Annotated in this window: 108 protein-coding genes, 1 tRNA gene and 5 pseudogenes (2 of these 114 cut by a window edge); 56 read left to right on the top strand and 58 right to left on the bottom strand. The window is 43.9% G+C overall.

Features of this window, described 5'->3' with window-relative positions:
• The 3 genes in view from BUQ89_RS02015 to BUQ89_RS02005 are tightly spaced (each overlapping or abutting the next) and all read left to right on the top strand, a layout consistent with a single transcriptional unit that may run on beyond the window.
• Nucleotides 1–1157, top strand: the 3' portion of a protein-coding gene (locus BUQ89_RS02015; RefSeq protein ID WP_245812871.1) for an AAA family ATPase. Its footprint begins 187 nt before the window's first position; 1157 of the gene's 1344 nt are visible here — the last part of the coding sequence; its start codon lies beyond the left edge, outside the window; its stop codon occupies nt 1155–1157.
• Entirely contained in the window at nt 1154–1684 is a 531-nt protein-coding gene (locus tag BUQ89_RS02010; RefSeq protein ID WP_028462471.1) for a hypothetical protein, read from the top strand. The genes BUQ89_RS02015 and BUQ89_RS02010 overlap by 4 nt, the downstream gene beginning before the upstream one ends.
• Nucleotides 1681–2364 (top strand): RNA ligase family protein, encoded by a 684-nt coding sequence (locus BUQ89_RS02005; RefSeq protein ID WP_028462470.1) that lies wholly within the window; start codon nt 1681–1683, stop codon nt 2362–2364. Before BUQ89_RS02010 ends, BUQ89_RS02005 begins: the two co-directional genes overlap by 4 nt.
• A gap of 61 nt (nt 2365–2425) precedes the next feature.
• Here the strand turns inward: BUQ89_RS02005 and BUQ89_RS02000 are convergent, their stop codons facing one another.
• Nucleotides 2426–3658, bottom strand: coding sequence for an RNA-guided endonuclease InsQ/TnpB family protein (locus BUQ89_RS02000; RefSeq protein WP_074202471.1), 1233 nt, complete (start codon nt 3656–3658; stop codon nt 2426–2428).
• A gap of 31 nt (nt 3659–3689) precedes the next feature.
• On the opposite strand from BUQ89_RS02000, the gene tnpA (BUQ89_RS01995) reads away from it, so the two are divergent.
• The 3 genes and pseudogenes from tnpA (BUQ89_RS01995) (at nt 3690) to BUQ89_RS01990 (ending at nt 5251) form a co-directional block, all read left to right on the top strand.
• Complete coding sequence (gene tnpA / locus BUQ89_RS01995) at nt 3690–4106, top strand: IS200/IS605 family transposase (RefSeq protein ID WP_074202637.1); 417 nt, start codon at nt 3690–3692, stop codon at nt 4104–4106.
• 154 nt (nt 4107–4260) lie between these two features.
• Nucleotides 4261–4378: pseudogene (locus BUQ89_RS14435) on the top strand (IS5/IS1182 family transposase); the annotation flags it as partial.
• Between the two features lie 60 nt (nt 4379–4438).
• Complete coding sequence (locus BUQ89_RS01990; protein ID WP_028461979.1) at nt 4439–5251, top strand: NYN domain-containing protein; 813 nt, start codon at nt 4439–4441, stop codon at nt 5249–5251.
• Between the two features lie 54 nt (nt 5252–5305).
• Here BUQ89_RS01990 and BUQ89_RS14495 read toward each other — a convergent pair.
• Together BUQ89_RS14495 and BUQ89_RS01980 are read right to left on the bottom strand one after the other, a co-directional pair.
• A pseudogene (locus tag BUQ89_RS14495) lies at nt 5306–5491 on the bottom strand (integrase core domain-containing protein); the annotation flags it as partial.
• 167 nt (nt 5492–5658) lie between these two features.
• Nucleotides 5659–5940, bottom strand: coding sequence for a helix-turn-helix domain-containing protein (locus BUQ89_RS01980; RefSeq protein WP_028461980.1), 282 nt, complete (start codon nt 5938–5940; stop codon nt 5659–5661).
• Nucleotides 5941–6163: 223 nt separating this feature from the next.
• Between BUQ89_RS01980 and BUQ89_RS01975 the strand changes: the two genes are divergently transcribed.
• Nucleotides 6164–7258, top strand: a complete 1095-nt coding sequence (locus BUQ89_RS01975) for an endonuclease/exonuclease/phosphatase family protein (RefSeq protein WP_028461981.1) — start codon at nt 6164–6166, stop codon at nt 7256–7258.
• Nucleotides 7259–7356: 98 nt separating this feature from the next.
• Here the strand turns inward: BUQ89_RS01975 and BUQ89_RS13865 are convergent, their stop codons facing one another.
• The 4 genes from BUQ89_RS13865 to BUQ89_RS01960 form a co-directional block, all read right to left on the bottom strand.
• Entirely contained in the window at nt 7357–7623 is a 267-nt protein-coding gene (locus BUQ89_RS13865) for a zinc ribbon domain-containing protein (protein WP_218146757.1), read from the bottom strand.
• 423 nt (nt 7624–8046) lie between these two features.
• On the bottom strand, nt 8047–8259 hold the full coding sequence (locus BUQ89_RS13860; protein WP_218146758.1) for a helix-turn-helix domain-containing protein: 213 nt from the start codon (nt 8257–8259) through the stop codon (nt 8047–8049).
• Between the two features lie 189 nt (nt 8260–8448).
• Nucleotides 8449–9651 (bottom strand): hypothetical protein, encoded by a 1203-nt coding sequence (locus tag BUQ89_RS01965; protein WP_028461983.1) that lies wholly within the window; start codon nt 9649–9651, stop codon nt 8449–8451.
• 460 nt (nt 9652–10111) lie between these two features.
• On the bottom strand, nt 10112–10330 hold the full coding sequence (locus BUQ89_RS01960; protein WP_028461984.1) for a hypothetical protein: 219 nt from the start codon (nt 10328–10330) through the stop codon (nt 10112–10114).
• Nucleotides 10331–10982: 652 nt separating this feature from the next.
• Between BUQ89_RS01960 and BUQ89_RS01955 the strand changes: the two genes are divergently transcribed.
• The 3 genes from BUQ89_RS01955 to BUQ89_RS01945 all read left to right on the top strand — a co-directional run bounded on the left by BUQ89_RS01955 (nt 10983) and on the right by BUQ89_RS01945 (nt 16224).
• Nucleotides 10983–11303 carry a GreA/GreB family elongation factor gene (locus tag BUQ89_RS01955; RefSeq protein WP_028461985.1) on the top strand — a complete coding sequence of 107 codons (321 nt, stop codon included), beginning with the start codon at nt 10983–10985 and terminating at the stop codon, nt 11301–11303.
• 623 nt (nt 11304–11926) lie between these two features.
• Nucleotides 11927–14647, top strand: a complete 2721-nt coding sequence (gene acnA, locus BUQ89_RS01950; protein WP_028461986.1) for an aconitate hydratase AcnA — start codon at nt 11927–11929, stop codon at nt 14645–14647.
• Nucleotides 14648–15390: 743 nt separating this feature from the next.
• A complete protein-coding gene (locus BUQ89_RS01945) occupies nt 15391–16224 on the top strand; it encodes a hypothetical protein (protein WP_028461987.1) in 834 nt (277 codons plus the stop codon).
• A 164-nt stretch (nt 16225–16388) separates the two neighbouring features.
• On the opposite strand, the gene BUQ89_RS14490 is transcribed toward BUQ89_RS01945, so the two are convergent.
• The 4 genes from BUQ89_RS14490 to BUQ89_RS01935 all read right to left on the bottom strand — a co-directional run bounded on the left by BUQ89_RS14490 (nt 16389) and on the right by BUQ89_RS01935 (nt 17611).
• A complete protein-coding gene (locus BUQ89_RS14490) occupies nt 16389–16613 on the bottom strand; it encodes a DDE-type integrase/transposase/recombinase (RefSeq protein ID WP_425434848.1) in 225 nt (74 codons plus the stop codon).
• Nucleotides 16614–16648: 35 nt separating this feature from the next.
• Nucleotides 16649–16801: a hypothetical protein gene (locus BUQ89_RS14485; protein ID WP_425434875.1), complete on the bottom strand. Its 153-nt coding sequence runs from the start codon at nt 16799–16801 to the stop codon at nt 16649–16651.
• Between the two features lie 57 nt (nt 16802–16858).
• A complete protein-coding gene (locus BUQ89_RS13840; RefSeq protein WP_028461989.1) occupies nt 16859–17197 on the bottom strand; it encodes an IS6 family transposase in 339 nt (112 codons plus the stop codon).
• A gap of 201 nt (nt 17198–17398) precedes the next feature.
• On the bottom strand, nt 17399–17611 hold the full coding sequence (locus BUQ89_RS01935) for a hypothetical protein (RefSeq protein WP_051537645.1): 213 nt from the start codon (nt 17609–17611) through the stop codon (nt 17399–17401).
• Between the two features lie 331 nt (nt 17612–17942).
• On the opposite strand from BUQ89_RS01935, the gene BUQ89_RS13650 reads away from it, so the two are divergent.
• Together BUQ89_RS13650 and BUQ89_RS13835 are read left to right on the top strand one after the other, a co-directional pair.
• Complete coding sequence (locus BUQ89_RS13650; RefSeq protein ID WP_177183598.1) at nt 17943–18104, top strand: hypothetical protein; 162 nt, start codon at nt 17943–17945, stop codon at nt 18102–18104.
• 273 nt (nt 18105–18377) lie between these two features.
• The gene (locus BUQ89_RS13835; RefSeq protein ID WP_028461990.1) at nt 18378–18707 is read left to right on the top strand and encodes a transposase; all 330 of its coding nucleotides are present in this window, start codon (nt 18378–18380) and stop codon (nt 18705–18707) included.
• Nucleotides 18708–19089: 382 nt separating this feature from the next.
• Here the strand turns inward: BUQ89_RS13835 and BUQ89_RS01920 are convergent, their stop codons facing one another.
• The 3 genes from BUQ89_RS01920 to BUQ89_RS13825 all read right to left on the bottom strand — a co-directional run bounded on the left by BUQ89_RS01920 (nt 19090) and on the right by BUQ89_RS13825 (nt 21546).
• Nucleotides 19090–20436 carry a cytochrome P450 gene (locus BUQ89_RS01920; RefSeq protein ID WP_028461991.1) on the bottom strand — a complete coding sequence of 449 codons (1347 nt, stop codon included), beginning with the start codon at nt 20434–20436 and terminating at the stop codon, nt 19090–19092.
• Between the two features lie 504 nt (nt 20437–20940).
• The gene (locus BUQ89_RS13830; protein WP_218146760.1) at nt 20941–21279 is read right to left on the bottom strand and encodes a hypothetical protein; all 339 of its coding nucleotides are present in this window, start codon (nt 21277–21279) and stop codon (nt 20941–20943) included.
• 6 nt (nt 21280–21285) lie between these two features.
• A complete protein-coding gene (locus BUQ89_RS13825) occupies nt 21286–21546 on the bottom strand; it encodes a helix-turn-helix domain-containing protein (RefSeq protein ID WP_218146761.1) in 261 nt (86 codons plus the stop codon).
• Between the two features lie 287 nt (nt 21547–21833).
• On the opposite strand from BUQ89_RS13825, the gene BUQ89_RS01910 reads away from it, so the two are divergent.
• Nucleotides 21834–23558, top strand: coding sequence for a chloride channel protein (locus tag BUQ89_RS01910; RefSeq protein WP_051537647.1), 1725 nt, complete (start codon nt 21834–21836; stop codon nt 23556–23558).
• A gap of 180 nt (nt 23559–23738) precedes the next feature.
• Here the strand turns inward: BUQ89_RS01910 and BUQ89_RS01905 are convergent, their stop codons facing one another.
• The gene (locus tag BUQ89_RS01905) at nt 23739–24653 is read right to left on the bottom strand and encodes a LysR family transcriptional regulator (RefSeq protein WP_028461993.1); all 915 of its coding nucleotides are present in this window, start codon (nt 24651–24653) and stop codon (nt 23739–23741) included.
• Nucleotides 24654–24780: 127 nt separating this feature from the next.
• On the opposite strand from BUQ89_RS01905, the gene BUQ89_RS01900 reads away from it, so the two are divergent.
• Nucleotides 24781–25656, top strand: a complete 876-nt coding sequence (locus tag BUQ89_RS01900; RefSeq protein ID WP_143071266.1) for a pirin family protein — start codon at nt 24781–24783, stop codon at nt 25654–25656.
• Nucleotides 25657–25829: 173 nt separating this feature from the next.
• Nucleotides 25830–26819, top strand: coding sequence for a glutathione S-transferase family protein (locus BUQ89_RS01895; protein ID WP_028461995.1), 990 nt, complete (start codon nt 25830–25832; stop codon nt 26817–26819).
• Between the two features lie 174 nt (nt 26820–26993).
• On the opposite strand, the gene BUQ89_RS01890 is transcribed toward BUQ89_RS01895, so the two are convergent.
• Nucleotides 26994–27329 (bottom strand): P-II family nitrogen regulator, encoded by a 336-nt coding sequence (locus tag BUQ89_RS01890; protein ID WP_028461996.1) that lies wholly within the window; start codon nt 27327–27329, stop codon nt 26994–26996.
• A gap of 725 nt (nt 27330–28054) precedes the next feature.
• On the opposite strand from BUQ89_RS01890, the gene BUQ89_RS01880 reads away from it, so the two are divergent.
• The 4 genes from BUQ89_RS01880 to BUQ89_RS01865 all read left to right on the top strand — a co-directional run bounded on the left by BUQ89_RS01880 (nt 28055) and on the right by BUQ89_RS01865 (nt 33435).
• Nucleotides 28055–29326 carry an ATP-grasp domain-containing protein gene (locus tag BUQ89_RS01880; protein WP_036573477.1) on the top strand — a complete coding sequence of 424 codons (1272 nt, stop codon included), beginning with the start codon at nt 28055–28057 and terminating at the stop codon, nt 29324–29326.
• A 36-nt stretch (nt 29327–29362) separates the two neighbouring features.
• Complete coding sequence (locus BUQ89_RS01875; protein ID WP_036573481.1) at nt 29363–31384, top strand: CocE/NonD family hydrolase; 2022 nt, start codon at nt 29363–29365, stop codon at nt 31382–31384.
• A 378-nt stretch (nt 31385–31762) separates the two neighbouring features.
• Entirely contained in the window at nt 31763–32398 is a 636-nt protein-coding gene (locus BUQ89_RS01870; RefSeq protein ID WP_028461999.1) for a hypothetical protein, read from the top strand.
• A gap of 119 nt (nt 32399–32517) precedes the next feature.
• Nucleotides 32518–33435: a sulfotransferase domain-containing protein gene (locus BUQ89_RS01865; protein WP_028462000.1), complete on the top strand. Its 918-nt coding sequence runs from the start codon at nt 32518–32520 to the stop codon at nt 33433–33435.
• 384 nt (nt 33436–33819) lie between these two features.
• On the opposite strand, the gene BUQ89_RS01860 is transcribed toward BUQ89_RS01865, so the two are convergent.
• Nucleotides 33820–35052: an RNA-guided endonuclease InsQ/TnpB family protein gene (locus tag BUQ89_RS01860; RefSeq protein WP_074202470.1), complete on the bottom strand. Its 1233-nt coding sequence runs from the start codon at nt 35050–35052 to the stop codon at nt 33820–33822.
• A gap of 30 nt (nt 35053–35082) precedes the next feature.
• On the opposite strand from BUQ89_RS01860, the gene tnpA (BUQ89_RS01855) reads away from it, so the two are divergent.
• From tnpA (BUQ89_RS01855) to BUQ89_RS01850, 3 genes and pseudogenes are all read left to right on the top strand, one after another.
• A complete protein-coding gene (gene tnpA / locus BUQ89_RS01855) occupies nt 35083–35499 on the top strand; it encodes an IS200/IS605 family transposase (protein ID WP_074202469.1) in 417 nt (138 codons plus the stop codon).
• Between the two features lie 42 nt (nt 35500–35541).
• Nucleotides 35542–35721: pseudogene (locus BUQ89_RS13385) on the top strand (IS3 family transposase); the annotation flags it as partial.
• A gap of 188 nt (nt 35722–35909) precedes the next feature.
• Nucleotides 35910–36734 (top strand): SAM-dependent methyltransferase, encoded by an 825-nt coding sequence (locus tag BUQ89_RS01850; RefSeq protein ID WP_028461558.1) that lies wholly within the window; start codon nt 35910–35912, stop codon nt 36732–36734.
• Nucleotides 36735–37129: 395 nt separating this feature from the next.
• On the opposite strand, the gene BUQ89_RS01845 is transcribed toward BUQ89_RS01850, so the two are convergent.
• Nucleotides 37130–37205: transfer RNA gene (locus tag BUQ89_RS01845), tRNA-Arg, on the bottom strand.
• A 271-nt stretch (nt 37206–37476) separates the two neighbouring features.
• Here BUQ89_RS01845 and BUQ89_RS01840 point away from each other — a divergent pair.
• On the top strand, nt 37477–38019 hold the full coding sequence (locus BUQ89_RS01840; protein WP_028461559.1) for a peroxiredoxin: 543 nt from the start codon (nt 37477–37479) through the stop codon (nt 38017–38019).
• Between the two features lie 81 nt (nt 38020–38100).
• Nucleotides 38101–38469: a TraR/DksA family transcriptional regulator gene (locus BUQ89_RS01835; protein ID WP_028461560.1), complete on the top strand. Its 369-nt coding sequence runs from the start codon at nt 38101–38103 to the stop codon at nt 38467–38469.
• Nucleotides 38470–38539: 70 nt separating this feature from the next.
• Here the strand turns inward: BUQ89_RS01835 and BUQ89_RS01830 are convergent, their stop codons facing one another.
• Together BUQ89_RS01830 and trxB are read right to left on the bottom strand one after the other, a co-directional pair.
• Nucleotides 38540–39154 carry a Smr/MutS family protein gene (locus BUQ89_RS01830; RefSeq protein ID WP_051537596.1) on the bottom strand — a complete coding sequence of 205 codons (615 nt, stop codon included), beginning with the start codon at nt 39152–39154 and terminating at the stop codon, nt 38540–38542.
• Between the two features lie 35 nt (nt 39155–39189).
• Nucleotides 39190–40137: a thioredoxin-disulfide reductase gene (trxB, locus tag BUQ89_RS01825; protein WP_028461561.1), complete on the bottom strand. Its 948-nt coding sequence runs from the start codon at nt 40135–40137 to the stop codon at nt 39190–39192.
• 617 nt (nt 40138–40754) lie between these two features.
• Between trxB and gdhA the strand changes: the two genes are divergently transcribed.
• From gdhA to BUQ89_RS01810, 3 genes are all read left to right on the top strand, one after another.
• Nucleotides 40755–42098, top strand: coding sequence for an NADP-specific glutamate dehydrogenase (gdhA, locus tag BUQ89_RS01820; protein ID WP_028461562.1), 1344 nt, complete (start codon nt 40755–40757; stop codon nt 42096–42098).
• Nucleotides 42099–42274: 176 nt separating this feature from the next.
• Entirely contained in the window at nt 42275–44188 is a 1914-nt protein-coding gene (locus tag BUQ89_RS01815; protein WP_028461563.1) for a lytic transglycosylase domain-containing protein, read from the top strand.
• A gap of 23 nt (nt 44189–44211) precedes the next feature.
• Nucleotides 44212–45444 (top strand): multifunctional CCA addition/repair protein, encoded by a 1233-nt coding sequence (locus tag BUQ89_RS01810; protein WP_028461564.1) that lies wholly within the window; start codon nt 44212–44214, stop codon nt 45442–45444.
• A 28-nt stretch (nt 45445–45472) separates the two neighbouring features.
• On the opposite strand, the gene BUQ89_RS01805 is transcribed toward BUQ89_RS01810, so the two are convergent.
• The 17 genes from BUQ89_RS01805 to BUQ89_RS01725 all read right to left on the bottom strand — a co-directional run bounded on the left by BUQ89_RS01805 (nt 45473) and on the right by BUQ89_RS01725 (nt 67614).
• Entirely contained in the window at nt 45473–47173 is a 1701-nt protein-coding gene (locus BUQ89_RS01805) for an ABC transporter ATP-binding protein (RefSeq protein ID WP_036573085.1), read from the bottom strand.
• 138 nt (nt 47174–47311) lie between these two features.
• Nucleotides 47312–48004 carry a lipoprotein-releasing ABC transporter ATP-binding protein LolD gene (lolD, locus tag BUQ89_RS01800; protein WP_028461565.1) on the bottom strand — a complete coding sequence of 231 codons (693 nt, stop codon included), beginning with the start codon at nt 48002–48004 and terminating at the stop codon, nt 47312–47314.
• Nucleotides 47997–49244, bottom strand: a complete 1248-nt coding sequence (locus BUQ89_RS01795) for a lipoprotein-releasing ABC transporter permease subunit (protein WP_028461566.1) — start codon at nt 49242–49244, stop codon at nt 47997–47999. The genes lolD and BUQ89_RS01795 overlap by 8 nt, the downstream gene beginning before the upstream one ends.
• Nucleotides 49245–49390: 146 nt before the next feature.
• Entirely contained in the window at nt 49391–50113 is a 723-nt protein-coding gene (locus tag BUQ89_RS01790) for a Crp/Fnr family transcriptional regulator (RefSeq protein ID WP_028461567.1), read from the bottom strand.
• Between the two features lie 145 nt (nt 50114–50258).
• A complete protein-coding gene (locus BUQ89_RS01785) occupies nt 50259–50756 on the bottom strand; it encodes a hypothetical protein (protein ID WP_028461568.1) in 498 nt (165 codons plus the stop codon).
• A 14-nt stretch (nt 50757–50770) separates the two neighbouring features.
• Complete coding sequence (locus BUQ89_RS01780; protein WP_083399526.1) at nt 50771–54184, bottom strand: TonB-dependent receptor domain-containing protein; 3414 nt, start codon at nt 54182–54184, stop codon at nt 50771–50773.
• Nucleotides 54185–54533: 349 nt separating this feature from the next.
• Nucleotides 54534–56792, bottom strand: coding sequence for a CHASE2 domain-containing protein (locus tag BUQ89_RS01775; protein ID WP_028461570.1), 2259 nt, complete (start codon nt 56790–56792; stop codon nt 54534–54536).
• A gap of 243 nt (nt 56793–57035) precedes the next feature.
• Nucleotides 57036–57806: an ATP-grasp domain-containing protein gene (locus tag BUQ89_RS01770; protein WP_028461571.1), complete on the bottom strand. Its 771-nt coding sequence runs from the start codon at nt 57804–57806 to the stop codon at nt 57036–57038.
• Nucleotides 57807–57969: 163 nt separating this feature from the next.
• Nucleotides 57970–58737: a PEP-CTERM sorting domain-containing protein gene (locus BUQ89_RS01765; RefSeq protein ID WP_028461572.1), complete on the bottom strand. Its 768-nt coding sequence runs from the start codon at nt 58735–58737 to the stop codon at nt 57970–57972.
• A 270-nt stretch (nt 58738–59007) separates the two neighbouring features.
• Nucleotides 59008–61113 carry a M3 family metallopeptidase gene (locus BUQ89_RS01760; protein ID WP_028461573.1) on the bottom strand — a complete coding sequence of 702 codons (2106 nt, stop codon included), beginning with the start codon at nt 61111–61113 and terminating at the stop codon, nt 59008–59010.
• 197 nt (nt 61114–61310) lie between these two features.
• On the bottom strand, nt 61311–62585 hold the full coding sequence (locus BUQ89_RS01755; protein ID WP_028461574.1) for a dihydroorotase: 1275 nt from the start codon (nt 62583–62585) through the stop codon (nt 61311–61313).
• A gap of 228 nt (nt 62586–62813) precedes the next feature.
• On the bottom strand, nt 62814–63764 hold the full coding sequence (locus BUQ89_RS01750; RefSeq protein ID WP_028461575.1) for an aspartate carbamoyltransferase catalytic subunit: 951 nt from the start codon (nt 63762–63764) through the stop codon (nt 62814–62816).
• Nucleotides 63764–64270 carry a bifunctional pyr operon transcriptional regulator/uracil phosphoribosyltransferase PyrR gene (pyrR, locus tag BUQ89_RS01745; RefSeq protein WP_028461576.1) on the bottom strand — a complete coding sequence of 169 codons (507 nt, stop codon included), beginning with the start codon at nt 64268–64270 and terminating at the stop codon, nt 63764–63766. Before pyrR ends, BUQ89_RS01750 begins: the two co-directional genes overlap by 1 nt.
• On the bottom strand, nt 64257–64703 hold the full coding sequence (ruvX, locus tag BUQ89_RS01740; protein ID WP_028461577.1) for a Holliday junction resolvase RuvX: 447 nt from the start codon (nt 64701–64703) through the stop codon (nt 64257–64259). The genes pyrR and ruvX overlap by 14 nt, the downstream gene beginning before the upstream one ends.
• Before the next feature lie 63 nt (nt 64704–64766).
• On the bottom strand, nt 64767–65327 hold the full coding sequence (locus BUQ89_RS01735; RefSeq protein WP_028461578.1) for a YqgE/AlgH family protein: 561 nt from the start codon (nt 65325–65327) through the stop codon (nt 64767–64769).
• 107 nt (nt 65328–65434) lie between these two features.
• Nucleotides 65435–66061 carry a 2-polyprenyl-3-methyl-6-methoxy-1,4-benzoquinone monooxygenase gene (gene coq7 / locus BUQ89_RS01730; RefSeq protein ID WP_028461579.1) on the bottom strand — a complete coding sequence of 209 codons (627 nt, stop codon included), beginning with the start codon at nt 66059–66061 and terminating at the stop codon, nt 65435–65437.
• Between the two features lie 122 nt (nt 66062–66183).
• Nucleotides 66184–67614: a (Fe-S)-binding protein gene (locus BUQ89_RS01725; protein ID WP_036573088.1), complete on the bottom strand. Its 1431-nt coding sequence runs from the start codon at nt 67612–67614 to the stop codon at nt 66184–66186.
• Nucleotides 67615–67838: 224 nt separating this feature from the next.
• Between BUQ89_RS01725 and rpsP the strand changes: the two genes are divergently transcribed.
• From rpsP to rplS, 4 genes are read left to right on the top strand one after another with little or no spacing between them, the layout of a single operon-like run.
• Nucleotides 67839–68105 carry a 30S ribosomal protein S16 gene (rpsP, locus tag BUQ89_RS01720; RefSeq protein ID WP_028461581.1) on the top strand — a complete coding sequence of 89 codons (267 nt, stop codon included), beginning with the start codon at nt 67839–67841 and terminating at the stop codon, nt 68103–68105.
• 22 nt (nt 68106–68127) lie between these two features.
• Nucleotides 68128–68640: a ribosome maturation factor RimM gene (gene rimM / locus BUQ89_RS01715; RefSeq protein WP_028461582.1), complete on the top strand. Its 513-nt coding sequence runs from the start codon at nt 68128–68130 to the stop codon at nt 68638–68640.
• A gap of 11 nt (nt 68641–68651) precedes the next feature.
• Nucleotides 68652–69422 carry a tRNA (guanosine(37)-N1)-methyltransferase TrmD gene (gene trmD / locus BUQ89_RS01710; protein ID WP_028461583.1) on the top strand — a complete coding sequence of 257 codons (771 nt, stop codon included), beginning with the start codon at nt 68652–68654 and terminating at the stop codon, nt 69420–69422.
• Between the two features lie 27 nt (nt 69423–69449).
• Nucleotides 69450–69845: a 50S ribosomal protein L19 gene (rplS, locus tag BUQ89_RS01705; protein WP_028461584.1), complete on the top strand. Its 396-nt coding sequence runs from the start codon at nt 69450–69452 to the stop codon at nt 69843–69845.
• Nucleotides 69846–69928: 83 nt separating this feature from the next.
• Here rplS and BUQ89_RS01700 read toward each other — a convergent pair whose 3' ends face one another.
• The 9 genes from BUQ89_RS01700 to BUQ89_RS01660 form a co-directional block, all read right to left on the bottom strand.
• Complete coding sequence (locus BUQ89_RS01700; RefSeq protein WP_028461585.1) at nt 69929–70273, bottom strand: ArsC/Spx/MgsR family protein; 345 nt, start codon at nt 70271–70273, stop codon at nt 69929–69931.
• 113 nt (nt 70274–70386) lie between these two features.
• Nucleotides 70387–70902, bottom strand: a complete 516-nt coding sequence (locus BUQ89_RS01695; protein ID WP_028461586.1) for an invasion associated locus B family protein — start codon at nt 70900–70902, stop codon at nt 70387–70389.
• A 236-nt stretch (nt 70903–71138) separates the two neighbouring features.
• Nucleotides 71139–71393 carry a DUF2024 family protein gene (locus tag BUQ89_RS01690; protein WP_028461587.1) on the bottom strand — a complete coding sequence of 85 codons (255 nt, stop codon included), beginning with the start codon at nt 71391–71393 and terminating at the stop codon, nt 71139–71141.
• A 314-nt stretch (nt 71394–71707) separates the two neighbouring features.
• The gene (locus tag BUQ89_RS01685; RefSeq protein WP_028461588.1) at nt 71708–72397 is read right to left on the bottom strand and encodes an O-methyltransferase; all 690 of its coding nucleotides are present in this window, start codon (nt 72395–72397) and stop codon (nt 71708–71710) included.
• 151 nt (nt 72398–72548) lie between these two features.
• Nucleotides 72549–73769: an O-antigen ligase family protein gene (locus BUQ89_RS01680; RefSeq protein WP_245812869.1), complete on the bottom strand. Its 1221-nt coding sequence runs from the start codon at nt 73767–73769 to the stop codon at nt 72549–72551.
• 139 nt (nt 73770–73908) lie between these two features.
• Nucleotides 73909–74922, bottom strand: coding sequence for a glycosyltransferase family 2 protein (locus BUQ89_RS01675; protein WP_036573091.1), 1014 nt, complete (start codon nt 74920–74922; stop codon nt 73909–73911).
• Between the two features lie 56 nt (nt 74923–74978).
• On the bottom strand, nt 74979–76247 hold the full coding sequence (locus BUQ89_RS01670; protein ID WP_028461590.1) for a hypothetical protein: 1269 nt from the start codon (nt 76245–76247) through the stop codon (nt 74979–74981).
• 50 nt (nt 76248–76297) lie between these two features.
• Nucleotides 76298–77065 (bottom strand): FkbM family methyltransferase, encoded by a 768-nt coding sequence (locus BUQ89_RS01665; RefSeq protein ID WP_245812868.1) that lies wholly within the window; start codon nt 77063–77065, stop codon nt 76298–76300.
• Between the two features lie 67 nt (nt 77066–77132).
• Nucleotides 77133–78398, bottom strand: coding sequence for a hypothetical protein (locus BUQ89_RS01660; protein ID WP_028461592.1), 1266 nt, complete (start codon nt 78396–78398; stop codon nt 77133–77135).
• A gap of 300 nt (nt 78399–78698) precedes the next feature.
• On the opposite strand from BUQ89_RS01660, the gene BUQ89_RS01655 reads away from it, so the two are divergent.
• The 6 genes from BUQ89_RS01655 to pgl are packed head-to-tail and all read left to right on the top strand — an operon-like array spanning nt 78699 to nt 83427.
• Nucleotides 78699–79448 (top strand): 3-deoxy-manno-octulosonate cytidylyltransferase, encoded by a 750-nt coding sequence (locus BUQ89_RS01655; protein ID WP_028461593.1) that lies wholly within the window; start codon nt 78699–78701, stop codon nt 79446–79448.
• 21 nt (nt 79449–79469) lie between these two features.
• Nucleotides 79470–80231: an HpcH/HpaI aldolase family protein gene (locus BUQ89_RS01650; RefSeq protein WP_028461594.1), complete on the top strand. Its 762-nt coding sequence runs from the start codon at nt 79470–79472 to the stop codon at nt 80229–80231.
• A complete protein-coding gene (locus tag BUQ89_RS01645; RefSeq protein ID WP_028461595.1) occupies nt 80228–81166 on the top strand; it encodes a phosphoglycerate dehydrogenase in 939 nt (312 codons plus the stop codon). The genes BUQ89_RS01650 and BUQ89_RS01645 overlap by 4 nt, the downstream gene beginning before the upstream one ends.
• Nucleotides 81167–81170: 4 nt before the next feature.
• On the top strand, nt 81171–82100 hold the full coding sequence (locus tag BUQ89_RS01640) for an NAD-dependent epimerase/dehydratase family protein (protein ID WP_036573096.1): 930 nt from the start codon (nt 81171–81173) through the stop codon (nt 82098–82100).
• Nucleotides 82101–82105: 5 nt separating this feature from the next.
• Complete coding sequence (locus BUQ89_RS01635) at nt 82106–82747, top strand: HAD family hydrolase (protein ID WP_028461597.1); 642 nt, start codon at nt 82106–82108, stop codon at nt 82745–82747.
• Nucleotides 82747–83427, top strand: coding sequence for a 6-phosphogluconolactonase (gene pgl, locus BUQ89_RS01630; protein ID WP_051537597.1), 681 nt, complete (start codon nt 82747–82749; stop codon nt 83425–83427). Before BUQ89_RS01635 ends, pgl begins: the two co-directional genes overlap by 1 nt.
• Nucleotides 83428–83512: 85 nt before the next feature.
• On the opposite strand, the gene BUQ89_RS01625 is transcribed toward pgl, so the two are convergent.
• Both BUQ89_RS01625 and BUQ89_RS01615 read right to left on the bottom strand, forming a co-directional pair.
• Nucleotides 83513–84862, bottom strand: a complete 1350-nt coding sequence (locus tag BUQ89_RS01625; RefSeq protein WP_028461599.1) for a porin — start codon at nt 84860–84862, stop codon at nt 83513–83515.
• A gap of 618 nt (nt 84863–85480) precedes the next feature.
• Entirely contained in the window at nt 85481–86206 is a 726-nt protein-coding gene (locus tag BUQ89_RS01615; protein WP_051537598.1) for a hypothetical protein, read from the bottom strand.
• A gap of 413 nt (nt 86207–86619) precedes the next feature.
• On the opposite strand from BUQ89_RS01615, the gene BUQ89_RS01610 reads away from it, so the two are divergent.
• A complete protein-coding gene (locus BUQ89_RS01610) occupies nt 86620–87585 on the top strand; it encodes a transposase (RefSeq protein WP_074202467.1) in 966 nt (321 codons plus the stop codon).
• 524 nt (nt 87586–88109) lie between these two features.
• Here BUQ89_RS01610 and BUQ89_RS01605 read toward each other — a convergent pair.
• Nucleotides 88110–89342 carry an RNA-guided endonuclease InsQ/TnpB family protein gene (locus tag BUQ89_RS01605; protein WP_074202466.1) on the bottom strand — a complete coding sequence of 411 codons (1233 nt, stop codon included), beginning with the start codon at nt 89340–89342 and terminating at the stop codon, nt 88110–88112.
• 30 nt (nt 89343–89372) lie between these two features.
• On the opposite strand from BUQ89_RS01605, the pseudogene tnpA (BUQ89_RS01600) reads away from it, so the two are divergent.
• Nucleotides 89373–89789 (top strand): annotated as a pseudogene (tnpA, locus tag BUQ89_RS01600) (IS200/IS605 family transposase).
• 117 nt (nt 89790–89906) lie between these two features.
• Here the strand turns inward: tnpA (BUQ89_RS01600) and BUQ89_RS01595 are convergent.
• Nucleotides 89907–90659: a hypothetical protein gene (locus tag BUQ89_RS01595; protein ID WP_036574244.1), complete on the bottom strand. Its 753-nt coding sequence runs from the start codon at nt 90657–90659 to the stop codon at nt 89907–89909.
• A gap of 234 nt (nt 90660–90893) precedes the next feature.
• On the opposite strand from BUQ89_RS01595, the gene BUQ89_RS01585 reads away from it, so the two are divergent.
• The 5 genes from BUQ89_RS01585 to trxC all read left to right on the top strand — a co-directional run bounded on the left by BUQ89_RS01585 (nt 90894) and on the right by trxC (nt 95603).
• Nucleotides 90894–92065, top strand: a protein-coding gene (locus BUQ89_RS01585; RefSeq protein WP_143772736.1) for an IS3 family transposase whose coding sequence is annotated in 2 segments (ribosomal slippage) — nt 90894–91143 and nt 91143–92065 — 1173 coding nt in all. Because the reading frame shifts where the segments join, the coding sequence is not laid out codon by codon here.
• A 222-nt stretch (nt 92066–92287) separates the two neighbouring features.
• Nucleotides 92288–93460 (top strand): alkaline phosphatase PhoX, encoded by a 1173-nt coding sequence (locus BUQ89_RS01580; RefSeq protein WP_051537653.1) that lies wholly within the window; start codon nt 92288–92290, stop codon nt 93458–93460.
• Nucleotides 93461–93814: 354 nt separating this feature from the next.
• On the top strand, nt 93815–94756 hold the full coding sequence (locus BUQ89_RS01575) for a DnaJ C-terminal domain-containing protein (RefSeq protein ID WP_028462046.1): 942 nt from the start codon (nt 93815–93817) through the stop codon (nt 94754–94756).
• 3 nt (nt 94757–94759) lie between these two features.
• Complete coding sequence (locus BUQ89_RS01570; RefSeq protein WP_028462047.1) at nt 94760–95071, top strand: chaperone modulator CbpM; 312 nt, start codon at nt 94760–94762, stop codon at nt 95069–95071.
• A gap of 103 nt (nt 95072–95174) precedes the next feature.
• Nucleotides 95175–95603, top strand: coding sequence for a thioredoxin TrxC (gene trxC / locus BUQ89_RS01565; RefSeq protein WP_028462048.1), 429 nt, complete (start codon nt 95175–95177; stop codon nt 95601–95603).
• Nucleotides 95604–96202: 599 nt separating this feature from the next.
• On the opposite strand, the gene BUQ89_RS01560 is transcribed toward trxC, so the two are convergent.
• The 3 genes and pseudogenes from BUQ89_RS01560 to BUQ89_RS13820 all read right to left on the bottom strand — a co-directional run.
• Entirely contained in the window at nt 96203–97000 is a 798-nt protein-coding gene (locus BUQ89_RS01560) for a carbonic anhydrase (protein ID WP_028462049.1), read from the bottom strand.
• 38 nt (nt 97001–97038) lie between these two features.
• Nucleotides 97039–97287, bottom strand: a complete 249-nt coding sequence (locus BUQ89_RS01555) for a hypothetical protein (RefSeq protein ID WP_028462050.1) — start codon at nt 97285–97287, stop codon at nt 97039–97041.
• 706 nt (nt 97288–97993) lie between these two features.
• A pseudogene (locus BUQ89_RS13820) lies at nt 97994–98182 on the bottom strand (RNA-guided endonuclease InsQ/TnpB family protein); the annotation flags it as partial.
• A 73-nt stretch (nt 98183–98255) separates the two neighbouring features.
• Between BUQ89_RS13820 and BUQ89_RS13815 the strand changes: the two are divergent.
• From BUQ89_RS13815 to BUQ89_RS01530, 4 genes are all read left to right on the top strand, one after another.
• Nucleotides 98256–98426 (top strand): hypothetical protein, encoded by a 171-nt coding sequence (locus BUQ89_RS13815; RefSeq protein WP_218146766.1) that lies wholly within the window; start codon nt 98256–98258, stop codon nt 98424–98426.
• 39 nt (nt 98427–98465) lie between these two features.
• A complete protein-coding gene (locus tag BUQ89_RS01540; RefSeq protein WP_218146767.1) occupies nt 98466–98666 on the top strand; it encodes a transposase in 201 nt (66 codons plus the stop codon).
• 159 nt (nt 98667–98825) lie between these two features.
• Entirely contained in the window at nt 98826–99971 is a 1146-nt protein-coding gene (locus BUQ89_RS01535; protein ID WP_028462052.1) for a S1C family serine protease, read from the top strand.
• A 432-nt stretch (nt 99972–100403) separates the two neighbouring features.
• Entirely contained in the window at nt 100404–101693 is a 1290-nt protein-coding gene (locus BUQ89_RS01530; RefSeq protein WP_051537654.1) for a dicarboxylate/amino acid:cation symporter, read from the top strand.
• Between the two features lie 34 nt (nt 101694–101727).
• Here BUQ89_RS01530 and BUQ89_RS01525 read toward each other — a convergent pair whose 3' ends face one another.
• The 4 genes from BUQ89_RS01525 to BUQ89_RS01510 are packed head-to-tail and all read right to left on the bottom strand — an operon-like array spanning nt 101728 to nt 104191.
• A complete protein-coding gene (locus BUQ89_RS01525) occupies nt 101728–102264 on the bottom strand; it encodes a FecR domain-containing protein (RefSeq protein ID WP_028462053.1) in 537 nt (178 codons plus the stop codon).
• Nucleotides 102265–102277: 13 nt separating this feature from the next.
• Nucleotides 102278–102697 carry an ExbD/TolR family protein gene (locus BUQ89_RS01520; RefSeq protein WP_028462054.1) on the bottom strand — a complete coding sequence of 140 codons (420 nt, stop codon included), beginning with the start codon at nt 102695–102697 and terminating at the stop codon, nt 102278–102280.
• The gene (locus BUQ89_RS01515) at nt 102697–103455 is read right to left on the bottom strand and encodes a MotA/TolQ/ExbB proton channel family protein (RefSeq protein ID WP_028462055.1); all 759 of its coding nucleotides are present in this window, start codon (nt 103453–103455) and stop codon (nt 102697–102699) included. Before BUQ89_RS01515 ends, BUQ89_RS01520 begins: the two co-directional genes overlap by 1 nt.
• A 4-nt stretch (nt 103456–103459) precedes the next feature.
• Nucleotides 103460–104191: an energy transducer TonB gene (locus tag BUQ89_RS01510; RefSeq protein ID WP_051537655.1), complete on the bottom strand. Its 732-nt coding sequence runs from the start codon at nt 104189–104191 to the stop codon at nt 103460–103462.
• Nucleotides 104192–104651: 460 nt separating this feature from the next.
• Here BUQ89_RS01510 and BUQ89_RS01505 point away from each other — a divergent pair, with 460 nt between their 5' ends.
• The 6 genes from BUQ89_RS01505 (at nt 104652) to BUQ89_RS01480 (ending at nt 112700) form a co-directional block, all read left to right on the top strand.
• Nucleotides 104652–105062: an RDD family protein gene (locus BUQ89_RS01505; RefSeq protein WP_028462057.1), complete on the top strand. Its 411-nt coding sequence runs from the start codon at nt 104652–104654 to the stop codon at nt 105060–105062.
• Nucleotides 105063–105648: 586 nt separating this feature from the next.
• Nucleotides 105649–108195 carry a DNA translocase FtsK gene (locus BUQ89_RS14065; protein ID WP_028462058.1) on the top strand — a complete coding sequence of 849 codons (2547 nt, stop codon included), beginning with the start codon at nt 105649–105651 and terminating at the stop codon, nt 108193–108195.
• 51 nt (nt 108196–108246) lie between these two features.
• A complete protein-coding gene (gene lolA / locus BUQ89_RS01495) occupies nt 108247–108873 on the top strand; it encodes an outer membrane lipoprotein periplasmic chaperone LolA (RefSeq protein ID WP_028462059.1) in 627 nt (208 codons plus the stop codon).
• Nucleotides 108866–110179: a replication-associated recombination protein A gene (locus BUQ89_RS01490; RefSeq protein WP_028462060.1), complete on the top strand. Its 1314-nt coding sequence runs from the start codon at nt 108866–108868 to the stop codon at nt 110177–110179. The genes lolA and BUQ89_RS01490 overlap by 8 nt, the downstream gene beginning before the upstream one ends.
• A gap of 419 nt (nt 110180–110598) precedes the next feature.
• On the top strand, nt 110599–111957 hold the full coding sequence (gene serS, locus BUQ89_RS01485) for a serine--tRNA ligase (RefSeq protein ID WP_028462061.1): 1359 nt from the start codon (nt 110599–110601) through the stop codon (nt 111955–111957).
• A gap of 44 nt (nt 111958–112001) precedes the next feature.
• Nucleotides 112002–112700, top strand: a complete 699-nt coding sequence (locus BUQ89_RS01480) for a DUF6781 family protein (RefSeq protein ID WP_036573537.1) — start codon at nt 112002–112004, stop codon at nt 112698–112700.
• A gap of 14 nt (nt 112701–112714) precedes the next feature.
• On the opposite strand, the gene BUQ89_RS01475 is transcribed toward BUQ89_RS01480, so the two are convergent.
• Nucleotides 112715–113605: a recombination-associated protein RdgC gene (locus tag BUQ89_RS01475; RefSeq protein WP_028462063.1), complete on the bottom strand. Its 891-nt coding sequence runs from the start codon at nt 113603–113605 to the stop codon at nt 112715–112717.
• Nucleotides 113606–113919: 314 nt separating this feature from the next.
• Between BUQ89_RS01475 and BUQ89_RS01470 the strand changes: the two genes are divergently transcribed.
• The gene (locus BUQ89_RS01470; protein WP_028462064.1) at nt 113920–114258 is read left to right on the top strand and encodes a putative signal transducing protein; all 339 of its coding nucleotides are present in this window, start codon (nt 113920–113922) and stop codon (nt 114256–114258) included.
• An 84-nt stretch (nt 114259–114342) separates the two neighbouring features.
• Nucleotides 114343–115343 carry the start of a Tex family protein gene (locus BUQ89_RS01465; RefSeq protein ID WP_083399549.1) on the top strand. 1225 nt of this gene lie beyond the right edge of the window, so the window shows 1001 of its 2226 coding nt (coding positions 1–1001); its start codon is at nt 114343–114345; the stop codon falls past the right edge of the window.

Genomic DNA, 115343 nt, shown 5'->3' with positions numbered 1-115343 from the left:
ATGAAATCGCCTTTGAATATGAGTGGGAGACATTCCAAAGACTCAAATTCAGAGACACAGTTTCACAAACAAATTTCACCGCTGATTCTATTTCTTTTAATGCAAAAGTAAAAGGCGACAAGATCTCTGATGCTTTAAAAATTGAAGAATTACGCTACCACCTTAGAGAAGGTGAAGAATCCATACTAACTATTGGCATGAGTCCGTCTGCAAAGAAAGCGGGACAGTATGAAGTTAATTCTCAGCAGTATTCTTTGATCAGAAACCCAGGTAGAGTCTGGTATCCGAGTCCACCCGTTCGCTTTTATGGATTTCCTGATGAGGTGGTTAACTACTATAAAAATTCTGAATTTGTGCAGGATCTGAATCTTGCACAAGAAAAACTTTTTAAGTCCATATGCTATCTTGGTCCGTTGAGAATTAAAGCGGAAAGGCTCTACACCTGGGGCGGGATTACACCAGAGAGTGTTGGGTATTCAGGTGAACTTACCATCGCCGCCCTTCTTGCAAGCAAAAATAGAAAAATTAGCCTTGGGCCTAACAAGACAGCCAAACCTTTCGAGCAGATCATCGCCGCAAGCCTAAAATATATGGGGCTCATTGATAATTTCAGGGTTAAAAAAATTGCGGAAAATCGGCAGGAATATGAAGTCATTGTGCAAACAAAAGGATCAAAAAATGGGGTAGACCTTCCGGATGTTGGGTTTGGTATATCGCAGGTGATGCCAGTTCTTGTTCAGTGTTTTTATGCACCTTCTGATTCGATAATTATCATGGAACAGCCAGAAATTCACTTGCACCCGAGTGCACAATCTGCACTGGCCGATGTGATGATCGATGTGATCAATTCTAAGGAAAATGGAGCCGATAGGAATATTCAATTAATAATTGAAACCCACTCTGAACATTTCCTGCGGCGATTGCAGCGACGAATTGCCGAGGATGCAATACCCAAAGAGAAAGTATCAGCCTACTTCGCCAATATTGCCAGGACTTCCGCTACACTTGAACCACTGCAAATTGATATGCTCGGCAACATCCAGAATTGGCCGGAAAATTTTTTCGGAGACGAAATGGGCGACATTCTCGAACAAGCCAAGGCTGCCATGAAAAAGCGAATGCAAAAGCGCACAGAAAAATCGGAGTCATCCGAATGAATTTACCTAAAAAATGTCTTGTGGACACCAATGTTCCGAAGGTAGCCAACCTCGCTATGCAGCCAGATCCTCAGTCCGATGTCCCCGATGCGTGTGTACTGGCATGCATTGAGGCGGTTGAACACGTCATTAAAAAAGGAGGATTGGTCATCGATGCCGGTAACGAAATTTTTGATGAGTACCGGCAGCAACTTTCCATGAAGGGGCAGCCTGGCGTGGGCGACCAATTCATGAAATGGGTTCACGATCACCGCCATAGCCTACCCGATTCCGACCGGGTTAGCATTACGAAAAACGGCGAATCTTATAATCAGTTTCCCGTTCATGCGGGTCTGTTAAATTTCGACAAATCAGACCGCAAGTTTGTTGCCGTCGCAAACGCACACCCTGAAAAACCTCCGATTCTACAAGCAACAGATAGCAAATGGTGGGGATGGAGAGGGTCTTTGACAGAAGTGGATATTGCTGTTCATTTTATCTGTCCCGAATATGCCAAGTCCAAATGTGCGGAGAAGATAGGAACGTGAAAGACGATTTCTTCAAATTCCCTTCCACGCCACATCTGGCAACGATTGCTGGGGCTGACATCAGAGGCGATAAGGTTCTGTCGGAATCCGAACGTGATGAATTTTTGCAGCATCATCTTGTTATTGAAGAGAAAGTGGATGGAGCGAATTTAGGGATTTCATTTAATTCGGAGGGAAATATCCAAGCACAGAATAGGGGTGCGTATCTACATCTTCCAGGGACAGGCCAGTGGAAAAAGCTCGGAAATTGGCTTACCCCAAGGATTGATACGCTTTTCGAGCAGCTTTCCGATCGCTACATTCTTTTCGGGGAATGGTGTTACGCCCAACATTCGGTTTTTTATGATCGTTTGCCAGACTGGTTCCTTGGTTTCGACATCTACGACAAGCAATCCGGCCGATTTTTGTCTGAAAGGGGACGTAACACGCTTTTTGAGAAAATACGTATTGCCCAGGTGCCAGTAATCACACGTGGACGTTTTACATACCAAGAGATCAAGAAACTGCTGTCCCAATCAAAACTCACCAGTCAGTCTGCGGAAGGAATCTATCTGCGGATTGATCAGAATGACTGGCTGACACAACGGGCCAAGCTGGTGCACCCGATCTTTATCCAGTCGGTGGAGCAGCACTGGTCTCGATCAATTATCAAGCCAAACCGTTTACGCCTGGATGTCTAAATAGTGCAATCACAGATTGACATCCTCCCCTTCCTAAACGAAGGGGATTCCTAGCGACTTATTAAGCCGTTAAGAGTAGGTTTGTATTGCTACTGCCTACTGGTTCCTGCTTCTTAGACGAAACTAACGTTTCAACTCCACAGGCTAACAAGCGATGTTCTCGCTCAAGTACATTCAAGGCACCTACCAAGTCGGCATTGGCTTTAAATCCACATTCTGCACATTCAAAAGCACTTTGGCTTTTGCGATTGTCACGACTAACATGTTGACATCTAGGGCAGGTTTGAGAGGTGTATTGAGGGTTTACCTTCAATACATCCCCGCCTGAACAAGCCTGTTTATACTCCAAGAACGAAACGAACATTCCCCATCCTTGGTCAAGAATGGATTTGTTTAGACCCGATTTCGCTTTGACGTTTTTACCATGCTTTTCAACACTGCCCTTGGCACTCTTAGACATGTTTCCTATCTTTAAATTCTCAACTACGACCATTGCGTGATTTTTGCTGATTTCGGTTGAGGTTTTGTGTAAGAAGTCTAAACGAGCATTGGCAATACGCTCATGCAATCGGGTAATGATTTGTTTCTGCTTTTTCCAGTTAGCAGAGAAACGGACTTTTTTAGACAGCTTACGCTGTTCAAAAGCCAGTTTCTTTGATAACTTTCTGAAACTGTTTAAAGGTTCTACGTATGAGCCGTCTGACAAGGTTGCAAAGCGGGTAACGCCCATATCAACACCAATCATACTGGTTGAGCTATGACGCTTTAGCTCGGTCTCGTACTCAGTCTGAATCGACACGTACCAATAACCGCCTTTACGGGAAATCGTCATATTTTTAACGTCACCAATGACTTGGCGTGAATTACGATATTTCACCCAACCGATTTTAGGCAAGAACACTTTGCTAGACTCTTGCTCCAGCTTAAATCCTTGTGGATAACGAAAGCTGTCACTCAAACCTTTTTTCTTGAATTTTGGAATCCGTTTTAAAGGCTGTTTTTTATCAAAACCGTCTTTGAACGCTTTTTCTAAGTTTTTTAAGGCTTGTTGCAACGGTTGAGAATGAACGGTTTTTAGAAATCCATAATCTTCTGAGGATTTCCATAGCTTTAGCCAAAATGACAACTCGTTGTACCAAAGCAATGGCTGTTTCTGCTCTAATCTGAACAGATTCATTGCTAAGGCTTTATTCCAAACAAACCGATTAGCACCCGCAAACTCAGCCATCTTCTGTACTTGGTCAGAATTTGGATTGAGTCGAGATTTAAAGGCTTTGCGTATAATCTGCTTCATGGTATATAATTATACAAAAAGAAATTGGTCTATGCAAGTTAATAACGATATAAGAACAGGAAGACATTGCGTTTTTAATCTTCATGTTCATTTGGTATTTGTAACAAAATACCGTAGAGATGTTTTCTCCGGAAGGGTATTAATTGATTTGGAAGAAATATTTAAAAACGTGTGTTTGGATTTTGAAGCAGAATTGGTGGAATTTAACGGTGAGCATGATCATATTCACCTTTTAGTTAACTATCCACCAAAAATTGCTATTTCTAACTTGGTAAATAGTTTGAAAGGCGTTTCAAGCCGACTTATTCGCAAAAAGAATTATCCCGAAATTAAAAATAAGCTTTGGGGTAATATGCTTTGGAGTCCAAGCTATTTTGCGGGTAGTTGTGGTGGAGCACCACTCTCGATTATTAAGCAATATATTGAACAACAGCAAAGACCGCATTAAACAGGCTTCGCCTGTGCGCTTATATCTCCGCCCTGAAGGACGAAGTTTTACGCGCTATTTGATAAAAAATACGGGCTTCTATCTACAACGAAAGGATCACAACTGGCACATTCACATCGCAGAGGCGACATATCAGACAAAACAGGGGCATTGCCATCTGGTAGAAAACACCTTCTTTGCACCTCAAGCGTTAGCGCGGTATTGCAACACGATACGCCAAAAACACTACGCCCCTCATCGTCGCCGTGCAAATCAGGTATATTGCCCCATGAGCAAATATTTCGTGACTATACTATTGAATTTAATTATATTTTTCTATTATAGGAGCTATTTTGGTCTCTCCACGACTGGTTGTAAAAAATGAACACGAAGAATCAACTTTGCGATTGGCAGTGTTGATTGATGCCGACAATGCCCAGGCCGCCGTTATAGAAGCGCTGCTTGCTGAAATTGCGCGTTTCGGTGAGGCCACGGTAAAGCGTATTTATGGTGACTTTACGTCGCCCGCGAGCGTATCCTGGAAGCGGGTGCTGCAAAGATATGCAATTAAGCCGGTGCAACAGTTCGCCTATACCACCGGAAAGAATGCGACCGATAGCGCATTGATTATTGATGCAATGGATTTACTTTATACGCGCAAATTTGATGGATTTTGTCTGATTACCAGCGACAGTGATTTTACAGGCCTTGCGATGCGACTGCGTGAAGAGGGGCTTACAGTGCTTGGATTTGGTGAAAAGAAAACACCGGATGCCTTTCGCAATGCATGCCACAAATTTGTTTTTACCGAAATTCTGCGTTCAAGTCGAGTCACTGAATCGGACGAATCACCCCCAGAAGTTAAGGCCAAGAGAAAATCTACCAAAGCTAAGGCTGTCACTAAAACAGTAGAGCAAAAACCTCAATTTCCAGAAGAATTTGTTTTGACCGCACTGGAGCAATCCGTTGATGATACTGGTTGGGCCAACCTGAGTGTTTTTGGGAGCTATTTGACCAAGCTGCAGCCCGACTTTGATTCGAGATTATATGGTCACAAAAAACTCTCAGATCTGGTCAAAGATAAAGAAGCCTTGTTTGAAATCGAAGAACGAAAAACTCCGGGATCAGACAGAACGACTCTTTATCTGCGCGCTAAAACGCAATAAAATTGTCAATTGAAGTGACCCCATTAACTAGACAACCTGAAGATAAATTAAGCTCTAACATGGCTGGTTAATCAAACTCCGGCAGCTTGAGGAATTGCATACTTCTGATAGTAAACCCCATCTGGTTGGTATTAGAGCACCAAGACTTTGATGAAAACGTGCCTGGTTGTACCAGTTGAACCAAACATTTAAACTTTTTCTTATCTCCTTTAACCTGTTGAATTTCCGAGTATATCGATGTTCGTATTTGACTACACACCATAGTCATTCAACAAAAATATTGTCATAATAGCAGCCCTTGCCATCCATGCTGAGCTGTATACCATAGGTTTTTAGTATTGATGTAAATGTCTCATTGGCAAACTGCACACCCTGATCACTATTCGAGATTTTTGCAAAAGCCTCATTTAATGATCGAGCTTTCTGGCTAAAAAATCGCGTTCTACCGTCAATTGCCCAATCACGCGATGTAAGTCATCGGCACTATGACCACTCTTATTATTGGCGTCACCATTTTTACCAAACAAATCACTGGTTTTTTTAATCAAATGACGTTTCCAGCTATTAATCTGCGTGGGATGGATATGATAACGAGCGGCTAGTTGTGGTACCGTTTCTTCTCCACGTATCGCTGCCAAGGCTATTTTGGCCTTGAATTCTGTTGAACATTGCATGCGTTTCTTACTCATGATTATGTCTCTCTATTTATCTCATATCAGAGCTTAGCAACTTGTCCAGTTGCGGTATCACTTCCGTATTTGCGTCCGCCTACAATAGATCTAAAGTTGGTGCTACTCATTATAATCAGCTGCTAGAATATATCATTAGCAAATAACGGCGTGCTTTATAGCTAGATATGATTGTGAGCGTTTCTAATAAGTTGCGATTAACCGCTAACACAAGGAACCTAAGATGACACTGATATTATCCCTATTAACCCTAGTTATTGTATTGGCCACCTTGCTACCTCTTTGGCATCATCCGCACTGGACCATACGTGGCTTGGACTTTCCACGGCTGCAACTTGCTAGCCTTGCTGCTTTACTGTTATTGATGCAATGCTTTTTCCTCGATTTTAGTGTGATAGGCTCTTGGCTAATTTCGCTGCCAGTTCTATTATGCCTAGGCTGGCAACTTTGGTGGATTTTACCTTACACGCCATTGTGGCCAGTTGAAGTATTAACCACGCCAGATGTCAACTCGACCAGCACAGAACGTCAACTGACCATTATTACCGCCAATGTTCTGACATCAAACCGCAATGCAGGCAGCCTAATAAAACTGATACAGCAGCATCAGCCAGATGTGTTAGTGACACTCGAGTCTGATCAATGGTGGCAACAGCAATTAGATAGCTTAGAAGTGAGCATGCCCTTTAGCATAAAATGCCCGTTAGATAACCTTTACGGTATGCACGTCTATTCTCGCTTACCGTTGGATGAAACTGAAATTGCCTTTCTGGTAGAAGATAAGGTGCCTTCGATGCATGCTTTATTAACATTAAAAAGTGGCGATCAAGTACGTCTGCATTTTCTCCATCCTGCACCGCCTAGCCCGACTGAGAACGAAAAGTCTATTGAACGTGATGCTGAGTTAGTAATAGTCGCACGAAGCATTGCCGACAGTCATCAGCAAGCCACAATAGTCACCGGCGATCTAAACGATGTGGCCTGGTCTCGTACCACTCGTTTATTTCGTAAACTGAGTGGCTTGTTAGATCCACGAGTCGGCCGTGGCATGTATAACACGTTTCATGCCAGCTACCCATTTTTACGCTGGCCACTGGATCATTTGTTTCACAGCAAACATTTCACCTTGAATGCCATACAGCGTCTACCGCCAATCGGCTCCGATCACTTTGCACTACTGACAACATTAACTTACACGCCAGCAAAGGGCTCGAATCAAAATGGATTAACTGCTGAGCCCGCGGACAAAGATTTTGCGACACACATTATTCGTCAGAAAGGCGTGAGTAAAGCCTCAGTTCCTGAGCCAGGAAAATAATTTACAGCTTGTATTGTGATCTAATACAACTATAGTTGACATCATCCCCTCCGTAAACGAAGGGGATTTCCAATTCAACGAATCCAACCCGGACACACCTAGATGCAAACAGGACTTATAGATTCTCCAAGGACTGACACCGCCAGTCCAGCGGCCAAAACATTACGCGCTGCGTTGATGTCTCGGTCATGGATTGATCCGCATTCTGGACAAATCCATTCGCGCGCGTTCAAAGACGTTTTGTTTACGGTATCCCCACATCCCCAGCAGCGCTTGCTGCTTGGATACCATTGCTCAATACCCGCCGCAAGTTTTCTCCCGTAGAAAGAATAGCGAAGTGCGTTAATCCTAAGAGACTTTTGCAAAAGCCCTCGCTGGAAGTTTTAGCCTATTGATTATAAAGGATTAATTTTTCAACAATTGGGGTTTTGCAAAGGTCTCCCTAAGTCAATGCCGACTTTGCCGCTAACCTTTGGCTTTAACGCAACAGAGTCGTTGCAAAGCATGGGAATGTGGTATCGACTCACCGAGTCTTTAGGGACCGCTACAGTTGTTAATTTTGTTGCCTTAGGAAGGGGTGCGCGATCATCTGATATTCAGTGAATCTTTCATCTTTGCCAGCTTTAGAGACTCGCCGTCCCACTTGAAGGCGCTGGACGTGTATTCAGCCGATTGCTTGTCATGCTTGCGCTTGAATGACGAGTATTGGGTTCATTTGGCAAAGAAATTGTCGAATGTCGTTTGCAGGTGGCGGAGAGATTGCTGCGTAGGAACACTGGAAATTTTGTTCAATCATTCAAATTCAGACTCTTTTTTAACTCAGTCAACAAAGAGGAGGTAGCATGATACCCGATTCTTTTTTTCTCGGTATACCAAGCATCAGAGCAAACACACAACATGCGATTATAGACAAATCTAGCATACCCGAATGTTTGTGCCAGAATAGCTTCTTGCTCAAGAGCTGGGTAAAACCTGAATCTATATACGCGCTTAATCTCCATTCACACACTTTAACAGAAATAGGTGAAAAAACAGGCTTTAGCAGCAGTGAAGCTGACTCCCTATCCATCCCCGGCCTTACGACCAGGGTTTTCCGGGAGCTGGGATAAAAAGAAAAACCTGATAATTGCTTACCGGATTTCTGAGTTTAATTAACACCGTTACGCATACCAAGAAATTATTTCATGTTTTTAATACGGACTGATTGGTGCTTCCTCCCAGTTCTGATTGTTTACATTCTCATCAAGGTTTGGGTTGTATAAGCTGTTATCAGAAGGAATATATTCGCCCTGACCGTTCATCCAGTATTGATTTGAATAGCCTTCTACCTGGTAGCTTTGTCCGTTATTTGGATCAATAACATTTTGGGTTTCATTAATGCTGTTAATCCTTTGGTTTTGTATTCTATCTTGCGATGCCGAACGGCTGTTATATGCATCCATAGAAGATTTATTCCAGGCATCAACAGAGCTTTGGTGGGCACGTTGTTGCGCTTCAAAATTGGCTTGGTTATTTTTCATTTTTTGATCGTGGGTAGCCCAGCTTTGGTTTGATTTTGCCGCTTCACGCTGATTATAAGCAGCAATATGTTGCGGGTTGTACCGCGTATTGACTAATGCATTGAGGTAAGTAGATTTTACATTTTCGAAATCTGAAGCCTTGCTCCCGACTACCTGAATATAATACCCCCAATAGACAGACCCATAACCGGAATTCTCAGTGTAGTGCACCACTATCATGGCCTTATTGCCCTTCCCATCTTCCCACTCGCTTGCAGCGGCCTGATACGTAGTTTGAGATTGACCAACACTGTAAAGCTGGTCGCCATAATTTTTATCAGCTTGTGCTATTTGCGAAAGTGGGTATTGTTTTATAAACTTTGAACCAGATTGTTGGGCCATTTTTTTAACATCTTGATTTAGAACCCCCTCTACCCCAACAGGACGGCGCATTTGCTGCCCAGCTGCCTGATAGCTCTGCTGCATATACACATCATTGCTGTATACAAATGACTGGTAACCGTATGTGTAAACCTCTATTCCATTGGGCCCCGTGATAGCAGGTGAATTTTGTTGAACATGGGCGTTAATTTTCCAACTGGCTGGCAAGGGAATTTGCGCAAAGGGTTGGTTGGTTTTAGAATCCATAATGGTGTGCATAACAATCTTATCATTGCCTTGCGAATGAGATTGATTGCCCAAATCCCGGTTACTCACAAGAGTAACTCCTTTCTGATTTAGATTGGTAAAACCAGAATTTTGGTCAGCCATACTCGGATTTTGCACTGCAAATTGGTTACTTTGCTCATAATTCATATCAGTGCCACTCTCATTCTGACACGAAATTAAGGTCAAAATAAAAATTGAAAGCATTAATTGAGTAGCCGTTTTCATGTTTTATTTTTTCTTTATTTAACAGGTTATAGATCAGATTCAAAAGAGTGAACGGATTTTAAACACCTACTTATCCTCTTTGTATTCTCTTTGGTACCGCAAAGTATCTCATTATTGAAGATTATCCGCTTAGAGATGCCTTATATATGACTATGCAGGTGGTTTCCATCCTTGGATTCAATGAAGCGCAGTCTTTTTTCATTCTTTTGGTAAAGAATTTACATTCATTTTGATCGTAATGAGTTTTAAGTATAGGAGAAATAAACCATCTTTTCCATGAAGATTTTTTCGTATTTTGGTCCTTCAGGCGAAGGATGCCAGGGGTAAAGATCAACCCAGCGATGAAGAGGACTGAAAGAAGCGAGCGCGGGATCAGGATGGCTCTAAAACGAAAAGATCGTGGATTTGTGCAGGTGTTCTAGACGGCGCCCGGGTAGATAGAGCAAGACGATCAAGAATCTTAGTAATCGTGCTGGATTCCCAGCCTGGCAGCGGTCATTTTCATATCCCAATCGCAGTGCGGACACTGCTCGATGCCGATATCAAACACCCCCTTTAACAGACGCGCCCAACTGATATGCACAGAAACCGAGGGATATTGTGCAGCGTCATTCGCATCGGATGGACTACTTTTGCCTTTCTTTTTGCCTCGAATATTTCTTTGGGCGCAGCTTGGCATTGAGCGCGAGCACGCCATGAAAGCGGATAAGGCTCAGCTTTGACCGAGGAACCAATGCGGCTAGGCGTTGCGGCTAGGGGCTGACTTCCTGAAGAATGATAACTGAATCCTGTTATCTAATGGCCCAAGGAGAAACTCTCTCTACGAAATCAACAATCATCAGTAACCACGAAATCCCCTACTATATCGGGTAATATCGGGTATGTAATACCGCAAGAACTACAGCCGGAATCCTCAATTGGTAGCGCTTTCATAGAATCTAACCCTGCTAATATCCTACAAACCAGCGTAGTATCTTCGGCGATACACTGGCAAGCGCAGACGGCATCTGCTATATATGAGCGCGATGCTTAGGACGAGGGGTTGCCCGAAATTCCCTAGCCAGAGATGCCAACTCGTACTTTCTAAGCGACAATGTGCCTGTCATTTGCCTTTCCCCGTGATATGGGCTATGGTCTTGATATGCAATGAATCCAATGTTACTGAGGACGGTCATTTTTAGCATATGAATACACACCCTTACATTTACGAGTTAATCTTCGCCTTACTCGTTTAAGCCAAGCGCCTGCGGACGCTTGGCCTGATTTCTCTCACATTCATAATTTTCACGGATGTCGTTCGGGCCACTTCGGGTCCGGTATTGGGAGTGAATATGTACAGCTACTTTATGCCGCGAGAGCGGTCGCTACAAGCCAGAACGCTGGTCTACAACACACCATTTTTGTTAGTCAGCGCTCTGGAGCAATTTCAGCGTTTTGCTTACAAGCGCAATTTAGAAACCACAAAGATCGGATGGGCTGGCCCCGGCTGCGTCATCGGCCTGCTTGACATCAAAAACATGATTCAAACCAACACTGAACTGGTCATGCCAAATGAGGCCGCTCCAAAAGAAAAGCGGACTTCGGCGCTGTCGCCATTGGGTTCCAGCCTGTCTGGTTTGGAAAAAGGCGACATCAATCGCGTTAATCTTTGAGGGAGGCGCTACGAATTTAAGGTTTTGGAAATTTGCTACACCGATTCAGTCATTACAAGTATGGAGGAAACGTCATCATGAAGTCTTATGCTTGCCGCCCAATTCACTGGTCTTGAATTCTACCGTGCGCGACGAGACGTGGCGGCAGTCTTATCGCTGCTGGTAACACTGAAGGAGTTGAATTATGAGTAAAGAGAAAACCAAAAAGGAAGCTCAAAAAAGTCTAAAGGAAAAACGACAGGAGAAACGCGAAAAACGCGGTGCACAGGCTAAATAAGTCTGCTTTCGGGCACACAATTGTGTGCCCGAATTTTCGCTATTAGCTGTCGCTAGCTTCACAAAATTCTCGTTTCATCGTACTTGCCGCGTTATCGGAACTCGCGGAACAACAACCAGTCTCATTGATATATGTAGAGACTTTTGCAAAAGCCCTTGCCAGAAGCCTTTAACTATTGATTATAAAGGGTTAATTTTTCAACTATTGGAGTTTTGCAAAGGTCTCATGTAGTGAAGTGATGCGCGAATGCTGAGCAGCACTTTCGATTAGCCCGATCCAAGAATAATGCAGGTTCGCAGTCCGGTTAGACGAGTTGCCCAACGATCCCAGGCACAGGAGATAGAGAATGACGAATGACCCATTAGGTATTGCCGCGACTTTGACAACCGCCTCGGCAACTGCACAGTACGTAAGTCTCACCAAGCTGGCCGACAAGACCGGCGCAGAGATAGCCCGACTTCCTCACACCGTCAAGATCCTGCTGGAAAACATTGCCCGGCGGGCCGGTGGCAGGGATGTGTCGCAAGCTGACGTTGAAGCACTCGCGCATTGGCCGCATGGCGCGGATGCGTCTATCGCGTTTATGCCAGCTCGGGTCATGATGCAAGACTTCACCGGCGTTCCCGCCGTGGTTGACCTCGCAGCCATGAGAAGTGCGATCGCTCGAGCCGGTGGCGATCCAAAGACGGTCAATCCTTTCGTGCCGGTCGACTTGATCATTGACCACTCAGTTCAGGTCGATCGTTTCGGCAGCGCTGATGCCTACGACATCAATCTGGAATGGGAATACCGCCGTAATCGCGAACGTTACTCACTTCTCAACTGGGCTCAGCAGGCCTTTGACGGCTTCCGTGTAGTGCCTCCCGGAATGGGCATTTGTCATCAGGTCAATCTCGAACATCTGGGACGCGTCGTTTTCGAACGTGACGGTTGGGTATTTCCCGATACCTTGGTCGGCACCGATTCACACACACCCATGATTAATGGCCTCGGTGTATTGGGCTGGGGGGTAGGCGGCATCGAGGCGGAAGCGGCTATGCTTGGCCAACCGATGTTTCTGCCAAAACCTGTCGTGCTCGGGGTCAGGACGCGCGGCACACTACCGCCTGGAACGACGGCTACCGACTTGGTTCTGACGCTAGCTCAAATTCTCAGGGCGCACGGCGTGGTAGGCAAATTTGTCGAATTCTTTGGGCCAGGGTTGAGTTCCTTGAGCATCGCAGACCGTGCCACCCTGTCGAATATGTCGCCAGAATTCGGCGCGACGGCCACGCTTTTTCCTGTCGATTCGAACACGCTTGAGTATCTACGACTCACCGGACGTGACGACAGCGTCGATCTGGTCGAACGCTATACGCGTGAACAAGGCTTATTCCGGACCGACGATGCAGCCGAACCAAACTTCAGCGAAGTCCTCGACCTCGACTTGAGCAAAGTCGAACCCAGCGTCGCCGGGCCGAAGCGGCCACAGGATCGCGTCGCGCTGGCCGGTGTCAGGCAATCGTTCCGGTCCGTCATGGATGATGAAGCTACTGACGTGAGCCCGAATGAAATAGCCCGGCTCATCGCCGAAGGTTGCTCTGAGGCCGGTGAGTTTCTTAAAGCCTCGCCGGAACATTTGGGGCAACCAACCGCCGCCGCTTCGGTGACTGATGGATCGGTTGTCATCGCAGCCATCACAAGTTGCACCAATACCTCGAATCCGTCGGTTATGATCGCGGCCGGATTGCTGGCTCGCAAGGCTGTCGAAGCTGGCTTACAATGCCGTCCCTGGGTGAAAACCTCATTGGCGCCAGGCTCGCGCGTGGTCACACAATATCTGGATAAAGCGGGCCTTACCCCCTATCTAGAGAAATTGGGGTTCAATCTGGTAGGTTATGGCTGCACGACTTGCATTGGCAACTCCGGCCCATTGCCCGAAGAGATCGCCGAGGCGGTGACTACCAAGAAACTGGCCGTAGCAGCCGTGCTATCGGGCAACCGAAATTATGAGGGCCGCATACATAGTCAAGTAAAGGCCAGTTACCTGGCCTCGCCGCCGCTATGTGTCGCCTATGCACTGATCGGTACGGTTTTGTGCGACCTGAGTGTCGACCCGCTGGGGACAGACCAACAGGGAAATCCCGTCTATTTGAAGGACATCTGGCCGACCGCAGCAGAAATCGAAACGCTGGTAGCCGCAGCGGTGACCTCCGAGCAATTTGAACAAGAATACGGTCGTATTTTCGAAGGTGATGACAAATGGAAAAGCATGCCCGCACCTATCGGAACGTTGTTCGACTGGACCGATGACTCGACTTACGTTCGCGAACCCCCTTTCTTTATCGACTTTGCCGATACACCGGCATCACTGGCTGATATCCAGGGCGCGCGCGCATTGGCGATACTTGGAGATTCAATAACAACCGATCACATTTCACCGGCTGGTGCCATCGCCCTCGATTCCCCGGCGGGAAAGTATCTCATCGCACATAAAGTACCTGCGGATGAGTTCAACAGCTTCGGCTCTCGGCGTGGCAACCACGAAGTGATGATGCGCGGCACATTCGGCAATATTCGTTTGCACAACGCAATGGTTCCCGGTGTTGAGGGTCCCTGGACTATTCACACGCCCAGCGGCGACAAAATGACTATTTATGACGCCGCGATGCGATATTTACAGAAAGGCACACCGCTAGTGGTAATCGCAGGAAAGGAATACGGTTCGGGCAGTTCGCGCGATTGGGCGGCCAAAGGCGCTGCATTATTGGGTATTAAGGCGATTATTGCCCAGAGCTATGAACGCATCCATCGCAGTAACCTTGTCTGTATGGGTGTTCTGCCATTGCAATTCAAGGATGGCGAATCGGCGCAGTCACTGGGCTTAAGCGGCGACGAAACTTTTGCCATCACCGGGATCGGGAACGGTATTAAGCCGCGGCAAATTGCAAGCGTATCAGTCGTTCGGCAAGACGGTTCGCGAACAACATTCGATACGGTGGTGAGAATCGACGCCCCTGCGGAGGTCGAGTATTTTGTTAACGGCGGCATCCTGCAGATGGTTTTACGTCAATTACTCTCGACCTGATTCTCAATCGGATACGTATAAAAACACCGCGCATAGCGCTTTTACCAATCGCTTGCCGAACATGCACGATGTGCAGTTCGGCAAAGGCAGCGAACCTGGCATTTCAAATCGATAGATCAGGCTCAACGATTCCTGGAGGCTCATACATCTATCATCTATTCAACTTTGGCCGTCATATAGTGAGGCCTATGCAAAACCCCAATAGTTTAAAAATTAACTATTTATAATCAATAGTCAAAAATTTCTGGCGAGGGCTTTTGCAAAAATCTCATAGTGTCTGCCGGTGGCTATCGAGATTTGAGACAAAAGTACTTTTCCATCTTGGAATAAGGTTAGTTAGCATAAAGGCGATAGTTCCCGGGTTTGGTGCCCTACAAGAAATCAACTTGGCAACACCGGATTAATGCCCGCACTGACCGCTGCCTTTCGTTGTAAATCTGTTATTTAGCACACATTATTCCCGACTCCCATTAAATCCGGTGTCAAAGCATTTGGCGATCTCATTCCTCGGTAAGAATATAATGATTATCCTTAGTCTAAATTAGGCATTCCGTCTATATTATTTTCCCTCTGGAAGCTTACTATTGCCTTGCTCGGATATTTAATATATTTAAATTCTTATACATGCCTGCGTAATGTCCTTTGTTTTTCCAACAAAGCTCATAGAAAGTTTGATCGAGTCTAGGAAACGGGATTACGCAACAAAAATTGATTCTTAGAAGCTTCCATAAGGAGATATAAAAGTGATTAGTTATCGCCGATTCAAATCGCAAATAAGTATTACGCTTCTGGTCACGGCATTATCATGGTTGGTATGTAATTTGGCCGTCGCAGCTCCACCTACCAACGATACATTCACCAATTCAACCTCGGTCACTGTCGGGTTCAACGAAGTGCTCGACACAACAGAGGCAACCACAGATAGCGATGACGCCCAACTGAACATGTCATGCGGCGCCCCAGCAAGCGACGCCAGCGTTTGGTATTCATTTAATGCCACTTCTGACACGAACGTCGTGGTCGATGTTTCGCAATCCAACTACTCAGCTGGCGTCTTGGTAAGCGAGGGTAGCCAAGACAATTTACAGACCATCGCATGCGGGCCTGGGGCTGTGCCTTTTTTCGCAACAGCGGGTACGACCTACTATGTGCTGGCCATAGATGATCAGCTTGACGGGGGCGGCAATGGAGGGCTCTTGAGTATTTCGTTCAACGAAGTAGCACCAACCACACTGGACGACTTCACTGTAAACCCCGTCGGTATAGTTAATACCCGCACCGGTGTTGCGACGATTTCAGGAACGTACACTTGCAACAATGGTGACTTTCTTGGCTTGTTCGCAGATGCTAGCCAGGATGTCGGACGAATAGCCACCATTCGTGGAGATTTCTTTTTCTTCGACTCTGGCACATGCAATGGGACGTCGCACCCATGGTCTGGAAACGTTGTTCCGCAAAACGGCAAGTTTGCTGGTGGCAAAGCCATGACTATGACATTTGCGTTTACGTGCGGCCCATTCCAATGCGCTGATGGATACATAGAGCAGAAGATTCAACTGCGTGGCGGTAAGAAGTAAACATTAGCAGCTTGCACCGAAGGTGATGAGAAGCTCAACAAGACATCACCTTCATAAACTCTGCCGAAGGCGCAAGACTTTCTCTTGTCATTACGATTCCGTCGCATTAACCAAAACGCATATTTCAGATGAACTGGCATGCCATCCCTTTAAACTAGACGGATTCATTCTGCCAGCGTATAAAATTGTTCAGCAGAAGGCATCTTGTCAGCTCCCTCCATCATCATCATCTGGCCTTTGTGAATCATGTGTATTAGTTCGATGCCAGCCGGGATGTTTTTAGCTGATTGAAAAGACTTAAGTCCGAACATTGGCTTCGTTATTCGCTTCACTGCTCGATAATCTTGCTCTACCACATTATTGAGATATTTGACCTGACGAACCACCATGGGCATGTCCCTGTTGACGTTGATCTTATCAAGCGCTACTTTATTCGCACCACTTTTATCATCGTGACCTCTTTAGGAACGCCATTGGCTTGCATGGCTTTACCAAAGAAGCGTTTAGCAGCGGCTTTATCACGCTTGGCAGTTAATAGAAAGCGATTTCCACCATCATTGTCCACAGCGCTATACAGGCATTTCCAAATGCTTATAGCCTTGGAGACCTTTGTAAAACCCCAATAGTTGAAAAATTAATCCTTTACAATCAATAGTCGAAAACTTCTAGCGAGGGCTTTTGCAAAAGTCTCCCTTGATATGAGTCTCGCCCGTCCGCCAGCTTCCATCAACCGAGCACCTATGCTTTCTGAAAATCTTTTCCAGTAATGGTAAAAATCGAGCGCCCAACGGCTCACTGTAGAATGATTCACAGATACGCCACGCTCCTCCATCATTTCTTCCAGGTGCCGGCAACTTAACGGATACGCCGCGCACCAGCGGATATAGGCCAGAATCACCTCAACCGGAAATCGTATTTCTCTTTTACAACCAGTATGTAGCCTCACCATCTTTTCAATGTCAACAGCCCACACGGGAGGTATCCATGATCTCGCTTAGTGCGACAGAACCATTCAAAAAGATGTTAAATTTATAAACTCGCAAGATGATTAAATTTTTTCCAGCTAATTACTTAGCCGCAAGAAACCGAGATTACGCCAAACTGATTCATGTCCAACCTAACAGTATTTTATAACCGACTTGACTCTGGAAAAAGCTCCAGAGATTGCTCCTATTTAAGTTTTATAATAGGCACGTATGCTCTCCGCCCATGCTTGGTCAGCCATATTGGGCCAGCTGTCTTTATCAAAACCTGGTGCACTTTTGAATCTCTCTTTTTCTTCTTGAAGCACAAAACATTTGTTATCCGAATCAAGTGTTAATGCTTTCCACGGCGCTACAAAAAACTTTTCTCCTATTACTAAAATTACGTTACTGCTTCTTTTCACTACTATAATCCATAAGCATAGTAGCTATTTTTAAAGCTACCCCTATCATGCTTGAAATTACGCAGTTTAATTCGATTTTAATGAGAAGATTACATGAGGTCTGTGCGAAGACCCACATAGAGCTTCACCTCTGCTAATTCCCGCAGATAAGTGTGGTTCTGCACTTTACGAATATTTGCGACGAAACCCGAATTCAGGATTGCTAATCGTCATATAATTTAATTTTAAACTGGATGTCTGGGTGCTGTTCTTTGAAAAAACTGGGAAAATTTCAACACTGATTGACAGTGCTGAGCCTTCACATAAGCCAACCCGAATAAGAGAACGAGGTATGCGCCGTTTCAAATTGATAGATCAGGTTCAACGATTCCTGGAAGCTCATGCTGCTGTGAGCAATCTATTCAACCTTTGCCGTCATCTGATATCTGCCAGTCACTATCGAGATTTGAGACAAGGTACTTTTGCGTCTTGGAAAGAAATTACGTTAGCTTGAAAGCTAAATTTCTAGAACTGGTGCCCTATGAAAGTTCACTTGGCAATACCTAGAATTCGCATACAGCAAAAATATAGTTTACTTGTTTTTGCACATCATCAGTAAAAGTTGAAACACCACTGAAAAAGAGATCTGAAAGATTAATTGCACCAAACAGCCCAAACGTAGTGGTAATTGAAATAGCGGGCAGGAAGCTTACAAACAAAGGGTCAAGTCTTGCTGTGCCATATATAGCCAGCTATCCTATAATGCAATTAAATCGAAGATGCAAAAATGGCAAGGCCACCAAAAATAGAACCGCCTAGAGGTTTGCACCATGTAACGTCCCGAGGAAATTACCGAGATAGAATTTATCCTGATGATTTTGTTCGTGTTTTATGGCTGGAGCTGTTAGGGCGAGTTTGTGAGCGATTTAATTGGATTTGTCATGCCTATTGTCTGATAGATAATCAGCATCATATCGTGGTGGAAACAGTTAAAGGAAATTTGTCTAAGGGCATGCGGCAGCTGAACGGTCTCTATACGCAATATTTTAATCGCACCCACAATCCTGGCAGTGAGATTTTTGTCGATAAAATGCAGCCGCATATGAAATCAGACTAAAATATCAGTAAAATCCGGCGAGCACAGCGAAAACCCATGCCCAAGCCACTTCCGCATTATTCATCTATTAACAATAGAAATGAAGGGATTGTAGCGGCATATCAAACGGGTGATTACGCCATGAAACAGATTACAGGAGACTTTTGCAAAAGCCCTCGCCAGAAGTTTTCTACTATTGATTATAAATAGTTAATTTTTTAACTATTGGGGTTTTGCAAAGGTCTCTACAGGTGAATTTGGATTGCATTACGCGACCGTTAGTCGGGTTATCAAAAAAGCAGAAGGAAATCAGTGTGCCTCTACAAGACCTGACTCTTTCTCCAAAAACAATCTTTTCAACAGCTTTTATGGATAACAGAGCCGCCGAATTGAATGATTATTTTTATCGCCATTTCAACCAGACTGGAATTCCACCCTTGGGTCTCAGGGTAATCGCCATCTCAATCTCCACTTCGTCCTTGTCAAGCAGCTGCAAATCACAATGCTGAACGATCATGCTGAGCAAAAGCTGACTTTCCAATAATGCGAAATGACTACCGATGCAGATGCGCTCGCCTGTCCCGAACGGCATGAACGAAAACCTGCGATTTTCGTGTATTAAAAACCGCTCAGGGTCGAACTGCTCCGGTTGCGACCAAAATTCGGCATGATGATGAAGATTGAATATGCTGAATATCGCAAGTCTGCCAGCTTTCAAGAAGTAGCCATCGATCTCGGTATCCTTATTAACTCTACGCAGCATGATTCCAGCAGGTGGGCGAAAGCGCAGTGATTCATTGAGCACGGCTTTAGCATAAACAAGCTGCTGCAAATCTGTCGCATCCGGTATTTTTCCTTGCAGCAAGCTGTCAAGTTCCTGGCGCAGTTTCGCGAGTACATCCGGATGCCGGGCCAATAAGTATAAGGTCCAGCTCAACAAATTCGCGGTGGTTTCATGGCCTGCACCAAAAATGGTGATAACTTCATCCCGAAGCTGTCTGTCAGTCATCTGCTCGCCGGTGTTGTCATCGCTTGCTTTTAACAGCATATCCAGCAAGTCGTTATGCGTGGATGGCGTAGCGCGGCGTTCATTGATGATTCCATATATGAGCTCATCGATTATTCCCAATGCCTGCTTGAATTTTTGATTAGCCGGGGTGGGTACATACAACGGGAGCATCAAGGGATTAACGATGGTTTCAGCGGCATACCTGAGCAAGATATCCAGGGAGGGAGATATCTGTTCTATCTTATCGAGAACGCTGGTGCTGAACATGGTCTGGGTGATCCCCTCCAGCGTCAACTGCGTCATTTCCCTGGAAAGATTAATCTCCGCGCCCTCACCCAGCTTCCGCCACCTATCCAGCATATTGCTGCCTGCGGTGGCGATTTGCGGTAACAGTGTGGTTATATTGCTCCTCTGAAAAACCGGCTGCATCAACCGCCGTTGCCGTTGCCACAAATCACCTTGGCTTGTTACTAATCCCTTCCCCAGAACTAATTCCAGGCCAATTGGTTTTCCGTCACCGCGTATTTTTACAAAATCATCGCTTTGCTTGATCAGGGCTTGCTCAACCAGCTTCGGATGACTGAACAGATAAATATGGCGGCCAGCTAACCTGAAGCTGACCAGGTCACCGTAATCTCGCTGCCAGTCACAAAGCGCTTGAAATGGATTCGCGATCATCTTGCTTAAATTGCCAAGCAGGAAATCGCCCTTTACCTGAGGAACTGTTTTGTTATTCGGCATCGTCAATACAATCGGTAGTATCAGTCATGAGTTCATCAGCAGTCGATACAACGTATAGACCAGTCAGATGCAGCAAGTCGAACAAAAGCAACTCCGCCACCTGTTCTTACCCAGCTTTCGCTAATGGATCCTGACAAAACCGGGCGTTGCCGATCAAGCAACATGTGATTGATCTTCCTATCCGAATTCAGGATGAAAAGTTATTTTGAATATTATTGATCAAACGTTATGGCAAGCGGGGTACAGGAGAAATAAAGCACCTTTTCCACGGACATTGAATGTACTGAAATCCGGCTCGACTGTCAAACACGGTGATAATCGATCGAAAAATGACTGTATTCCGGTTTAGTTAGCATGAAAGTTCAGAAATTTTGTCGCGTTTTGGCACTTCGGGCGAAAAGCGCCCAGGGGGGGGGTAAAGGTCAGCTCAGTGACGAAGAGGATTGAAAGGAGCCAGCACGAGATCAGGTTGGCTCGAAAAGATCGTGGATTTGTGCAAATGCTCTAAATAGTGCAGTCACCAAACGAAAGAATAGCGAAGTGCGTTAATCCTAAGTCAATGCCGACTTTGCCGCTAACCCTTGGCTTTCGCGCAACAGCGTCGTCGCAAAGCATAGAAACGGGGTATCGACCCGCTGAGTCTTTAGAGACTGTTGCAATGGTTAGTTTTGTTGCCTTAGGAAGGGTGCGCGACCATCTAATATTCAGTGGATCTTTCATCTTCGCCAGCTTCAGAAACTTACCGTCCCACTTGAAGGCACTGGACGTGTATTCAGCCGATTGCTTCTCATGCTTGCTTTTGAATGACGGGTATTTGGCTCGTTTGGCAAAGAAATTACCCAATGCCGTTTACAGGTGGCGGAGAGATTGCTGCACAGGAACACTGGAAACTTTGTTCAGCCATTCAAATTCAGGCTCTTTTTTTAACTCAGTCAACAAAGAAGAGGTAGCATGATACCCGATTCTTTTTTTCTCGGTATACCAGGCATCAGAGCGAACGCGCAACATCCGATTATAGACAAATCTGGCGCACTCGAATGTTTGAGCCAGAATAGTTTCTTGCTCAAACGTTGGGTAAAACCTGAATTTGTATGCGCGCTTGATTTCCATTAACATACTTTAACAGAAATAGGTGAAAACACAGGCTTCAGTATCAGCGAAGCTGATTCCCTATCCATCCCCGGCCTTAAGACTGGGGTTTTCCGGAAGTTGAGATGATAACAACCTGTTATCAAGGCAGGGATGCATCGGCAAAATCGATTGCTGCAAATAGCTAATTTTTAGAGTGAAGTGAAAATTACATAATCCTTCGCTGGCCTGAAAAAATCAGCGAGGCTTTTTCAACACCCTGCCAAAGCAGACCTCAACCGAAACATCTACGGGAGTATAGCGCTGACATGTGGTTGCTCGATCTTCAACGTACACCGCGCCTGATCCTGATCTGCATCGTACTTGGTGTGATCGGGGCGCTGGGTGCGCAAGTGTTCCTGCTGCTGCTGCAGTTCTTCGACACCTATGTTCTCACCGCTATCGGTGGATTCCAGACAATCGACGTCGAGACGGCTCATGCGACGGCCAAAGCACCCCAGCCGTTCACGCACTGGTATTGGTGGATGCCGGTTTCGACCACACTGGGTGGGCTAGCGGCGGGCCTACTGATCTACGGATTGGCCCCCGAGACCGAAGGGCATGGCACCGATGCCACACTGATCGCCTTTCACCGCAACAACGGACGAATGCGAGCACGGGTGCCATTTGTCAAAACGCTGGCCAGCGCGATCACCATAGGTACTGGTGGCTCCGGCGGCCGCGAAGGGCCAACGGCACAGATCGCCTCGGGAGCTGGCGCGATCATCGCACAGCTGTTTAAACTACCCGATGATGAGCGCCGGATCGTAATCCTGATCGGTATGGCTGCCGGACTGTCGGCAATCTTCAAGAGTCCGCTGGGGACCGCAATCTTCGCGGTCGAAATTCTCTATTCGCGGATGACCTTCGAGGGCGCGGCTCTGATCTTCACTTTAATCTCGGCCTCGGTTGCCTATTCCATCACCGGAATGTTCTCTGGCTTTACGCCGCTGTTCCTATTGTCGGAAAGCAGTCGCGAATTGATTCCACTGGATCTGTTGTGGTTCAGCCTGCTCGGTGTGCTGGCAGGTGTAGTGGGTGCGATGATGCCATGGATTTACTACGGGGTCCGCGACTGGTTCGTGGCGTTGAAGGTACCACGCGTAATCAAACCGGCCATCGGCGGCTTGGCCGTCGGCCTGATCGGCATTGCACTTCCACCGATCACCGGCGGTGGCTATGACTATATGCAGTTTGTGCTTCAGGGCGGATCGGGGTTAACAATAGGGTTATTGCTGCTTTTCACCTTCGGTAAAATTCTCACGCTTTCGTTAACCGTGGGCTCGGGCGGATCCGGTGGCGTATTCGGGCCAACGCTCTATGTCGGAGTCATGCTCGGTGGTGCCTTTGCCAGCCTGCTGCACATGATGCACATCGAAATCGATGGCGGCTGGCTGGCAGTCGTCGGCATGGCCGCAATCTTTGCCGGGACTGCTCGTGTACCCATCGCCTCGATGGTGATGGTGATTGAAATGACGGGCGGCTTCACGCTGATTATGCCAACGATGCTGGCTGTCGCCATCGCCTTTTTAGTACAACTGCTGCTGTCCCGCCACGCCAAATACCCAACGATCTACGAATGCCAAACCAGCACCCCGGCAGACAGCCCGATCTACCACAAAGCCTACTACCAGGCGGCAGCTGAACTGCTTCGCCGCCAACAGGTCTATCTCGACCGCGACATCCTGGACAGTCAGTTACAGGCGGCACTGGACAGCGACGAAGGTATCGCAATGCGTATGCGGCAGGGGCGGCTTTACCGCCTTTCAATACCGCCAGGTTCACCAGTCGCTGGTAGCGAAGTGCGCAGCCTGGGCCTGGACAAAATGGGTACGCTCATCGTCGGCGTGTTCCGCGGAGAAAGCGATATCATCCCCAGCGGCAGTACGCGACTACAAGTCCATGACAGTCTGCTAGTGGCCACTACCGACGAGTCTATCCTAAAGTTCCGCGCCTTGATCGCACCGCCGCAAGCGGAAGAATCCCCTTCATAACATGAGACTTTTGCAAAAGCCTCTGAGGGTTTAAGTCAGAGGGATTTTGGTTCGTCGAAGACATCAAACAGCGAAAGGTACAGCTGACAAGGTGATTTAAGGTTCACAATGAGTCTATCAGTTCATAAATCGGAAATAAACATCAGTAATTGCAAAATATTATCCACTTTTTAAGAATGATTAAACATTAATATGTTGATCCCAATAAGGGTTGTCGCCAAACCGTTCAGCTAAAAAATCAATTAGCACGCGTGTTCTTTGTGACAAATAGCGCGTTTGTGGATAAACCGCATAGGCATTAAGTCGAGGCGGGTCGTAATCAGATAGTATTGGCACCAATTCGCCACTAGCAATTGCTTTCCAGGAAATAAAAGTGGGTGTCATAACAATGCCGTGCCCTGCAATAGCCATATCTTTTAGAAAATCGCCATTATTAGCAATCATATGAGCCGAAACATTAATGCTATGTTGCTCTCCTTGTTTATCTGTGAGCTTCCAGGTAGATGAGCTGGATAAGTTGTAATGCAGCAATCGATGACGCTTTAAATCACAAGGTGTTTTAGGCGTACCCTGTTCTTTTAGATAATCCGGACTGGCACAGAGCACGTGTTTAATCGGGGACAGCTTACGTGCGATCAAGTTTGAATCTTTTAACGCCGCGATGCGGAAAGCAAGATCCAGCCCCTCTTCGACCAAATCTACCTGACGGTCAGAAAAATTAATATTGATGGTCAGTTTAGGGTGTTGTTTGATAAAGGCATTAATCGCTGACGATAGGTGGCACAGTCCAAACGATAACGGTGCCGCCAGATTTATCCTCCCTTCAAGAGCAATATTGGCATCTTCCGTTAAGGCATTTAACTCAGCAACATCGTTAACAATCTTTATTGCGCGTTCATAATAACTCCACCCGGCTTCGGTTAAGCTCGATGTACGTGTGGTTCGGTTTAATAAACGTACGCCCAGACGTGTTTCCAGCTCAACCAATCGACGGCTGACAGCAGATTTAGCCAGATTCATCTGATCGGCAGCGCGACTGATCCCACCAGCATCTACCACGTGGATAAACACATTCATGTCTTCTAGTTGGCCCATTATGATAGTTCTCAAAAAGTGAATAATATTTTGCCATTATTGATGTTTATTCCTGATTTATGAACAGATAGACTCATTGAACCTTAAATCAATTTATTTTCTTTTAGAAAACAAAACTGAGGAAATCATGATGCAAACATCAATCAAAATGAAACTCGCTGCAAGAGAATTAAAAATATTAACCTCCGGCCAGCCGGTTTCCGACGGTGATGGCGTAAAGATGATACGTGTGATTGGCACACCCGAACTAAATATGCTGGACCCGTTTTTATTATTTGATGTATTTGAAACGGACCAGGCACAGGATTACATCGGTGGTTTTCCTGATCATCCACACCGTGGTTTTGAAACGGTCACCTATTTATTAGCAGGACGGATGCGCCATAAAGACAGTGCGGGTCATGAAGGCGTGATTGAAGCCGGCGGTGTGCAATGGATGACGGCCGGAAAAGGGATTATCCATTCAGAAATGCCTGAGCAGAAAGATGGCTTGTTGCAGGGCTTTCAACTGTGGGTCAATCTGCCGGCCAGTGAAAAAATGTGTGCACCTGTTTATCAGGAATTTCCAGCACATAAAATTACCGTCGAACATTTGGATAATGGTGCTGAAGTACGTGTGATCGCCGGGTCGACTAATAACGGCACAACCGGCCCCGTGATTAATCAGTATGTGAATCCGATTTATATGGACGTTTTATTACCTAAAGGTCAGACATTTGAGCAGGCTGTAGGTGCTGATGACAATGTTTTTATTTTTGTTATTAGCGGTGAGCTATCTGTCGGTGATTCAATGCGCAAGATTAATCGCCATCAAATGGGCGTCTTACATAATGGCGATCAAGTCGTTGTTACTGCCAATCAAGAAACGCGATTTTTATTAGTGGCAGCGCACCCCTTAAATGAACCGGTTGCGCGTGGCGGTCCGTTTGTCATGAATACCAAGGCAGAAGTATTACAAGCATTTGAAGATTTCAGGCAAAATAAATTAATATTTACTAATTAGGGGAGCAGAAAACCAAAATCGAAGAGCAACTCAATCCAACGCATATAATACAAGTAGTAATTATTTTTTTGAGCTTCCAAGGCATTACTCACAGAAGTCGAAGCAGGGTTTTTTGCCCTATTGGGTAACAAGTCGATGACAGCACAGCAATTGCGCATAAATAAGGAATTAAAATGGGTATATTAATTGACGGGCAGTGGCAAGACATTTGGTATCCAACCGAAGAAACTCAAGGACGGTTTGTTCGTTCAGCGGCCCAGTTTCGTAACTGGATTACCGCGGATGGTTCTGCTGGACCAACTGGGCGTGCAGGGTTTAAGGCGGAAGCAGGACGTTACCATTTATACGTATCTTATGCCTGCCCATGGGCGAATCGCACGCTGATCTTTCGTAAAATTAAAGGGCTGGAAAAAATGATTTCCTTGTCCAACGTGCACTGGCATATGGCTGAAGAAGGCTGGACCTTTGACGATGGAGAAGGTGTCATTGCCGATCCGCTCTTTAATGCAGCCTATTTACGCGAAATTTATTTACATGCAAACAATAACTATTCAGGCCGTGTTACGGTTCCCGTCCTTTGGGATAAAAAAACCAACACGATTGTTTCCAATGAGTCTTCTGAAATCATTCGCATGTTTAATAGTGCCTTTGATACATTAGGTGCTATTGAAGGTGATTATTATCCTGAAAACTTGCGTGAAGATATTAATGCACTCAATGCACGCATCTATGACACAGTAAACAATGGCGTTTATAAAGCTGGCTTTGCTACGACACAGGAAGCCTATGAAGAAGCGCTTATTCCTTTATTCGAAACCCTGGATTGGTTAGAGCAAAGGCTGGCAACGCAACGCTATTTAACCGGCAATCAAATCACCGAGGCAGACTGGCGTTTATTTACCACACTCATTCGTTTTGATCCCGTATATGTCGGACACTTCAAATGTAATCTGAAACGTCTGGTTGATTACCCAAATCTTTGGGCCTATACGCGTGATCTTTATCAACAGCCGGGTGTTGCCGAAACGATTAATATGGTTCATATTAAAAATCACTACTATAGTAGCCATGCCAGCATCAATCCAAGCGGTGTGGTGCCTCTAGGGCCAGTGATCGACTTTAACTCCCCTCACTCTCGCAACAAACAACAGACTCAACCTTAGTCCAAACAAAAATAGAAGGAAATCCACTATAAGCTTGCCCGCAGACAAAATGGATAATCCACATCACAAGCCCTCTAAAAATCTACCGCAAAGCGATAATACGCCGATCTTTGTAAAATTATATTTATAAAGCCCGATTAAAAGCAGCCTTCAATTTAACCTGGCAATGCCATCTTAGATGCATTTCTCTCCTTTTTGTTTGGTTGTGATATCAATAACATCATCAATTGTAGAGATGAAGATTTTGCCATCACCCAAATTACCTGTATGAGATGCTTCTATAATTGCTGATACTATTTCGTCTACTTTGGAATCTTCAACAACGATGTAAAATATTACAACATCATTGTATTTTTCAATGTATCGACCTGGCCCTGGCTGAACGTTCCTAGGTCCTTGTCCACGACCCTTTCCAGGAATTACGGTCAATCCACCAATTTCTAATTTTCGCAAAGCATCTAAAATGTTTTTTTCTCTGGATGCAAGAACAATCGCCTCTATCTTTTTCATATATTTCCTTGTAAACATGTAGTTTAAAAATTTATTTCTAAAATACTCAGCGTTGATATGCTTTAAATATTAAGCAGGAGATATAGGAAAAATAAGCTACCTTTTCCATGAATTTTGAATGTACTGAAAGCGGGCTCGATTGTCAAACATGATGATAATCGATCGAAAAATGGCGCTATGTCGCTTCAGTTAACACGAAAAATTAAAGATTTTTCCGCATTTTGGCGCTTCAGGCAAAAGATGCCCAAGGGTGGGTTTTAACATCAGCGCAGCTGACTCCCTATCCATCCCCGACCTTAAGACCGGGGTTCTCCGGGGGTCAGATAAAAAAATGAATTCCGTCGATCCAAAATCTTGTTGGGCGGAAAAAAAGTTTGAGTTGACTGAAGGGTCCTTAGTGAAGCATTGATGATTCTCGCTAATAGGTTTGCCATTTACCGGTTCAAAGTTTCATCGTTTATTTATTTTAATCAAGCACCAACGTGGCTCACTTAAAATATTAATCCAAATCAAAATGTTACCTGAAATAGCTTATAATTTCAGTAATACTAAGAGCAATGATTTGATTAAATTCTTGACAACTGAACACCTGATGCAGTCTACTATTAAGCTCCGGCAGTTCCTCAACCTGCCTGATGCCTGAGTTTGTTTAACTGGCTGTAATACTTAATTGACTCAGGTTATCCAGTGAAGAGGAATCGCTATATCGTCTAATTGAGAATCGTATGCCAAAAAACATTTTTGTCATTGGCTTTGATAACTTTAATTATGCCCTGCTAGAACCTATTGGGAAGAAAAAAAACTATCGCTTTCATTCTCTCCTGGCGACGAATGAAGTTAAGCGGCAGAAACATTACTTTCCCGAAAATCTGTTATCCAAAGCTGAGGAACGGCTCAAGCAATTTTCCGGGTCAATCGACGCGATTGTTGGCTACTGGGATTTTCCTACTACATGTCTCGTCCCTTTCTTGAATAAGAAAATGGGTCTTCCGGGCCCTTCTCTTCAAAGTGTCTTAAAATGCGAACATAAATATTGGAGTCGTGTTGAGCAAAGCCAGGTGACGCAAGATATTCCAAAGTTTTGTGTATTTAACCCGCATGATAAAGATGTGCGGTCCAAGATCAATCTGGCTTATCCATTCTGGATTAAACCGGTAAAGTCATTTGCATCTCATTTAGGATTTCGCATTCATAATGATAAAGAATTTAAAGAAAGCATTGCGATAATTCGCGAAGGAATTGGGCGATTTTCCACACCATTTAATTACTTTCTTAATCAGATTACGCGTCCACAATCCGTCGCTGATATCAATGGGGAATTCTGCATCGCTGAATCAATTATTTCGGGGCGGCAGTGTACACTTGAGGGCTATGTGTATCATGGTCAGGTGGAAATCTATGGTGTCATCGATTCCATTAGAGAACCTAATCGATCAACATTCTCCAGGTATCAATACCCATCCCACCTGCCTCAACGAATTCAGCAGCGGATGATCAGCGAAGCGCAGAAAGTCATGAACCATCTACAGTATGATAATGCGCCCTTTAATATTGAATTTTTCTATGAGGAACGCCACGATCATATCTGGTTGCTGGAAATCAACCCCCGAATTTCACAATCTCATTGCGATATCTTTAGAAAGGTGGACGGCGCTTCCCATCATGAAGTCATGATTGATCTTGCACTTGGAGATCAGCCGGATTTTCCCAAAAGAAAGGGAAATTTTCATTGTGCCGCTAAATTTTTCTTCCGCACACATCATAATGGCGTTTTAAAACAAGTCCCAGGTCAAGAACAGATTCAACGCGTAAAAAAACGTTTTCCTGATGCATTAATTAACATTCATGTAAAAGAAGGCATGCGGCCTTCAGATTTGCAGAGTCAAGAAAGCTACAGCTATGAATTAGGGTATGTTTGTATGGGCGCTGACAATGAGCATGCACTGCTGGACAATCACCGGCAATGTCTTGAAATTTTAAAATTCGAATTTCAGTAACCATCAATTTATTGACCGATAAATAAGGGAGCATCTTTGAAGATAGCGACCACTTTTCCTCATCAAATTCGTGAAATAGAACATCTATGGATCACTATGTCTGACGGTGTCCGGTTGTCGGCAAAAATTTGGTTACCAGACACCGCAGAGGCAATACCAGTCCCCGGAATTTTAGAATATATTCCCTATCGTAAACGTGATAGCGCCGCTTACCGTGACTCGACCATTCATCCCTATTTTGCGGGATATGGCTATGCCTGTGTGCGGGTTGATCTGCGCGGCAGTGGTGATTCTGAGGGCGTGCTGAAAGATGAATATTTAGCTCAGGAATTACAGGATGGGATCGAGGTGTTGCAATGGATCGCGGCACAGCCTTGGTGCAATGGATCAATCGGCATGATGGGGATTTCCTGGGGAGGCTTTAATGCGTTACAAATAGCCGCGCTTCGTCCTCCACAATTGAAGGCTATCATCACTATCTGCTCGACCGATGATCGTTATGCCGATGACATTCATCATATGGGTGGATGTCTGCTGAGTGATAATCTTTCCTGGGCATCAACCATGTTTGCCTATAACTCCTGTCCGCCAGATCCTTTAATCGTCGGAGAAAAATGGAAGGCACTTTGGTTAGAACGGTTAAAGGGCAGTGGTTTATGGCTGGACACTTGGTTGCGCCACCAACGACGCGATGCATACTGGAAACATGGCTCCATTTGTGAAGATTTCTCTGCAATTACTTGCCCCGTTTTTGCCATCAGTGGGTGGGCTGATGGATATTCCAATGCGGTGCTTCGGCTGCTGGCTAATCTAAAAACACCCCGAAAAGGTCTCATTGGTCCTTGGAGCCATCGATATCCACACTTAGGTATTCCTGGACCCGCCATTGGTTTTCTTCAGGAAGCGTTGCGTTGGTGGGATAAATGGCTAAAAGGCATTGATACAGGCATTATGGATGAGCCCATGTTGCGCGTCTGGATGCAGGACAGTGTCCCGCCGACCACTTATTATGCAGAGCGGCCTGGCCGCTGGGTCTGTGAAGCTTCATGGCCTTCATCCACCATTGACTATCATGCTTACACATTAGCCAAAGGGGAACTGGATGATTCCGGTGCAAAAATTCCTGTAACTGCTTTGACGATTCAATCACCTCTCAGCGTAGGGTTGTTTGCCGGAAAATGGTGTTCCTATGCAGCTGGTCCTGACTTAGCGCATGATCAACGAGAGGAGGATGGTGGCGCGCTGGTATTTGATAGTGCACCGCTCAATAAATCGATGGAGATTCTTGGCTCACCAGTCATCGAGCTTGACCTGCATGCGAACAAGCCTATCGCTATGGTGGCGGTTCGTTTATCCGATGTAGCCCAGGATGACAAAGCAACCCGAATTACGTATGGTTTATTAAATCTCACGCATCGGAATAGCAGTGAAAATCCTGAACCTGTGCAACCGGGGGAGCGGTTCCGAGTGCAGGTGCAATTAAACGATATTGCCCAGGTCTTTCCGCAAGGGCATCGGCTCCGTCTTTCTATTTCAACGTCGTATTGGCCACTGGCCTGGCCGCCACCTGAACCAGTCCGTCTTTCAATTTATTCTGGGACGAGTATTTTTAAAATACCGGCGCGCCACCCGCGTGAATCCGATTATCAGTGTCATGAATTCGGCGAAGCGGAAGGTTCTAAACCCCTTAAAAAATCACTCATAGAACCCGAACATCATAACTGGCACGTTATTCGGGATCTAGCCAAGGATGAATCCACCTTGAAAGTGGTCAACGATAGAGGCATATACCGGCTCGAAACGATAAATCTCGAAGTCCAAAGCAAAACGATAGAAAGATATACCTATCGTGCCGATGATTTTTTGTCGGTGAAAGGGGAAACACACTGTACTCGCGGATTCAAGCGTAACGATTGGTTCGTAAAAACGATCACACGCACCACGCTGACTTCTAATGCCACCCATTTTCATTTACTCGCTGATCTGGATGCCTATGAAGGTCAAAAGCGAGTCTATTGTGTCAGCTGGGATCGAAAAATTCCACGTGATTATGTTTAACTTGGTTATCCCACTTATAAAATAACTGTTTGTACCATTAATCGAAGTCCTGTAGCGAAGAGCGACGCAGAAAGCAGAAAGCAGAAAGCAGAAAGCAGAAAGCAGAAAGCAGAAAGCAGAAAGCAGAAAGCAGAAAGCAATTTGGAATCAAGCAGGTTCAAGAAGTTGCGTGTCTTTACAGGTAATCACGGCGGTACTCGAGTGAGTACGCCAAGATGATCAAGCATTTTGGCGGTCACACTGGATCATTATTATTTCTTTATACAATTAATTCCATCATTGCCTATACACACTATCATATTGATATTTCAGTCTTACTTAGCAGTATAAATTAGTTCTTCTGCTTACCTTACCACATACTTAAGGGGCTAAATACAAATGCAAGCTTTCAAAACATTATCGACAACCAATAGCAATTCTCCTGCGGCGTTTATCCACTTATTTCTCTTGATACCCCTATTCGCACTGGCTTTACTTATAATTATCCAATTATCATCGCCACCAGTCCAAGCATCCGTTATTGAGGCGGAAAAAAAGTTTGATTATCAAGGCTTCCTTGTTACAGAAGTTGAAGGAATTTCGCTCAGGACACCACCCGAAATGATCCCCGTTATTCTTGAAAAAAATAGTTACAGCCAGGCAAGACAAGCAACTTATACCAAACAAACCCAGGAACCCGGTCAACGCAAATCGGTCTACCGAATTGAAATAGAAGATACGGCTACGCACCGCCAGATTACCTATTTCCGCGGCAAGACAGGTGGACGCATCAAAAGCTCGGCGCAAGCGGAGCCCATTCCTGCCGATGAATTTACTATTGCGCGCGCAGTATATAAGCTGGTTTGTGGTGAGGTCTCCTCTCAAACACAAGCCGCTCGGTCATGCTTACCCGTGACTGAATCAAACATCCGCTTTGGCGATGGTAACTTACTTGAAATTAGTGATAACGTCGTTGTTCAGCTTAGCGCATCAGCGACTTCTACAACGATTACTTTGAGATATACTAAAGACTAGATCATTAGTCTCACTTCTATTTCAGTAGCGGCGTTAAATTTAATCACCCTGCCAGGTCCTGCAGTCAATTTTTCCGGGATTGCCGAATTATTCTTTATATTTAAGGAAGACCAGTAACGATGAATAAGGATACAAGCTCTATCAAGTGGCCACTAAAAAAACGTGAGGTTTACCACAGTCATTTCGATTCAACAATCTGGAACGATTTTCCATTTCGTGATGATGACATCTTCATTGCTACCTATGCCAAATCAGGTACAACCTGGATTCAACAAATCGTTTCCCAACTGCTCTTTAACGGTGAAATAAATCGTAATGTAGCAAACATGTCTCCCTGGATTGACTTTCGACTACCACCGAAGGAAATCAAATTAGCCACAATCGCGGAACAACAGCACCGCCGTTTTCTTAAGACGCATCTGCCTCTGGATGCACTGGTTTATTCTCCCAAAGCAAAATATCTTTATATTGCACGAGATGGGCGTGACGTACTATGGAGCTATTACCATCACCACTCCAGCCATACCGAAGCTGTTTACGAAATGCTTAATGAAGCCTGCGGACCCGATGTTGAGCCCTTTAAACCCCCGCAAGACGACATCATTGAATATTACCGCAAATGGTTAGAGCAGGATGGTTACCCAATCTGGTCCTTTTGGGAGAACATCGCCACTTGGTGGGAATATCGTCACCTGCCAAACTTACTGATGCTTCATTTCAACACATTAAAGAAGGACATGCCCGGAGAAATTCGCAGAATAGCTCAGTTTCTTGAAATACCCATTGATGAAAACAAATGGGACCTGATTCTTAAACATTGTAGTTTTGATTATATGAAAGAACATGCGGAACAAAGCTCACCCTTGGGTGGCGCCTTATGGAAAGGTGGTGCCAAAACTTTCATCAATAAGGGAACCAATAATCGTTGGCGTGATGTATTAAGCGAAGCTGATAGCACCAGATACGAAAAATTAGCACTCGAAAAATTGGGGCCGGAATGTGCCCATTGGCTTGCTACCGGAAAAATGCCAACCTAGCGTAGCGAGACGAAGCAGGTCAAGGTAAACGTATTTACAGCAATCGGTTCTCGCCGAGATTAGTAACCATAGGATAGAAGATTATAGCCGTTAAAGTGAAATACACGTTAAGTCGCGCATGCAGCCAAACTCGCTGCTGAATGAACAAAAAAATCTTCGAAAAAATCGAGCCAATTTGATACAAAGCATTACGGTCGTGTTGATCAGCAGAATTACCCACTGTATTGCATGATTAATGATACTCATCATTCCGGAACAAAAACCATGTCGTCGCAGACAAGTAGTATCTGTAAACGATTCCACAAAATGATTCTAAGTGAATGTTATCAAATCATATTCTTGACATCCTCCCCTTCCTAAACGAAGGGGATTCCTAGCGACTTATTAAGCCGTTAAGAGTAGGTTTGTATTGCTACTGCCTACTGGTTCCTGCTTCTTAGACGAAACTAACGTTTCAACTCCACAGGCTAACAAGCGATGTCCTCGCTCAAGTACATTCAAGGCACCTACCAAGTCGGCATTGGCTTTAAATCCACATTCTGTACATTCAAAAGCACTTTGGCTTTTGCGATTGTCACGACTAACATGTTGACATCTAGGGCAGGTTTGAGAGGTGTATTGAGGGTTTACCTTCAATACATCCCCGCCTGAACAAGCCTGTTTATACTCCAAAAACGAAACGAACATTCCCCATCCTTGGTCAAGAATGGATTTGTTTAGACCCGATTTCGCTTTGACGTTTTTACCATGCTTTTCAGCACTGCCCTTGGCACTCTTAGACATGTTTCCTATCTTTAAATTCTCAACTACGACCATTGCGTGATTTTTGCTGATTTCGGTTGAGGTTTTGTGTAAGAAGTCTAAACGAGCATTGGCAATACGCTCATGCAGTCGGGTAATGATTTGTTTCTGCTTTTTCCAGTTAGCAGAGAAACGGACTTTTTTAGACAGCTTACGCTGTTCAAAAGCCAGTTTCTTTGATAACTTTCTGAAACTGTTTAAAGGTTCTACGTATGAGCCGTCTGACAAGGTTGCAAAGCGGGTAACGCCCATATCAACACCAATCATACTGGTTGAGCTATGACGCTTTAGCTCGGTCTCGTACTCAGTCTGAATCGACACGTACCAATAACCGCCTTTACGGGAAATCGTCATATTTTTAACGTCACCAATGAGTTGGCGTGAATTACGATATTTCACCCAACCGATTTTAGGCAAGAACACTTTGCTAGACTCTTGCTCCAGCTTAAATCCTTGTGGATAACGAAAGCTGTCACTCAAACCTTTTTTCTTGAATTTTGGAATCCGTTTTAAAGGCTGTTTTTTATCAAAACCGCCTTTGAACGCTTTTTCTAAGTTTTTTAAGGCTTGTTGCAACGGTTGAGAATGAACGGTTTTTAGAAATCCATAATCTTCTGAGGATTTCCATAGCTTTAGCCAAAATGACAACTCGTTGTACCAAAGCAATGGCTGTTTCTGCTCTAATCTGAACAGATTCATTGCTAAGGCTTTATTCCAAACAAACCGATTAGCACCCGCAAACTCAACCATCTTCTGTATTTGGTCAGAATTTGGACTGAGTCGAAATTTAAAGGCTTTGCGTATAATCTGCTTCATGGTTATAATTATACAAAAAGGAATTAGTCTATGCAAGTTAATAACGATGTAAGAACAGGAAGACATTGCATTTTTAATCTTCATGTTCATTTGGTCTTTGTAACAAAATACCGTAGGGATGTTTTCTCCGGAAGGGTATTAATTGATTTGGAAGAAATATTTAAAAACGTGTGTTTGGATTTTGAAGCAGAATTGGTGGAATTTAACGGTAAGCATGATCATATTCACCTTTTAGTTAACTATCCACCAAAAATTGCTATTTCTAACTTGGTAAATAGTTTGAAAGGCGTTTCAAGCCGACTTATTCGCAAAAAGAATTATCCCGAAATTAAAAATAAGCTTTGGGGTAATATGCTTTGGAGTCCAAGCTATTTTGCGGGTAGTTGTGGTGGAGCGCCACTCTCGATTATTAAGCAATATATTGAACAACAGCAAAGACCGCATTAAATAGGCTTCGCCTGTGCGCTTATATCTCCGCCCTGAAGGACGAAGTTTTACGCGCTATTTGATAAAAAACCTTATTCAACCAGGAAGGAACAACAAAAAGATCTAGACGAATGGATAAATTACTACAATAATGATCAAATACATCAAGTAGAAATGTGCTGTGAACGCGCACCATTGGAAACATTACTTGATGGGAAATCGGTTTTGGTGGAAAAAATTTAGCCTAAATCTAAACTGGTAGATGCCTTAAAAAAACGGGTAACTGTCAGATCAGGTCTGAGCTAGTACGCACTATGATCAACTCAAGCTTGGTATCTGATGCTGCCTTTATTAGACGGCACCAGCTTTCGCCCCTTTGAGGGGCTAACAAAATAAGCCTCGGGCTTTTCTGGAAGTGAATTAACCATCATATGAGTGTTAACACACACGATTTCATTAAGTTTGCAAAAAAACTAAACATGGAAGCTTGGCTGTACTTCTTCATCTACCGTGAATTTAGGCAAATTAGTAAAAAACATGGGGTAAGTATTAAAACTAACAATTATGGTTTCTACCCTACCAAGATAGATGCGCATGATAAATATCAGCTGCAATTGTATGATGAGTATGTCACTCTTCTAGCAGGTGAAAATATTGAACAGGTATTGGAAATTGGTTGCGGTGCTGGTGGCGGCCTTATGTACATGCAATCATGTTTACCTCAAACAAATTTCACAGGCCTGGATCGTTGCAAAGAAGCTTTAAAAACATGCAAATACTTTTTTGATGAGCAGCAAAGTGACATTAAGTTATACAACAGCATTAACGAAATACATAAAGATAATAAAAAATTTGATGCCGTTATGAGTGTTGAGACAGGCATCTACAAAAACCCAAGTATTTTTAGCGATATCCATAAGTTATTAGATGATGACGGGGTTTTTATCTACTACGATAACGCTAATTTTGAAAAATTAGATGGAATCTTCAAATCTATAGAAGCCTCTGGATTCGAAATAGCGCTGATAAGAGATATTACTGAAAACGTATTTCAGGCATGTGAATATGACACTCCTCGAAGATTGGAAATAATAAAAAAGTATCTACCGAAATCGTTAAAACCATTTAATAACGAGATACTACGATATATGTGTGTAAAAGACAGTTCACGTTATAACAATTATAGTATCGGTAAAAAAAGAGCTTTCATGCTAAAAGCAAGGAAGATAGGTAATAATTTGGATAACCGTATTTAATTGCGGACTCAAGTGATTTAAAAAGTAGTTAATTAAATGAGACCTTTGCAAAACCCCAATAGTGGGGAAATTAATCCTTTATAATCAATAGTAGAAAACTTTTAGCGAGGGCTTTTGAAGAAGTCTCAATACCATGCCTGCGATGTGAATACATCATACGAGATTTTCTCGTTTTTACAAGGCTCTCATATTTTTCATTTCGCGATTACATTATTTAGTTTTACAGGTTTTTTCGATTGTAGGTATCTCAATCTTTCAGATTTGAATTTTAAAAATATCAGATTGGGTTTTTGTGATTGTTGCCATTTTCGCCTCTCTTCACATCAGTTGTGCTGAAATCGTGACGAAACAGATAATCGGTGGATAGCCGAGAATAGCCTAATTATTCGAGTTGATGGTGCCCTGAGCACGAATCGAACGTGCGACCTACCCCTTAGGAGGGGGTTGCTCTATCCACTGAGCTACCAGGGCAAGCAGGCTATTTTACGCTAAAATCACTCAATGAATAAGCCTGAATCAAACTGTATTCTCCAAAGTGCGGGATTCTCTCTCCAATTTTGGGAACTTTTATTTTGTCATCGAATCATTAATTAAGTGTAGAATAAGCCAAATCAGCGTTATGTATAGGGTTATTTTTAATCATCATTAGCGATGGTACCATAACGTGATCAAATGGCGGGTGACGAACAGTATGCCGGTTTTTCGTTGCCATCAGCCTGGTTAATAAAAATGGAGAGTTGGCATGGAATGGCTGGCAATATTCATTATCACGATAGTCATAGTTTTTCTGCTCAGGTCTCAGATTACACGCACAAGCGCACTCAAACCGGGCCAGCCCGCGCCGGATTTTACGCTGTCGGATCAGAATGGAAAAACACATACGTTAACTGATTTTCGGGGAAAATGGCTTGCTATGTATTTTTATCCTAAGGACGATACGCCGGGCTGTACAAAACAAGCCTGCCAATTCCGGGATGATCTTTATAAGCTGACGGAGCTGGGTGCTGCCGTCGTTGGCGTGAGTGTAGATAACATTCACAGTCATGCCAGTTTTGCCGAAAAATACAATTTACCCTTTCCTCTGTTAGCAGATGACCGAGCGGAGGTATCGGCACGGTACCGGTCTCTGATCAATCTGGGCATCGCCAGGTTTGCAAAACGCAATACTTTTCTCATAGACCCACAGGGAAAGATCTCTCGGATATATTTATCGGCCAGCGCCGCTGACAATTCAGCTGAAGTAATTGAAGACTTGAAACAACTGCAAGTGCAGACGGCGCACTAACACGCCATTCACTATTCCTGGCTAACTACCTGTCTCTCTTACAAAACAAAATCCGGCTAATCGTAACCGCAGAGGTTCATAATGGCAAATTTTACTGAAGAGCAGTTAACACAGCTCAAGACAGCACTACAAAAACGTTATATCGAGTTACAACAAGAAATTCATAATGAACTGCACTCGGATAATGCGCAGGATGTTAATCTGTCCGATACTATCTCCGGTATACCGGATGATATCGATACCGCGCTTGTTGACCGACAAATAAATGAGATGCGTGAGATTGAGGTTTCTTTAAAACATCTCAGTGAACTGGAGTTTGGTGATTGCATCGATTGTGATCATGAGATTGGATTTAGCCGGCTCATTGCCTACCCATCTGCACAACGGTGCATTACCTGTCAAAATCAGTATGAAAAAGCCTACCCACATGAGTCAACCTCAAGCTTGTAGCCATTCAGCAGATTTTTACGTTTCCGGTCTCGCACACTTGCCCTGTTTCATACTAAAAATAATCAACAGACTAAACAGGGCCGGGAGAAAGTGCCCGTATTCTGTTCTCAACAATCGGGCCCTTCAATAACACCAGTACGGCACCACCACCGCCATCTTTCGGCTTAGCCTGACAGAAAGCCAGCACGTGATGATATTCCGCCAGCCAACTTCCAATTCTGGTTTTCAGTACGGGCTCCTGATTTTTTGAGCTAAGCCCTTTACCATGAATCACCCGCACACAACGAAAATGCTTGATATAGCTGTCATGAAGAAATGTGATTAGCTCCGGCTTCGCTTCGTCACGAGTCAACCCATGCAAATCGAGATTAGCCTGTATTCCCCAATAACCTCGCCTTAACCGTCGTAATGTCTGACGAGATAAACCAGGACGCAAAAAAGACCAGGCGTCACCTATCTCTATTTCTAGTGAAATATCGATGGGAAGCGAATCATCCATCAATAATTGTTCACTGTGTTCACTGCAATCTGTTTGACAAGGAATCGGCTGTATGTGCTTATCGGCGTGCACAACCCTGTCGGATGCAGGCAAGGGTGTCACATTTCGCATCGCATCAAGAAATAGCGCACGCTCATCGGTATCGTTTACAACATCGTCGGTCTTTTTCTTGTCACGTCGTTTCATGGAAGATGAGGGGCTTCAATCCAAGGTCACTCAGCTCACAGGTTATCCAGGTATTTCTCTGCGTCCAGTGCGGCCATGCAACCGCTCCCAGCACTCGTCACCGCCTGGCGATAGATATGATCTTGCACATCACCTGCCGCAAACACACCCGGAATGCTGGTTGCCGTTGCATTTCCATGGATTCCGCTGTGCGTTACGATGTAGCCATTTTTCATCTCCAGCTGTCCCTCAAAAATATCTGTATTAGGTTTGTGGCCGATCGCGATAAATACGCCTTGCAGATCCAGTGTTTTGTTCGCATCATTCTGAGTACTCTTAATGCGCATACCCGTGACACCGCTATCATCACCCAATACTTCATCCAGTACATGATTCAGTTCCAACGTAATATTGCCGTTTTTCACCTTATCCATCAGTTTATCTATCAGAATCTTTTCTGAACGAAACTGATCCCGCCGATGAACGACAGTAACACGGCGTGCGATATTTGAAAGATAAAGCGCTTCCTCTACCGCTGTATTACCGCCACCGATTACAGCCACGTCCTGTCCTTTGTAGAAGAACCCATCACAAGTCGCACAACCAGACACACCTCTACCCATAAAGGCTTCCTCGGAAGGCAACCCCAAATACTGTGCCGATGCACCGGTAGCAATAATCAGCCCATCACAGGTATACGTTCCCTGATCTCCGATCAGAGTCATTGGTTTTTCTGTCAGCTTTGCGGTATGGATATGATCAAAAATAATCTCAGTTTCAAATCGCTCAGCATGTTTCTGAAAACGCTCCATGAGTTCCGGACCTTGTACCCCCATCGCATCTGCCGGCCAATTATCTACATCGGTTGTCGTCATTAGCTGTCCACCCTGAGCAAGCCCGGTAATGATCACGGGATTCAGGTTAGCTCGAGCAGCATAAACCGCAGCAGTATAACCAGCGGGGCCAGAGCCCAGAATGAGGAGAGAAGAATGTTTGGTTGTCATAGTGTAAAATATTATTAAGTAAATAATTCAAAGCATATAATCAGCTACGCGCTCACACGTGGCCTTAATGCGGCTGTAAGCTTCTTTCTGAGAAGCCATTGTATCTAGCCCGGAAACCGGGCAATCAAAGTAGAAGCATCACAGGATAAAACAACAGAGATAAATGGAACCAATCCTGAAATACATGATATCGCAAAAAAACCAGATCAGCGCACACTGTCTTCCTCTGTTGAATAAAAGCTACCCCGAAAACTTAATACTCTCATAAGACACTCGCACCAGCGCGAAATTCTTAACTTCTTGTGGTATCAGAATGCTTAATGGCGATATACAATAGCTATCAAAGTGATCTAAGAAATAGATAGTGCCTGCTTAATGGCTATTTACTGATTTGATGGACACCAATTCAATCAAAGTATCCAACGAAATATCAAAAATCAGACGACCATTGCTAGAAATCTACCACTTCCGAATCAAATAGATGAGCAAATATCACCTGGATTCAAAAGATTCAGGGTAATTATCCCATCTTTTAATAAAAATACAGTGCTATCTTGCGATTAATTTGGCAGAATGCATATTTTGGAATAACCATTCTTTTACCGGGGGAAATCAAAATGAAATATCAAAGCTTTCAGGAGTTCGGTGCGTATGTTGCTGAGCGCAATCCAGTCCAGCCAGAATACATACAGGCCGTCACCGAAGTTATGGAAAGCTTGTGGCCTTTTATTAGCGAAAATCCCCGTTATGCCGAACATGGTGTACTCGATCGTTTGGTTGAGCCAGAGCGCATTATCATCTTTCGTGTAGCATGGGTAGACGATCAAGGCGAAGTCAAAGTTAATCGTGGCTATCGAATACAGCATAGCTCTTCCATCGGCCCCTATAAGGGCGGCACTCGATTTCATCCATCCGTCAACCTCTCCATTTTAAAATTTCTGGCTTTTGAACAAACTTTCAAGAATGCCTTAACAACATTACCTATGGGTGGCGGAAAGGGTGGATCTGATTTTGATCCTAAAGGAAAAAGCCCTGGTGAAATCATGCGTTTCTGTCAGGCCTATGCGAGCGAATTATTCCGTCATATCGGATCAGACACCGATATACCTGCTGGAGACATTGGTGTTGGTGGCCGCGAAGTTGGTTTTATGGCAGGAATGGTGAAAAAACTGGCCAATCGCTCTGATTGTATTTTTACCGGCAAAGGGCTCAGTTTTGGAGGATCACTGGTACGTCCCGAAGCAACTGGTTATGGCACAGTCTATTTTGCTGAGGAAGTACTCAAACATGCTGGGCGCTCTCTAAAGGGTCTCAGAGTCTCCATTTCCGGCTCGGGAAATGTCGCGCAGTTTGCTGTTGAAAAAGCAATCGCATTAGGTGCCAAAGTCGTCACCGTTTCCGATTCCAGCGGTACGGTTGTTGATGAAGCCGGTTTTACCACAGAAAAACTGGGAGAGTTAATCGAAGTCAAAAACCACCTATATGGTCGCGTCGATGAATACGCCAAACGCGTCAAAGCAGATTTTATTCCCGCCAGAAGTCCGTGGCATATTCCTGTGGATGTAGCGCTCCCCTGTGCAACACAAAATGAAATTAGCGAACAGGATGCGCAGACTCTGGTCAAGAATAATGTAATCTGTGTCACCGAAGGAGCGAATATGCCCACTACAGCAGGCGCTGTAAAGTGCTTTGAACGCAATAAGGTTCTCTATGCGCCCGGTAAGGCAAGTAATGCGGGCGGTGTCGCCACCTCTGGCCTTGAAATGAGTCAGCACGCCATGCGGCTTTCCTGGACACATGAGGAAGTCGATGCCCGCTTACTCGAAATCATGCAAGCCATCCATCAGTCTTGCCTCACCTATGGTACGACAGCAGATGGTAATGTCAATTATGTTAATGGGGCTAATATAGCGGGGTTTGTCAAGGTAGCCGATGCGATGCTGGGCCAAGGTGTCATCTAGCCAATCGCGGCTATAAACGCTATCATGCTATGTATAAAAAGGATTCCGAGGATAATTTGTGGATCACTACAAAATATATCGATAACACTTTTGCATTATCGCAACATTATCGATCCAACCTGTTTTGCCATACGACCCGGATGTCATTCTTCATTTAATTTGTATTCATACGGAATATGGCAAAGTATTTGTTTGGATTATGGCTATTATTTTATGCCGGATTACTCTCAGCTAATCAGGATAGCGACTTTATCGCTGCGCGTAAGGCATTCCAGGCTGGCAATGCTAAACTGCTAGCTATTCATGCCGAGCGTTTACAGAATCATGCATTGGCGCCTTACGTTCATTACTATCAATTGCGTCTGCATCTCACGACGGCGTCACCAGAGACAATCCGGCGTTTCTTGTCTCAATATCGAAACAGTCTCATGGCAGAGAGACTGCGTGAAGACTGGCTAAAAATTCTGGCCAAAAATCAGCAGTGGGCATTGTTCGCTGAAGAATACCCATTGCTGGTTAACCAACATACCGAGCTCTTATGTTACGCGTTCCAGCAACGCCATCATACAGGGCAAAAAGGAGCATTACATGAGGCACGTCAGCTATGGTTCAATGCCCATAGTTTGCCCAATAGCTGCACACCATTGTTTGATATACTCCTTACCAATGGCCTGATTACCGCGGAAGATATTTGGACGCGCATACGCATGGCACTTGAAGTGGGACAAACTGGTGTAGCGAAACATGTGAGCCGGTACCTGTCAGGCAGCCAGACACTCGAAACCGCTAAACTAGATGCGGCGGTCAGAGATCCACGACGTTATCTGGAAGAGCAACACAACCAGATCAGAACACGCTCCGATCGTGAGATTGCCTTATTCGCAATATTGCGCCTACTTCAAAATGATACCAATCAGGCATTTGCTCATTGGTATCAGATACAAGCGCAATTTACAGCCATAGATCAATCCTATCTTCTCGGTAGATTTGCCTATCGAGCAGCACTAAGGCATGATTCACGCGCATTGGATTGGTTTACTGATGCAGCCAGCACCAATCCTTCATATCCGCTTACAGACACACTGCTTGCCTGGAAAGCCCGCGCGGCGCTGCGTGCAGGTAATTGGGGGATGGTTCTGGAGAGCATTGAAAACATGTCTGATTCAGAACAGCAAATCGATACATGGCGTTACTGGAAAGCACGTATCCTAAAAGAACAAGGCAAAATTCTGGATGCGAATGCCATTCTGATTCCATTAAGTCATGAGCATGATTTCTATGGCCAGCTGGCGAGGGAGGCCCTCGGCACCATGCTCAGTGCACCGGAAAAATCTTATCAGGTCAGTGCACGGGAAATTGCCTCCATCCAGCAAACACCCGGTATTCAGCGTAGCCTGGCTTTCCATCGCTTGAATTTGCGTACGGAAGCCTCGCGTGAATGGGCCTGGACAATCCGTGGCTTCGGTGACACACAATTATTAGCCGCAGCCGAGGTTGCACATCGTTACGGCATGTACGATCGCGCTATCAATACGGCCAACAGAACGCTTTCACAGCATAATTTTAACTTACGTTTTCTGGCACCACATCGCGACACATTAAAGCATATTTTGCAACAGGAAGAGCTGGATGAAGCCTGGGTATATGGGTTGATTCGGCAGGAAAGCCGTTTTATTGCTGACATCAAATCAAGTGCTGGTGCCATGGGCCTAATGCAGCTCATGCCTGCTACAGCCAGATGGGTCGCTAAGCAACTCGGAATCTATGACTATCGCGAGAGCCTGGCCATGGAAATCAACACCAATCTAAGATTGGGCACGTTTTACCTCAAGCACGTACTGACGCTATTTGATAACCAGACACTATTGGCCTCAGCCGCATACAATGCAGGCCCAGGGCGCGCAAAACGCTGGCGGGATACTCACAGTTCGCTGGAAGGCGCAATCTATGCCGAAACTATTCCTTTCAATGAAACACGCGACTATGTAAAGAAAGTTTTGAATAACACCGTACATTATGCCAAAGTATTCAAGCATGATCACAGTGCGCCAACACTCACACAACGTTTAGGTATTGTTGCTGCAAAATAACATTCATTTCCAAGATACTCACATTGAAAACTTACCTCGTTGGTGGCTCAGTACGTGATGAATTACTGAGATTACCAATAACAGATCACGATTATGTCGTCGTAGGCGCCACACCAGAAAAAATGGTCCAGCTAGGTTATCGCCCAGTCGGCAAGGATTTCCCTGTTTTCCTGCATCCCCAGACGCAAGAACAATACGCGTTAGCACGCACGGAACGTAAAGTATCGCGGGGATACAAAGGATTCGAGGTGCACGCTTCGCCTGAAGTGACACTACAGGAAGACCTGGCAAGACGCGATCTAACCATTAATGCGATTGCCAAGGATGAGCATGGCAATATTATTGACCCATTTAACGGCGTGGCCGACTTGGAAGCAGGGGTACTTCGTCATATTAGCCCCGCATTTTCTGAAGACCCGGTACGTATACTCAGAACAGCCCGATTTGCCGCACGCTTCAGCTTTCGTATTGCACCAGAAACACTCACACTGATGAATGAAATGGTGCATAACGGTGAAGTCGACACATTGGTACCGGAACGCGTTTGGCAAGAAATTGCGCGCGGGTTAATGGAATATAACCCTTCACGGATGTTTTATACATTGCGTGAGTGTAGCGCCTTGACTCGTATCATGCCAGAGATCGAAGCCTTATTTGGTGTCCCCCAGCCAGCACACGCACATCCTGAAATTGATACGGGTGTACATGTGATGCTCGCGATAGACCACGCCGCCGTAAAAAAATATTCCCTACCCGTACGTTTTGCTACATTAACGCATGATCTGGGTAAAGGAACCACACCGCCGGAAGAATGGCCACGTCACATCGGGCATGAAAATCGCAGTGCGAAATTAACCAGAGACTTGTGTGAACGCATCAGAGTCCCTAAAGAAATACGCAACCTGGCACTGCTGGTAGCACGGCATCATGGCGATGCACACCGAGCGGAAACACTCACACCAGCAACCATCGCAAATATGCTACAGGCAGTGGATGCTTATCGTAAACCCGAGCGATTTAATGCATTTTTACAAGCCTGCGCCTGTGATTTTCATGGTCGTCCAGGCTATGACCAAAAGTTTTACCCGCAAGCCGAGCGATTGTATCAAGCATTCCTCGCAGCTAAAACCGTTGATGCGGGCGCAATTGCTGCTGAATTAGCTAAAAATATCGCAGACACAGCACAGTTACCCCTCGCCATCCATTCCAGAATACGCGAAGCGCGTATCGCCAAAATTAAGGCTGAATTAATTTAACGAAAACGACTATCATCTGTCCAGATCTTTACGCGCCGGATAAGGTCTGCAATTGCGGTTCTGCTTCACCATTGGATAATACAAAAACACGATCAGCAGCATTAATGACGGCAGGTTGATGTGATACGGCGATAATAGTTAATTCTTTCGAGAGCTTCTTTAAAGTTTCGCAAATAGTCTGTTCACTTTCAGGATCTAACGCACTGGTTGGTTCATCCAGAATTAAAAATGATGGTCGATGCGCCAGTGCCCGAGCAATCGCAATGCGCTGACGCTGCCCTCCGGAAAGCAGACCGCCCCGCTCACCTACAACGGTCTGCAAGCCTTCCGGAAGCGCACTGACAAAACCCCATGCGCCTGCCTGATGTAACGCACGCTCTGCATCAGTAGCGTCCAGCGTAGGTTCGCCAACAAGAATATTATTCAGTATCGTATCGTGTAGCAAAATCGTATCCTGAGATACATATCCGATCATATGGCGCCATTGACGTAAATTAATATCATGCAACGATATGCCATCAATAAGAATTTCACCCGATTTAGGCTCCGTAAGACCACAGAGCAAATCAAGAAAAGTACTCTTGCCCGCTCCTGATGGCCCCATAACCGTAGTAAACGACTGGATGGGTATGGTGATGTTTAAATCAGTAAAAATAGATTTTTTATCATAATCGAACGTGACATGATGCAGATGAATTCCTTTCGTCAACGTCGGCACGCGTGTACCTGTCGTGCTTTCTGCTGCCGCGCGCGCATCCTCAGCGGCTTGCCGTAAAGCCCAATAAGCACTTTCTTGCACGGTCAACTGTTGATATCTGCGCTGTGTTTTATTCAGCAAACCTAATATGCGTGTTAACAAAAAAACCATCACCATGACTTCGGGCAACGAAAGCTGCCAGATCACCAGAGCCAGATATAAGCCGCTGGCCGTCAAGGCCGCCAGGATCGGTTCCTGTAATGCCATTAAAGCAGCCCCGTTCATCACTTCTCGACGCGTTGCCTTTTCCAGCTGCTGGGTCTGATCATGAAGAATCGCATCGGCAACATTATCTCGTGCCATTGCCTTAAGTGATTTTACTGAACTCAGCACATCGGATAAGTAGGTCAATAAATGACGGAGCAGATGCGTTTGTTTGGCACCGGCCCGACGAGTGGCGCGCACCAGACGATGTAATATCATCAATAAAGCCAGGCCGATTAGCAATGAAGCCAACGTGGCTTGCCATGAAATAAATAAGGCAACAACGGCGTAAACCAGTACTTGTACTGATAAAGCCAGCACATTAACACTGTGCTCAAAACCATTGGCAGCACGATATGCCTCTGTCGCTACTGAATTAGCAAGTGAACCGATCGGCTGGCGCAAATAATACTCCCAGCGGCTGGCAAGCAATGCTTCAATCAGATCCAGTCGCAAGGCGGTCGCAACATGCGCCACTGTATAACCCACCTGTCGACTAGCAAGCAGTAGTATCAGTCCTTTGACAAACATCCCGCCGACAATAATCAGCAGTATCATGTCTATCGTTGGCTCTATGCCAATACTTTGCAACACCTCCACCATGAACTGCCCAATACCCGGATCATTCACCTCCCCGACCGCAATTGATAACAGCGGCAGCAAGGCGGTCAGACTCAGTCCTTCAGCAATACCTGCTGCGAGCAACGCAACCAATACAAATGCGCTGCGTCGAGGGAAGACCATAATATAAGTAAACAGGGTGCGCATAAGCTGGCTATAAAAAAGGTGAATAATGAATTCAGGTTACATCAAATCCGGTGATTTCTTACAGAGAAGGGTACTGAGAACGAACAGAGAACAGCCTGATAGCTCTTGACATAGCGTTTAATAACAAAACACTCCACTTCAATCAGTACCGGAGGGATCATATAATACGCCATCTATCAACCGCTGAGTACGTCCGGCACGACCAGCCAGCTGTAAATCATGTGTCACGATTATCAAACTTGCCTTCACTTTATCGTTCAGCTCCAGCATAAGATTAAACACCCCTTCTGCGGTATGCCGGTCGAGATTACCCGTCGGCTCATCAGCAAGAACACACGCAGGTTGCGTAACCAGTGCGCGCGCAACAGCGGCACGCTGACGTTCACCCCCGGATAATTCACTCGGCGTATGTAAAAGACGGTGTCCCAAACCAACCTGCTTTAATATTTCTGCAGCACGCTCATACGCCTCGCTATGGCGTATCCGTCTAATTAGCAGCGGCATGGCAACATTCTCTAATGCACTAAATTCAGGTAACAGATGATGAAACTGATAAATAAAACCCAGTGAATTATTTCTTAATCGACATTTTTGTTCTTCATCTATGTCGGCAATATCCTGACCCAGAATGCAAATATCACCGCTACTCGGTGAATCCAGCCCACCCAGCAAATGCAAGAGCGTACTTTTGCCAGAGCCGGATGCGCCTACAATTGCCAGCATTTCACCCTTTGCAAGACTCAGATTCACATCTTTCAATACCGGCACTTCCAATTTACCTTGAAAGAAGCTTTTTTGCAGATTGTGACAGGTAATGACTGCTTTATTCATAGCGCAGCGCCTCTGCCGGATTCACTTTAGATGCACGGTAGCTGGGATAAATCGTTGCCAGCAGACTCAACACAAATGATACGACCGCAACGGTGACAATATCAGTAAGCTGCGGATCGGATGGAATCGTACTGATGTAATATACTTCACGTGACAAGAACTGCACATTAAACACCCACTCAATGAAGGCAACTACTTCGCCCACATTATAGGCCAGCAATATTCCACCGATGACCCCTAGCAGCGTACCAAAGACCCCAATAAATGTACCCTGGACGATAAATATCTTCATAATGCTGCGTGGACTGGCGCCTAACGTACGCAAGATAGCGATATCCGATTGTTTATCTGTTACCGCCATCACTAATGTGGAAACGATATTAAATGCAGCAACGGCAATGATCAACGCCAAAATCAGAGACAACATCCGTTTTTCAATCTGAATAGCACGAAAATAATTAGCGTGCTGGCGAGTCCAGTCGCTGATATAAGTATCTGCAGAAGCCGTAGATGAAAGCTCCCTAACTACTTGTGGTGCCTGAAATAAATCATATAATTTCAGACGCACACCGGAAACCTGATCATTCTCCATACGATAGAGTTTCTGCGCGTCTGCCAAATGAATCAGCACCAGTCCGGAATCATATTCAAAATGGCCCGCTTCGAAAATTCCCATCACCGTAAACTGCTTGAGGCGCGGTAATATACCCGCTGGCGTCACTTGTCCCTGTGGCGAGATCAGCACAATCTTGTCACCCCTGAATGCACCTATAGCCCGTGCCAACTCCATACCAATCACAATGCCAAATTCTCCTGGCCTTAAATCATCCAGCTCACCGCTGATCATCATGTGAGAAAAGTCCGCCACCGTATCCTCCCAATCCGGCAAAATGCCACGAACGATCACGCCCTGAACAATCTGATTAAACGACACCATACCCTGAGCACTCACATAGGGCGCGGCAGCCTCAACCAGTGGATTATCGATAACCTCGTCAACAGTTTGTCGCCAATCGGTTAAATTACCCTGGAAATTGCTTATCTGAACATGAGAGGCGACTCCGAGAATGCGGGTTCGTATTTCTTTTTGAAAACCATTCATGACCGACATGACTGTAATCAACGCAGTCATCCCAAGCGTAATACCCAATAGGGAAATCAGTGAAATAAAAGAAATAAAATGATTACGGCGCTTGGCGCGTGTATAGCGTAAACCAATGAAAAGCTCGTAGGGAGACACGAATTAATATACCCATTGTAGATTCAACTTGAGAGTTTGCCATATTTAGGCCAGGCTTAATAGATAACTGGTAGATAAATAATGATTATCAATTAACTTTTACTGAATGGATCCAAATGAAAAATTTAACCTTTATCAGGGCCACCCTATTTTAAAGTGCCCCGCACTTCATTGAGCATTTCAGTCAACTTCGATATATCCAATATATGCAGGTCCTGGCCTCTGCGCTCAATCAATTCCTTTCTAACCAAATTATTCAACTCACGCGTGACGGCTTCACGATGAGTGCTAACCAAATTGGCAATTTCAGAATGCGTCGGCGCAGGTGAAATGACGGCGCTATTAGGCGTCACAAGATGATCTCTTGCAAGGCGCAATAATTCGGCATGAATCCGGTTACATACCGCCAGTGTACTAAAATCATATACACGCTCAGTAAGACGCCGCACTTGCTCAGTTAATCGCTTCAATATTGCCTCAGATATTTTTCGATTCGAACAAACCAGATCCAGGAAGGCCGGTGCAGGCATGGATGCCAGCAATAAATCCGTTTTAGCCACTACCGTTGCAGACCGGGTACGACCATCGATCGCAGTCAACTCGCCAAACATTTCACCTGCTGACAAGTCACACAAAATCACCTCATGACCTGACAAAGCATGGTAAGTAACACGAATTTCACCCTGGATAACAAGAAAAGCACTATTTGTGCTGTCATGATACCTAACAATCGCTTCACCGGCTGAATAACGATGCCAGCAGCACACCTGCGCCACTCCTTTCAACTCTATCAAAGAAAGGCCCTGAAATTCCTTCACAATCGAGAGCATTGCGCTAGCCCGTTCAGCTGGTATGTGTCGTATACTCATAGATTATCTTTATCTGTTTTTTTCCAGGCCGCATACTTCTTCTACCAATAAGATTGATCAGCCATGCTGAGCCGTCATCGTCCAGTTGACAGACAACTCTTCTCAGCACAGCCTGTAATCAGTCAGTGAACAGATTAAGCACAGGCTAATAACAAATTTCATAGATATTTCCGCCACTAACGTACCTAAATGTAGAACCGACGCAGTGAGAGCCTTGATAGGTTACAACACTGATTGAATCAACACTCATAATTCCCTTATTCGGAATCACATCACCCGCTTTATAGACTCTGGAAGATTTCGCGGCATTGGGTCTTAATACACTCGCCTCACCATCTCTGCCAACAACCAGAATATATGCGATGTCTCCCACATCGGCTGTTTTTGCTACCACACCCTCAGTTTCCTTGGGTAACGTCTTGACAGCCCCATCATGACACGCTGCCGAAATTCTGCTAGTGCGGTCAATTTTAGTTTTATCTGAATTGCGTTCTACGGATCTACATGGCAGGTCTGGATTTTGCAGATGCTCCCCAGACAAACCCGACTTCGGCGCTACAGTGAGCGTATTCTGACTATTGACTTCTAATGAATAACCACTCAACCCTATTGTTCCGATTAAAAAAATAATAACAGCCTGCATTTTTGTGTCTCCTTCTAAAAATTTAAAGTCAGTCTTGCAAAAATAGTACGGGTAGGGATGAATCGAGGGCTCATCGCCTCAGATAGCTGAAAATTGACATTCCTAAAAAAGAAGTGATCGTTCAGAAGATTTCTGCCTTCCAGACTCAGCATCCCCATCCGGTTTGGAAATCGATAACCCAACGTTGCATCAAACAAGAAAAAATGATCGATGCCCGCATTTTCTATACGTCCCTGACGCTCCAATTCCTGCCGGACATAAGTTCCTGTCAGTTTCGCGAACAGACCATGCGGATTAAAATACTGAATAGCCACAGGTGCACTCAATGTCTCAATCCGATTCGGCTCTGTACTGGAGAGATCCGGCTGGCGCATAAATTTTTCAAACTGCGCTTCACCTTTGATTGCCCAAAATGGATGCGGTAGCCAATAGAGATAGGCACGATATAGTTTCTCTTTCTGATTTTCCATTATGTGTTGCGTGATAATTGGCACCTTTAAATCACGCGATGACACTTCAATACCACTGAAAATATGATGGGTAATCCGTGCATCAAGACCGAAGCCTTTACGCTGCGCTCTGGTCCCATTAACATCATCAAACATTTGATTAAATCCCGCCACCTGAGTCGGTTCAATTGTTTGATTCGCGATTAAAGATGACTTGACTGTTTCAAAAAGCGCTAATCTTAAACGTAAATTACTCAAAATACTCCACTGTAAGCCGATTTTTGGATTAAATTTCTTGATTTCGAATCCGCCATCTTCTTTGAATGCATCATAACTCAAACCCAGTGTCGTACTTAAGTCACTAAAATAATTAAAATTCGTGTAAATATAACCATTACGCCGTTCCCGCATAAAATCGTGCGCCGTTTGATTGGATATGGGTCCATTGGGGAGCATTAAATCCGTGCGTATCTGACTGTTGGCGGCTATTTCATAGGTACCCGCGCCCATCGTAACGTTAACCAGCTGATCTCGATACAGATATTGAGCCTCAACCTGATAACCTTGATCCTTGAGTATTTCGTTAAAACTGTTAGCAGGACCAAAGGATTCCCTTTGATTCTCCCTGCGATACGTATAGGCAGCTGAAGCAATCAGGCTCTGCTTTGATGACAGCTTGTAGTTTGCGCCCATACGGGCCATATCCTGCATCAGTTCACGGCGCTGATCTTTTTTAAACGCATTGTGATTAAAATCCAGCAATAAATCACCATGTGCCGCTTTGTGTGTGCGCACCTCCGCCTGAATATTAAACCGGGGCGTTACGGCATATTGCAAGAAGGCATTATAGACGTGGTGTTTTTGATCATTATTTGGGCGAAACCCATCTGTCCGATAATAAAATTGGCCCATGCTGATCGAGGCACGATCGTATACCGCAGAAGCAACCACTTCATCTCCTAGCGTTTCATGACTCCCCACAATCCCGGATGCAACTAATTGTGGTCGATTACGCTCAACTAATGGCGTGAATTCATTAAAACCCACTATTGCGGGTCCGGTACCCGTGATGATATTGAGATCAGCCACGGCTAAACGAGGCTGCACCGGGTTAACATTAATCGGCTGCAAAAGTTGTGCTTGTAATAGCTCGCTCACCCGAGCAATTTCATGTCGCGGAATATGCGTATATATATCTGAAAGAAATCGGTGCGTCGAATGATTGCCAGGATCCAAACTCAGGGCGCTGGCTGTTTCTACTAAAGCGCGTTTTTCGAAGCCCAGATTATCAAAAATACGGGCCAGGCTGGAACCCCGCGCAGCCTGATCCTGATCAAGCAGCAGCCGTGAACGATACACAGCCCGGTTAGCGTTCAACTCAATTGATCTTTGCAAATCCTGCAATGCTTCCACCGGTCGATTTTGTGTCTGCTTCTGAATGGCATCATAAAGCCACGGCGTGGGATCCTGGGGATCACTTTTTTTAGCCAGGTCAAATTGAGTGCTGGCCAGCCCATAGCGTTTTTCCTCAAAATAGACTTTACCCAGATAACTGCGTATCAATGAACTGGCTGGATCAAGGCTCACGGCAATTTCCAGCTCAATGCGCCCGGCCTCAAGATGGCCTTCGCGCGTCAGCGCCAGCCCTAGCCCCAGTCTTGGCAGGGGATCCGCCTGGTCGAACGCGATCGCCCGGATAAAAGCTTGTCTGGCAGCCACAGTATCAATTTGCAGTAAATGTGCAAATCCTAATACCGTTTGTGTTTTAGCCAGATTGGGATTTAAACTGACCGCCTGTTGTGCAGCGGCCAAAGCATAATCCGGTTCGCCCATTGCCATCTGTAATTCAGCCAGTCGCGCCCAGGCCAGTGCATTTTCAGAATCCAATGTAACTGCCCTCTGAACACTTTCAAGTGCTTCGCTGATTTCGAAATTGGCTTGCTGAACGTAGGAAAGCGCAATGTGTGCAGCCGGAGAGAGGCGATTGAATGCCACAGCCTGAGTAGCGAAGCGCAAAGCGGCAGCCTTTTCGTTTTGTACAATCGCAATCATGGCCTGCAATGCATGCGCATCGCTGTTGTCCGGCTCAAGCTTGAGTACTTGCTCAATACCGGCCCGCGCTTCATCGACCCGCCCAATAGACAACAAAAGACTGACATAAAAAGTCAGAAAGCGTGCAGTACGTTTATCTTGTGGCACGCGATCGAGCTGCAGGAGTGCTGCGGTCAACTGACCCCGCTGATAAAACGCAATCGCGCTGCTGATCTCGGTTAATACGGCGGGCTCAGTGGAAACCGCCTGGTCCAACCGATAATCAATCACTGTCGGATAATATAAGGCCCATTGAACAGCCTCGCTTGGATTAACCAGGGCAACTTTCTGCGGCGCCTGATCTCTGACCGCAATTGCCGATTCATGCTCGAGAAGCCTCAGCTGGCCTTGATCATTATTGACTGATACCCGCCCCTCATAAATGACGAGTTGCGTGCTGTCATCATCAACCCGTACAGAAAATTCTGTTCCATCTACGCCTGCATTAACAAAGGGAGTTGTGACCTTAAACGGCATGGGTGTGCGCGTCAGAATATGTATCGCACCTTTCAATAGATCAATCAGAGAAATAGCCGCCTCTTCTTCCAGTTCAGGAAAAGTAATGGCCGTCTTCTGATCCAACCTGAGCATACTTTCATTAGTCAAGCGCAGAGCAGCACGGCTTCGCGCACGAACACGCACCCTATCACCGGCGCACAGTACAGCATTCATCTCAGCAGGCTGCCAATATGTATCGCTCGCATGCCGTAATTCTACAGTGCCCTGCGTTGAAACAACCCGGGCGACTACTGATACACAAGACCTTGCAGCAAAAACATCACTCAGAAAAAATAATAAAAAAACCCCGTAATAAGCACAAACACCCTGATTGATACTCTGCAACACCCCAACTTCGACATACGCTTCCAGCACGCTCTCATTTCTCATCTTCTATGATTCAACCCAAATCGAAAGGCGAATACGACCCACTCCCACCTTCCAGCACCCGGAAGAACCCAACAAAACCGGAGAATCTGGTATACGCAATCTATTCAGTTCATTATACGAGATGCTTATCCCTAATACCAGAACGGATATTCTATGCATTGCGCCCTACCCTGATTTTATTCGAAAGACCGCTGCATAACTGGGTATTTCGGGCTGGGAAAGATTTTTAAGTGTTTGATTTATCAATGCTACAAGTGATCAGAAAAGTTCAAAAACACAGTTATGCAGCGGTCTTTTACGATTAAGAACATGAAGCAGCGCTGAGTTGCGACAATGGACTATAATGCATTCATTTACCGTCTATCCGCATGACAGGAAACCATGATTCAGGCGGTGGCGAAGCCTCATATTGCAGACTATCATTCAGAAAAAGCCGAGCCGGACCGTCCGCTGGAAAGATGTCAAGAATTTCCAGGAAGCCACTGGATGCCTCGTTCCATTTTTTTAGTTCATACGCCTGCAAGGCGTGAGTAAAACGTTCACATAGCCAGTACTGCTCATAACTCGCGGTCTGCTTATGCGCAACCAGCTCTGACAGGTTGACTACAGATGACTTACCCGCCAGTAAAAAATTTCCAAGGGGGCGCGTTAAAAAATCAGCCTGACCCACAATGACTTCACTCGATAATAACGCATTCGTTCCCAGATACTTGTTGACACCCTGAATACGACTGGTTGTATTGACGATATCCCCAACCGCCCGATATTCATAATGATGCAGTGCACCAACATTACCTAATAAGATTTCACCAAAATGTAAACCCACCCGAGTAGGTAGCTGCATCTCACTATTTATCTGGTTAAAATGTGCCACAGCGGCGACAATATCGAGGCAAGCCAGACACGCTTGTTTACGCAAGTCAGCATCTAAAAAAGGCGGGGCCCATATCGCAAACATGGCATCACCCACCACATCGGAAACAATACCGCCCTGTTTTCTTACCGGTTCAAATAAGACCGCGTAATAGTCATTCATAAGCTGGCTCAATTGCCGAGGGCTCATTCTCTCCGCCAGTGTCGTATACTTATCCGCATCCGTTGCTAAGCAAACACCATAAACCAATTGCGTGTTGGCACTCACTTTACCCGCACTCTTCGCGATATCATTAACCACCCGCTCAGGCAGAAAATAGCCAAATGCATCCTTGACTTGTTTACCCTCCCGCCTTGCGGCGACATATTTCAATAATCCTGCACCAAATAAAGCAAGCGGCATTTGTAGAAAAAGTGGAATAATGAGCGGCAGCCAAAGACCCATCGCTTCAAATTGATAGTATGCGTGGCCAACATAAATAAGGATCAATACGATGACCACGAATGCGCCACTACGATTGGACAACATAAGAAAGGCGGCGCCCATCACAACACCTAATAAAAAAAGTATACTTAAACCGACTATCAACGACACAGGTTTGATAGGCTTATTCTCCAGCAAATTGGCAAAAGCGGTTGCAGCTATCTCAACACCACTCATGGTCAATCCGTCGGCACCAGGAAACACCGTATGGTAATCATCTCTTATTCTGTCCTGGCCCGATTGTGTTTCAGCTGAAAACCCGATGAAAACCGCCTTACCTTTAAAAATCGATTCAAAAGCATCATTCAGGGCAGCAGGGTCAGTAGCCGACTGTACCAACTGGTAATAAGGTATTGTCCGCACACTACGGGGCGGACCATAAAAATTCAGATAGCGTATTTCAGTACCCACATATGCGCTGATGAGCGCCCTAAGCATGCGTTTGGTATCTGCATTCAGGCTTGTATTACGCTGTAATTCTACCAACATCTTCTGCGCCAGCCCTGGCACATTAACCAGCATATTGCGTAACGTAAAAAGTAATGCTTCGATATCCGGTGCAGCGGAGTTAACGACTAATTGTTCTGTATAGCCGGGACTGTTATGAGCAAGCAAGCGGGTAAAATCCGCATAAACAGGCAATGCAAAAACCTGCAATGCGGCCACCGGTAATGTCGGCATATCTCCGGCACCTGCTTTGAAAGCCCAATAGCCGTTTACTCGAGATAATTTGGGTAAAGGAAATGGCGCGCAGACTAATGCAGCATCTGCAATAATCGGTATCGGCTGAATAGTCCCTTCTTGTGTAATCTTATACTGAGCCTGATCGGATGGCTCCATCAATAACTCAACATCCTCGGAGCTCAGCCTTTCAACTAACACCACATTACGGGCCGCTGCCATTGCCTGAGCTAACGCCGCATCATGTGCGGGAACATTGCCATGGGTATCAAATATCAGATCAAAAACAATAACACCGGCACCCGCTTCTGTAAGCCTTTCAATTAAACGGGCATGTAAGTCGCGCGGCCAGGAACGGGGATTAAGCGGCAGATTCAAATGACGGGCTGAGCGCTGATCTATTGCAACCACAACCACATCATCGGGTGAGGAAATGGCTCCACGTAGATAAAATAACCCGGGTAAACCAAATTGTTCCTCAAGAGCCAGGCCGAATGGTGCCAGCGCTATCATGACTCCGAACAGACCTACGCACAAACCCAAGACAAGCCGTTTAAATAAACGCAACATACTGAATCCTACGCAGAATAGCCTCAGGAAATGCATCAAAACCTTATTCTCATTATGTCATGATACAAAGCGCATAACAGAAACAGCCACTGGCTATACAAAGCCAATAAACAAGCGAGCGCACGTTAGATAAGCTGATAGAACTATTCCGGCGACATCTAAAATTAAATTTTTTTATTGTATCAGTGACTGTTAATGACCATGCGAGCCAGGCAGAATGATGGCCTCAAAACAGTCTCCTGCTCAATAGTACCGCAGGTAACCTGCATACGTTGCAACATAGGAATGCGCCAGTCCGGCAAGACTTCCCCCCATACGAGGATTGATTTCAAAAATTTTGATTTGGCCGGTTGCATCGATTTTATAATCAATACAGGCCGTCCCTGAATAATTCAACTCACTAAGAATGGCAACAAAAATCGATGGAATAATATCGGTTTCGACGAGCGTGGTACGCGTTGGACCGCAACCCACACCACGCACATAGCGATCTGCCGCATGTTCATATGTCGACAACGCCGAATACAGCACATGTCCATCGTCAAACAAGACGTGCTGCGCAAACTCCGTATGGCCCGTAATATACTCTTCAGTAAACATGTCAGAATCCGCATAAGAACACACCAACCCGCCCTGCTGATTCGACTCGACGAGTACCGCACCAACACCCCATTCACTTTCACAGGGCCGGGCAATCAAGAGTCCTGAACCCGGGACTGTCTGCGCAGGTAGATAAACAGGATCGAAGTGAGTTCTGAACCAGTCTCTGAAGCGCCTTTTATCATGGCAAAGCGCCACTGTTTCAGGCGCTGGAAATAGTGCCTTACCTTGAAATAGTGACGTAGCGCGTAAGATTTCATAATCGGATAGATGAAGCGGAACAACGATATCAGCCCATTCAGCATGATCGATTTTGAGCAAGGTACTGGCAACTTCAAAATCCGACGTAAGTAACGGAATCATACGAGTAGTCCAATCTGGCTTATTACCCAGGACCAAGCGAAGAGCAGTCATAAATATTGATGGAGACCTTTGCAAAAGCCCAATAGTTAAAAAATCAACCCTTCATAATCAATAGTAGAAATTCTGGTAAGGGCTTTTGCAAAGGTCTCAGCTAATACATCGTGATAGGTTCACATCACTTCAAGTAATAAGCTCGCGTTAGCGGGCTTATTACTTATCTAACCAGATAACCTGCTTTTAACCGCGCTTGGCGCACCACGCCAATACCTAACAGGCCTAAACCAAATAATGCAAGCGTTGCGGGTTCTGCAATAGCCACTGGGGGTGGAGGCGGGGGAACAAAGCCACAACTGTCACAAGTAGCAGTACCACCGAGTAATTTATCGCTGTCAGCTCCGCTTCCATTTACTTGTTGAAAACGCGCTACGTAGCCCAGTGAACCAGTAGAAAAACCATCGAAAAATTCGTCTTCCAACACGGCGGCAGTGAGACCACTACCAATTAGAATAAAGCTAGCAGTATCCGTACTACCTTGAGGGAGAGCCGCATTTGCATTGCCTCCAAGAAAGTTGGCATTATCAGCAATGCCGATATCGAATGATTCAAATGGAGGAAGCGTTGGCGTCAGTATCAGCGTATTAAGATGCGTTCCCGAAACAAAGGTGGTAATACCCGTGTTTAATCTAATCAAATCAAAACCAATGCCTGTCAGCTTGGATTCAGTCGCACCTGATCCAAAGACTGGAATGGCACCCGTTGTATTGGTAAACAGCAAATCAATTTTAACTCCCCCACTGCCGTCATCACTAAACAAAAATTCAGCCTTGGCGGAAGCACCTGTTGCTGGGGTATTACTAGACGAACTGGTACTATCAAAAAATAGCGTAATAGTCGCACTTGCAATATGTGTACTCAGTATAAAAAGAATGGCCCCTACCCCTAGTTTTAAAACAGTAGTACAGATCTGACGCAGCCCAAACATAATCACTCCTTATTCTTTACTTTATCAATACCCAAAATTCAGTCAGTTTCTTTAGACTTAAAATAAGCCATTTCACTCACTTAAAAATAAACAAGCAGGAATTATGCCACCAATATAATAGAATTAATAATCAGGATATTAATGAATTCTTGGTTATGTATATCGGCAATGTGTAAAAAACAATGACAAATCCCTGTCTGTATCGCGACACCGGTCGCGATCAATAATCTGCCTTATTAAATTAAATAAGCAATCAACTGTCATTATCTTTCACGCTGCAGCCATACCCGTATGGCGCAACAATGCGTCTATCGTCGGTTCACGCCCACGGAAGGCAATAAACGACTCCAGCGCCGAACGACTACCCCCTACAGCAAGAATCTCTCGGCGGAAACGTGAGCCTATTTCAGCATTGACTATCTTGTCTTGGATATTCTCTTCAAATAAGCTATAGGCGTCAGCAGACAATACCTCTGCCCACTTATAGCTGTAATAACCCGCTGCATAGCCACCGGCAAATATGTGTGCAAAACTGTTAGCAAAACGATTATATTTTGGCGGCACAATGACCGCTATTTCCTGACGAATTTCATCCAGCAATTGTGATGCCGTTTTATCATTCTTCGGATTAAAATCAAAATGCAGACGCATATCAAATAACGCAAATTCGATCTGTCGCAACATCTGTAACCCGCTCTGGAAATTTTTGGCAGCCAACATTTTTTCAAATAACACTCTGGGAAGGGCCGCGCCTGTTTCTACGTGTTGTGTCATTTCCGTCAATACTTCCCATTCCCAGCAAAAGTTTTCCATAAACTGGCTGGGTAGCTCTACTGCATCCCATTCAACTCCATTAATACCAGATATATTTAAATCTTCTGCTTGCGTGAGCAAATGATGTAACCCATGACCAAATTCATGAAATAAGGTGATCACTTCATCATGCGTAAACAAGGCAGGACGCGGTTCATTATCAGTACGAACCGGCGCTGAGAAATTGCATGTCAGATAGGCGACGGGCGTTTGAATAGTCACATCTCCGGTTTTCTCATTTATAACACGCCGCCGCGTAATGGCGTCATCCATCCACGCACCACCTCGTTTACCAACCCGCGCATACAGATCAATATAAAATTGCCCGATTAACTGTCCATCCGTATGATGAATATCAAAAAACTTGACATCAGGATGCCAGCATTGCACATGACACGATGCCTTTACCGGGACAATCGTAATACCATAGAGCTTCTCTACCAGTTTAAACATGCCAGATAATACTTTAGTCTCAGGAAAATATTGCTTCACTTCCTGATCAGAAAAAGCATAACGCGCTTCGCGTAATTTCTCACTGACATAAGGTAAATCCCAGGACTCCAGCCTATCCAGACTCAGCTTCTCAGCTGCAAATTGCTGTAATTCCTGCAAATCTTCTTTCGCATATGGCTTAGCCTTAGCAGCCAGATCATTGAGAAAATCCAGCACTTGTTTAGGCGTATTCGCCATTTTTGCTGCCAACGACACTTCAGCATAACAGTCAAAACCAAGTAACTGTGCTTCTTCTTGACGTAATGTCAATATTTGATGAATCAACGGCATATTATCCCACTCAGTGGCATCATTAGACGCGGTCTCATCAATCAGCTCACTCGCACGCGTTACATAGGCACGATACATTTGCTCGCGTAGCACCCGATTATCGGCATATTGCATAACCGGCAAATAAGAGGGCATATGCAATGTAAATTTCCAGCCAGCAGTCGCATCTTTCTCAGCCAGCTCTCTGGCTGTTTGTAATACATCCTGGGGAATACCCGATACCGCTTCCTTGTTCTCCACCAATAATGAAAAAGCATTCGTTGCATCGAGTAAATTATCGTTAAATTTAGAAGAAAGTGCCGATAGCATTTCCTGAATTTGAAGAAAGCGATTTTTTTTCTCTGCTGACAATTCAGCACCACCTAAACGAAAATCTCGCAGCTCATTTTCAATAATCTTTTTTCGAGCGGCATTCAGTTGCTCAAACTCTGTACTATTACGTAGCTGCTTAAATTTTTTGAACAACAACGGGTCTTGCGTGAATTCGGCATAAAATTGAGTAATCTGCGGTAGGTTCGCATTATAAATTGTACGTAATTCCGAAGTATTCATTACTGCATTCAGATGAGAGATTTGCCCCCAAGCGCGCGATAAGCGCTCATTGGCATCCACCATCGGCTGCACGAATCCATCCCACGTAGGCATACTACTATCATCACGCACTCTGTTCACTACTGCACGATTTTCACGCAGCAGCGCTTCAATCGCCGGTGTAATATGTGCATTCTTTATTTCCTCAAAAAGTGGCGGTCCAGAGAAATCAAGTAGTGGATTTGTCATATTGCTCCAGGTAATAATTGTAGAAACAGATTAATCTAAAAATTGTACTCTCCCCAATGTTTGCAGCAGGCTACGGTATCGGGTTTTGATAATATCAAACTACTCACGCATCAAATGAGGGTTCTACGAAGGTTTCCAAATGAATCAGAATATGAATAACGTATGCGTGTAACTTCATAAAGCATGTGAATTAAACTTCAATGCTCATACACGATATGCCCATTGACTAAGGTGTATTGAACTTTAGCCGGCAATTCCATTCCCAGAAAGGGAGTATTCTTACCTTGACTGATTATTACTGTAGACGCCACTTTCCAGTATTGCTCAGGATCAAAGATACACACATCAGCGGCAGCGCCCAGTGACAAATGACCTGCATCAATGCCCAATATACGTGCAGGTTCCAATGTAATCTTAGCTAATACGGTTGCAAGCGGAAGGCGCGTTTCTACTCCCCATTTGAATATCAAGGACAGCAGTAACTCCACACCCGTTGCTCCAACTTCAGCCTGCCCAAAAGGTAGTAGTTTTGCATCTTCATCTACTGGAGCATGGTCCGAGCATACCGCATCAATCGTGCCGTCAAGTAACCCGCTACGCAAGGTATCTCGATCACTTGCACTACGTAATGGCGGCATCAAATGGCAATTTGAATTGAAAAAACCAATATCCATCTCGGAAAGATGTACATGGTTAATCGCGACGTCGCACGTAATCGGCAAACCTTGTTGTTTGGCGCTGCGTATCATCGCAACACCTTCCGCACTGGAGATGCGGCACAGGTGCACGCTGACGCCCGTCTCGCGTGCCAATAAGATGATATTCGACAAAGCAAGCGTCTCTGCACAAACAGGAACAGCTGGCAGACCCAGTCGAGTCGCTACTTCGCCATCATGCGCCACACCTTGGCTGGTTAAGCTTTTATCCTGTGGACGCAGCCACACACTATAACCAAAAGTGGACGCATACTGCATGGCTTGCATCAATACCTTCATATCCGAAAGCAGTACATCCGGCTGACCAAAAGCAATACAGCCAGCATCGTATAGCTCCGCCATTTCGGTTAACCGCATACCCTTCAAACCCTGCGTTAATGCGCCAATAGGGTAGATATTCGCCTGATTCAGGCTTTTAGCACGATGTTTCAACATCTCTACCAATCCCGGTTCGTCCAGGGGGGGATCTGTATCAGGCGGACAAGCAAAACTGGTAATTCCTCCCGCAACAGCAGCGCCCATTTCTGACTCAAGGGTAGCCCTGTACTCTAACCCTGGTTCACGTAACCGTACTGATAAATCAACCAGGCCCGGACATACCACAAATTTATTGGCATCAATCACCCGGTCTGCACAGAAATCATCAGGCGCAGCACCTATCGCGATAATTTTACCTGCGGCAATAAACACATCCCTAACTGCATCAATATTATTTCTGGGATCTACTAGACGTCCATTCTTTATACAAATTTTCATAGCCTGTATTTGGGTCAACTCATCACTCGAGCTTCCTGCTTATCCTTTGATCTAGTAACCTATCGAATAAAAACTGAACAGTGATACAAATAAAAGAAACTGTACGTATCATTTTATATTTTCATGATATAAAATACGCGATGATTCAAAACCAAAATAATCCAGCCATTTATTTTATAAAAAACTACTACTTCTCATCAATAGCCAACTTAGCCATCATGCCTGCATCTAATGGCCGGCTAGAATGGACATCACTGCCATACGCACCGCGATACCGAATGTAACTTGCGGCAGAATGACCGACTGTTTGCCGTCAGCAACAACAGAATCAATTTCCACACCACGATTCATTGGGCCCGGATGCATCACAATGGCATCATGTTGAGCCAGTGCTAATTTTTCCTGAGTCAATCCGTAATATTTAAAATATTCCTCAAAGCTAGGCAGGCTTGCGCCTTCCATCCGTTCATTCTGTAATCGCAACATCAGCAATACATCCACGTCTTTCAATCCTTTTCTCATGTCATGATAGACATGCACACCAAGACGCTCAACTTTGCTGGGTAACAAGGTTTTAGGTGCAATTACCCGCACTTCTGGCACACCCAATGTAGTCAACGCATGAATTTGAGAACGGGCCACTCTAGAATGCAGAATGTCCCCGATAATCGCTACACGTAGATTATGAAAATCATGTTTATAGCGTCGAATAGTAAACATATCCAATAACGCTTGTGTAGGATGTGCATGACGCCCATCACCCGCATTAATGACATGAATCTCCGGTTGAACATGACTGGCTATCAAATGCGCGGCGCCGCTTTGCGAATGTCGCACAATAAACATATCGGCGTTCATGGCCGAGAGATTATTAACGGTATCGAGCAATGTCTCACCCTTAGACTGCGCAGAAACCGCGATATTCAAATTCAGTACATCTGCTGACAACCGCTTGGCCGCAATCTCAAAGGTTGTGCGGGTACGAGTACTGGCTTCGAAAAAAAGATTAAAAATAGACTTCCCGCGCAATAACGGTATTTTCTTAACATCACGTTCGGTTACGCCAACAAAAGATTCGGCCGTATCCAGGATATTCAACAAAATAGACAAGGGCAACCCTTCAGTAGTAAGCAGATGTTGTAGCTCACCCTTCCTATTCAACTGTGGATTTCTGTTCATCATTCTGGTCGATTTTTGCTACACAGGTTCAGACTCAATTTACCGTTATCTTCCCGTTCTAATTGCAGCATGCTGTCCGCCGGCAGAGTAAGTTTTGCGCCGATATACTGGGCAGCAGTAGGCAACTCCCTATCGCCTCGATCAATTAAGGTAGCACAACGGATTGTAGCTGGACGCCCATAATCAAATAGTTCGTTGACGGCTGCTCGAATAGTGCGCCCCGTATAAAGGACATCATCCACCAGAATAATGTGACAACCATCGACTTCAAATGGAATGTTAGAAGGTTTAACTTGCGGATGCAATCCGATTTTATCGAAATCATCGCGATAAAATGACACATCCAGCACGCCCAATGGCAGCATAACTTTTAATTCCTGATGCAGACGCTCAGCCAACCACACCCCCCCGGTATGTATACCTACTAGCGCAACGTCTTTTTCGATATCAGGTTTTATTTTCTTAGCTAAATTATGAAACAACTCTTCTGCGTCAGGTAACTGCATGATTATCATCAAAAAAAGATTGAAGTATTTGCTGCGCTGCCATCTGGTCCAACATTGGTTTCTGCTTCTTCCCTCTAACTCCCAATTCCTTCAATGCCACACTAGCCGTGATAGAGGTATAACGCTCATCTATGAGTACAATTTCAAGCCCGAAGCGACCCGTTAAACGCCGCGCAAAACGTCGACACAAACGAGTCAATTCATGCTCTCTCCCGTCGTCATGAGTGGGCAATCCTACCACTAATAATACCGGCTGCCACGCCTCTATCAATTTTGCGATTGCAGCAAAACACTGCTCAGTTACTGTATTATCGATGGTAACCAGTGGATGAGCTAATTGCAACATGCTATCGCCTATTGCCACGCCAATGCGCTTTTTCCCGAAATCAAAAGCCAATATGGTGCCACATGGATTTTCTGTAATACCCGTCATCTGGCCATTCGATTGCGGATCAACATATCTATATTACCCATCAATGATCAACTACTGGACAAGCTAGGCATGTCCCACTTCGTTAGACAAATTGGAAAAATCAATGCCCAACAACTTCATCGCAGCAGGCAGTTTCTCTTCAGATGGTAAATCAAAAATCACACTCGATGAAGCAGGCACGGTAAGCCATGCATTTTGTCCCAATTCATGCTCAATTTGACCAGGAGCCCATCCTGCGTAACCCAGCGCAACCAGAATCTGTTCAGGGCCCTCCGAATTTGCGATTGCCTGCAGGATATCAAGTGATGTCGTAAGTCCCACTTTCTGATTTATCGCTAGTGTTGATTGCCATTTTCCTACCGGATGATGCAACACGAATCCACAATCAAGTTGTACTGGCCCACCAAAAAGTACGGGAGGTATTTCCTGCGGCGGATCAGCTGATGGAATACCCAGCTGTTTAAACAAATTCGCTAAAGTAAGATCAGTTGGACGATTGATCACCAATCCCAACGCTCCCTGTTCATTGTGCTCACAAACATAAGTCAGCGTTTTTGAAAAAACAGAATCCATCATCGATGGCATTGCAATCAAGAAATGGTCAGTCAAATTGAGATTCTGCATAAATATGTCTTACCTATATGAATGAGCCTTCCATTTTGTTTGCTGCAAACTCACGGGCGCCAATTCCTTCCCATAATGCCGCAATTTAAATCACCAATAAGCTATTTCTAAACCCAGTATGCTGTCCGAGTCATCACTTTTGAACCCATTTTCATCGCTAATTTTACGGGTAATGGAAGCTCAGCCCCACCATGCGACATGGCCATAGCTGCATGACTTGCTTCGTCAAGTTGCATCTGCACAACGATGGCGCGGCTCTTTTCGTCATTATGCGGCAAACGCTGCAAATGACCTGCCAAATGTGCGCCAACCTGGTATTCAGTTTCAGCAAGAAAGCCGAGATTCCATTTGTCGCCAAGTGTACCCGCTATCACACCGATCATAAAAGAACCGCCGTACCATAGCGGATTAAGCAGACTCTTATGTCCACCTAGTTCTGTTATACGACGCTCGGTCCAAGCCAGATGTTCAGTTTCTTCACGAGCTGCCTGCATCAGGGTTTGCTGTATCACTGCATTCTGTGCGGTTGTTGCCTGTCCCTGATATAAAGCCTGCGCACATACTTCACCTACATGGTTAATGCGCATTAATGCAGTAGATTCTTTCCTTTCTGCATCAGTCAATTCCGCTTCAGGCAGATCACTGCCTGGAACAGAGCGCAACGTCTGTGCAGGCGCCAGGAGTGTTCGTAAAGCACCGTCAAAGCCGATAATAAATTTATCAATATTGAACATAATCAATTAAACTGAGTGAACGATAGAATTAATCATGGTGAATCCCCATGCACATTGTATCTTTTAAATTTCAAATAGGTATTTTCTCAAAAAATACCCGCATTATTAACATTCAGGTTTTTTTATTGTATACCCATTTGTCTTGCGAGTAACGTTACTGGATGTAACAATTCAACATCCGATCCTATCTCGCGCAGACCGTTCGCAATATGTAATGAACATCCGATATTCGATGTAACCAGATAGCGTATACGGCTATCGAGCACAGCGGACACTTTATCATTCAGGAGCTTTTCCGCCAGATCCTGCTGATCCAGAAAATAAGTTCCCGCAGCACCGCAACACTGACTGTTCCCCTTTAACGGTACCACTTCTGCTTGTGGAATACGCGCGATCAATGCGTAAGGATAGGCCTGATCACGCAACACATTACGCAAACTACATGGTTCGTGTACAGCAATTTTATATGGTAATGGTTGTATCTCGATATCCTCCCATCCCTCCGCTACCGTTAGAAACTTGCTGATGTCTGTAATACTGTTCAGACGCTTAATTTCTTTACTTCCTTCTGATCCGCTCACAACGTGATTATTTCTCGAGTTCCGAGAAACCGATGCCGGCTCACTCTTTCCTTCCCGACCATAAACATGACCAGACTCTACTAACTGCACACCACAGCCTGATACAGTACTGATGATCGTATCTAAATTGTATCTTTCAAAAGCCATTTTATTTTGCTGAGCCAATTGTGCCGCCATTCTTGTTTCTCCACTATGTTGATGCAAAGCACCACAGCAGGTCTGATCTGGTGGCACAGATACGGTATAACCGAGACGATTCAATACATAGATGGCCGAATTAAGCGTAGCTACATCCACCAATCTTGCTACACAACCTAAAAATAGCCCTACTTCACCACGCACTGCTCCGACTGCAGGATAAGTCTCCTGCCATTTGCTTTGAGTTGTCTTCCTGTTATTTACAGAAGAACGATAAGGCAACCCAACGGGTGGTAATTGCACTATGAGCTTAGCCAGTTTTATTTTTCCTAATTGCCTTGATTTTTGTAACCAGTGCGACAGCCTGCTTTTCTGGAAAAAACGAAAAAGCAGGCGCAAACTATCAAAACGTGCCGGTTTGGCAATAATTTCTTTTTCTGCCAAAATTCGTAATCTAGATTTTTTCTTGACTGCTCTATTCCTACTCCTTGTTAGATCAGACTGCTTAGATAACGGCGTAAATGATGAGGCGGCCATCATGACACGCGTCTCATCAATCAGTTTCCCATAAGCGACATTATTAGGACAAACCAACTCGCACGCGCGGCAAGTCAAACAACGATCCATATGCTGAATAAAACGCTCATTCATTGGGATACGCTCACTGACGACTCCGTTCATCAAAGCAATACGTCCACGCGGCGAATCCGCTTCCGATTTCGTCAAATAGTAAGTTGGACAATGTGGCAGGCAAAGACCGCAAGAAACACAGCGATCTGCCTCTTTACGAATAAAGTCTTGAGAGAATTCGGGCAAAAATTTAACAGAACTCATTAGCATCTTCTTTATATAATTTAATCATAGCCATCATCACTGCACATAGACAGGTAAAATACATAAGCAGCCTATCCGGAACATCAAAACAAATACAACTGAATCACACACATAAAGCGCATATAAAAATTTTATTACTTGTCAACAAGACAAGAATTATCGTATTATTATGGGTTATTGAGTTTTTAGATTCTTCGCTAAATTATAAGTTCATAGGCAAAAATATGGTCATTATTAGACTGGCACGAGGCGGCGCAAAAAAGCGTCCTTTTTTCAACATGGTTGTAGCGGATTCACGCGACACGCGTGATGGCAGGTTTATTGAGCGAGTCGGTTTCTATAATCCCAGAGCAACGGGAGGTGAAGAAGCATTACGCATGCAGATAGATCGTATCACCTATTGGCAATCCAAAGGTGCGCAAATGTCTAATACCGTGACACGGCTGATTAAACAGTTTGATGCAAAAACAGAAAATCCTGCAAACGACTGATCAAAATCAACCAGAGAAAAAGATGGTCGTGATGGGGCATGTTATCAGCCCTTTCGGTGTGCGGGGCTGCATTAAAGTTCGTCCCTATACCGAGTACATCGATAGTTTGCTTGATTATTCGACGTGGTGGCTGGGCGATAAAAATGGTGGCTGGCGTGAAATTCGAATTATCGCTGGCCACGTCAGTGGTAACACCCTAACTGTTGAGCTAGAAAATTACCATAATCGGACCTTAGCAGAGCCATTAAAAGGATTACAGGTTGCAATTCCGCGTAATCAATTACCTGATCTAGCAGAAAATGGTGAATCGGGTTATTACTGGTCTGATTTGATCGACAGCAGCGTCGTGAATCTGAAAGCTGAGAAATTAGGTAAAGTCATCGGATTGCTGGAAACAGGTGCCAATGATGTACTGCAGGTTCAAGATTCTAATGCGGGCAATAAAGAAAGACTCATTCCTTTTATCGATCAGGTTGTTATGAGAGTAGATCTGCAATCCAAACAGATAACGGTAGATTGGGGAATGGACTATTGAGATGACGGATAATGTCTTTTGAATTTGACGTCATTACGCTCTTTCCAGAAATGTTTGATGCTGTAACCCAATATGGAGTAACAGGGAAAGCAAATAGAGACACCGTATTTCGATTAACTAAGTGGAATCCACGCGATTTCACCCAAAATCGATATCGCACAGTAGATGATAGCTCCTATGGCGGAGGGCCGGGCATGGTAATGTTGGCGCAGCCATTGGAAGCCTCTATTACTCAGGCGAAGGCCAGACAGGTGGCACTGGGAATTGACAAAACAAGAGTTATTTATCTTTCTCCTCAGGGAAAAAGCCTGAATCATGAGATGGTCATACAGCTGAGCAAATTACCAGGCTTAATATTGCTATGTGGTCGCTATGAGGGAATAGATGAACGCCTGATAGCATCTCAAGTGGATATGGAGATTTCAATCGGCGACTACGTGCTCTCCGGTGGTGAATTAGCAGCGATGGTATTAATTGACAGCATCGCGAGACAAATTCCCGGAACACTCGGCGACCCAGAATCAGCACACCAGGATTCATTTGTAGATGGGCTACTGGATTTTCCCCACTACACGCGTCCAGAGGTATATAAAGGGAATGCGGTACCCGCAGTACTATTGTCTGGGAATCACAGCAAAATAAATCGTTGGCGCTTACAACAGGCATTGGGCAGAACGTGGCTAAAACGACCGGATTTGTTGAAATTAAAGACCGTTTGTGGAATAACTGAGGAAGAAGAAGCGCTGCTGGAAGAATTTAAACAATCCTATAAAACTAAATAGAGCTAGATGGCAAATAAGGAATAAGATATGAACTTGATCAAGCAACTAGAAACAGAAGAAATCAATCGCCTTAATAAAAACATACCTGATTTTTCTCCCGGTGATACGGTTATCGTGAGTGTTAATGTCGTCGAAGGAGAGCGCAAACGTATACAGGCATATGAAGGTGTGGTCATTGCTAAACGTAACCGAGGCCTCAATTCCGCATTTATTGTCCGCAAGATTTCAAATGGTGAAGGTATAGAACGGACTTTTCAAACGTATTCACCACTCATCGCCAATATAGAAATCAAGCGTCGTGGTGCCGTACGCCGTGCAAAGCTGTATTATCTCAGAGACCGCTCCGGAAAATCTGCACGTATTCGCGAAAAACTTCCTGCTCGTGCCAGCAACAATAAAAAGACGGTACAGGAAACAGTCTAGTCTCAGTAATGACTATGAGCACCATACCGGGAACGCAGGCATGCGCGCGTTCCCTTCCCTTTCTTCTCTCGTGCCAGGAATCATTATTCTAATAGGATTTTGACATTTTCTGCTGGGCGACACAATATGGCTTTATCCCCACGCACCACGATGGGTCGCTGAATCAGATCAGGATTATCAACCATTATCTTAATAAGCTCTTCGTCTGATATCGCATCAAAATTAATTGCTATCGATTCTTCTTTACGTAGCACATCACGTAACGACAAATTTAATTTCTGAATCAGCGCCTTTAGATCTTCCACCGTAATTGGCGTCTCATAATAGTTAATAGATTCAAACGCAACGTTATTTTCCTCCAAAATAGCGAGTGTTGCTTTGCATTTACTGCATGTCGGCTTCTGATAAATTGTAATTTTATCGTTCATAAAAAAACATATCCTTCAATTCATATTCCTTTCACGTACTCTGGATAAATCCATACATCCGTTATCCACCATCATCTCCAATTCTAATTGGCAAGATAATTCCTACAACTGGATTACTTAATACCACACTCAGCTGATATGGCTTTATAAGCCGCTGACGAACCTTTTAGTCCAAAAGTATCGGTTGTTGCTGTCCCTCGCATGGATAAACCTTTCACCGTAAGTGAGCTTCCTCGCTGAATCGCAAGGGCAAGTTTACTATCAGTCGCTTCATCAGATGCCCAAGCAGATTCGCCTTGTGTGAAAAGAGTAAAATTCTGACCATCAATTCGTACGGTTACTTCGCTGTCTGGTTTGTAAGGATAGCCTGCATTATAGCTAAACACATGCTTGCTCCCCTCAGCGGGCCGGTGAGTTATTAAAGCAAAAATATCGCCACGTTGTTTATAGTTCCCTTCTTCTTTTTTTGGCTGGCTGAGCATGTAGCAGACTTTATTCTTATTTTCCATAAAAACATAGGCTGTCCAGTCACCGTATTCACCAATCATTTTTGGATCCGACGCCTCTACAACATTGGATAAGACGAGAATGGCACCAAAAATAAATATTTTTTCAAATTTTAATCTCATTACGAAAATCCTGAGAAATAGAAGATCATTGCAGTCCTTGAGATCAAGCCCAAAGAATATAGATTCATTCACTAAATAAAGGGCAGATAATACGTACGTTACCTTATTCAGCTTACATTGGTTCTCAATCTGCCCTTTAGCACCGATTAAGGGCTAAATAAATAGAATGCTGTTTCATCATGTTCAATCAACAAATATCTGCGCTCGATATGAGTTAATTTAATTAGAACAGATGGTTAGCAACCTTCCATTTTGTATATGTAATAACCATCCTTATTAATTGCCTCAGTTACATCAGCTGGAGCACTCTGGCTATGACAGAAACTGCATTCCTTACTGGTCACTACGGCATCCCCTTCGCCAATCGAGGCCAGCCATTCTTTAGCATATTCAACTGCTTTCTGATCATCCTTTACCCCAGTGAACACATCAAAGTGCATTGTATGGCCATCCTTGGCTTTAACATAAGTATCATAAACATGAATTTGCATATTTTTTCCTTATAGATTCATAGTTGTAAATTAGTGCAGACCGGCTGATTCAGGAAACTCAAGGAGAACTGTAACATTTACCACATTCAAGCTTGAAGCGATATGCCCGCTTACCTGATAAACAGTAGCTATTCAACTCGATTTGGATAAAAGCGGCTATAGTATGTTCTCTTATTCACTCACCGGTCATGAAAACCACCTCAGGCAGGCCAGCATGCTGCCAGTTGAAATTGTACACGATCTTTTTTTAAACAATTCATCGAAATTCCGTTGATTTCAAGCATGAATACTTATTTTTATCACGAAAATTAATATTATGCCGTTTTCCTGCGGGCAACGATTACACCATCCCGCGTCGGATTTATAAAAGCATCAAATAAGGGATCGCTAAAAATAAGCCGATTATGTTCAAGAATTGCCTCAGTCCAACCGGGCACGATATCGGTAAAATCCTCGACAGCAACGCGCCCGTGCCATAGAACATTATCTGCAATGTATAGACCACCCGGACGAATCCGATCTCTGGCCATTTTCCACACATCAGGATAATCCCCCTTGTCAACATCATTATAACAAATATCAAAATCACCACTGGTTTGCATAAAAATTTCCTGTGCCAGTCCAACGTGAAAATTGATCTTATTCCATACACCCGCAGTGGAAAGATACTTCTCAGCCATTTCTTGATTGCGCGAATCACCATCGCTACAAATCATTTCCCCCTCAACACCCAATGCTTTTGCAAACCAATATGCGGAATACCCATAACCGCTTCCAAACTCAAAGATTCGCCGGGCGTTAATCATCTTTGCCTGAGTCTCAAGAAAGATACCGACTAAACGATCAACGATTGGAAAGTTTTTTTGCCTCGCAAGCGCTTCCATCTCTATCAATACCGGATGATCGGTTTGATTCACTAAGCTGCGCATATAACCTTCAATCGCCGGATCAACTGGCACCAAAGCGCTTGGATTTTGTACTGTTGGAGAATATATATCGATCATTTCTTGTCCTCACAAAAAAGAAATTCAATCCTTATATACTGCTAATCGTATGTTCAATAAGCAAAATAATATCACGGCAATTTTTTCTTCAAACAAGTTATGCCCGCCCATATTTCCCCTCTGGGCTGCTTCTATTGTTATTAACAAAAGATCAGCCGCACTTCTTTTGCCAGCGAATAGCAATCGCGGTAATCACCAGTAATAATAAGGGAATCCGACTATAAATAATGAAGGTATCAGTTAATCCTGCTAAGAAAATATAGCTGACTAAGGCCATGCCCAGAACAGGAAGATGATGTCTTTTAAATGTTCGATACCAACTCCATAATAGAAAAGCTAAAGCCAGCATACCCAGGATACCAATATGCATACCTATTTCAATCCAATCGTTATGATAATGAGAAGTTCTATGAAACCTGGGGAGATCTTTGTAAATACCTCCTTTATATGTCACAACCGAATTCTCAAAATAGCTTTCGGGCATACCCGTACCATGCCCCAATAATGGGCGTTTGGCAATACCATCTAAACCTACGTCCCACATAGCCAATCGGTATCCCACGCTCGTACTATAGTTTCCTTGTTGAAATAACGCTATATCACGCTTAGCCTGGGTAAGTCGATCCTGGAAAGCAGTACTACTGAAAGTAAATAGTGACACCACCATTATGAATGATAGCAAGATAGCTCCGCACCTTCTTATTTTTTCCCGATTTAATAAAAAAAATAGAAATAACAGAGTGATCAGTGTTGCCAGAAGAACGCCTCTTCCATTCTGATTAAATTGAATAAATAAAAGAATCAACGCGAAAGCCCATAGCAGCATGCTAATCCGCTTTGAGTAACGACTCACATCCGCAAGATAAACTGCCAGTATCGCGCCAATTCCGAGCATCGCTGAGAAGCTCAGATAAGACATCTTAAAGAGTGCGACACCGGGCTCTCCCAGAATAACGAACTGATGAATACCGGCGAATAAAACACCGGCATATCCAGCCAGCAGTCCCATCATCGCCCAGGGTAAACGTTTCTTATTCAGAAGTGACAGAAAAGGAATAAACATCAGCAGAATAAAATATTTCTTCCACTTCAAGCGACCAATTTCAGGTGGATCGCTCCAAAGTAATCCCAGCAATAATGCAGCGCATAAAACAAGAATCGACTGAGCCAGTGGCTCCTTGATTATCAGCCTCAGCTTACCGAGGCCATTATCAAAAAACCAGACCAATATTAATAATAAGAAACTAGACAGATTCAGCTCATTACGCCAAATTGCCAGACAGAAAAAAAACAAGGCAAATTTTACGAGTATTTCGCGCCATAAAATGCCCATTTGCATCCAACTGGACAAACGGATTTTTTCTTCATCCATTGATTTCCCCAACCCAGAGCCGTATTATACTTGTCTCACTTCCTGATCCTATCTGGAAACTTATTTCCTGAGAAACAGAGGAAAACAATCCATTTTTCTACTGATCCGGGTATCAATCCGAGAAGACGATTTTATGCAATTACGTTTTCCATAATATAACTTCAAGTTTACGCAAATAGACAAAAATGGCCAGTAAGCCCCGTAATGCATACGGAATACCCGGCAAAATCCATACAGCAGAAATACGTTTATCATTACGTATGCAACCACGTAACATGAGCCTAACTATCGTCACCAAACCAGTTCGACTATTCCGCATCTGCAAGCAGGATAGTTTGGGCACGGGTACCGATGTCAGCCAATGAACATTACCCCCTTGCCGAAATATATCCTCGATAGCATTGTGCAGCTCGTCTGGCAAGTCGCAGCAATCTGAAACCAACACAATATTGCGGCGCACATCAGGGTAGCATGAAAGATAAAGCCCGCGATTGTGTTGCATCAATGATCGATAAACCTGACCGCGTCCGAATGAACCGCCACCCCTATGATAAATACGTGTGTCAGGATGCACGCCCATACGCCAGTTCTGTTGATTCAGCCGACGACTTAAATCCATATCCTCAAAGTAACCACGGCCAAATTTTGGGTCAAACCCACCGACTCCAGAAAAAACACTACGCCGAATCAGAAATGCATAGCCTTTGTAATGATAAACAGGAATATAGCCGCCTGGTCGACGCAAGTATCGGTTCACATCATATCGAGTAAAACCATCTTGCGCTGGACTAACAATAGCTAGCTGCGGGTCAGCTACAAATGTCGCATACAATACAGGCAAAAAATCCGCACACATCTCGGTATCAGAATTCAATATCAGCACGAAATCGGCATTAGATCGAGCAACAGCCTCGTTAACGGACATACCAAAACCCTGATTTCTCTGCGCATGATAAATATGGATATCAGCGTATGGCAACTGATCCAGCATCTCGCGTGTTTCAATATCCGATGCGTCATCTTGAATATAGATATATCGTATCGATGGACTCAGATAGGCAACCACCGAATCAATACAGCGCCTTGTCAATGCCGGCGCATTATAGACCGGAATGATCACGTCAATCGATGGCTTCCCAGATACATTCGTCATCTCCTGGCAAGATCCTCAGCAATCAATGAACCGTAAAAATACAATACTAATACGTTTTATTCTTTCCGGGTTTGCATTTCCAATAAGCTAACGTAACGAGGTAAAACATCTGTCCCTCCAACATCCAGCATTTCTCTGAGAAAGCGCTGACGATGCGCTTCAATATAAAAGACATCACAACCATGGGATAGGAAATAATCAATTTTTTCGTATACATCATCTCGGCAGTGCAATGCGGTTTCAGGCATAAATTCGGCAAGCGCGGAACGACCCGCATGCAAATAGTCCGCTGCCAGAACAGGCTTACTTGCCTTCACTGCCTCAAATACAACCGACGTGGCTAAGTCAATAATAACATCCGACCAGTTCATCAAATGAGTAGAGTGGATGCCATCATCCGCCATAGTCACATTTGGCAAACGCCTCAATACAGTACTTTTGGTTAAGGATTGTTTCCAGCCGCCACGTGTATGTGGTTTGATCATCAACTCTACTCCCGGAAAAGCAGCGATCATCCTTACCATTTCTTCGACTTCTTCCCAGAAAGTTGTGAAATTCGCCTTTCTCAGAAATATAGCTATCTTAAGACGACTATCAGAACGTACCAATGGCGAAGGTGGTAACAACAACGCCAATCTCGCTAACCACTCATCACAATAGCGCGGTGAACCCAATATTGCTATTTTTCTGGCATCCAGAAACGGACGGAAGCGCTTGGAACACAATTCATTTGGTACCACAACCTGATCGAACATTCCTGCAGCAGAGAATGAAATATCAGGTTGGAGGCGCCACTCTCCGTGTCGAATCAGTTGACTGGCATGAGGACTGTCACCATGAGGCAACGATACGGTTCCCAATCCTCTAGTACGGGCCATCGCCACCACCACTTCAACCCACTCAACGCAGATTGCTGAGTTCCTTTCAATCCAGTCGAAGACAATAACACCCTGCTGTCCCTCTTTAAAACCATATTCAAATAAATATCGAGCAGTTCGGTGCCAGATCAGTCCACGCCTTTTAGAATCATAGATTTCGGCCAATAACTTAATAAGCGGCCCCATGAAAGAATGATGCGAACTACGAACTAACAATAACATTTGCAATCGCCACCGCATAAACTCCATGAGGGAAAGCAGTTGACGAATATGAATGACACGAACCCCGTCCAATTTTTTCAAAAACTCAATACGAAAGTCCTTGATAAATCCTGCTTTTCCGATTATCACCACATCACAATGATGGCCAGAGTGCACCCATTCGGAAATAACCGGTACAATATGATCGATATCGTTATAATGGCGAAGAAAAAAAAGTGCTTTCATATTACTTGCGGTTCATAATAAGCAGAATCAGAAATGAACACGCATGTGCGCTAAATTTTTTCAAATATAAAGCACGTTTCACCCCAGTTCTGCATTGTTTTTTGTTTTATAATCAGACCAGCTTCTTTCATCAGAAAGATCGCTTCTTTCTGTTCCTGCGGTGTTCCCAATTCGACAATAACAGATTTTAGATCCGGATGCGCTAATACACGCTTTGCTCCTTTGAGAATAGCGATCTCAATGCCATCTACATCAATTTTAATATAGTCCGGATAAGGAAACCCCCATTTATCGCACAGATCATCCAGCGTCACGCCAAACATACCTTGAATATGACTAGCCGGTATTTTCATATTCTCAGCATCTTCTTTTCCAAATTGGGAGCGATTCCCGCCAGGAATAAATTTGGGTATATACAATCTGGAAAACTGGCTCTGTCCGGATATCGCAACACAGTAGGGCGTGACATTTTTCGTCAGCTTATTTAGCGAAATATTCTTATTTAGCGAATAATAATTATTGCTCTGAGGCTCAAAAGCATAAATTTGAATACTTTGACCATATTTCTTAGCCGGATACAGGGAATACTGGCCGATATTTGCACCAATATCAAAATAACACGAATCAGGTCTGAAATTATCTATCCAGTCAAGCGTATCCGGTTCTTTTATAGAGTATGTCTTTGCTCGTTTAAGAACTCGCCAATGGTCTATCGAAACCAGTATGGACTGCCCCCTGACTTTAATATTTGTACATCCACCTCCAATTTTATAAGCTGCGATTACAAGATTTTTAAATATATTTTGTAATCGCATCATGTTATCGCAGTCTATAGTGATTAAATGGAGTTTACGATCCAACCAGGCGATATGTTTTGCACAACGATCATATCCTAGCCGCGCTCTCTAACAGCGCTACGTAACGAGGTAACACATTCTGGTCTGGAACATCCAGCATTTCCCTGAGAAAGCGCTGGCGATGGGCTTCAATATAAAAAGAATCGCACCCATGGGATAGAAAATAATCAATTTTCTCGTATACATCATCCCGGCATCTCAGTTCTGTTTCAGGCATATATACCGCAATGGCAGAACGCCCGGCATGCAAATAATCCGCCGCCAATACGGGTTTCCCTGCTCTCACGGCCTCAAATACAACCGACGTGGCCAGATCAATCGTGACATCTGCCCAATTCATTAGATGTACAGAATGCATATCTTCACCCGCTATCGTCACGTTAGACAGCCGTCTTATTGAACTATCCTTAGTCAGTGATTGTTTCCAACCACTACGAGTATGCGGCTTTATCACCAACTCTATTCCTGGAAAAGCGGCAATCATGTGCACTATTTCAGAAACTTCTTCCCAGAATGTCGTGAAATTAGCTTTTCTTAAGAATAAAACGATTTTGAGTTGGCTATCTGAGCGCGTTAACGGTGAGGGTGGCAGTAATTCAGCCAATTGAATTAACCATTCTTCACAGTAACGCGGCGACCCAAGTACGGCTAACGCCGATTCATCTAGAAAAGGACGAAAACGCTTGGCACATAATTCATTAGGTACCACAAGCTTATCGAATATTCGGGCCGTGGAAAACAAAGTATCGGGTTCAAGGCGCCGCTCACCACGACGGATTAACTGATTAGCATGCGGGCTGTCACCATGCGGAAGCGATACAGCGCTCAGTCCCATGTTATGCGCCATCATCACGACAACTTCAACCCATTCGACACAAATTACTGAGTTTCTTTCAATCCAATCAAAGGCAATCACACCACCATCATTCTTTTCAAAGCTTCTTGTTAGTAATCGATTAGCGGTGCGCCGCCACAGAGGATCACGGCGCCTTGCATGATAGACATCCGCTAATACACGAACGAATGGGCCAATAAACAAACGTCTCAGATTTCCCGTCAGCAAAAGCATCTGTAATCGCCATTTGATATATTCCAGGGGCGAAAACAGTTCACGGACATGTGCAACGCGGACACCATTCAGTTTGCTTAAGAATTCAATACGAAAATCGTTACGGAATTTTACAGAACCAATCAAAACAACATCACACTGGTGGCCCGAATCAATCCACTTAAAAATGATCGGGGTAATATGATCAATATCGTTATAATGACGAAGAAAGAAAAGGGCCTTCATGCCCACGTTATGGTTGCAAACGTATTAGAAAAAATCGGTATCTCTATCATTTTATTCGTTATTCTAGATATTTCCAGATACTGGAAGCGCTGCCATTCTACACCTGCAACCATTCAATTACCAGTAACAGAATCGTATAAAACAGTGAATCCATGGTAAAAAATGCAAGCACATGAATTTTTCATAACACATCACTCAGATGACAAGATAAACCATCCAAACCAACCACATTTTTACTCAGAGCATGGGATAGAACTTGTATATTTTAAATCAATAAATACTCGATAACTATATTATAAAATGAAAACAATAGCTGTGATACCTGCGCGCATGGGCTCATCGCGCTTTCCTGGCAAACCCCTCGCAAAATTGCTTGGCCGTAGCATGTTAGAACATGTGTATAAACGCGTTACCCTGAGCAAGGCCATCGATACCACCTATATCGCTACTTGTGATGAGGCGATTCGACAGGCCGCAGAAAAATTCGGCGCACCTGTAATCATGACCGCCGATACACATGAGCGCGCAAGTGACCGCGTCGCCGAAGCGGTCACTCATATTGATGCGGAACTGATTGTAATGGTGCAGGGTGACGAACCCATGACACATCCCGATATGCTGGATATCGCGGTGGCGCCCTTTGAAAATGATCCAGAGTTGGGCTGTGTTAATCTGGTACATAAAATTGACAACGAGGCTGATTTTCGTAATCCAAATACAATCAAAGTTGTCATGAATTTGCAAGGCGATGCCATTTATATGTCGCGCCAGCCGATTCCGACATTGGCCAAATCCGGATTTATGCAAGCTAGTGTTTTTAAACAGGTATGTGTTATTCCATTCCGGCGCGCCACCCTATTTCATTACACAAACTTAGCACCGACGCCACTGGAACAACTAGAATCCATAGATATGCTGCGCCTATTGGAACATGGCCATAGAATCAAGATGATCAACACCACGCTGAACACTCAGGCAGTAGACACTGAAACAGACTTGGTTCGCGTCGCTAAACTCATGGAAACCGACCCGCTGCTTAGCACCTATTAAGTGGTTCACTAAGGAATCTCTATGCAATTGAAATCAAAATTGATTCGTTCTGAATTGACGATCGGCTCCTGGATTACGCTAGGTCACCCTGCCATTGCCGAAATCATGGCGGCGGCCGGATTTGATTGGTTAGTACTGGATATGGAACATAGCGTCCTTGAGTTAAATGAAGTTCAGACAATAATCCAGGTACTTGACGGAAAACAATGTCCAGCTATCGTACGTTTAACTTCAAACCATCCTGACCAGATTAAACGTGTCTTAGATGCTGGCGCTACCGGTATAATGGTCCCCATGATTAAATCTGCTGCTGATGCCAAGGCCGCAGTAAAGGCTGTTTACTATCCGCCTCGAGGACAACGGGGCGTCGGTCTAGCTCGAGCGCAAGGCTATGGCGCAAGCTTCCCAGCGTATCAACGCTGGCTCGAAGATAATGCAATCATTGTTGCCATGATTGAGCATGTAGACGCAGTCAATACAATTGATGCGATTCTTGCTGTTCCGGAAATTGATGCCTACATTATCGGTCCTTATGATTTGTCGGGTTCCATGGGCCGACCGGGCGAACTAAACCATCCTGAAGTGCAAGCCGCAATAGAGCAAATATACTATGCGGGATGTCGTGCAAAAAAACCAGGGGGCATCCATGTGATCGAACCCGATCTTGATGCGCTACAACAACGCATCAAGGCGGGCTTCAATTTTCTCGGCTATAGTTTAGATATTCGCATACTGGACTCCATTTGTCGCAACCATCTGCAAACTATTCGGGCAACACTATGAATAAATTGATTATATCTACCTCATCATTCGATATAGACAATAATGCACCTGTCCAGCGCCTGATACAGAAGGGATTACAAGTTATTAGCAATCCCCATCGACGTAAGCTTACTGAACATGAAATTATTGCATTACTCGATGATGATGTAATTGGGTTGATCGCAGGGATCGAGCCCATAACTGAGCGTGTTTTAGCATCTGCCAAAAACTTAAAAGTCATTTCGCGTTGCGGCACAGGCATGGATAACGTCGATTTGGTTGCGGCACAACACTATAATATGGCTGTGTTTAATACACCCGAAGCACCTGCTCAGGCAGTCGCAGAATTGACACTAGGACTGATGCTGACTGCTTTGAGACGAATATGCCAGACAGACCGTTTGCTACGTAAAGGTGAATGGCCACGCTTGCAAGGTCAATTACTTGCTGCACAATCGGTGGGCATCATCGGCTTAGGATACATCGGCCGCCGGGTCGCACATCTATGTCAAGCTTTTGGTGCCCGAGTTATTGCGCATGATCCTCATCTGGATCAATCATCACAGGGTGTGACATTAACATCCTTGAATGAATTATTCGCGCAAGCAGACATTATTAGCCTGCATCTACCTTACAGCCCGGATACACACCACTTGCTGGATGCCAAGGCATTTGCCACTATGAAACCAGGGGCCATTGTAATTAATGCCGCACGAGGGGGGCTGATCGATGAAACCGCACTGGGTAATGCGTTGCACGATGGCCAGCTAAGTGCAGCCGCGCTGGATGTGTTTGAACAAGAACCCTATCAGGGTCCATTACTTGGATATGAGCAGATAATTCTGACCGCCCATATGGGTTCACTCGCAAAGGAAGCACGTCAGCGTATGGAAATCGAAGCTGCAGAAAATCTACTGCAGGGACTTATCAAGACAGGTTTAATCCATGACACATAAATTAATGGCGCCTGAAATTGCGGTCGTATTTGGCGCCAGTGGCTTTCTGGGTAGCCATGTTGCTGACGCTTTATCTGCCGCAGGTTATCAGGTACGATTATTCGATCGCACACCATCTCCTTATCAAAGACAAGATCAGGAAATGATTGTTGGAGATATTATGAACTCCACTCAGGTAATCGAAGCAGCCGAAGGTGCGGCTATTGTCTATAATTTTGCAGCAATTGCCGATATCGATGAAGCACATAATAAACCCGTCGCGACGGCAACAATCAATGTATTAGGTAATATGCACGCGCTGGAAGCAGCCCGCCTCGCCGGTGCACGTCGCTTTGTATTTGCCAGCAGTGTCTATGTTTATTCCGAATCTGGCTCTTTTTATCGTGCCAGCAAACAAGCTGCCGAACGCTTTACCGAAACTTATCACGATCGTTATGGGCTGAATTACAATATTTTACGTTATGGCTCTTTATATGGCAGGCGAGCCGATAAACGTAATGGCATTTACCGCATGCTACATGAAGCCATAGAACAGCATTCAATCACTTACCAGGGCGAAGGTAATGCAATCCGGGAGTATATTCATGTTGAAGATGCTGCACGCATGAGTGTACAGATACTCTCGCCAGAATACGCCAATCGCCATCTGATCTTGACGGGTCAGGAAAGATTACGTATTCGAGATGTCATGACCATGATCTCCGAAATCATGCCATGGCCGGTTGAATTAAATTTTGACGAAGCGAATACCGTACATCATTACGAAATTACGCCTTATGCCTTTCAGCCGAGAATCGGACGCAAGCTGGTACTCAACGAACATGTTGATTTAGGACAAGGATTACTTGACTGCATTCGGGATATTCACAAAAACTCGCAACACGCCAGCGAGGATGATGATGCAACGCCTTCCACCTCAGATAATAAAGCATAGCGACCATGAAAACATCAAACTGCCAAGCCATTATTTTTGACTTTGATGGCGTTATCGTCGAATCTGGACAGATCAAAACACAGGCCTTTGCTGAGCTGTATCGTTCCTATGGTGACGCAGTCGTTACCGCTGTTGTGCATTATCATCAACAACACGGCGGTCTATCCCGTTATCATAAATTTCGTTATTTCCAACAGCATTTATTGAATAAACCGCCCCTGACACTCAGTGAAGAACAGACACTGGATCGTCGCTTTTCCGAGCTCGTTATGGAAGCTGTGATTGCCAGTGCTGCTGTATCCGGCGCGCATGAATTCATTTACCAAGAAGCCTCCAGAATACCGTTATTTATTGCTTCAGGCACACCAGAAAGCGAACTTAAAACTATTGTTACGCGACGAGGCTTAGCGCCTTACTTTACCGCAATACACGGCGCACCTACGCTTAAGCCAGCCCTGATTGCAGATATTTTAACCACTCATAATCTGGTACCTGAGACCGTTCTAATGATCGGCGATGCACTGATAGACTATGAGAGCGCACAACAAAACGGCATCGCATTCCTGGGCCGCGTCTGTCCGGGAGATCAAAATCCTTTTCCAGAACAGGTTAAAACGATGCCTGATTTATGTGCGCTGATTAATTGATGCAAAGATATTACTATTCAAACATGCACCACCTGGCAATGGATTTTGCTGATTTTGCGGCGACTGCTTTAAAAGATACCCTCGCCAAACAACCCAAAGCCAGCCTGGTCGTTCCTGGCGGTAACACCCCTCGCCATTACCTGCCCACCCTCGGTCGCCATTCACTGCCCTGGGACAGAATAACCGTGACATTGAGTGATGAACGCTGGGTAGATACCCGCACCGCCATCTCAAATGAGCACCTGGTACGGAAATATCTGTTAGCACAGATGACTGATAAGGTGAATTTCATTGGCTTAAAAACCCATCATCTCCACCCTTCTGCAGCAATCACTGAAATTCATGAACGCCTCATTAAGATACCGCGGCCATTCAGCCTAACGATACTCGGTTTGGGAGAAGATGGTCATATTGCGTCACTATTTCCTGGAATGAATCCCGACCAGCAGATGACATCCTTATGCCTTGCTGTTGAAACACCCATTGCACCGTCACTTCGCATTAGTCTAAGCTTGGCCGCACTAGCCGATAGCCAGCATATTGCATTGATCGTAACCGGCATGACAAAACGACGCCTGCTGGATCAATTGAATGAAACCCTGGACCCCAAAATCCCACTTGTCTGGCTATTGCAACGCAGCTCGGCCCCAATTACGATTTTTGAAACGGACGCCTTCTAAGATACGAACGAACGTACAATCCAGGATCAATAGATCACAACTTTAAGAATGCATGCTACCTATAATCTGACACCAATCTGCGCACTCAAAAAGGCAGAATAAAATCAAGCGAAAACAAAACTTGATCTTTATTCCCGGCAAAAGGTCTATACGCAGGCGCGTGATAAGCATCTACTCGATCATAACGGATATTCGAACGAATAGTTAGTTTCCTCATTAAATCCGATTTAAGTTTTAGCGTCTTGGCTGCTTTCCAGTTTACGCCCACGGTTGTTGAATAATAATCTGCGGGCATAATAGTCACACGATTAGGATCACCCGCAGGACTCACTGCCTTGCCATTCACTATATTGGTAGTAACCGCTATGCGAAAGGGTGATGGATTGCGGGAGCCATCTCTGTCACGAAACCATTCACCGCGCACACCTACCGATACGTTATCCGTAATGTCATAATATAAATAAGCCATTAAATTAATCCATTGCGTATCTTTTATGACGTTAGTATATTTTGGATTATCCAATAAAACGCCACCAGCATAGCCCCAGACATGATGTAAAGCCAGCGAGGTTTTAGGATTAATTCTGTGTTTCAGCACAATATTATACGTTGCCCATGGCTCACTGCTGCGTGTTGAAGTTTCACCATAGCTACCGATAACTTTAAGCGAAGTTAAATGATTATCACTGGTCCAATTAAAACCAGCCACCCCACTCCAGTTTCCCAGTTGTTTGTCCCAGCCGCCATCCCAGCCACCATTCGCGCTACCCGTAACCGCTGCGCCGATAATGGACCAGTTTTTATTAAGCTTATATTCCGAAAGCAAACCAGTATGAGTAAAGGGCTCTCCCACATTCAGGTTATAAGCTCGCGTATAAAAAAAATTATCCGGTGCCGACGCCGGTACCGTCTCATAACCCATAGGGCTATAGAAATGACCTAATTTGACGTTAAGTCCGTTACCGACAGGAACATGTGCCTCCAGATATGCTTGCGGAAGTGCAATTCCATAAGTTCTTGAAGAGTCACAGCACAGATCAAGATCCCAATTGCTTCTTTTTAAGGGTTTTCCGGAATTTACATCCAGCGTAGGCACACCAAAAGCTTGAGTAAAAACAGCATCTGTCCCAAACATAAAATCGAAGCGCCCACCAAAATCCCAGGTATTACCTTCTGATACAACAGCCCGTTGCATAAACAAATTTAATTGATTTAACTGAAATCGGTTAGCCTGATCCGCCATAATCACCGGACCATTAAACCCATTCTTCTGACTAGGATTAAGAGTCACCCCTCCGTTTATCCAACCACCCAATGCGATCCGATTGTCTTTCAATAGATGCTTCAGGTTATGCGCATAGAGCGTCATTGAATAAGTATTAAAAAAAAACAGGCTGCCTGCGATGGCACTTAATAACCACTTTAGGTATTTCATTTTCTGGGGTGGCAATAAAAATTCGCGCTTCAATAATTTTTATGCGAACTCAAATTCCGCATAAGAAATTGGCGCTGGTTAGTTCTGGCTCAAAAATGAGCACGTCCAAAACGATGCTTTGGCTGCGTTGGGTATACACTGTAGCTGCTGAATTTCCCTTCGAGAAGATAGATTTTTCCTATAAACCCTTATTGGTATTTCCAGGCATTTATCTATTTCCTAACTATGTGCATACGTCAGAGATATTGAATAAACACATCACAGCCGTTTTCATGAAGTTAAAATCACACATTAATTTTATTAAGTGTTTGGATTTTAATAGCAGGATCTAAAACAGGTATTGTGCTCACATTGATAATTTATAGATATGTCCAGATTTTTATAGCCTCACGCATCCGATCTAATAATATTGATTAGCGATGCGATCATTTACTTTAGTTCACGGCAACCCACCCTCTATTCACGCCTTATCGCATGAAAACCAGGATGATAGAAATGATGCCATCTGAAGTCTGGCAGCATTCTACCTTCAAGAAGACGATACCACAATGCTGATATAGCTAATTACCAGTTGAAAAGATCAAATGAAAATCAATCCTCATATCCTTATGAATAGGCTTAAAAACCAAAAATGACGCGTGAAGCAACATGTGGAAAATACTCGCGACTGGCCTTCCTCACTCCAAATCCAAACTGTACTTTTGCATGCTGGGCTATCTGAACATGAAGTTGGGGCATAACAAGCATCATATCGGGCCGGTTTGGTCGGAATTCCCAGTTAGTCTCCAGTCCCATAAGTAAATTTTTAGAAAGGGAATAAAAAAGATTGCTATTAACTAACCCCTCGATATGGCCTTTTGATCGGATATCACTAAGACGAGAGCCCAGCATATTAAGCAAGCTCCAGTTTTGATTAAACTGGTAACCGAATATATACAACAAATTATTCTCAAATTTCTTAGCATCCTGATGATATTCTCCGATATATTGCCAGCCGTGGATAAATTGGTTTGTATTTAAAAAATCAAACGTACCTTGTAAAGCCATTTTATAGGCAGCTACGCCAGTCGTTTCCATCGGCAATTCAAATTCAATGCCATATCCATCGGCATAAGCATACTCAAATTCAGGATTCATAGTGACGGCGTCATTTGCAAAATCGTGCTGAAACAGCGCATTAAGCTCATATTCATTTTTCTGAGCCCCTAATGGTAGAACAAGATCAAACACCATGGGTTCAGGAAGACGAGGAGTATTGCTAAAGGATCCTCCACTAGAAGAATGACTGACGCTCGGTATGAGTAAAAAAAGAAACAGCGAAACTACCGAAATTAATATCTTCATTTCATTTACATTCAATGACTAGTTGAATCCAAAATAGAGTAAACGAGTATGATACGCTGAACCTGAACAAAGCTCGAATAGGAAGATAAACGGAACAGTGTCTGTCGTACGGTTTTTTCTATTTTATGGTGCAATCTAAATAATATAGTCATGAAATAGAAAGCATGAGGTTCTTGTAAAACGAAAGAATCTCATACGACACATTCACCTCACAGGCATAACAAAGTATGGGGCCACTTAAGATTCATTTGCCTGACCTTCAAGGCATTTGGGGAAGCATCGCTAGAGATAACTGCCAGTTCATTTATGCCGTTTCCTGGATTATGGGCCTGTCTCGAAATATCCCGAAATCAAGATATGTGGCGTATTGATTTGTTAAAATAGAGGCACGACTATTATTGGAAGAAACAGCCATGTCCCGTCAAGTTGAAATGATTTCACTGGAGGAGTTAGTTCCTCCTGATCACCCTTACCGTTATTTTAAGCAGATACTCAATGAAACATTTATTACGCGTTGTTTATCTGGCGTGCCATCTGATTTAGGCCGAGAGGGTTACGGCATAGTCCGTCTGTTCTACGGTTTGTTATTACAGTTTATGGAAGATTTAAGTGATCGGGAATGTGAACGATTTTTGAAAGAGAACCTGAGTGGCAAATGGTTGTGTGGATTTGGATTAAGTGAGATAACGCCAGATCACAATGCGTTTTATCGTACCCGTAAGCGCATAGGTACCGAACGGTTGAGCCAACTATTTGCTCAGATGCGCGAAGAGCTTGCCCGTCATGGCTTGATCAGTGAGGTATTTACGTTTGTGGATGCAACACACTTAATTGCCAAAGCGAATTTATGGAAAGAACGAGATCGGGCAATCAAAGCAAAACTGGACAAGCTTAACAACGAAGTACTGCCCAAGCTCGCCTGTGATAAGCAGGCAAAGATTGGTTGTAAAGGAAAAAACAAATATTGGTATGGTTATAAACAGCATAGCTCTGTTGACATGCAATCGGGTTTAATCAACAAGATAGCCGTGACACCAGGGAATGTGACTGATGCAAAAGGGCTCAAGCATGTATGCCCTAGTTCAGGGGCCATCTATGCGGACAAAGGCTATTGCACTAAACCTGCACAGCATGCCGCTGCAAAACGAGGTGTCCATTTGGCGGCAATCATGATGAATCACATGCTAGCGAAAAATCATGACAAAGATCGCTGGCTCAGTCACTTGAGAATGCCTTATGAACGCGTTTTCTCTAAACGTAACCGAAACGTGCGTTATCGCGGTATCGCCAAGAATCAATTTGCTGCGTTTATGTCTGCAATCAGTTTCAACCTCAAACGTATTTTAGTGCTTAATCCATCTGGTCTCGTCTTTTCTTGAGGAGCCATTGCGTCCAGAATCAGCTAAAACCGCATCAATCTAACAAATCTCATAGATATAACTACTATTTAGTCACTGTTTACGCAGCATCTAGACTACTATCTTAAGAAAAATAGTAAATCTTTTGCATCAAGGCGCAAATAATTGAATTACGCGACAGCCCCTTATGCGCACGGAGGAAACACCGCAGCGGGATTTGTCGTCGGATTACGAGGGTTGAAGCAATGCGCCCCGCCGCTTTATCCGCTGGCGCGAAAAGGGAGTTTAAAAAAATACTAGAAATCTTGATTGACTATTCGGGTTACGAATGGCTTATGATTGACGCCAGCCATTGCAAAATCCATCCCTATGCCACCGGGACCAGGGGCTGAAATCAGGGAATGAATCGCACTATCTAATACGGTCACAATATTTCCCTTGCTATAGAACCAATGCAGATTTTTCTCTATTCCTGCTTCAGCATAAGCTTTGATAGCAGGTTGACATCCTCCCCTTCCTAAACGAAGGGGATTCCTAGCGACTTATTAAGCCGTTAAGAGTAGGTTTGTATTGCTACTGCCTACTGGTTCCTGTTTCTTAGACGAAACTAACGTTTCAACTCCACAGGCTAACAAGCGATATCCTCGCTCAAGTACATTCAAGGCACCTACCAAGTCGGCATTGGCTTTAAATCCACATTCTGTACATTCAAAAGCACTTTGGCTTTTGCGATTGTCACGACTAACATGTTGACATCTAGGGCAGGTTTGAGAGGTGTATTGAGGGTTTACCTTCAATACATCCCCGCCTGAACAAGCCTGTTTATACTCCAAGAACGAAACGAACATTCCCCATCCTTGGTCAAGAATGGATTTGTTTAGACCCGATTTCGCTTTGACGTTTTTACCATGCTTTTCAACACTGCCCTTGGCACTCTTAGACATGTTTCCTATCTTTAAATTCTCAACTACGACCATTGCGTGATTTTTGCTGATTTCGGTTGAGGTTTTGTGTAAGAAGTCTAAACGAGCATTGGCAATACGCTCATGCAGTCGGGTAATGATTTGTTTCTGCTTTTTCCAGTTAGCAGAGAAACGGACTTTTTTAGACAGCTTACGCTGTTCAAAAGCCAGTTTCTTTGATAACTTTCTAAAACTGTTTAAAGGTTCTACGTATGAGCCGTCTGACAAGGTTGCAAAGCGGGTAACGCCCATATCAACACCAATCATACTGGTTGAGCTATGACGCTTTAGCTCGGTCTCGTACTCAGTCTGAATCGACACGTACCAATAACCGCCTTTACGGGAAATCGTCATATTTTTAACGTCACCAATGACTTGGCGTGAATTACGATATTTCACCCAACCGATTTTAGGCAAGAACACTTTGTTAGACTCTTGCTCCAGCTTAAATCCTTGTGGATAACGAAAGCTGTCACTCAAACCTTTTTTCTTGAATTTTGGAATCCGTTTTAAAGGCTGTTTTTTATCAAAACCGTCTTTGAACGCTTTTTCTAAGTTTTTTAAGGCTTGTTGCAACGGTTGAGAATGAACGGTTTTTAGAAATCCATAATCTTCTGAGGATTTCCATAGCTTTAGCCAAAATGACAACTCGTTGTACCAAAGCAATGGCTGTTTCTGCTCTAATCTGAACAGATTCATTGCTAAGGCTTTATTCCAAACAAACCGATTAGCACCCGCAAACTCAACCATCTTCTGTACTTGGTCAGAATTTGGATTGAGTCGAGATTTAAAGGCTTTGCGTATAATCTGCTTCATGGTTATAATTATACAAAAAGGAATTGGTTTATGCAAGTTAATAACGATGTAAGAACATGAAGACATTGCGTTTTTAATCTTCATGTTCATTTGGTCTTTGTAACAAAATACCGTAGAGATGTTTTCTCCGGAAGGGTATTAATTGACTTGGAAGAAATATTTAAAAACGTGTGTTTGGATTTTGAAGCAGAATTGGTGGAATTTAACGGTGAGCATGATCATATTCACCTTTTAGTTAACTATCCACCAAAAATTGCTATTTCTAACTTGGTAAATAGTTTGAAAGGCGTTTCAAGCCGACTTATTCGCAAAGAGAATTATCCCGAAATTAAAAATAAGCTTTGGGGTAATATGCTTTGGAGTCCAAGCTATTTTGCGGGTAGTTGTGGTGGAGCACCACTCTCGATTATTAAGCAATATATTGAACAACAGCAAAGACCGCATTAAACAGGCTTCGCCTGTGCGCTTATATCTCCGCCCTGAAGGACGAAGTTTTACGCGCTATTTGATAAAGACTGCTCATTATCACTCTCTCTGTTTTTCATGAGATCTGATAGCAGACTGTTAATTTACCCCCCGACCGAGAATCTCTACCTTCCAGACATACAATATCGTGCCTCCATCATAATGCAACCCTTTGGAGAATTGCTCAATGTAATGTATTCTCACATTTACTGCCATTTTTAAACATTCAACGGCAAAGTAAAATAGATCTGGATCCATCGTATTAAAATGCCGAAATTGGTTCCCGCTATTTCCAACCTGCAAGGTTAAAGAATATCGTCTATTTCGTTCCTCACTCTCTATCACATTCGTGATTACGCCGAATTCAACGCCGGATGAAACTTCATTATGCAAACCCAGCTCATCAGTGACGAACTGAGTCTGATTCAGTAATCGACGCTGTGATACCGGATAAATATGAATTAACTCGTTTATTGCAGAGCAAGAAAGTAACGCAGATTTCCTGGGTGTCTTGTATTCCAGCACAACGTAACTGCCAACGAGCTTCTCAAGCTCATCATAACGATCATCCTCGAAACAAAAGGACCAAGGATTGGCAATGAAACCGGAAGGTTGCTGCTCTACTTGCTGACGGTTTAAAGTGAAGTTACCTTCGTGGCCAAGCAGTATATCTCCACGTATAGCTCTATTCCCGGCCCGCTCTCGATGAACACCGCTTAGCTGACCCAGAGCATAACCCTTTGAATCAATATGCAATGATTGTGCAGCAATTGGGCAGGAAACAGGTACCAAGAGCAGGAGCAACAACAGATAATGCGTGCTAATATAACGTATTCTTAATAAGGCACTCATATTAATGTACCCATTGATATTCATGACAAAAGAGGATGGCCAATAATATCTTGTAAATACCGGCTCTGCTACACTTTCATCTTATCTATACAGGAAGATTAACCGAGTTGAAAGATTTCACAGAAACAAGGAATAGGAGATAGATATCTGTTCCACTCACGCATAACTCAATGGCATGGTTTAATAGACCCGGACACCCCGGTTGAGAGAAAATATTCTTAACTGGAGGAAGAGATGGTAGCAAAAAAACAATATACAAAAGAATTTAAATTAGATGCAGTAAGCTTGGTATTGGATCAGAGTTATACAGTTGCAGAAGCTGCATGTAACCTTGAGATCAACGCCAACATGCTCAGGCGATGGATCAAGGAATACCAGGCGGATAATGATGGGCAGGCATTTCGAGGGAATGGAAAGTTAACGCCGGAACAAGAGGAAATTCGACGTTTAAAGTTAGAAAACAAGCAGCTTAAGATGGAGAAACAAATACTAAAGGAGGCGGCGGTCTTCTTCGCGAAAGAAACGAAGTAAAATATTCGTTCATCACCCAAAAGAAGAAGACCTATCCAGTTGGCATGATGTGTCGGCTGTTTAGGGTGAGTCGTAGTGCATATTATGATTATGTTCGGCGTCGAGCAAATTATTTTGATAATTCGTATCACATCAAACTCATTGATATTATTTTTGATATTGCAGAATCCAGCCATTATACCTATGGTAGCCGTAGAATAAAGAAGGCTTTAAATGCAATAGGTTATACGGTTAGTCGGTGGAGAGTTCGAAGCCTGATGAAAGAGACTGGAGTTCAGGTAAGACACCGGAAGAAGTACAGATTAACAACGAACAGTAATCATAAACAACCGGTATTCGATAATAAGTTGAATCGACAGTTTGATGTTGCTGGCCCAAATCAGGTGTATGTTGGTGACATCACATACATCTGGACGCAAGAAGGTTGGTTGTATTTGGCGATTGTAATTGATTTGTTTTCCAGAAAAATAGTTGGTTGGGGTATGAGTTCAAGAATGAAAGCGCGGTTGGTTTGTGATACGTTGAGGATGGCCATATGGCAGCGTCGACCACAAATTGGTTTGATTGTACATTCGGATCGCGGGTCACAATATGCCAGTAAAGAATATCGAAGATTGCTAAAAGATAATGGTTTTATAGGAAGCATGAGTCGTCTGGGTGATTGTTGGGATAATGCTGTTGCAGAAAGTTTCTTTGGCAGCCTAAAACAGGAGCGTGTCCAATGGAAAAGCTATCAGACCCGCTATGAAGCACAGCAGGATATATTGCAGTATATTTCCATGTTCTACAACAGTTACCGACTACATTCATATCTGGGATACAAAAGTCCAAATCAATATGAAGCAGAAGCCGCAAAAATGATAAAAGTCGCTTAACTGGGGTGTACGGTTTTACTTGACCATGTCACAATTCTATTTTCACTCTCAAACATAGTGAACATACTATACGGTATTTATTCAGCGAATTAGAGTCAGATAAAATCGGATAAATTTATATACTCTTTATTCTCTCTTGAACAACGACCAAATTGAGTGCTCCAACTAAGGTATCTCATTGTCAAGCAATCCATAACCAGAACCTGATAACGCAACTACTGCATGAAAAATAATTCGTTTAATATAAAACGGCGCAACCTGCTGAAATATAGTTTCATGGGACTGAGCGCCTTTGTCGGCAGCAGTTTATTCTTAGCGCCTATGAAAGCGGCATCTTTATCACGCGCATCGCTGGGCAGACTCCAACCTCCAGATAGAAATGGTGTACGTCTACCCAAGGGTTTCACATCCCGCATCGTTGCATCTTCCGGACAAAACCTATTTGGCTACAAATGGCATAGCGCACCTGATGGCGGCGCTACTTTTGCAACTGATAATGGTGGCTGGATTTATGTTTCCAATAGTGAATTAGAGGATAACGCGGGCGGAGTCGGTGCATTGCGCTTCAATCAACAGGGTGAATTAATGGATGCTTATTCAATTTTAAAAAACACGACCCGAAATTGTGCCGGCGGGCATACCCCCTGGCAAACCTGGCTATCCTGTGAGGAAATCGACAAGGGGCAGGTCTGGGAATGCGACCCTTTTGGAAAGAATGCTCCCCAGCCAAGAAATGCACTGGGCCTATTTCGGCATGAAGCCATTGCAATCGATACGGAAAACAAACAACTTTATTTAACCGAAGATCAACCGGATGGTTGTTTATATCGCTATACCGCAAGATCATTCAATGCGGCCGGTTATCCTAACCTTGATGATGGCTTTCTTGAGATTGCTGAGACTATCGATGGGCACACCAAGGAACTACGCTGGCATAGCCTGCCAGACCCATTAGCGATCACCATACCGACACGCAAACAGGTTGCAAAAAGTACACCTTTCAATGGAGGAGAAGGTATCTGGTACCACCAGGGAATTGTTTATTTTACGACGAAAGGAGATGATCGGGTCTGGTCGTATGATACCAGGAATAATAATCTCAACATTATCTATAATGCTGCGTTATATTTTTGCCCTGTCTTAACCGGTGTAGATAATATTACCGCCAATGCTTCTGGTAAATTACTGGTGGCTGAAGACAATGGCAACATGCAGATTGTCGTTATAGCCGGTGATGAAGTGCATCCTTTGTTGCAAATTATTGGTCATGATCGTTCCGAGATTACTGGGCCAGCTTTTAGTCCTGATGGCTCCCGATTATATTTCAGTTCACAAAGAGGCAGAACCGGCCATTCAGAAGATGGAATGACTTTTGAAATAACAGGGCCTTTTTGATAGCAACAACGCTTCTCACCACTGGTTAGTATCTCGTTTATCCACCCTTCATAATCTGAAGCACAGGAAGCATAATGCATGTTTCAAATTATGATACGCCATTTTCCACTGGGTACAGCCTACTCGTAACCCACAATTAAAACCTTTAAGTTCAGACAGAATATAGACTCGCCTCCATAAAATCATCGCTATGCTATGATCTCCTAACATTTCATCTAGTCAATATAACAGCCGTCGCATCAGTATTATTTTTCTATCATTTGCCATTTTTCAGATATTGAATAAATTATTTGAGTGATATTATTTATCCTTGAGCCGGCCATCATTGTAGTGAATTAAACAAGGAGAATCGACTTGGAATTCAAAGATTACTACAAAATATTGGGAGTTGCGCGTAATGCAACTGCCGAGGACATCAGAAAAGCATTTCGTCGTCTGGCACGCAAATATCATCCGGATGTTTCCAAAGAAATAAATGCTGAGCATAAAATGAAGGAAGTAAATGAAGCCAACGCGGTGCTCTCCGATCCCGAAAAACGTGCAGCCTATGATCAATTAGGGCAGGGTTCCCAACCCGGGAAAGATTTTCAACCACCGCCGGGCTGGGATGCTGGCTTTGAATTCACTGGACGTGGCTTCTCTGACGCTCGATCTACTGATTTTAGCGAGTTTTTTTCAGAATTATTCGGTAATCGAATGGGAGCCAACACAAGACAACCCCATCACCGCATGCGCGGCGAAGATCACCATGCCAAAATTCTGCTCGATCTAGAAGATACCTACCATGGCACCCAGCGCAATCTGACCCTACGCATGCCGAAGATCGATGATAAAGGACATACTCTGCTCGTTGAGCACCATCTCAACGTCCGCATTCCCAAAGGAATTTATGCGGGTCAGGTAATTCGGCTGGCTGGTCAGGGTGGTTCAGGAGCAGGAGGGGAAGCAGTCGGTGATCTATTCCTGGAAGTACATTTTAATCCGCACTCTCGTTATCGTATCGAGAACAAGGATATCTATATGACATTACCGGTCACACCTTGGGAGGCCGCACTGGGTGCTACCATTAGGATATCCCTACCCAATAGCATGGTTGAAGTACATGTTCCGGAAAAATCGCAGACAGGTTATAAGCTTCGCCTTAAAGGGCGCGGTATTCCTGCTGCGGCACCAGGCCATCTTTATTTAATTCTCGAAGTCATATTACCACCTGCCGACACACCCAAGAAACGCGAATTTTATCAAGCGATGGCACGAGAATTCATATTCAATCCACGTCAGGATTCGGGAGCCTAAGTTATGTCACAAGAAATCATCGGTACCTCACTAGAAGATACATTGCTCAGTCTGGATGAATTAGCGCAAAGTTGTCATGTTAGCCAGCAATGGATTATCGAACGCGTCCAATGCGGTGTATTACTCAATGATGATCCAGACCCGAATCCGGCTAAATGGATGTTTAATAGCTATAGTTTTATACGTGCACGCAAAATTATAGCCTTAGAGAGAGACTTCGACTGCAATCCAGAACTCGCTGGACTAGTCGCCGATTTGATAGAGGAAATTGAAAGATTACGTGCCGATCTACAAAAATCAGGATTAAAGCCATGACTACAGGCTTTAAACAACTTTTTATGACCCAACCTGATTAACATTCCATTCATTTTTCAATCGATATCAAACTCGATCATTCACTCTGAAAAGGCTCCATACCATGTCCTTACATATTGTGTGCCCACATTGCCATATAACTAACCGCGTTCCCAAGAATCGCCTGTCCGCATCACCTCAATGTGGTGCTTGTCATGAGCCACTCTTTACAGCACATCCAGTTGAATTAACCAGCAATACATTCAATCAACACATTTCACACAGCCATATTCCAGTATTGGCTGATTTTTGGGCACCATGGTGTGGGCCTTGCAAAGTAATGATTCCCGCCTTTGCCAAAGCAGCCGCTGTACTCGAACCACAAGTGCGCTTGATAAAGATTAATACTGAAAATGAGCAAACATTAGCCACCCGTTTTAATATTCGCAGCATTCCAACTTTAATTTTGTTTAATGCTGGCCAAGAAATAGCAAGACAAGCAGGTGCTATGAGTAAGGAGGATATTGTGCGATGGGCACAGGAACAAAGTTAAATTGTGTGAATAAACCCATATTGTTATGGCGGCCAAATTATAGACAAACACGGAATAAGATGACGATTTTATCGTGGTAGGCTGCAATCCAACGATTGTGCTTGAAGAATCCAGAAGATCGCTCGATACAACTTCTGAGACCTTTGCAAAACCCCAACAGTTGAAAAGTTAGCTATTTACAATCAATAGCATAAAACTCCCGGTGAGAGCTTTTGCAAAAGTTTCACATCGTATTTAGTTTAATTTTTTTACAAAAATAAAGCGGGCAGCGGCCAATTCTCTACAGCCAATCTCAGTTATCTTCCTCAACTCAAAAATTTTTACACGCCGCATTAAGCAATGACTCAGACTGTCTCATCTGGTTAGTTATCCATATCAAAGTCTTAATTCTACTTTCAGGTTACATCTCTCAGGAAAGCTACCCAATATAGCCAGTTAAATCAAAATATGACCTGACAAACCGGCTATATTAAAAATTATCTCCGATCGCGATGCCCCCCCCCAATACACACTTATCCTAAAACTGGGTCGGTACATTGCCTTGATGATATCGAGATTCTCACATTCAACTTCAGATACGACCTTACTTTCCCAAATCACTATTCCGTCAAGATGGCCCGACCATTTAAGTCTTGTGGTTGCCTTGCATTATTAGTATAAAATCCTCTTAGTTGTTCCAGTTGTGCCGTTGATATTGTGATTGGCTCTGGCAAAACGTACCAGGCGACTCCCTCACTGCAAGGTGGCGTCGTTAATGAGCCCGTTATTGAATAAAAATCACCGCTATGATGATGATTTATAGGCAGCAATGATGCCGGATCAATTTTGATGCCGGTGCCTTCATTTTTGTCTCCACCAAGGCCCGGCATGTTATTCAAGATCGTTTGAAATGCTGCACTCTCTTCACCTTCATCAATCGCTACAGCCAACACTAAAATTTTTCCATCCGCTCTGACATGAACGTAATGCAGTTCAGCAGCAAATCTTTTATTACCCACAACATGTTCACTTGGCTCATGAAAATGAAATTGAATTAATGGGTAAGACTCCTCTCCCACTTCAACTTCTCCTTTATAATCCAGCGAAGTATTGACTTGGATTCCATGACCACTGTTATAAAAAACCGGCGCATTATCAACATCGTACCAGATTCTCAATTTATTTAATTTCTTCTCCCGATTCACTTCAGCTGCAGCAAAATCAATGGGAGATTGGTGCTTGCCAATACTGCACTCGGCATAGGGATACATTAAAGGGACTTCTGTCTGGGATGAGTCTTCGATTGCCCCCCATTTTGACTGCTCCTCATGACTCCAATGTGGGCCAGAAAAGGCTATTCCTATTTGGAAAGAAAAAATAAGTCCAACATATATAACGATAATTTTAGTAATTTTCATGCCTATCTTCCTATTTCGACAAAATCAGCTTATCTCGTTCAGCAGGTATGTTTTCTGCAATAATCAACCATATTTATTGTTTTAGTCACACTAGACTGTTGATTGGATGAAGAATGATTATCTTTCTCTGCTGCAGAAGGGGCAGGTTCTTCTATTTGTTTCAATTGATTGGTATCCGGTGCTTTCTGCTGATCCGTGTTAGGTGCAAAATCAATTGATTCAGATGCAACCAGATGTGAAGAACTAAAACTCAAAACAATAATAAAAAGTATTTTCTTGACAAGCATAGCTTTCCTCTTTTGAAAAAACCGGGATCAACAAATAAAGACTAAAAATAAAACATTTGCATTTCTTTTATTTAAAGTGAATCAATTTTTAGACAGGGTGCCAGTAAAAATACGGCTTATATTTTTACCAACTTCTCTATCTGGATTTAATTTAATCACTCTCAATGTTTCTATTTTTTCTAAAATCTATCATATCTTTTGTTAAGAAAATGTGATGTTAATGTCATTAATTTGTGAAGTTTTCAGCTAAAGGAGTTCAGCCTCATGATAGAAAAAGAGAACAAATTAAAATAATGTCTTTGATATCATTAGTTCTATTACATACGCCCCATCACAGAAAAATAAAAATTCTGCTCGCTATTATTTCTCTATAAAGGTTTGATAAATGGTATCGCTATCGAGATTATCTAATCCTAAATAATGCTGGTTGACAGCTTCCTTCCCTAAAAAAACCGGATTTCCAGTTCAATGACCACAATCCAAGCACACCTAACAACAAACAGGATCGACGACTATCTCCAAGAACCCGCCCCGTCGGACCGGTGATTGAAATATCATCCATAGAGATTTTTTCAAAAATCCTCACAATAGGTTTTATATGATTGATTATAAATGGTTAATTTTTCAACTACTGGGGTTTTGTAAAGGTCTCTAAGGTTCTATTATGAAATCACCTCAAAATAATCGTCTTGACATCCGCCTCCGCCTAAAGACAGGAAATTCCTGCTGCCTCTACCCCGGAATGGGGTAGATGACTTCGGTGAGTTTCTGTTGCTGACGGCATTGCTGCATCGTTCACTTGGCAGGCGAGCTGGGCATGCCCTGTCCTTAGAATATTGATGGCCGCGTTGAGATCTGCATTTTCTGCGTACCCACATTCGACACACGCGAATTTGGATTGCGTTGTGCAATTCTAGACGGACACATGGTCGCAGGCCGAACACGTCCGGCTTATGTTACGTGGATTGATGACAAGCACATCACCACCACGCCACGGCTTGCTTGTATTCCAACTGGTGGCGGAATTCACCTCAGCCCTGATCGAGAATCAGCTTATTGAGGCCGCTTTGCTTTTGACACTTCGTCCTGGCGACTCAATCGAACTGGCTGTTCAACCTTGCGCTCGGTCTGAATGCTAGCGTACCACTCAGCAACACAGGACACGGTGATGTTTTTGATTGCGCCTTCGACAGCGCGACTCTTGCGATAGCGAATCCAGCCGGATGATTCGCAAAAAGAACTATTCCTGTATCCGCAAAAAGCTATGGGGCAGCGCATTATGGTCGCCATTTGATTTCGCGGCCTCTTGTGGTAGTGCGCCAATTGCCATCATTCGCCAGTCGTCGAACAACAACAAGCGCCGGATTGATCGACAATAAGGACGCCTGCGGTGCCCACACTATTCATCCTCCCCTTGAACGGAACGGATTTCCGCTCAGTATGTTAAATATTCTGAGTTATAATGATCGGGAGGCTATGAGAGAGCCTGATTCCCAGTTATGCCAAAGCAGCTATCATATCGAAAGGAGTTAATATTCATGCCTGATAACGGCCGGTTTCTATCCCGTCTGATCTGGTTTACATTGCTAGTGGTTGCACTGATGCTGCTTTGGCACAATTTTCCCGATTTATTCAACTCGTACAACTCACCTTACTCTGATTCACGGGAAAAAGTCACACCACGAGTCATTGAACCGCGCGGTAACTTAGCGGACGATGAGAAGAGCACAATCGAATTATTTGAAAACTCTCGTGATTCAGTCGTATTCATTACGACTCGTCAACAAGTAATGGATGTCTGGACGCGCGATATTTTTTCTGTTCCAAGTGGTACTGGTTCAGGTTTCATCTGGGACGATGCCGGGCATATCATTACCAACCTCCATGTTATCAAGGGCGCCAGCGAAGCCATAGTACGATTAGCTGACGGACGTGATTACAAGGCTATCCTGATTGGTGCCAGCCCTGCACATGATATCGCAGTATTAAAAATCGGAGCAGGCATTCAACTACCGTTACCGGTGCCCCTCGGAAGCAGTCATGATCTTAAGGTAGGACAAAAAGTATTTGCTATCGGCAATCCTTTTGGTTTGGACTGGACTCTGACCACTGGAGTAATTTCGGCATTGGATCGGTCTTTACCAAGCGAAGAAGGACGTACGATTGAAAACTTAATCCAGACAGATGCAGCAATCAATCCGGGAAATTCAGGTGGTCCGCTATTAGATTCAGCCGGCAGATTAATCGGGATTAATACCGCAATCTATAGCCCGAGCGGCGCAAGCGCCGGAATCGGCTTTTCTGTACCAGTGGATACGCTTAATCGCGTGGTTCCCCAACTCATTAGTCGCGGCAAATATATTCGCCCAGCCTTAGGTATTACAGTTGATGAAAAACTCAATACACGCCTTACAAAAATAATCGGCGTAACCGGTGTAGTCATTCTGAGTGTTAGTCCCGGTTCAGCTGCAGATCTAGCGGGCCTTAAAGGCGCAACCATTTCTTCCGATGGAAGTATCATGCCAAATGATATTATTATTTCGTTAGAAAACAAACCGGTAGATTCGGTTGATAAACTACTATTACGCATCGATCATTATAAAGTTGGAGAAACAATACGGATTACTCTTTTACGCAACGGTCATGAGATGGATGTCTCCGTTATTTTGCAGCCAGGGATATAATTTTATCAAGTGCAGATGGTTTCGCCACATCAAAAAGAGATTGCCTTATGTTTTCGATCAGCTACTCGCTGTGGACTTTATTTTCATCAAAATGCGCCTGTTTCTTATTCATTTAAATACATCGCAGCGTCTTAATCCAGGAATTGCAGCCAGCAAGAAACTATTTAAAAATACACCGCGTCAATCTACAAACCGCTAATATCCCTATGCATTCTTAACCGACCCCCCATTAAGCAATAGAGAGAGAGAGAGAGAGAGAGAGAGAGAGAGAGTATATTGATCCACCTTCAACTACTAAAGCTAATCAACTATCAAACTATTGATAATTGACTGGTCAATACTAAAGCTAAAGCGTCGTTACAGGATCGCTATCCTGGCAAGTTTACAAAGTGGCATTCAATTTCTCTTTATTTTCCCAAAAGTTCCAGAAAAATGACAACAAAAATATTAACATGGATGGTTGCAGGCCTGCTGCTTGGTAGCGCCATTAACACATTTGTTTATGATGTGGCATGGGTACAGGATTATTTTGTACATGGTCTGTTTCATATAACCGGTGAAATATTTATTAACCTGTTAAAAATGTTAGTTGTTCCATTGGTTACCTTTTCGTTAATTACCGGGGTTTACGGTATCGGTGATATCAAAAAACTGGGGCGTATCGGAATAAAGGCATTCATCTTGTTTTTATTCACCACAGCGCTAGCAATCACATTAGCCATTCTTGTTTCTATCATGATAGATCCTGGAAAAAACTTTGATCTGACACAAATAGAACAAGATGCATTCGTTACACCTGAAGCACCGCCATTAACACAAATACTTATCGATATTGTGCCCAGTAATCCTGTTGCTGCTTACGCGGAAGGCAATATGTTACAAATAATTTTCTTTACCATTTTATTTGCCATCTGCTTATTGATGATAGGTCAACGCGGACGCGCGCTCGCTGAAGGAATTGATTGCCTCAATGAAGTACTCATGAAACTTGTCAGTGTCATTATGTCTATTGCGCCTTATGGTGTATTCGCATTAATGGCCAAAACTTTTTCAATACAAGGATTAGGATTAATTTTACCGATAATCAGCTATTTTGGAACAGCGATACTGGTACTGCTGCTCCATACAATGGGTACCCTCATGATACTTCTGAAGCTATTTGGCCAGGTTAGCCTGAAGTCATTTCTCAGAAAAATGTGGACGGTGCAGGTCTTTGCTTTCAGTACATCAAGCTCTAATGCAACCATTCCGGTTACACTCAGAGCTACCGAAAAACGTCTGGGGATCGATAATGCCACGGCATCATTTATTGTGCCTTTTGGCGCGACTATCAATATGGATGGGACAGCAATTATCCAAGGCGTCGCCACCGTATTCATTGCAAACGTCTACGGCGTAGAATTGGGTCTCATCGGCTATCTGACCGTAATCGGCATGGCTGTACTGGCCTCAATAGGCACAGCAGGAGTACCCGGTGTTGGACTAATTATGCTTGCCATGGTATTTAATCAGATTGGCTTACCCGTTGAGGGTATTGCACTGATCATGGGAGTGGATCGTTTATTGGATATGATACGAACCGCTGTCAATGTAACAGGTGATGCTGTGATCACAACGATAGTCGCACGTAGCGAAAATAATATATCAATGCAGATATTTAACGATCCAAATGCGGGCGCACCAGAAACGATACATTTACCACAACACCACATACAAAAATAGTCGCAGACTCATCGTCATATACCAATCATTACTGTTAACGATAACGCCACGGCGCAATATCCACATCAATAATGGTTGATTTTTCAACCAGCTGTAAATTATCAAAATAAACGCGCTGGCCCGCTTCAATCAAATGTATCTGAGTATCCAGATGCATTTCTACTTGCCCACTCATTATGGCCAGGCTTCCACCATTCTTTATGGTTTCAAGGCTAAAACGCGTACCAATATCCCGAAAACGCACTTTACCTAATATTATTTCTAGCTTATGGCCATCCGCGGGCTTATTTTTTACATCAAAATAAGCATTTCCCTGTAATAGTTCAACTCTTAATGGTTCACTCTTGGTAACTGCAATCACGCTATTGCTATCCAGACTAATGGTAATATCCGGTGTAACCGCAACAGTCAAATATTTCCCAGAAGCTGTTTCATGCAATTGGGTGTCTATCGGCGGTGGCACGATGAAAATTAAAGAACCCACTAACATGACGATTAACACACTGAGAAAAGGGAAAATAAATTTTCTGCGACGCAATAAAGAAGAGCCTGGTTCCTTCAGTTCGTTCATATCGCTATGAAACCTATTCTTGTGATGGGTCTGTAATAAACCCGATTTTTGCTATTCCCATTTTTGCTGCCATGCTCATGACACGCGCGACATGTTCATAATGCACTAATTTATCTGCACGAATATGCAGCTCCGTCTCAGGTGCTTCTCCGACAACTCGATTAAAACGTGCTGCCAACTGTTCCCGTTCAACTGGCTCGCCATTCCAGAAAAGACTACTATCAGCACGAATAGCAAGTTCAATATGATCTGGTTGCGTCATATTGGGATTACTTGCCGCTTTTGGTAGATCAATTTTCACCGAGTGTGTCAGTAATGGTGCCGTAATAATAAAAATAATTAATAATACCAGCATGACATCCACTAATGGCACGACATTAATCTCAGCCATGGGTGCCTGGCGTCCACGCTCATTCACGCTACCAAATGCCATTATTGTGCCTCATCCGTCATTGTCGGTGTCACTTCTGATGAAAACGTATGAAGTTTAAGTGGCTGTGCCGTAACCGTATCATCCTTATTACCGACTGTAATCAATATAAACAAGTCATGAGCAAAAGCATCCAAACGTGCCAGCCAAATACGATTACGTCGTACAAAAGCGTTATAAGCTAAAACAGCTGGAATAGCCACGGCCAATCCTAATGCAGTCATGATTAATGCCTCTCCCACAGGGCCCGCTACCTTATCAAGTGAGCCCTGGCCGGAAAGACCAATTTGCATCAGGGCGTGATAAATACTCCATACGGTACCGAACAAGCCGATATAAGGCGCAGCTGAACCCGCAGATGCGATCAATGTAAGACCATTCTCGACACGAGTAGCTTCTTGATCGATACCATTGCGCAGTGCACGCGTAAGAAACTCACTTGTTCCACCCGCCGCGGCTAATTTTTGTGAACCGTGCATCCTGGAATCTGCTGCGGCATCTATACCCAGCTTTGCCAGTTCTGCAAAGGCATTATTGGGTACTGAATTATTGGGTGTTATATTGACATCTTGCAAAGAATCAACATTCCAGAAATGTTTAAGAAAAGTTTCTGCTCTTCGTTTGGCAATAAAGTTAGCTATGCTTTTCGTAATAATCAGATACCAGCTCGCAACCGAAAGAGACAGTAACAGTACCAGTACGCTGATACCAACACCGTCTATCTGAGCAAAAAATTGAGCGAAACCGAGTCCTTTTTCCATGAGATTAATTTCCTTGCAATACAAAGTTAAAGGGTTGTAATGCGACAGCTCTTACCGGCTGGCCATTACGAAGCGATGGCCTACACTGCCAGCTTTTTACCGCATCCAATGCAGCATTATCCAGGCGTGTATGACCACTGCTTTCAGCAACCTGTGCATCATATATACGGCCATTTTCATCTAGCTCCACGCGCAATACCAACTTACCCTCCTCGCCCATGCGCCGCGAAATTGGCGGGTAAGCTGGTGCAGCCAGCTTGGGACAAGAAACCGATAGTTCCGACGACAATTTAACCGGCCCGGTGTCCATTTGTACCGGCGGCGAAGTGACCGCTGCTGACTCAACCGGCGCCGCAGGCTCCAATTCCGGTTCGGATTCCAACTCCGGTTTTAATTCTGGCTCTAATGGCGCCACAACCGGTTCTTTCTTAGGCAACAACGGCGCTTCCGCCACTAAACGATGCTGGCTCGGTTTGGATTTTGGCTTATTGATAGGCTGAGGTATAGTCGGTTTAGGTAACACTGTTTCCGCTTTTGGTATAACTTTCGGAACCGGTGCAGCAATCATTTCGGCAAACAAGGTCACTGTTGGTGGTGACGGTGGAGTAGGTCGCTGATTCCAAAGAATGTAAAACAACAACCCATGAACAGCGAGAACAAATAATAATCCAGGCAGAGAAATTAAATTTCGCCGCGCACCCAAGTACTCAACATTTTTCCGGGATAATAATCGCATTACAAAATAACCAATTCTCGATAAACTTTGGATTGATCAGACAAAGTAAACAGAAACTCTCCAGTAATTTTGTTCTTGATTATTAATATGCTGGCAAGCGATATAGTGCGATTTTAGGCACTATATTAAAATAAAGGTTAGATCCATGCTCAGTATCTATTTTACAATCAGGCATGAATAAGGGTTGCTATGAGCCCAAACCTTATTAAAGAGGCTCATTTTAATAAAAGCAGCCTTTTCGCTCTTTATGAAAAAGCAAGAATAACGCAAACGATAATAATTATCAATCACTAACTAACACTAAAATTAATTACTCTGTTGAATTACCCTCATTGTTGCAATACTATCTCTACTAGCGAATACTCAATGCACACGATGCCTTTCAATCTTTGCGGGCAACTCTTTTAATCAACTTAATATCATATCAAGATGACGCAAACGTTATCTCTTGAAAACAATTATGGAAAAGACAACACCCGGATTTTGGCGACGACTCGTCAGCATGATCTATGAATCTCTACTTCTGCTCGCAGTCTTGTTTATTGCCAGCTTCATTTTTCATCTTATTTTTCGTGATACGCATGCCGTATATTTCAGGCCATTATTTCAATTTTACTTATTAGTTATCATGGGAATCTATTTTATCTGGTTCTGGACGCATGGCGGACAGACACTGGCGATGCAAACCTGGAAAATGCGCGTGGTCACAGTTGACGGAGATCATCTTGGAAAGCGACAAGCAATAACGCGTTATCTATTTGCAGTAACTGGCATTACTTTTTTTGGCTTTGGTATCTTCTGGGCACTGTTCGATCGCGAGCATCAGTTTTTACATGACAGGTTAGCAGGCACTCGAATCGTGAAAACTTAAAAGAGGTAGAAGAGGCCTTATTCGCATCAAAAAACAAGGCAGGAATCCAAGGTTCGACCTTACCGTATGCAATCGACAAAGATTGATTACGCGTGCCTGCAATTTTATCTCGACCAAGATCAGGTTAAATAACCCCATCCACACAAAAATAACAAAACCAAGCCTATAATATAGGGCAATGCTAACAATAAACTTCGCGACCAGCATTTACCTCAAATAAAATTAATAAATTATATTGACGAATCTAAATTTAATTAATACTACAGATCATTATATTCTCAGATTAATTTTCTTAGATCCTGTCACATAAAATATGAACAGAATATTTATTCTGCATTAACCGTGGGGAAAACAGGCTATCGCATCAAAATTACATTATGGGATATTTACTGCCCGCATAGCTTTTTATTTTTTATAAAAAAGAATTTTATTAAACAACAGTACATATCGGAACTATTTGCGGTCATTTAAGCAGGACAACTAAACTACACAATAAACCAAATACCCGATCAGATCTGCTCGTCAGCTCTCTTATATAATTCACTAAAAATAATACATAATCAAATTCCACTCTTCTGACATGCCCATGAGTTTTATTAACAAGTCAATGGCTAAAAAGACAAACGGCAACCCCCTCCCATCTAGAGTTTCAAAACTATTGCGTGAGGCTAGATGGTTTGTACTAATAGGTGTCGCTCTCTATCTCACCATGATATTTTATAGTTATGATCAGACTGATCCAAGCTGGTCACACAGTGGCGATCTTAATCAAATAAGAAACGCAGGTGGATATGCAGGTGCATGGCTTGCAGATCTACTGTTGTATTTATTCGGTATTTCAGCTTGGTGGTCGGTGATATTTTTTACCTGTGTCGTATCCTGGAGCTACCGCCATCTTGACATTTCCGGAATATTTGACAAGCGCTCACTGCTCCTTTCAGCAGCCGGTTTTATTATCCTACTGACAGCAAGTAGTGGCCTCGAGTCCTTACGGTTCTATACGATAAATGTATCATTACCACGGGTGCCCGGCGGTATGCTAGGCGAGATTATCAGTAACAATCTATCGCAGGCAATCGGTTTTACTGGTGCAACATTGACATTATTAATATTAATTGCAATTGGTTTTAGTCTGTTCACTGGCTTATCATGGGTACGTTTTGTAGAAAAAATTGGCGAAACCATTGAGAATTGTTTCTCATCTATTATTAAATTCTGGCAAGCTCAGCAAGATAAACGACTCGGAGTCGTTTTATCACAAAAAAGCAAAAAACTAGTCGGAGATAAAACAAAATATGCTGAAGATGTTGAAGAATATCTTCCACTTCATGTCAAACTGGCTACTACAACTGTTTCAAATGAACCGCCTGCTACTATCGTATCAAGCAAACCACCGACTATAGTCGATCCAGACAGGCTAGCCGCTGCAATCACTCCAGATAAACCACCTGCTGCAATCGCTCCAGATGAGCCACCTGCTGCAATCACTCCAGATAAGCCACCTGCTGCAATTGCTCCAGATGAGCCACCTGCTGCAATCACTCCAGATAAGCCAGCTGCTGCAATCACTCCAGATAAGCCGGCTGCAGCAATTGCGCCAAAACCCTCTCGCATCATCAAAGAGAAACAAACTACCGCATCTTCAGAGATACTGGGTTCGTCCTTGCCTCCCTTACATCTACTGGATGAACCACAACAAGACGTCGAAGTTGTATCTCAAGATATGCTTGAATTTACGTCACGTTTAATTGAACGTAAATTAAAAGAGTTCGGTGTGGAAGTTAGCGTAGTGACTGCCTATCCTGGACCCGTGATCACACGTTATGAGATAGAACCAGCTGTCGGGGTAAAAGGAAGCCAAATCATAAACTTAATCAAAGATTTGGCACGCGCACTCTCGGTAGCAAGTATACGCGTTGTTGAGACAATCCCAGGAAAAACCTATATGGGGCTTGAGATTCCTAACCCAAAACGACAAATGGTTCGTTTATCGGAAGTTCTCAGCTCCCAGGCTTATACTGATAAGAGCTCAGTATTAACTATCGCACTAGGTAAAGATATCAGTGGACGTCCAGTGGTTTCCGATCTGGCAAAAATGCCTCATGCATTAGTAGCAGGAACAACGGGATCAGGAAAATCAGTCGCAATCAATGCCATCATTTTAAGTTTAATCTATAAAACGACCCCTGATCAGGTACGTCTGATTCTGGTGGACCCCAAGATGCTCGAATTATCTGTTTATGAAGGTATTCCGCATTTATTAGCGCCTGTTGTAACCGATATGAGCGAGGCATCTAATGCGTTGCGCTGGTGTGTAGCAGAAATGGAGCGACGCTATAAACTCATGTCTTCTCTGGGTGTACGCAATCTCGACGGTTACAATCAGAAGATACGCGATGCGATAAAACAAAATGAACCGCTACTCAATCCACTCACTGCAGATACGCCAGAATACCTGGAAGAATTACCGCTGATTGTCGTTGTAATTGATGAGCTGGCCGACATGATGATGGTCGTCGGCAAAAAAGTGGAACACTTGATTGCCAGGCTAGCACAAAAAGCCCGTGCCGCCGGTATTCATTTACTACTAGCCACTCAACGACCTTCCGTGGATGTCATTACAGGTCTAATCAAAGCCAATATTCCCACCAGAATTGCATTTCAAGTATCCAGTAAAATTGATTCACGCACTATTTTGGATCAGATGGGTGCGGAAGCATTACTTGGCCAGGGCGACATGCTTTATTTACCACCCGGCAGCGGTTATCCACAACGCGTTCACGGCGCTTATGTCGCCGATCATGAAGTACATAAAGTAGTTGAATATCTCAAAGAACACGGTGAAGCATGCTATGTAGAAGAAATACTCAATACAAGTGAAGAAGAAAGTGAGGTTGCTAACCATAATGAGCAGAACAGACAAGCAAGAAATGAAAGTGATCCACTCTATGATGAAGCTGTCGCAATGGTCATTAAAACTCGCCGGGCTTCGATCTCTCTGGTACAAAGGAATTTACGTATTGGCTATAATCGTGCAGCACGCTTAATCGAGGAAATGGAGCGTACCGGTCTTGTATCAGCCATGCAAAGTAATGGGAACCGGGAAGTGCTCGTTCCATCGCGCAATGAATAATCATTGTCTCCAATTATTTACTGATAATCGACCCTTATTTTTCAGGATATTATGAACCGATTAAGCTGTAACTTTTTCTTCTTTTTCCTTATTTATTTACTTCCAGTCCTTGTGCACGCGGCTGCTTTAGATAGTTTAAAAACTTTTATCCAAGAAACCCGTACCGCACGCGCCACATTTTCTCAAATTTTACTCGACAGAAACTCAAAAATCATACAAAAATCGAGTGGCATCATGCAGTTTGAACGCCCCAATAAATTTCGCTGGACATATGAGAAACCTTACGAACAATTAATTGTTGGGGACGGCATCCAGGTATGGTTTTATGATCGAGATCTCAATCAGGTTACGATACGCACACTCGATCTGGCTATCGGTAGTAGTCCAGCCGCATTATTAGCTGGCAATAGCACTATCGAGGCTAATTTCTCGCTCACCGAGATGGGTCAACAGGATCAGCTAGAATGGCTGGAAGCCAGTCCGAAAAACAAGGAGAGTACATTTGAATTCATACAGCTTGGTTTTTCCATGAAGGGATCTTTAAAGATCATGGTGTTACGCGATAGTTTTGGCCAAACCACGCTACTTACCTTTTCAAACCTGGATAAAAACCCGAATTTACCTGCCAGTCTCTTTCACTTTATTCCTCCCGATGGCTCGGATGTAATCAGTGACTGACCTGTTTACCAATCACGAACCGGCACGTCCGCTAGCAGAACAGTTACGTCCCAAAAGCCTACAGGATTTTATCGGTCAGAGACATTTACTGGGCACGGGTAAGCCGCTGCGCCTCGCATTCGAAGCCGGAAAGCCGCATTCAATGCTGTTATGGGGCCCACCCGGCACGGGAAAAACCACCTTAGCACGCATGATGTCTGTCATATTTAATGCTGAATTTATCGCATTATCTGCAGTGTTATCAGGAATAAAGGATATCCGGCATGCCATTGAACAAGCACAAATCACCTTGCAGCAGACCGGACGTCATACGATTCTTTTTGTAGATGAAGCACATCGTTTTAATAAATCACAACAAGATGCCTTTCTGCCACATGTCGAACAAGGCTTATTAACTTTTGTTGGTGCAACAACAGAAAATCCTTCTTTTTCGGTGAATTGTGCCCTGCTCTCGCGTGTTCAGGTTTATATTCTAACGAGCTTATCAGAAACAGAATTAGCCCTCTTATTTAAGCGAACAGAAAATCTTGTGCTGCAGAATCTATATTTCTCTGATGAGGCAAGACGCTTGTTAATTGAATTCGCTGATGGGGACGCGAGACGATTACTCAATTTATTAGAGCAAATAAACAGTGCGGCCAAGACTGAAGGCATCACAAAAATTGATATGGATTATGCCCAACATTCACTTTCTCGTAGTGCGCGCCGTTTCGATAAAAGAGGTGACGAGTTTTATGATCAGATATCCGCATTACACAAATCCATACGTGGATCTTCTCCAGATGCTGCACTCTATTGGTTGTGCCGAATGCTGGATGGTGGAGCGGACCCACTTTATATTGGGCGACGCTTGATTCGTGTATCAGTAGAAGATATTGGCATAGCCGACCCTCGTGCAACACGCATAGCACTCGATGCCTGCGAAATTTATGAACGACTAGGCAGTCCGGAAGGTGAATTGGCATTAGCGCAAGCAGTACTGTATCTTGCCTGTGCGCCTAAAAGTAATGCGGCTTATCTGGCATATAACAAGATGCGGAATTTTGTTTCCCAGGATCAATCGCGTTCGGTACCACTACATCTGCGTAATGCACCAACCAAATTAACGAAAGAAGTGGGGTTTGGACAAGCATATCGCTATGCTCATGATTATCCAGAAGCCTATGTTGCTGGAGAAAATTATTTTCCAGACGAAATGCCGGAAATCAGCTTTTATCATCCAACAAAATATGGATTAGAATCAAAGATTTTAGAAAAATTAGCAAACCTACGTAAATTAGATAAACAAATGAAAAAAGGAACGTAGCATATCTTTTATAATTTACAATGGATTCTTTCTTTATAGTCAGTTTATCCTGAACCAAGGCACTTGCATCAAATAAGATCCCATACCTGTCTTTTCAGGATATAAAGCATAAGATAATCGAAATATTCTCTGTATTCAGGATATTGAAATAAAATTAGACTATCGTCTCAGCATAGATAAAATTTATACATAACTGGTTTTATGGGTGGCTTGATATTTTTAAGTTATCAATTTTATGAGCCATACATAAGCAATAAGCATAAAAATATTTAAGGCACAGTTATGCGGATAGACTTTTGCAAAAGCCCTCGCCATAAGTTTTAGGCTATTGATTATAAATAATTAATTTTTAAACTGTTGGGGTTTTGCAAAGGTCTCGCGGAGATTTTTATAATGAGCACGGTTATTTTGGAGCTTGCATGTTAGAAATTCAACAATTACGTACTGATCTGGACAATGTCACCAGAAAGCTGGCTAAACGCGGTTACACCTTCCCTGCCGCAGCATTTAGTTCATTAGAAGCGGAACGAAAGACTATCCAGACATATACCCAGGAATTGCAGGCAAAACGTAATGCCGCATCAAAGCAGATTGGCCATGCCAAAAGCAAAGGTGAAGATACAACATCCATTCTGTTAGAAGTTGCGCATCTGGGTAATGAACTGAAACAATCCGAAATACAGCTTGAGCAGATTCAAATTCAATTACAGAAAATATTATTGGAAACGCCCAATCTGCCACATGATAGCGTTCCAGAAGGAAAAAACGAAACCAGTAACCAGGAGATACGTCGCTGGGAAAGTCCACGCGAGTTTTCCTTTGAAGTGAAAGATCACGTCAGCATTGGTGAAGGTCTAGGCTTACTAGATTTTGAAACCGCCGCCAAACTAAGTGGGGCGCGCTTTAATTTGATGAGAGGCAAACTCGCACGCTTGCATCGTGCATTAGCACAATTCATGCTGGACATACATACACAAGAGCACGGCTATACCGAAGTATATGTACCGTATCTCATTAATAGCGAGAGCCTACGTGGCACCGGGCAGTTACCAAAATTTGAGGAGGACTTATTCTCGGTTTATACCGGTGGGAAAGGTGATTCTGTAACACAAGGGCTTGACACAAGCACATCTGAACAAAACAATCAGCTTGGTAAGTCACCTAACTTCTATCTTATTCCGACTGCGGAAGTACCCATCACAAATATGGTACGTGATGAAATTGTGGCAATCGAGCAGCTTCCCATGAAATTTGTTGCGAACACGCCCTGTTTCCGTTCTGAAGCGGGCAGCTATGGTCGAGACACGCGCGGTTTGATTCGGCAGCACCAGTTTGACAAAGTGGAATTAGTACACATCGTGCATCCTCAGCAATCCTATGAAGCATTGGAACAGTTAGTGAGTCATGCAGAAAAAATTTTACAAAAGCTTGTATTACCTTATCGTGTAATGACGTTATGCACCGGTGATATGGGTTTTTCGGCTGCCAAAACTTACGACATAGAAGTATGGCTGCCTGCGCAAAATACTTACCGAGAAATATCTTCATGCAGTAATTGTGAAGCATTCCAGGCACGACGTATGCAAGCCCGCTTTCGTAATGAAGCGGGAAAACCAGCGTTACTGCATACGCTCAATGGCTCAGGGTTAGCTGTAGGACGAACTCTGGTTGCCATTCTTGAAAACTATCAAAACGCCGATGGCAGTGTTTCCATCCCGGAAATCTTACAACCCTATATGAATGGCCTTGACCAACTTACTGTATCAGGTAGAGAATGAGCATAGTGATATAAATATATCTTTATTTAATGGAGCTTCTCATCATGCAAAATAAAAACAGTAACGCAGCTGGCCACAATATCGATATGGCTACACTCGAAACTGAAATACGTCATGCTGTTGCAGAAGGCACTCATATTCAGGAGACTGTACAACACCTGACACTCAAAGCAATGAATGCAGATAGCCTTGATTTCGAATCCTTACGCCGCATCGTAACAGCTGTTATGCAAGGAGCACATCAAGGTGTAAACCAACAATTACAACAGACAACCAATCAAACACAAACAGCAAAAACACAAATCACTGAAACCATTACCGGGTTGGATTCAGCACTAGCAAAGTTTGCAGAGGCCTCTAAACTCGCCGTAGAAGAAGCAGCGAGCCGCGCACAAAAATACTCTGACCAAGAGCTGACTCGTACGCGCACTGACCTGGAAAGCCTGGAGGGTTTATTACTTGAGACCTTACAAGACGCGGCTACAGCTACCAAAGGCTTAGTTTCAGACACACTACATGATTTTATTAATCATGCTAAACGCAATGGAACAGCAGTCGGCGAGCAGCTCAAAGAAACCCTGGCAATCTTTGCTCAGCAGACGGCATCAATCGGCCATGATCAGCTTGACGTTGGTACACATTTAGCTCATACAACAGCAAACCTGATTCGTGAAATTGCCAGCGGCATACTGACAGGTATCAAAGATCAGCATAAGTCGGGTGAAACTAAAAAAGATGCCTGATTGATGCGATCAGATTACTGGGAATGCTCCTCGCCACCCAGTACATCAATCATATCGGGCAATAACTGTGTTATTTCTCCCGTCATGATTGCAAAATCGCTATCAAATAGTTCTGCTGTCGTATCTGTTGGTTCCTTAAGAATATCAAGCGGTGCGATCCGTTTGAATTGAAGGTTATCATGCAAAATAAATGAGATCTTATTTCGCCAGGTCATGGCAAGTTTAGTCACTTGTTTGCCTGTCTTGACATGCTTGGCGATATCTTCTGAATCCAGAACATGGCGGATATAATTCACTGTTGCTTTTTCATCGTCCATCCCGCGTAACTCACAATCACGATCGATAGAAAAAGCTGCCAATTCATTATCTCCGGACAACCATTCAGTCATAGCTGATGATGGAGAGATCTTTGTCTTAAGTGGAGTAAGTCCGATGCTATCAATAGATTTAAGTAGCATTTCGATTAACTCATCTGCTTTAGCTGTACTTGGCGTATCAATAATGAAACATCCATCTGTCGGATTAATCCAGGCATAAGATTTATGACGTAAAGTAAATGCACGGGGTAATAAATCAAGCAAAATAGCTTCCTTGATATCTTTTATTTGCTTTCGTCCTGGTTTATATCCTTGTTGCTGTTCTATTTCGACGATACGCTCTTTTGCAAACTGGTTAATCACTGCTGCCGGAAGTAGTTTTTTTTCAACACCAAAAGCAATCAGCATATGCTGCCCAAATACATGCACAAAACTTTCTCCATCCTCTCTAGGTGAAACCCATCCACGGCTTTGCATCTCCGTACGTAAGCAGCCTTGCAGGGCATGCCTGGACAATGTCTCTTCAAGCATTGCTACCGTCATATTCCAGTTCGTCATGCGATAAACTTGTAAATTTCTAAACCACATATATTTTATTTGACTATTCTATTAATAAATTGATAGATATACTAAACAACCTAGGTGATATAAGTATTATCCTGAAATTAGAAAATTTATTCATCATTCTGAAACAATATTTAGACGTTATATGTTATATCAGTAATAAATATCTCGCTTCTTGCTTAAGAAAAAGCGATTGATTTCTCCGGCTATAACTGGTGCTATAAAATTTCTATTCTATCAACCCAACATATTAATCAGGCTAGCAAGATAACCGATCTAACCGGCCTCAGATACGCTTCTCATTAGATAACACTGCTGTCAAAGAAAACTAAAATCATATGAAAAAAGCTTATTCTGCTAACAATCTGATGGAAGCGCAAATTATCATTGACCTTCTAGAACACGCATATATTTCAGCAAAATTACTTAATGAACATGCACAGGGCGGGCTGGGTGACATTCCATTTACCCAAGCCTATCCAGAAGTATGGATTGTCCGCGATGAAGACTTCGCACGAGGACAAGCAATCATCCATACTTATGAAAACACACCTATTGTAACTGATATCGTACACTGCCTCGCTTGTGGCGAAGAAAATCCGCATAACTTTCAATTATGCTGGAAATGTGGTGCCGGACTTGAAATTATTTCCTGCCGGACCAAAACGTCGAAATAACGTTAACCCGAATATTTTATCCATCACCATCGGTTTTCTCTATTTCGATGATCACAAATTTATCTTTTCTCACTTTATAAACATATGCTGCCAACTATTGAGCAACGTCTTGCCTCGGAACTTGCTGTGGAATCAAGGCAAGTCATAGCAACCATTAATTTGTTAGATGATGGCGCTACCGTTCCCTTCATCGCCCGCTATCGTAAAGAAGTAACGGGTGGACTCAATGACTGTCAACTGCGCTTACTAGCAGAGCGGCTACACTACTTACGTGATCTCGATAAGCGACGCGCTTCTATTATTATCGCTATTGAGAAGCAAAATAAAATGACTCCGAGCTTATTGAATGCGCTCATGCATGCTGAAAATAAAATACACCTGGAAGATTTATATCTTCCTTATCGCACCAAACGTCGTACTAAAGCGCAAATTGCACAAGAAGCGGGTCTTCAACCCCTCGCTGAGAAACTATTATGCAACCCCATGCTTCAACCCGAAAAAGTAGCCATTAGCTTCTTAAAAGAACCTTTTACAACTGATCAAGGTAACAATCCCGGAATAAAAGATAGTAAGGAAGCGCTCGATGGCGCACGCCAGATCTTGATGGAAAACTTTTCTGAAGACGCCGTACTACTTCAATTACTACGAGAATATATCTTTCTGCACGGCATCATCACATCCAAAGTTATTGAAAAGAAGAAAGCTATTGGTATCAAATTTTCTGATTATTTTAATTATTCTGAATCTGTTCGTAGCATTCCTTCACACCGTATCTTAGCCCTTTTCCGTGGTCGTCGAGAAAAAATACTCACTCTTTCCATTCACCTTGATTCTGAAACAAGAAAACCAGAATGGGATACACCACATAATCCCTGTGAGTTGCTTATCGCTAAACAATTGGGTATCAAAAATCACAATCGACCAGCAGATCAATGGCTGAGCGAGACGATTCGCTTTACCTGGCGTACAAAAATCCTTCCACATTTAGAAACCGATCTTATGAATGCGCTGCGTGAGCGGGCTGAAGATGAAGCCGTCAATATTTTTGCGCGTAATTTGAAAGCATTGTTACTCGCTTCTCCTGC

Source organism: Nitrosomonas cryotolerans ATCC 49181, assembly GCF_900143275.1.
GTDB classification, from domain to species: Bacteria; Pseudomonadota; Gammaproteobacteria; order Burkholderiales; family Nitrosomonadaceae; genus Nitrosomonas; species Nitrosomonas cryotolerans.
This window is presented reverse-complemented; position numbering and strand designations above follow the sequence as displayed.

Coding starts and splice junctions, on each gene's coding strand:
- BUQ89_RS01690 (WP_028461587.1), bottom strand. CDS start 71,393: ATGCAAATTCATGTTTATGATACTTATGTTAAAGCCAAGGATGGCCAT.
- BUQ89_RS01645 (WP_028461595.1), top strand. CDS start 80,228: ATGAATAAATTGATTATATCTACCTCATCATTCGATATAGACAATAAT.
- BUQ89_RS01835 (WP_028461560.1), top strand. CDS start 38,101: ATGGCAAATTTTACTGAAGAGCAGTTAACACAGCTCAAGACAGCACTA.
- BUQ89_RS01865 (WP_028462000.1), top strand. CDS start 32,518: ATGAATAAGGATACAAGCTCTATCAAGTGGCCACTAAAAAAACGTGAG.
- rpsP (WP_028461581.1), top strand. CDS start 67,839: ATGGTCATTATTAGACTGGCACGAGGCGGCGCAAAAAAGCGTCCTTTT.
- BUQ89_RS01700 (WP_028461585.1), bottom strand. CDS start 70,273: ATGAACGATAAAATTACAATTTATCAGAAGCCGACATGCAGTAAATGC.
- BUQ89_RS01660 (WP_028461592.1), bottom strand. CDS start 78,398: ATGAAGGCCCTTTTCTTTCTTCGTCATTATAACGATATTGATCATATT.
- BUQ89_RS01905 (WP_028461993.1), bottom strand. CDS start 24,653: ATGGGCCAACTAGAAGACATGAATGTGTTTATCCACGTGGTAGATGCT.
- lolA (WP_028462059.1), top strand. CDS start 108,247: ATGAACCGATTAAGCTGTAACTTTTTCTTCTTTTTCCTTATTTATTTA.
- BUQ89_RS13650 (WP_177183598.1), top strand. CDS start 17,943: ATGCGCCGTTTCAAATTGATAGATCAGGTTCAACGATTCCTGGAAGCT.
- BUQ89_RS01830 (WP_051537596.1), bottom strand. CDS start 39,154: ATGAAACGACGTGACAAGAAAAAGACCGACGATGTTGTAAACGATACC.
- BUQ89_RS01625 (WP_028461599.1), bottom strand. CDS start 84,862: ATGAAATACCTAAAGTGGTTATTAAGTGCCATCGCAGGCAGCCTGTTT.
- trmD (WP_028461583.1), top strand. CDS start 68,652: ATGTCTTTTGAATTTGACGTCATTACGCTCTTTCCAGAAATGTTTGAT.
- BUQ89_RS01770 (WP_028461571.1), bottom strand. CDS start 57,806: ATGACTGCTCTTCGCTTGGTCCTGGGTAATAAGCCAGATTGGACTACT.
- trxB (WP_028461561.1), bottom strand. CDS start 40,137: ATGACAACCAAACATTCTTCTCTCCTCATTCTGGGCTCTGGCCCCGCT.
- BUQ89_RS01920 (WP_028461991.1), bottom strand. CDS start 20,436: ATGCCGAATAACAAAACAGTTCCTCAGGTAAAGGGCGATTTCCTGCTT.
- trxC (WP_028462048.1), top strand. CDS start 95,175: ATGTCCTTACATATTGTGTGCCCACATTGCCATATAACTAACCGCGTT.
- tnpA (WP_074202469.1), top strand. CDS start 35,083: ATGCAAGTTAATAACGATGTAAGAACAGGAAGACATTGCATTTTTAAT.
- BUQ89_RS13835 (WP_028461990.1), top strand. CDS start 18,378: ATGGCAAGGCCACCAAAAATAGAACCGCCTAGAGGTTTGCACCATGTA.
- BUQ89_RS01670 (WP_028461590.1), bottom strand. CDS start 76,247: ATGAAAGCACTTTTTTTTCTTCGCCATTATAACGATATCGATCATATT.
- BUQ89_RS01840 (WP_028461559.1), top strand. CDS start 37,477: ATGGAATGGCTGGCAATATTCATTATCACGATAGTCATAGTTTTTCTG.
- BUQ89_RS01895 (WP_028461995.1), top strand. CDS start 25,830: ATGGGTATATTAATTGACGGGCAGTGGCAAGACATTTGGTATCCAACC.
- BUQ89_RS01815 (WP_028461563.1), top strand. CDS start 42,275: ATGGCAAAGTATTTGTTTGGATTATGGCTATTATTTTATGCCGGATTA.
- pgl (WP_051537597.1), top strand. CDS start 82,747: ATGCAAAGATATTACTATTCAAACATGCACCACCTGGCAATGGATTTT.
- BUQ89_RS01785 (WP_028461568.1), bottom strand. CDS start 50,756: ATGCAGGCTGTTATTATTTTTTTAATCGGAACAATAGGGTTGAGTGGT.
- BUQ89_RS01650 (WP_028461594.1), top strand. CDS start 79,470: ATGCAATTGAAATCAAAATTGATTCGTTCTGAATTGACGATCGGCTCC.
- BUQ89_RS01665 (WP_245812868.1), bottom strand. CDS start 77,065: ATGATGCGATTACAAAATATATTTAAAAATCTTGTAATCGCAGCTTAT.
- BUQ89_RS01510 (WP_051537655.1), bottom strand. CDS start 104,191: ATGCGATTATTATCCCGGAAAAATGTTGAGTACTTGGGTGCGCGGCGA.
- BUQ89_RS01570 (WP_028462047.1), top strand. CDS start 94,760: ATGTCACAAGAAATCATCGGTACCTCACTAGAAGATACATTGCTCAGT.
- BUQ89_RS01775 (WP_028461570.1), bottom strand. CDS start 56,792: ATGTTGCGTTTATTTAAACGGCTTGTCTTGGGTTTGTGCGTAGGTCTG.
- BUQ89_RS01965 (WP_028461983.1), bottom strand. CDS start 9,651: ATGAAAACGGCTACTCAATTAATGCTTTCAATTTTTATTTTGACCTTA.
- BUQ89_RS01980 (WP_028461980.1), bottom strand. CDS start 5,940: ATGAGTAAGAAACGCATGCAATGTTCAACAGAATTCAAGGCCAAAATA.
- BUQ89_RS01755 (WP_028461574.1), bottom strand. CDS start 62,585: ATGAAAATTTGTATAAAGAATGGACGTCTAGTAGATCCCAGAAATAAT.
- BUQ89_RS01900 (WP_143071266.1), top strand. CDS start 24,781: ATGATGCAAACATCAATCAAAATGAAACTCGCTGCAAGAGAATTAAAA.
- BUQ89_RS01470 (WP_028462064.1), top strand. CDS start 113,920: ATGAAAAAAGCTTATTCTGCTAACAATCTGATGGAAGCGCAAATTATC.
- BUQ89_RS01520 (WP_028462054.1), bottom strand. CDS start 102,697: ATGGCATTTGGTAGCGTGAATGAGCGTGGACGCCAGGCACCCATGGCT.
- BUQ89_RS01580 (WP_051537653.1), top strand. CDS start 92,288: ATGAAAAATAATTCGTTTAATATAAAACGGCGCAACCTGCTGAAATAT.
- tnpA (WP_074202637.1), top strand. CDS start 3,690: ATGCAAGTTAATAACGATATAAGAACAGGAAGACATTGCGTTTTTAAT.
- BUQ89_RS14490 (WP_425434848.1), bottom strand. CDS start 16,613: ATGGTGGTTCGTCAGGTCAAATATCTCAATAATGTGGTAGAGCAAGAT.
- serS (WP_028462061.1), top strand. CDS start 110,599: ATGTTAGAAATTCAACAATTACGTACTGATCTGGACAATGTCACCAGA.
- BUQ89_RS01525 (WP_028462053.1), bottom strand. CDS start 102,264: ATGAACGAACTGAAGGAACCAGGCTCTTCTTTATTGCGTCGCAGAAAA.
- BUQ89_RS01860 (WP_074202470.1), bottom strand. CDS start 35,052: ATGAAGCAGATTATACGCAAAGCCTTTAAATTTCGACTCAGTCCAAAT.
- BUQ89_RS01870 (WP_028461999.1), top strand. CDS start 31,763: ATGCAAGCTTTCAAAACATTATCGACAACCAATAGCAATTCTCCTGCG.
- BUQ89_RS01675 (WP_036573091.1), bottom strand. CDS start 74,922: ATGACGAATGTATCTGGGAAGCCATCGATTGACGTGATCATTCCGGTC.
- rimM (WP_028461582.1), top strand. CDS start 68,128: ATGGTCGTGATGGGGCATGTTATCAGCCCTTTCGGTGTGCGGGGCTGC.
- BUQ89_RS01955 (WP_028461985.1), top strand. CDS start 10,983: ATGTACAGCTACTTTATGCCGCGAGAGCGGTCGCTACAAGCCAGAACG.
- pyrR (WP_028461576.1), bottom strand. CDS start 64,270: ATGCAGTTACCTGACGCAGAAGAGTTGTTTCATAATTTAGCTAAGAAA.
- BUQ89_RS01735 (WP_028461578.1), bottom strand. CDS start 65,327: ATGCAGAATCTCAATTTGACTGACCATTTCTTGATTGCAATGCCATCG.
- BUQ89_RS01685 (WP_028461588.1), bottom strand. CDS start 72,397: ATGATCGATATATATTCTCCAACAGTACAAAATCCAAGCGCTTTGGTG.
- ruvX (WP_028461577.1), bottom strand. CDS start 64,703: ATGACGGGTATTACAGAAAATCCATGTGGCACCATATTGGCTTTTGAT.
- BUQ89_RS01805 (WP_036573085.1), bottom strand. CDS start 47,173: ATGCGCACCCTGTTTACTTATATTATGGTCTTCCCTCGACGCAGCGCA.
- BUQ89_RS01555 (WP_028462050.1), bottom strand. CDS start 97,287: ATGCTTGTCAAGAAAATACTTTTTATTATTGTTTTGAGTTTTAGTTCT.
- BUQ89_RS01780 (WP_083399526.1), bottom strand. CDS start 54,184: ATGAGAAATGAGAGCGTGCTGGAAGCGTATGTCGAAGTTGGGGTGTTG.
- BUQ89_RS01595 (WP_036574244.1), bottom strand. CDS start 90,659: ATGAGTGCCTTATTAAGAATACGTTATATTAGCACGCATTATCTGTTG.
- BUQ89_RS01880 (WP_036573477.1), top strand. CDS start 28,055: ATGCCAAAAAACATTTTTGTCATTGGCTTTGATAACTTTAATTATGCC.
- BUQ89_RS13815 (WP_218146766.1), top strand. CDS start 98,256: ATGACAAGCACATCACCACCACGCCACGGCTTGCTTGTATTCCAACTG.
- BUQ89_RS01535 (WP_028462052.1), top strand. CDS start 98,826: ATGCCTGATAACGGCCGGTTTCTATCCCGTCTGATCTGGTTTACATTG.
- BUQ89_RS01725 (WP_036573088.1), bottom strand. CDS start 67,614: ATGAGTTCTGTTAAATTTTTGCCCGAATTCTCTCAAGACTTTATTCGT.
- BUQ89_RS01635 (WP_028461597.1), top strand. CDS start 82,106: ATGAAAACATCAAACTGCCAAGCCATTATTTTTGACTTTGATGGCGTT.
- BUQ89_RS01505 (WP_028462057.1), top strand. CDS start 104,652: ATGGAAAAGACAACACCCGGATTTTGGCGACGACTCGTCAGCATGATC.
- rplS (WP_028461584.1), top strand. CDS start 69,450: ATGAACTTGATCAAGCAACTAGAAACAGAAGAAATCAATCGCCTTAAT.
- BUQ89_RS01610 (WP_074202467.1), top strand. CDS start 86,620: ATGTCCCGTCAAGTTGAAATGATTTCACTGGAGGAGTTAGTTCCTCCT.
- BUQ89_RS01530 (WP_051537654.1), top strand. CDS start 100,404: ATGACAACAAAAATATTAACATGGATGGTTGCAGGCCTGCTGCTTGGT.
- acnA (WP_028461986.1), top strand. CDS start 11,927: ATGACGAATGACCCATTAGGTATTGCCGCGACTTTGACAACCGCCTCG.
- BUQ89_RS01605 (WP_074202466.1), bottom strand. CDS start 89,342: ATGAAGCAGATTATACGCAAAGCCTTTAAATCTCGACTCAATCCAAAT.
- BUQ89_RS01850 (WP_028461558.1), top strand. CDS start 35,910: ATGAGTGTTAACACACACGATTTCATTAAGTTTGCAAAAAAACTAAAC.
- BUQ89_RS13825 (WP_218146761.1), bottom strand. CDS start 21,546: ATGGAAATCAAGCGCGCATACAAATTCAGGTTTTACCCAACGTTTGAG.
- BUQ89_RS02000 (WP_074202471.1), bottom strand. CDS start 3,658: ATGAAGCAGATTATACGCAAAGCCTTTAAATCTCGACTCAATCCAAAT.
- BUQ89_RS01515 (WP_028462055.1), bottom strand. CDS start 103,455: ATGGAAAAAGGACTCGGTTTCGCTCAATTTTTTGCTCAGATAGACGGT.
- BUQ89_RS01695 (WP_028461586.1), bottom strand. CDS start 70,902: ATGAGATTAAAATTTGAAAAAATATTTATTTTTGGTGCCATTCTCGTC.
- BUQ89_RS01750 (WP_028461575.1), bottom strand. CDS start 63,764: ATGAACAGAAATCCACAGTTGAATAGGAAGGGTGAGCTACAACATCTG.
- BUQ89_RS01680 (WP_245812869.1), bottom strand. CDS start 73,769: ATGGATGAAGAAAAAATCCGTTTGTCCAGTTGGATGCAAATGGGCATT.
- BUQ89_RS01765 (WP_028461572.1), bottom strand. CDS start 58,737: ATGTTTGGGCTGCGTCAGATCTGTACTACTGTTTTAAAACTAGGGGTA.
- BUQ89_RS01640 (WP_036573096.1), top strand. CDS start 81,171: ATGGCGCCTGAAATTGCGGTCGTATTTGGCGCCAGTGGCTTTCTGGGT.
- BUQ89_RS14065 (WP_028462058.1), top strand. CDS start 105,649: ATGAGTTTTATTAACAAGTCAATGGCTAAAAAGACAAACGGCAACCCC.
- BUQ89_RS01975 (WP_028461981.1), top strand. CDS start 6,164: ATGACACTGATATTATCCCTATTAACCCTAGTTATTGTATTGGCCACC.
- BUQ89_RS01760 (WP_028461573.1), bottom strand. CDS start 61,113: ATGACAAATCCACTACTTGATTTCTCTGGACCGCCACTTTTTGAGGAA.
- coq7 (WP_028461579.1), bottom strand. CDS start 66,061: ATGTTCAATATTGATAAATTTATTATCGGCTTTGACGGTGCTTTACGA.
- BUQ89_RS01560 (WP_028462049.1), bottom strand. CDS start 97,000: ATGAAAATTACTAAAATTATCGTTATATATGTTGGACTTATTTTTTCT.
- BUQ89_RS01480 (WP_036573537.1), top strand. CDS start 112,002: ATGCAAAATAAAAACAGTAACGCAGCTGGCCACAATATCGATATGGCT.
- gdhA (WP_028461562.1), top strand. CDS start 40,755: ATGAAATATCAAAGCTTTCAGGAGTTCGGTGCGTATGTTGCTGAGCGC.
- BUQ89_RS01615 (WP_051537598.1), bottom strand. CDS start 86,206: ATGAAGATATTAATTTCGGTAGTTTCGCTGTTTCTTTTTTTACTCATA.
- BUQ89_RS01655 (WP_028461593.1), top strand. CDS start 78,699: ATGAAAACAATAGCTGTGATACCTGCGCGCATGGGCTCATCGCGCTTT.
- BUQ89_RS01910 (WP_051537647.1), top strand. CDS start 21,834: ATGTGGTTGCTCGATCTTCAACGTACACCGCGCCTGATCCTGATCTGC.
- BUQ89_RS01790 (WP_028461567.1), bottom strand. CDS start 50,113: ATGAGTATACGACACATACCAGCTGAACGGGCTAGCGCAATGCTCTCG.
- BUQ89_RS13860 (WP_218146758.1), bottom strand. CDS start 8,259: ATGGAGATTAAGCGCGTATATAGATTCAGGTTTTACCCAGCTCTTGAG.
- lolD (WP_028461565.1), bottom strand. CDS start 48,004: ATGAATAAAGCAGTCATTACCTGTCACAATCTGCAAAAAAGCTTCTTT.
- BUQ89_RS01960 (WP_028461984.1), bottom strand. CDS start 10,330: ATGCCAAGCTGCGCCCAAAGAAATATTCGAGGCAAAAAGAAAGGCAAA.
- BUQ89_RS02010 (WP_028462471.1), top strand. CDS start 1,154: ATGAATTTACCTAAAAAATGTCTTGTGGACACCAATGTTCCGAAGGTA.
- BUQ89_RS01475 (WP_028462063.1), bottom strand. CDS start 113,605: ATGTGGTTTAGAAATTTACAAGTTTATCGCATGACGAACTGGAATATG.
- BUQ89_RS01890 (WP_028461996.1), bottom strand. CDS start 27,329: ATGAAAAAGATAGAGGCGATTGTTCTTGCATCCAGAGAAAAAAACATT.